Raw genomic sequence first — 112,591 nt, 5'->3', positions numbered from 1 at the left:
GACGGCTTCGACATCCGCATGTTCGAGGCCGATGATCGCCGCCATTGCGCCCTTGCCGACGGGAACCGCCGCCTGCATGGCGTTGCCGCGGATGCGCAGGAGACGCGCCGTGTCGGCAATGGAGAAGGTACCGGCAGCACAGAGCGCCGAATATTCGCCGAGCGAATGGCCGGCGACGAAGGAAACCTTGGACTTGAGGTCGAGGCCCTTGGCTTCGAGCACGCGAATGACGGCCATCGATACGGCCATCAGCGCCGGCTGGGCGTTCGCCGTCAGCGTCAGCGTTTCCTCGGGGCCGTTCCACATGATCTCGGACAGCTTCTGGCCGAGTGCTTCATCGACTTCGGCAAAGACGGCTGCCGCTTCCGGAAAAGCGTCGGCCAGATCCTTGCCCATGCCGACAGCCTGGCTGCCCTGGCCTGGAAACGTGAATGCAATGCTCATGGGATCGTCCCTTCCCTAGATCACTAGGATTTCGGGTCGGCGCGACACGAAATCCTAGTGATCGGTTCTTATGAGTTAGAGCGGGATGCAGGCAGAAACCATACATCTCCGGCTTCCTCTCCATTCACATTCCTTACCGACGAGTCAAGCTTGGAGGCCGGCACGGACACGGCCGACGGGGCCTTTTGCCCTTGATCTTCAACAATCAAGGCGTAAGTTTGCCGCCCGATGTCGCTCTGCCCTACCCGATCACCAGGGTCGAGGCGACCGCTCCATTCCCGGCGCCAGCGCCCCTTCCTCCCAGGTCGGCGCCGCCCTTCACAAGGATACTTATCTAGATGCGCTACAACACGCTTGGCCGCACCGGCATCAAGGTCTCGGAAATCTGCCTGGGCACCATGACCTGGGGTTCACAGAACTCCATCGCCGAGGCGCACGAGCAACTGGATTACGCCTTCGAAAAGGGCGTTAACTTCATCGATACGGCCGAACTCTACCCCACGACCCCGCTTTCGCCGGAGACCTATGGCGACACGGAACGCTTCATCGGCGAATGGCTGGCCAGGCGCGGCCGGCGCGATGAGGTCGTCGTTGCGACCAAGGTCGCCGGCCCCGGCCGCCCCTATATCCGCAACGGCAACCCGACGACACCCGAGGGCATCGACCAGGCGATCGACGCCAGCCTCAAGCGGCTGAAGACAGATTATGTGGACCTCTATCAGCTTCATTGGCCGAACCGCGGCCACTACCATTTCCGCAATGCCTGGTCCTATGACCCGTCCAGGCAGGACAAGGATCATGTCGCGAGTGACCTCCGGGCAATCCTCGACAAGCTCGGCGACCTCGTGAAGGCCGGCAAGGTCCGCGCCATCGGCCTCTCCAACGAAACGGCCTGGGGCACGATGAAGTTCATCGACATGGCGGAGCGTCATGGCCTGCCGCGCGTCGCCTCGATCCAGAACGAATACAACCTGCTTTACCGCGCCTACGACCTCGACCTGTCGGAGCTGTCGCACCACGAAGACGTGGGCCTGCTCGCCTATTCGCCGCTCGCCGCCGGCCTCTTAAGCGGCAAGTACCTCGATGGCGCCAAGCCGAAGGGCTCGCGACTTTCGATCAACGGCGATCTCGGCGGCCGCTTCACGCCGCACCAGGAACCGGCCGTCGAAGGCTATGTCAAACTGGCACGCGAGCACGGCCTCGATCCGGCGCAGATGGCCATCGCCTTCTGCCTGGCGCGGCCGTTCATGGCTTCCGTCATCATCGGCGCGACCTCGATGGAGCAGTTGAAGACCAACCTTGGCGCCGTCGACCTTACGCTGTCGCAGGACATCGTGAACGGGATCCGGCGGCTGCACCGGATCTACCCGATGCCGATCTGAGCGTGAGACCAGATCGCCGATGCCGGTACCCCAGACGAAAGCGGAACTGCTTGCGGCGATCGACGTCCAGTTCGCCAGGCTGATGCGCGAGCTGGAACGGGTTCCTGACGAGCGCTACCGCGAACCGTCGCTCGAAGGCCACGCCAAGGGCACGATGATGAGCGTCGGCGACCTCGTCGCCTACCTCATCGGCTGGGGCGAACTGGTGATCAAATGGATCGATCGCGATCAGCGCGGCGAGCTGGTCGACTTCCCCGAGACGGGCTATCAATGGAACGAACTCGGACGGCTTGCGCAGAAATTCTATGCGGACTTCCACGCTCTTTCGCCGGGCGAGCTTGTCGCCAGACTGAAGCGCAGCAAGGCGACGCTCGAGGTACTCATCAGGGATCGCGACGAGCGGACGCTTTACGGGCGGCCATGGTACGGAAAATTCACGCTCGGACGCATGATCCAGTTCAATACTTCCTCTCCCTATGCCAACGCCCACGGCCGCCTGCGCAAATGGAAAAAGGTGAACGCGCTGGCGTAGAAAGCGGAAAAGACGCGGCAAGCCTTGCCTTCCGCGGAAAAATGCGTATAAGCGCGCTGTTCGAAATGCCCGGTCTTCTGGCTGGTGGCTGAACGGAGGGCCGGCTTCCTCGAGGGGAGCCGTTAGGATTGCACGTCTTTCCGGCCTCCCGTGTCTCCGCTCTCGACCGTCTCGATACAACACTTTCTTGCCGGCTGCCTGCAGCCACTAAGAACAGTCGTTGAGGCTTAGCCGCCGAGGTCCGGGCTGATTAACGCAAGAAAGGCAAGCCACAATGGCTCTTTATGAACACGTATTCCTGGCCCGCCAGGACATCACGCCGCAGCAGGTCGACGGTCTCGTCGAGCAGTACAAGGGCGTGCTCGAAGCAAACGGCGGCAAGGTCGGTCGCGTCGAGAACTGGGGCCTGAAGTCCCTCACCTACCGCATCAAGAAGAACCGCAAGGCTCACTACGTTCTCATGGACATCGATGCTCCGGCAGCGGCTGTTCACGAAATCGAGCGCCAGATGCGCATCAACGAAGACATCCTGCGCTACATGACGATCGCCGTCGAGAAGCACGAGGAAGGCGCGTCTGCCATGATGCAGAAGCGCGACCGCGACGACCGTCCGCGCCGCGATGGCGACCGTCCGGAGCGTGGCTTCGGCGACCGTGGTCCGCGTCCGGACCGTGGCGACCGCGAAGACCGCCCGCGCCGTCCGCGCGAAGACCGCGCGTAATCAAGAAGCTTTAGGAGATTAAGACAATGGCTGAAGTTTCTTCCGCTCCGGTTCGTCGCCCGTTCCACCGCCGCCGCAAGACCTGCCCCTTCTCGGGCGCAAACGCTCCGCGGATCGACTACAAGGACATCCGTCTTCTGCAGCGCTACATTTCCGAGCGCGGCAAGATCGTTCCTTCCCGCATCACGGCCGTTTCCCAGAAGAAGCAGCGCGAACTCGCCCAGGCGATCAAGCGTGCACGCTTCCTCGGCCTGCTGCCCTACGTCGTTTCCTAAGAACGGCTGACTCTCCGTCAGTCTTCTGACTCGACGGAACCCGACTTGTTGGGAGAGGCGCTCCCCTAAGGTGAGCGCCTCTTTCTCTCCCTTCCGCGATGGGCGCGGATCGGAACCGGCGCGATGCGCCAAAATCCCATGCTGGGGCTGCGCTTTGGCCATCCCCTAACTGCACGAAGCAGGACAGCGAACGTGACGAATGTGAACAGGACATCGCTGCTGACCGGCGTTCTCGCCGGCTTTACCGCCGCCCTCTTGTCGATGGGCGCGAATACGCAGTCGTCTCTTGCGATCGTCCTTTATGCCGCTTCGGCACTTCCAATCCTGATTGCCGGCCTCGGCTGGGGCAATGCCGCAGCGATCACCGCGATCGTCACGGCCGGTGCCACCGGTGCCGTTCTCGTTTCGCCCTACTTTGCGCTGCTGATCCTCGTTGTCACGCTGATCCCGGCCGGTTGGCTGAGCCATCTCGCCAATCTCGCCCGCCCGGCGTCCGAACTCGGCGGCCCGGACGAGGCGCTTGCCTGGTATCCGCTCTCCGATATCCTCAGCCATCTCGCCGGTCTGGTGACCGTCGGCATGATCATCGTCGGCGTGATCGTCGGTTATGGAGCCGATATCTCCGATCGCATGGTCGATATCGTCATTCAGGCCGTGAAGGCGCAGGACAGCGCCTACAACCCGGATGCGGCTGCCATCGCCCAGATCAAGTCGCTTTTCACCCTTGCTTTGCCGCTCGTCCAGGGCGCGATCTGGGTGCTGATGCTGTTTACCGCCTACTACCTCGCCACCCGCATCGTGCAGATGTCCGGCCGGTCGTTGCGCCCGCGCGAGGACATTCCGTCGACGCTGCGCATGCACCGCAACGCGATCTTCATCTTTCTCGGCGGCCTGGTCCTCACCTTCCTCGGCGGCGCACCCGCAACGATCGGCGCGCTGATCTGCGGAACCTTCGGCGCGGGCTTCCTGCTTGCCGGTTTCGCCTCCTTCCATTTCCGCACACGCGGCAAGTCCTGGCGGCTTCCCGTGCTGTGGATTGCATACCTGTCGGTGCTCGTGTTCACGATCCCGGCATTCTTCTTCCTCCTGTCCGGCCTGATCGATACGCGACGCACCATCGCGGTCACGCCGGTTGGAAAAAACTGACCAACGAACTGGAACTCTGAAAGGAAACCAACATGGAAGTCATTCTTCTCGAACGTATTGCCAAGCTCGGCCAGATGGGCGAAACCGTAAAGGTTCGCGACGGCTTTGCCCGTAACTACCTCCTGCCGCTCGGCAAGGCGCTGCGCGCCAACGCTGCCAACAAGGCCCGTTTCGAAGCTGAACGTTCGACGCTCGAAGCCCGCAACCTCGAGCGCAAGTCGGAAGCCCAGGCTGTTGCCGAGAAGCTCGACGGCAAGTCGTTCATCATCGTCCGCTCGGCTGGCGAAACCGGCCAGCTCTACGGTTCGGTTGCTGCCCGCGACATCATCGAAGTGCTCGCTGCCGAAGGCTTCAACGTCGGCCGCAACCAGGTCGACCTCAACCAGCCGATCAAGTCGATCGGCCTGCACAAGGTCACGCTGCACCTGCACTCGGAAGTCGAGATCTCGGTTGAAGTCAACGTTGCCCGTTCGGCCGAAGAAGCCGGTCGCCAGGCAAAGGGCGAAAGCCTGACCTCGGCCGACGCCATCTACGGCGTTGACGAAGACGCCCTGAAGCCGGAAGACTTCTTCAACCCGGAAGCCGAATTCGAAGGCGAAGAAGAATAAGCCTTAAAGGCCATTCAACACGCGAAAGCCCGGATCATCGATCCGGGCTTTTTTCTTGGTTGCGCGGCCGTTTCTGGCAATGGCTCTGTGGGCCACGGCCGTCTTATCCGTGGGCAGCAACAGGCGCGACACCGATGTTCGCCTGGTCCGGTGCAACGCGCACCGGCGCGTCCTTGTCGACGCGCACGACGACCGAAAGGCCGGGCGACAGCATTTCCGCCAGCGGCTGGCCGGGATCGACGACGATGCGCACGCCGACGCGCTGGGCCACCTTGGTGAAGTTGCCGGTGGCGTTGTCCGGACGGATGATGCTGAACTCCGAACCGGCGGCGGGCGAGAACCGCTCGATATGCCCCGTCAGCTCGTTCCGCTGCAGCGCGTCGACCGCGATGGCGACGGGTTGACCCGCCTTCATGCCGTCGAGCTGCGTTTCCTTGAAATTGGCGACGACCCAGACGTCGTTCGGCACCAGCGCCAGGAGTTGCGAGCCGGCCGTCACATATTGACCGATCCGCGCGCCGATCTCACCGAGACGGCCGTCCCGCGGCGCGACGATGCGGGTATTGTCGAGATCGATTCGCGCGAGTTCGACGGCCGCTTCCGCCCCGCTCACCGCGGCTTGCAATCCGGCACGCGCGCCAAGCGTCGTCGCCAGCGCCTGCTTCGACACTTCCAGCCCGGCCTCTGCCTGGCTCACGGCAGCGCCGGCCTGCTCAAAGCCTGCACGCGCCTGGTCGGCATCACTGCGGGTCGAAACACCCTTTTCCGCGAGCGGGCGGATGCGGTCCCAGGTCGCCCGGGCCCGATTGAAGGCAGCCTTGGCACCATCGAGCTGCGCCTGGCTGGCGGCGATGCCCGCCTTGGCGGAAAGCTCCTGCTGAAAGGAATTGGCAAGTGCGGCTTTCTGCCCGGCAAGCGTGGCTTCCGCCTGCGCCACCTTCTGCGCATAGATGCGGTCGTCGATCTTGACCAGCAGTTGCCCGGCCTTGACCGTCTCGTAGTCGTGCACCGGAACGTCGGCGACATAGCCCGCAAGCTGCGGGCTCATGATCGTTACAAAGCCGCGCACATAGGCATTCTCCGTCGATTCCACCGAACTGTGGAACGGCGGCAGCCGCCAGGCGTAGAGCACAAGGGCGATACCGGCGATGCCGGCGAGAAGAACGATGATGCTCGTGGGAGAGCGCAAGGATTTCAACATGGTCGTCAACTCTGTCAATCAGGTGGCCGGCATCGGCGCAGGAGCGGACAATCTCTGCCTGAGCCAGTTGTAGAAGATGTGCAGCAGCAGCCCGGCGAGCGCGAAAAGCGCGACCGCCGAGGCAAGCAGGAAGGCGTCGTTGTAGGCGAGGATGTAAGCTTCGCGGGTCACCTGTTGTGACAACAACACGGTGCCCTCGCCGCCGAGCAGGGTCTTGTCGCCCATCACCTTGGCGTAGGCGGCGGAAAGCTGGTTGACGCGCTGGGCAACCAGAGGGTTCGAGAGCACGATCTGTTCCGCGAGAAGGTTGGAATGAAACTTTTCACGGATCGTGACGAAGGTACCGAAGGCGGCGGAGCCGATCAGGCTGCCGATGCTCTGGGTAAAGAGGAAGATCACGATGAAGCTGAGGATATAGCTCGGCCCCTTGGCGAGCGCCGCCTTGAAGCCGCGCGCCATGGCCGGCGGCAGGAAGAGCGCCGTTCCGGACGCGATCATCGCCTGGCTCAGATACATCTGCTCCGGCCGTGTCAGGCTGGTCGCCTGGCTGTCCATGTAGGCGCCGGCCGCCAGGAGGCCGAGTGCCAGAATATGCACGCGCTCCGCATGTTCAGGATTCATCAGCGCGGCGCAAAGCAGACCGCCGCCGATGGCCGCAGCAAGGATGATCCAATAGAGGGTTGCGACCTGCTCGAACTGGAGACCGAGCTGCTGGTAGAAGTTCGCAGCAACAGTCGATTGTTCGGAGGCGACCAGCCGGAAAATCAAGAGAACGGCGGCAAAGTGCACGATCTCCTTTGAAGCGATCCAGCGCACGTCGATCAACGGCACCGGGCGATAAAGCTCGATCAGCACCGCGGTCGTCAGCGTCGCTATCGAGACGACCAGCAGGACGCCGAGCCAAGGAGCCTCGAACCACCAGTAGAGGCGCCCCATGGTCAGGACCACGGCGAGGCAGCCGAAGGCGACGGCGACGAGGAGGTAACTCAGGATATCCATGCGCTGGATAACCTTGGCATGCGGGACCGGCGTCAGCGGCAGCAGGTAGATGATCGGCAGCGCGATCAGCGCCAGCGCCATTTCCAGCGTGTAGAGCGCATGCCACTGGCCATATTCGATCAAGGTCGGCGAGATCAGGCGGGTGACCGGCGCGGAAATCGTCGTGCAGGTGAGCGCCAGCGCCAGCCCGACGGTCAGTTTGCGCGCCGGCGGAAAGGCTTCGAGCATGTAGAGGAAGCCGAGCGTCGACATCGGTGCGGCGGCAATGCCGCTGATGAAGCGCACGACGATCGCCGAATGCAGATCGGAAACGAAGACGTTCATCAACGAGACGACGACGAAACCGGCGATGCTGATTTCGGCAAAACGGCGCAGCCCGTATTGGGCGCGGATCTTCACCAGCGCGATCGACAGGCTGACATTCGGCGCCATGTAGGCCGCCGAGAGCCAGCCGGCTTCGATGGAGGTCGCCGAAAGCGAGCCCTGGACCTGCGTAAGGTTGGCGAGCGCCAGGTTCATGCCGAGCCCCTGCGTCAGGAACAGGAGCACGGAGCCCAGGACATAGACCGCCGAAAGCAACAGACCTTTCTCGACGGGGGCCGGCACGGGGGTTGGCGCCGGTTCCGGCGCAATAACGGTTTCTCCGTGTTGGTCCTCGTCGACGGCCTCCGCGGCCTCAAGCTCGGAGGCAAGGCGATTGTCGTTTGCGGCGGCCGTCGCGACTGCGCCCATCGCCGTCACTCCCGCGCCAGCGACTGAACATTGTCGGCGATCGCACGAACCACCCGCTTTGTCACGGCAAGCTCGGCTGCGTCGATGCCTTGCAGCACTTCGGCCCGGATTTCGTCGGCAAGCCTGAGGATCTCGTCGGCAACGGTGCGGCCGAGTTCGGTCATATGGATCTGCTTGGCGCGTCGGTCGGAGACCTCGACCCGCCGCTCGATGAAGCCCTGCTTCTCCATGCCATCGAGCAGGCGCACCAGTGTCGGGGTCTCGATGTCGAGTTCGTCGGCGAGCTCCCGCTGGTTCAGGCCATCCTTCTTCGTCAAGGCGAAGAGCGCGCGGGCACGCGACAGCGTCAGCCCCTTCTCCTTCACCCGCGCATCGAACACGGCGCGCAGCTTGCGATTGAGCAGCGACAGGGCATCGAACAGTTCGCGGTTCACCGTGGGCTGATACATTGGTATCTTTTCCATATTACTAGCATGCTAATTATTCTGCCTCTATCTAATCCAAATGCGGTGGATTTTCAAGATGCGGATTTGAGGCAGAGGGCGACGGCGCTACACTTCGTTTCGTTGGGAAGGTTCGGGTGATTCGCGGCGTCAACGACCAAATTTGTGACGACGGCATAATCCGCATATTTGCGAGCCCCCGCCTGTGGATCAGTCGAACAACGGGAACAGCGCCGGGCGCGGTGACGTCGCTTCGCGACTGTGTCCCTCGTGCACTTGACCCGGCCCGCGCTAAAACGCAAACCGGTGCCACACCAGACAGAGGCAGAGATAAACGAATGAACGAAGCGTCGCGAAAGCTATCCCCTATCGGCAAGGATCAGGCGGACCAGCACTACCGCGAGGCCCCGAACAACCTCGAGGCCGAGCAGGCGCTGCTTGGCGCGATCCTCGTCAACAACGACGCGTACTACCGCGTCTCGGACTTCCTGAAGCCGGTGCATCTGCACGAGCCGCTGCACCGCAAGATCTACGAAGTCGCCGGCGACATCATCCGCATGGGCAAGATGGCGAACCCGGTCACCATCAAGACCTTCCTCAAGGCCGACGAGAAGGTCGGCGACGTGACCGTCGCGACCTATCTTGCGCGCCTTGCCGGCGCTGCCGTCTCGATCATCAACGCCGAAGACTATGGCCGGGCTATCTATGACCTGGCGCTGCGCCGTTCGCTGATCACCATCGGCGAGGACATGGTCAACATCGCCTATGACGCGCCGCTCGACATGCCGCCGCAGGGCCAGATCGAAGACGCCGAGCGCCGTCTGTTCGAACTTGCCGAGACCGGTCGATACGACGGCGGCTTCCAGTCGTTTAACGACGCCGTGGCGCTCGCCATCGACATGGCCGGCCAGGCCTTCGAGCGCGACGGCAGCCTTTCGGGCATTTCAACCGGCATCCTGTCGCTTGATGGCCGGATGGGCGGCCTGCAGCGTTCCGACTTGATCGTGCTTGCCGGACGCCCCGGCATGGGCAAGACCTCGCTTGCCACCAACATCGCCTACAACATTGCTGCGGCCTACGAGCCGGAAGTCCAGGCTGACGGCTCGTTCAAGGCCAAGAACGGCGGCGTCGTCGGCTTCTACTCGCTCGAAATGTCGTCCGAACAGCTCGCCACCCGTATCATCTCCGAGCAGACCGAAGTGTCGTCGTCGAAGATCCGCCGCGGTGACATCTCCGAGGCCGATTTCGAAAAGCTCGTCGCCTGCTCGCAGATGATGCAGAAGGTGCCGCTCTATATCGACCAGACCGGTGGTATCTCGATCGCCCAGCTTTCCGCCCGCGCCCGGCGCTTGAAGCGCCAGCGCGGCCTCGACTGCCTGGTGGTGGACTACATCCAGCTCATGACCGGCTCGGGCAAATCCAGCGACAACCGCGTGCAGGAAATCACCCAGATCACCACCGGCCTCAAGGCGCTCGGCAAGGAGCTGAACGTTCCGATCATCGCGCTCTCGCAGCTCTCCCGTGGCGTCGAAAGCCGCGAAGACAAGCGGCCGCAGCTGTCCGACCTTCGTGAATCGGGCTCGATCGAGCAGGACGCCGACGTCGTGCTCTTCGTGTTCCGTGAGGAATACTACGTGAAGAACCTGGAGCCGCGCGACGAGTTCGACCCGAAGTACGAAGAATGGAAGATGAAGATGGAGCAGGTGAAGGGCACGGCCGACGTGATCATCGCCAAGCAGCGTCACGGACCGACCGGTACCGTGAAACTCGCCTTCCAGTCGGAATTCACGCGCTTCACCGATCTCGCCGATCCATCTTTCACCCAGTACGAAGAACACTAGGGTTCCGTGGGGGCGGCCGGAGCGGGCTGGGAAAAATGTTTGCGGTTTCCCAGCCCGCTCTCAATTTCAAATGGCACGTGCCTTTTGAAGCGCGCCGCGCCAGCACAAACCTCTCAGAACACGAGGCGCAGCAGCGCTACCGAGACGACACCGACGGCGACCGATACCAGGAGCGGCAGCCGCATGGCGGCCACGGCCGTCGCGGCAGCGGCGATCGTTTCCGCCGGGCCAGTCACGAAGGCCGTCGGCGCGATAACCGCCATCAGCACGGCCGGTGGTATCGCCTCCAGTGCGCGCTTCTGGCTTTCCCCAATCGTCACATACCGGATCAGCACGAGGCCGCCGATGCGGGTCGCGATCGTCGCAACCGCCATGGCGACGATGGCGAGCAGTGTATTTGGATCGACGGTCATGCATGGGCCTCCTTGCGTGCACCGGAGAGAAGCGCGGCCACGACCCCGGCCGCAGCCCCGGCAGCGATGTACCAGACCCCTGGCAGCAACTGATGCGTGAGCACGGCGGCACAAGCGCTAGCCACCAGAACGGTACCCGTCTCCCGTCCTTTCCAGAACCCCATGACCAGCACGATGAAGACGGCGGGGAACGCAAAGTCGAGGCCGGTAACCTTCGGATCGCCCAGGAAGGCCCCAAGCAACGCGCCCGCAAGGCTCGTCAGCACCCAAAGGCAGTAGAAAGGCACCGCAAGGCCCGCATACCAGGCAGGCGTCAGCTTGCCGTTGCTCGCCCGCATCTCGGCCATGGCCCAGATCTCGTCGGCCAGAAGCAGCATCGAGGCATAGCGGGCCGGGCCGGAGAAACTATCGATCTTGCCGCCGATCGAAGCGCTCATCAGCACATGGCGGATGTTGACGAGCAGCGCCGAAAAGCCAAGCGCCGCCCAGGACGCCGGATGCGTCCAGATATCCATCGCGACGAACTGGGACCCGCCGGCAAAGACCAGCGCGCTCATCAGCGCCACCTCGGCCGGCGCAAGTCCCTTGCTCGCCGCCACCGCACCGAACACGAGGCCGACCGGCATGACCGCGACGATCAGCGGCGTCATAGCAACCGCCGCCGCCCGAAATTCCTGGAACGCACTTCTTTCCTGCAACGTCCACGTCTCCATTCGCGCGATGCGCCGCCCTTCCACACAGGCGCGCGATCGCAATTGCCCGAGTGTTCTAGGACTCGGGCTGCGGATCGTCTTGAACGAAAGTGATCAGCCGGCGCGGAAGGCCCCAGGGGTGACGCCGGTGCGCGCCTTGAAATGACGGCTGAAATGCGCCTGGTCGGCGAAGCCGCATTGATAGGCCGCGTCCACCGCCGACCAGCCGTGCCGCAGCAGCGTCTTTGCCGCCCGCACGCGCTTGTCGGTCAGGAACGCATGCGGGGTGATGTGGAACTCCTTGCGGAACGCGCGGATGAGGTGGGCGCGGCTGAGGCCGGCGACCTTCGCCAGTTCCTCGAGCCCGACGTCCTCGGCATAGTTTTCCGCCAGGAAGTCGCGCGCCCGGTGCACGGCCGATTGCTCGCGCGTTTCGATCGGCGTGATGATCGTGCTGCCGTGGCGCTCGAACATCGCGGCAAGCACCGCGAACATTTTTTCCTCCGCCTCGAGCGTCGCCCCCGACACTTCGAGCGTGCGGTGGGCCTGATGGAAGGAAAGAGCCAGGTCCGGCGCCTGCAAAACACGCTTGGAGAAGGATGGCGTGCCCTTGAAAGCGCGTCCGGTGACATCCTCGATGATGCTCACCAGCAGTTCGGCGCTCGGATAGACCATGCGATAGCGATAGCCGCTGCCGCCCGGATGACCGTCGTGAATTTCGTCGGGATTGATCAGATAAAAGTATCCGGGGCCGGCCTCCGAACGCTCGCCCTTGATCTTGCTGATCTGCGAGCCGGCCTCGATGGCGCCGATGCTGAAGGTTTCGTGCGCGTGCGGCGCAAATTCATGGGTGATGAAGGTCGCCGTCAGACATTCCATGCCCATGAAGCGGGAATCCCGCCAGAAGCGCGTGCGCTCGGCGCCCTCTATCGGCATGACATCGATGGCTTCTTCCTGCGAGATTGTCTGCATGGCAAAACCATAGTGCGCCTGCGCGGCTGCGTCTTGCACAAAAGTGCTCGTTTGCCTGGTCCATCCGCGAGGGCGCTGCGACAGGGGAATATTTGCGACGCTCTGCGCTTGGCTGTATTGATCCTGGATCATCCACGCAGAGTGCCCGGCATGCTTCCTCCAGACTTCCTTTCCGCTTCCAACCGGCTCACGATCGATCTTGGCGCGCTTGTCGACAACTGGCGGGCCATGAACAAGCGCTCCGGCAAGGCGCGTGCCGCAGCCGTCCTCAAGGCGGATGCCTATGGCATCGGCATCGCGCAGGCGGCCCCTGCCCTCTATGCGGCCGGCGCCCGCGATTTCTTTGTCGCCAATGCCGAGGAAGGCGCAGCACTCCGTCCGCTTGCACCGGACCGCCGGATCTACATTCTCGCCGGGATGTGGCCGGGCAACGAGGCGCTGTTCTTCGACAACGATCTGGTACCGGTCATCAATTCGGACGAGCAGCTGGCCGTGTTCATGGCCGCCCTTTCCGAGCGTGGCGACCACCCTTGCGTGCTGCATGTGGATACCGGCATGAACCGGCTCGGCCTTACGGTCGAGCAGGCCGTTGCGCTTGCGACAGACCCGGCGCGACCGGCAAGCTTTTCGCCGGTGCTGATCATGAGCCATCTCGTCAGCGCCGACGATCCGGACCATCGGCTGAATGGCCTTCAACTCCGTCGCTTCCATGAGGTGTCGACTGCCTATGAAGGGGTCGATGCGAGCCTTGCCAACTCCGGCGGCGTCTTCCTCGGGCCCGACTATCATTTCGACCTGACCCGGCCGGGCATCGCCGTCTATGGCGGCGAGGCGGTGACCGACATCCCCAACCCGATGAAGCCGGTGGTGACCGCCGAAGCACGGATCATCCAGGTGCGCGACGTGGCCGCCGGCGGCACCGCGAGCTATGGCGCCTCTGCCCGCTTCGACCGCGACAGTCGCATCGCCACGGTGGCTGTGGGATATGCCGATGGCTATCACCGTTCCGTGTCCGGCGGCGGCGTCACGCTCAGGCAGGCAACGCCATCAGGGGCCTTCGGTTTCCTGCACGGCCAGAAGGTCCCGCATGTCGGGCGCGTCACCATGGACCTCAGTCTCTTCGACGTCACGGACCTTCCTGAAAGCGCGGTACGACCGGGTGATTACATCGAGCTCTTCGGCCGGCACATCGCCATCGACGATGTCGCGCGCGCCGGAGGGACGATCGGCTACGAGATGCTGACCAGCCTCGGCCGCCGCTATATCAGGCACTATATCGACAGCGTCTGACGCGCTCCTTCAGCTCATTTTTCGGTTATTCTTGCAGAAATTCACCTTTTGTTCCGCACTTTGCGGCATTATGTGACGATACAGGTGATTCTTTGCCGCCGACGTCCCCTCGCGACGTCGGCGGTCTCACATTCCGAAAGTCGATGCCGATGGCGAAAGCGCGTACCCAATTCATCTGCCAGAACTGCGGCACGATCCACACTCGCTGGGTGGGAAAATGCGAAGGCTGCGGCGAGTGGAACACGATCATCGAGGACGACCCGACGGCGGGCATCGGCGGCGGTCCGTCGCGCGCGCCGAAGAAGGGACGCCCGGTGGCGCTCACCACCCTCTCGGGCGAGATCGAAGACGCGCCACGCATCCAGACAGGCATCTCGGAACTCGACCGGGTGACCGGAGGCGGCTTCGTGCGCGGATCGGCGCTGCTCGTCGGCGGCGATCCCGGCATCGGCAAGTCGACGGTGTTGATGCAGGCAGCGGCAGCGCTCTCGCGCCGCAAGCATCGCGTCATCTATGTCTCGGGCGAAGAGGCTGTGGCGCAGGTGCGTCTTCGCGCCCAGCGGCTGGGGGCTGCCGACAGCGATGTGCTGCTCGCTGCTGAGACCAACGTCGAGGACATTCTGGCGACGCTGTCGGAAGGCAAGCGCCCGGATCTCGTGATCATCGATTCGATCCAGACGCTCTGGAGCGACATCGTCGATTCCGCGCCGGGCACGGTGACCCAGGTTCGCACCGGCGTGCAGGCGATGATCCGCTTTGCCAAGCAGACGGGAACCGCCGTCGTGCTCGTCGGCCATGTGACCAAGGAGGGCCAGATCGCCGGTCCGCGCGTCGTCGAGCATATGGTCGACGCCGTGCTCTATTTCGAAGGCGACCGCGGCCATCACTATCGTATCCTGCGCACCGTCAAGAACCGCTTCGGCCCGACCGACGAGATCGGCGTGTTCGAAATGTCGGACAAGGGCCTGCGTGAGGTCGCCAACCCGTCGGAACTGTTTCTCGGCGAACGCAACGAGAAATCGCCGGGCGCCGCCGTCTTTGCCGGCATGGAAGGCACCCGCCCGGTTCTCGTCGAAGTGCAGGCGCTGGTCGCCCCGACCTCGCTCGGCACGCCGAGACGCGCCATCGTCGGCTGGGATTCCGCACGGCTCTCGATGATCCTTGCCGTGCTGGAAGCCCATTGCGGCGTGCGGCTCGGCCAGCACGACGTCTATCTCAACATCGCCGGTGGCTACCGCATTTCCGAGCCGGCGGCCGATCTAGCTGTGGCTTCCGCACTGGTTTCATCGCTTGCCGGGCTTGCCCTTCCGGCGGATTGCGTCTATTTCGGCGAAGTCAGCTTGTCGGGTGCCATCCGGCCGGTTGCGCATACCGCACAACGCCTTAAGGAAGCCGAGAAGCTCGGGTTCTCCCAGGCGGTCCTGCCGTCCGCTTCGACCGAACTGCCGAAAAACGGCAATGGCCGCTGGAGCGAGATGGAAAGCCTGCCCGATCTGGTGGCGCGCATCGCGGGGTCGCGAAACGCGCTGAGACCGGTGGAGGACGAAGACTGAAAGATGCGGATGCCGCAGGCCGCCCTTTAAGGGCCGCAAACAGGCTGCAAATGCCCTGAACTCAGGGCCGATGGCGGATAGGCTTGAGGAGACCCGGACGAACCGGGTCCGGAGTAAGGACAAAATGCCCATTACAATTCTCGACGGTATCGTTCTCGGCGTCGCCCTGTTTTCCGCAATCCTGGCCATGGTTCGAGGCTTCTCGCGCGAGGTGCTTTCGGTCGCGAGCTGGGTGGGTGCGGCGGCTGCCGCCTACTTCCTCTACCCGCATCTCCTGCCCTATGCGAAGCAGTATACCAACAGCGACACGGTCGCGATGATCGGATCGGCGGCGGTGATCTTCCTGATCGCGCTGATCATCATCTCCTTCATCACCATGCGGATCGCCGATTTCATCATCGACAGCCGCATCGGCGCGCTCGACCGCACGCTCGGCTTCCTGTTCGGCGCTGCCCGCGGCATCCTTTTGGTCGTCGTCGCCATGCTGTTCTTCAACTGGCTCGTCGCTCCGCAGCAGCAGCCGACCTGGGTCACCCAGGCCAAGTCGAAGCCGCTGCTCGACAATCTCGGCAACAAGCTGATCGCGCTTTTGCCCGAAGAGGCCGACGCCACCATTCTCGATCGCCTGCGCGGCAAGGACACGACCGGCGAAGGCGAAGGCGAAGCGCCGGCAACGACGCCCGGCCAGGCACCTGCGACGACGCCGGACCAGGCACCCGCCGACGACGCCCCGGCCACCAACGGCTGAGACAGGAACGATTTGCCGACAAAGCCCGCCCCGCGGGCTTTGTCCTTTTGGGGAATAACGCTTGCAGCCGTTTTCAGCTAAGATTGCTTGAAGACGGCGGGCCTGATCACGATATGCGCACCGGTACGGAGCAAAGGCGACTGTGATGACCGATAGATCCATCGAAATCCACGATGAACTCGAAGGCGACGAGCTGCACGAAGAGTGCGGCGTCTTCGGTATACTGGGGCACTCGGACGCGGCGGCGCTGACGGCGCTGGGCCTGCATGCGCTCCAGCATCGCGGCCAGGAAGCAGCCGGCATCGTCACCTTTGACGGCAAGCAGTTCTGCACCGAGAAGCGCATGGGCCTCGTCGGCGACCACTACACGGATCCGGCGACCCTGGCGAAACTGCCGGGCTTCATGTCGATCGGCCACACCCGCTACTCGACGACGGGCGAAGTGGCGCTGCGCAACGTGCAGCCGCTCTTTGCCGAACTCGAAGTCGGTGGCATTGCGGTCGCCCATAACGGTAACTTCACCAACGGCCTCACGCTTCGCCGGCAGCTGATCGCCGACGGCGCCATCTGTCAGTCGACCTCGGATACCGAAGTCGTGCTGCACCTGATTGCCCGCTCGAAGCAGTCCTCCTCTTCCGACCGCTTCATCGATGCCATCCGCCAGATGGAAGGCGGCTATTCGATGCTGGCGATGACGCGCACGAAGCTGATCGCCGCACGTGATCCGATCGGCATCCGTCCGCTCGTGATGGGCGAACTCGACGGCAAGCCGATCTTCTGCTCCGAGACCTGCGCACTCGACATCATCGGCGCGACCTATGTCCGCGACGTCGAGAACGGCGAAGTCATCATCTGCGAGATCCAGCCCGACGGTTCGATCACCATCGACGCGCGCAAGCCGGAGGTTTCGCAGCCCGAGCGTCTTTGCCTGTTCGAGTATGTCTACTTCGCTCGGCCGGACTCGGTCGTCGGCGGCCGCAGCATCTATGTGTCGCGCAAGAACATGGGCATCAACCTCGCCAAGGAAGCGCCGGTCGAGGCCGACGTCGTGGTTCCGGTGCCGGATGGCGGCACGCCGGCCGCCCTCGGCTATGCCCAGCAGAGTGGCATCCCCTTCGAATACGGTATCATCCGCAACCACTATGTCGGCCGCACCTTCATCGAGCCGACGCAGCAGATCCGCGCCTTCGGCGTCAAGCTCAAGCATTCCGCCAACCGCGCGATGATCGAGGGCAAACGCATCATCCTCGTCGACGATTCGATCGTGCGCGGCACGACATCGGTAAAGATCGTGCAGATGATGCGCGAGGCCGGTGCGTGCGAGGTGCATGTGCGCGTCGCGAGCCCGATGATCTTCCATCCGGACTTCTACGGCATCGACACGCCGGATCGTGACAAGCTGCTCGCCAACCAGCATGCGGACCTCGCCTCCATGTGCCGCTACATCGGCGCGGACTCGCTCGAGTTCCTGTCGATCGACGGTCTTTATGAGGCGGTCGGCGGCGAAAAGCGCGATCCGAAGTCGCCGCAGTTCACCGACCACTATTTCACCGGGGACTATCCGACCCGCCTTCTCGACCAGGAAGGCGCCAGCAATGTCCGCAAACTCTCGGTTCTCGCCAGCAACGGATAATCAGACAGAAAAATGACGATCGATCTCAAAGGCCGGGTGGCCGTGGTCACCGGCGCATCGCGCGGTATCGGCTATTTCACCGCTCTCGAACTGGCCAAGGCCGGAGCCCATGTGGTTGCCTGCGCCCGCACCGTCGGCGGTCTCGAAGAACTCGACGACGCGATCAAGGCGGCGGGCGGCTCGGCGACGCTGGTGCCCTTCGACCTTGCCGACATGCCGGCGATCGACAAGCTCGGTGGCGCGATCAACGAACGCTGGGGTAAACTCGACATCCTCGTTGCCAATGCCGGCGTGCTTGGCACGATCTCGCCGATTGGGCACGTCGAGGCGAAGGTGTTCGACAAGGTAATGAACATCAACGTCAACGCCACCTGGCGGCTGATCCGTTCGCTCGAGCCGCTGCTGATCAAGTCGGATGCCGGCCGTGCGCTGATCCTGTCGTCGAGCGCTGCACACAAGTGCAAGCCCTTCTGGGGGCCCTACTCCGCTTCGAAGGCTGCCGTCGAGGCTCTGGCCCGTACCTGGGCCGGCGAGACGCAGCGCCTGCCGCTGCGCATCCTCTCGGTCGACCCCGGCGCCACCCGTACGGCGATGCGCGCTCAGGCGATGCCGGGCGAGGATCCGGAAACCGTGCCGCATCCTTCGGAAGTCGCAGCCAAGCTGCTGCCGCTGGTTGGCCCCGACCAGACCGAGACCGGCAAGCTCTACATCGTGCGCGAAGACAAGATCGTCGACTACCGGCTGCCGGAATAAGCTTCGTCACACCGCTCAAATGAGAAAGGCCACCGTGTCGTCACGGTGGCCTTTTCATTTTGGGCATTGCCGGTCGGAAGGCCGATTCACGCCTCTCGCGAACTTGCGTTAGTCCTTGTCGCCCGGCAGGCCGTCGCCGCCGGTCGAAGGATGGGCCGGCCAGTCGCCGCCATATTTGCGCTGCCAGGATCGCGCGCCGAAGGGCAGCGTGATCAGGTAGCCAAGCGCCGTCACCGCCATCGTTTCCCATGTGTAGGTCATCAGCGTCGCGACGTAAAAGACGACGCCGAGGATGGCCGGCAGAACGAGGTCGCGGCGCACGCGGCTGTTTTCCGACTTGCCGGACCAGACCGGCAGACGGCTAACCAACAGGAAAGCGATCAGCACTGTATAGGCCGAAGCGATCAGGGCGAAGGTGCGCTCCGGAGCGAGACCCAGCAGGCCCAGGTAAACCGGCAACAGCACCAGCATGGCGCCCGCGGGCGCCGGCACGCCGACGAAATATTCCGACTGCCAGGACGCCTTGACCTGGCGCTCCGCCATCACGTTGAAGCGGGCGAGCCTCAGGCCCATCGCGATCGCGTAGATCAGTGCCGCGATCCAGCCGATCGAACGCGCCTGGTCGAGGATGAAGACATAGAGCACGAGGGCCGGCGCGACACCGAAGTTGATGATGTCGGCGAGCGAATCCATCTGGCCGCCAAAGTTCGACGTCGCCTTCAGGGCGCGCGCGACGCGGCCGTCGATGCCGTCGAGAAAGGCGGCGAGCAACACCATGGCAACGGCAAGCTCGATGCGGTTTTCAAAGGCGAGCCGGATACCCGAGAGGCCGGCGCAGATCGCGAGCACGGTGATCAGATTGGGGATCATCAACCGTAGCGGGATTTCGCGCAGCCGTGGGCCGCGTGCGGTATCGCTCGAGCCGCTGGCGTCCTCGGACGCCTGCCGCGTGTCGATCGGTTTTTCCTGTTCAGAGCCTTCCATAGACACTCCTTATGCGCGGCGGCTGATGACCGGGCCCTTGGCCGAGCCAAACTCGGCGAGCACGGTTTCGCCCGCAACGGCAGTCTGCCCGACGCTGACGCGCGGCTCGGAGCCGGCCGGCAGGAACACGTCGAGACGCGAGCCGAAGCGGATCAGGCCGAAGCGTTCACCGGCCTCCAGCGAGCCGTTCTCGTACTTCCAGCACAGGATGCGGCGGGCAACGAGACCGGCGATCTGAACGACGCCGATGGCGCCGTGTTTTGTATCGATCACCAGACCGTTGCGCTCGTTCTCCTGGCTCGCCTTGTCGAGCTCGGCATTGACGAACTTGCCGGCGCGATAGGCGACGCGGGTGATGGTGCCGGCCATCGGCGCGCGGTTCACGTGGCAGTTGAACACATTCATGAAAACGGAGATGCGCAGCATCGGTTCCGAACCGAGGTTGAGTTCTTCCGGTGGCAGGACCGTCGCGATCGACGAGACGCGGCCGTCGGCCGGGCTGATCACCAGATCGTCGTCGAGCGGCGTCATGCGCTCGGGGTCGCGGAAGAAGTAAGCGCACCACGCGGTCAGCACGAAGCCGATCCACATCAACGGCTCCCACAGGAAGCCAAGCACCAGCGACACGACGAAGAAGATCGCAACAAAGCGGTAGCCTTCCTTGTGCACCGGGACGAGCGTGTTGCGGATCGTATTGACCAGGCTCATGAACTCTACTCCAGATTTTCCGTGGAACGTGATCGTTTTCTATAAGTTAGCGCGGGATGCGGACGGAAAACCGCAAACGCTTTTCCTGCCCCCGCTCTAGCGCGAAATGTCCCGGCGGGCAACGCTGCCCGCCCGGTAGCGACAAAACGCGTCGCGCTCAGCAAAGAAAAAGACGCCATCAAACCGCCGGCTCGCCGCGGGTGACGATGCCGAGATCGTCGCTCTCGCGCACGCGCTTCAGTTGCTCTTCGGCCTGCGTCGCTTCGCGCTGGCGGCTCCACATCGAGGCATAGAGGCCGTCGCGATCGATCAGCTCGCCATGGGTGCCGCGCTCGGCGATGACGCCATCCTTCAGCACGATGATCTCGTCGGCATTGATGACGGTCGAGAGCCGGTGCGCGATGACAAGCGTCGTGCGGTTTCGCGAAACGACGTCGAGTGCCGACTGAATCTCCTGCTCCGTGCGCGTATCCAGTGCCGAGGTCGCCTCGTCGAGGATCAGGATCGGCGGCGCCTTGAGAATGGTGCGGGCGATCGCAACGCGCTGCTTCTCGCCGCCCGAAAGCTTCAGGCCCCGTTCGCCGACCATGGCCTGGAAGCCCTCCGGCAGCGTGCGGATGAACTCGGCGATCTGCGCGGCTTCGGCCGCCGCCTCGACTTCGGCTTCGCTCGCCGAAACGCGGCCATAGCGGATGTTGTAGGCGATGGTGTCGTTGAAGAGCACCGTGTCCTGCGGCACCATGCCTATCACCGAGCGCAGGCTCTTCTGCGTCACTGTGCGCACGTCCTGGCCATCGATGGTGATCGCCCCTTCCTGCACGTCGTAGAAGCGATAGAGCAGCCGCGAGAGCGTAGACTTGCCGGCACCGGAGGGGCCAACGACGGCGACCGTCTTGCCGGCGGGCACTTCGAAAGTGATGCCCTTCAGGATCGGACGCGCCGCGTCATAGGCGAAATACACATCCTTGAAGGCGATGGCGCCCTTGCCGATGACAAGTTCGCTCGCATTCGGGCGATCCACCACTTCGGCGCGCACGTCGAGCAGGTCGAACATATGCTCGATGTCGGTGAGCCCCTGACGGATTTCGCGGTAGACGAAGCCGATGAAGTTGAGCGGGATCGCAAGCTGGATCAGCATGGCGTTGATGAAGACGAAGTCACCCAGCGTCTGCTCGCCACGCTGCACGGCAAGCGCTGACATGATCATCATCACGGCCGTACCGGCGCCGAAGATCAACGCCTGGCCGAAGTTGAGCCAGCCGAGCGACGTCCAGACCTGGGTCGCCGCCGCCTCGTAGCGTTCCATCGACTTGTCGAAGCGACGGGCTTCCATCTCCTCGTTGCCGAAATACTTGACCGTCTCGAAGTTCAGCAGCGAGTCGATCGCCTTGGTGTTGGCGTCGGTGTCGCTGTCGTTCATCGAACGGCGGATGGCGATGCGCCAGTCGCTCGCGCGCACGGTGAACCAGATGTAGAGCCAGACGGTGACGGCGGTGACGAGGAGATAGCTGAAGCCGTAGCCCCACCAGAAGATCACTGCCGTCAGCAGGAATTCGATCAGGGTCGGAACGCTGTTGAGGATGGTGAATCGGACGATCGTTTCGATGCCCTTGGTGCCGCGCTCGATGACGCGAGAAAGCCCACCGGTGCGCCGCTCCAGATGGAAGCGCAGCGACAGCTGGTGCATGTGCACAAAGGTCTTGTAGGCCAGTTGCCGGACCGCGTGCTGACCGACGCTTGCAAACAGCGCATCGCGCAGCTGGTTCAAGCCGGCCTGCAAAAGACGCGCAAGGTTGTAGGCAAGCACCAGCATGACCGCGCCGGTCATGAACACGGGCAAAAAGCCCAGGACATCCGGCTTGCCGTTCAGCGCATCGGTTGCCCATTTGAAGGAATAGGGAACGAGGATCAGGACGACCTTGGCGATGATCAGAATGACCGTCGCCCAGATCACCCGAAGCTTGAGATCGGCCCTGTCCGATGGCCACATGTAGGGCCAGAGATTGGCGATCGTATGCAAGGGATTGCTGGTATCGGCCGAAACGGTTTTCTTCTGGGGTGCCACGTTCTGATCCGCTCTTACGTTTGCGCGCTTGGAGGCAGATTGTTGCGCATCCAAGCTCTGCGCCGAGCCTTCCCTGTAAACGAAGACCTGCGGCGCCGTCATCACCGTTCAATGAAAAGCGGCGCCCTGTCGAAGGCGCCGCCCTTGGTCTGGAGATAAGCATCCGTCGCAGCCGCCGCAATGTCGGCGGCCGCCGATCGGCTGCTTATTGCTCTTGTTTCATGTGCTTCTTGTGAATTTCCCGCGATTCTTCGTCCGGCAGCGCCTTGTCTGGCACGCCGAAGACCTGACCCGGGCGAATGCGGTCCGGATCCTCGATCTGGTCCTGGTTGGCGAGATAGATCGTGGTGTAGCGCAGGCCCGCGCCATAGACGCGACGCGAGATCTGCCACAGCGTATCGCCGCGACGGATGATCACCGAACTCTTGCTCTCCTTGAGCGGAGCCTGCTCGAGCGTCTGGGGCTGGTCGGGCGAGGTTGCAACGGCCGCGGTTTCGGTCGCCGGCTGCGCCGGTGTAGCGTCGTTTACAACTGCGCTCCCGGCACCCATCGCCTTTGCCAGTTCGCCCGGAGCCGGGGCATTGTCCTTCGGCTGGGCCTTCTCGGACGACGCCGGCGTGGCGCTGCCCTGCTCGGCAAGGACCGCACCAACCGTTTCATCAACCTTGGCAAGTGCCGTCGCCACGCTCGATGCGTCCTGAGGTGCAGCCTTCAGCGCCGCGAGCGCACTTGCGGAGGCCTTTGCGGCCCGCGTCGCGGAAGCGACGAGCGTCTGGTCGGAACTGTCGGCGAGGCGGAAATCCGCAAGCGATTTCAGCGCGATCTCGGTCGCCGAACGGGCGGCGGCCAGTTGCTCGCCATTCGGCACCTTGCCGTTGGCATAGAGACCCTTCAGCAGCGCAAGCGCCTTTCCAGCTTCCGCACGAAGGCCATCGAGACCCGCGGTTGCGGACGGTGTGCCCGAAGGTGCCACGGCCGCGACCTGCGATCCGGCGGGCCGGTCGAAGGGAACCGAAGCGCGCATCACAACCTTGGTGCCATCCTCGTTCAGCATGTCGGCCCGAATGATGTGGCTGCCCACCGTCAACTCGATCTGGCCGTCGACGACGAAATGGCCCTTGTCGTCGGCTTTCATTTCGCCGACGAGCCTGTCGTCGGCATAGACGCGGACCAAGGCGCCTGCCTTGGCGCTGCCGGCAACGAACATCTTGCTGCCTTCGATCTCGACGGCGCTCACCTGCAGGCCCGGCACGCCAGAAAGCTTGGCCGGCGCAGTAGCGGTATCGACCGCCTGTGGCGTTGCGGAAGCAACCTCGGCCGGCTTGGCGTCCACAGCCGCTGTCCCCTCCACCGTATCCGGCGTCGTGATCAGCCGGCTCGCCATGCCAGGCTTCGAGACCATGGCAAGCAGTTGACCGGACGGATCCTTGGGAACAGAAACGGTCGCGACCTCCTCGGAGCTCTTCACCGCACCGTTTTCGCCGGTGCTGCGCAGCGTGAGCTGATGGTCACCCGCCGGAAGCGGATCGTCGAAGACCGCGGCAAAGTCGCCGGTCGCGCCGACATCAGCGGTGCCGACCACCGTATCGCCGCTCAGGATCTCAAGCTTCGAATTCGGCTGGGCATGGCCGGCGATGACCGTCGAGCCATCGGGCTCCACGCGCAACACATCGAAACCGGGAATGGCGGGATCGGTTGCAGGCGCATTGGCGGCAGTCGCCGCGTCGGCCTTCGACTGTTCCTGCTGCGGCGCAGCATCCGTCTTTGCTGTCTCGGCAGAGGCGCCAGCCGCCTGCGGGCCACTGGTCGCAGGCGTCGCCTCGGTCGACTGTGTCGCGGTGCCTGCCGCCTGCTCCGCCGTTGGCTTCTGGCCGTCGTCGCGCAAGTTCGGTTGAATTACGAATACCATCAACGCTGTTGCTGCCACGAGGACAGAAATGGCCACCCAGCCGGCCTTATTTTTGATCATGCCACTCTCCACACGGAGCGGAGCAACGCTCCGCGCATGCCCTCTCATCGGCCTGCGGTGCGGGCTTGCGCCGTCATTATAGCGCAACAGCAAGCAACTCGTCCGATTTCTTCAATCAATCACTGAAATTGCTAGCGATTCGCGATTCGGCATACAAGCAGCCGAAGGCACGGCAACCCACAGAAAGCCGGGTTTCCCCTCATTTTTCTTGACCCATGCTGCGCTGCAATGTTTTTTGGGGGGCATGAGCACCGAGAACAGCACGATTCGATCCATCTGCGTCTATTGCGGGTCACAGCCGGGACGCGACAATGCCTACATGGAGGCCGGCCGCGCGCTCGGCCGCTCCATCGCCGATCACGGGCTTCGCCTGGTCTATGGCGGCGGCACACGCGGCATCATGGGAGCGGTCGCCAGCGGCGTGCTTTCCAACGGCGGCGAAGTCACCGGGATCATCCCTGAATTCCTGATGGACAAGGAAGCGACCCGCCATTCGCTCGGCCAACTGAACGAACTGATCGTCACGGCCGACATGCACGAGCGCAAGCACACGATGTTCGAACGCGCCGACGCCTTCGTGGCTCTGCCGGGCGGCATCGGCACGCTTGAAGAGATCGTCGAGATCATGACCTGGGCGCAGCTCGGCCGTCACCGCAAGCCGATGGTCTTCGGCAACATCAACAATTTCTGGAGGCCGATGATGGACCTCCTGCAGCACATGCGCGAAGAGGGCTTCGTCCACACGGCGCATCTGGTGCAGCCGCTCGTCGTCAACGATGCCGCCGACATCGTGCCGACCATCCTGGCGGCCGCCAACGGCGGCAACGGCCGCGACGGCGAAGCCGAGATCATCTCCAAGCTTTGAGAAACCTGTTCAGCCAACAAAAAAGGCGCGCCCCCGGCGCGCCTTTTTTGTTTCTATCGCAACCGACCTTATTCGGCCGGGCTTGCCTGCAGGGCGCGGCGCGCCCTGCTTTCAGCCAGCATCGCGCCGGTATAGATCACCAGCGCCGCCCAGATCAGGCCGAAGGCGATGAGCTTTGCCGTACCGAAGGGCTCATGGAAGACGAAGACGGCGATCACGAAAATCATCGTCGGCGCGATGTACTGCATGATGCCGATGGTCGAGAGGCGCAGGAGCTTGGCGCCATTGGCATAGATCATCAGCGGCACGGCCGTGACGATGCCGCAGGACAACAGCCACAGGACGTCGGCCATGCCGGTGTCACCGAAATGGCCCTGCCCCGTCGTCTCCAGCCAGATGATGTAGCCGATGGCCGGAACGCTCAGCAGCAGGACTTCCAGGAAGAAGCCCTGGTTGGGGCCAACCGGCAGGGTCTTGCGGAAGAAGGCGTAGAAACCCCAGGACAGGCAGAGGCCGATCGACACCCACGGCAGACCGCCGGCATCAAAGGCGAGCACGGCGACGGCGGAAGCAGCGAGCGCGATTGCGACCATCTGCGCCGGGTTCGGCCTCTCCTTCAAAAGCACGGCGCCGAGGAAGATCGAGAAGAGCGGATTGATGTAGTAGCCGAGCGCGGTTTCGATGGCGCGGCCCGCCCCGATTGCCCAGACATAGATGCCCCAGTTGATGGTGATGAGCACGGCAGTCAGTGCGGCCATGCACAGCATGCGCGGCGAGCGCAGTGCCGTCTTGATATCGTCGGTGCGCCCGAGCCAGAGCAGCACGAGACCTGCGAGCGGCACCGACCACACGATCCGGTGCGCCACCACTTCCGGCGCCGGGATATGGGCGACAGCCTTCATGAAGAACGGCAGGAAGCCCCAAAGCAGATAGGCGGTCAGCGCGAAGGCAAAGCCTTGTGCGGAATCGGTATTTTCGGCGGGTGCTTTCGGCTCGGCCATATCATCTTTTCCTGGTGTTTTGCCGGAGAGCCCTGGCGGCAACGGCCGCTCACCGGTCAGAAGGGAGGGCACAGCCAGTCGGCCGGCACGATCTCCCATTGGTGCGTCCTACCCCAATGGCCGGTGATGCACCAATTCATTTCCGTGAAGGGAGAATGAGTTTTGCTCACCCTCCCCCGGCCAGTTCATCAGCGTTACCGGGCCGATCGCCGAAATTACTCGGCGGCGATCAGCCCGACGTGGTCGCGGTTCTTGAGCAGCTTGAAGACGATGCTGTCCATCAGCGCCTGGAAAGACGCATCGATGATGTTGTCGGAGACCCCCACGGTCCACCAGCGTGCGCCCGTGCCATCGGTCGATTCGATCAGAACGCGGGTGATCGCCTCGGTCCCGCCATTGAGGATACGGACCTTGTAGTCCGCGAGCTCCAGGTCTTCGATTTCCGACTGGTACTTGCCGAGATCCTTGCGCAGCGCCAGGTCGAGCGCGTTGACCGGGCCGTGGCCTTCGGCGACCGACATCATCGTCTCGCCGTCGACGACCACCTTCACCACCGCTTCCGACACCGTCTTCAGATGGCCGTTGGCGTCGAAGCGGCGCTCGACCATCACCCGGAAGCTTTCCACGTGGAAGAAATCCGGCACCGTGCCGAGAATGCGGCTGGCGAGCAGCGCGAAGCTCGCATCCGCCCCTTCATAGGCATAGCCGGTCGCTTCGCGTTCCTTGACGATGGCGATCAGCTTGTCGAGCTTCGGGTCGTCCTTGCTGACGACGATGCCGCGGCGCTTCAGCGCGTTGATGAAATTGGCCTTGCCGCCCTGGTCGGACACCATGACCTTGCGCAGGTTGCCGATGCTTTCCGGCGCCACGTGCTCATAGGTGCGCGGATCCTTGAGCAATGCCGAAGCGTGGATGCCGGCCTTGGTTGCAAAGGCCGACGCGCCCACGTAAGGCGCCTGCTGGTCTGGCGAGCGGTTCAACAGCTCGTCGAAGGAATGGGCGAGCTTCGTCAGCTCCAGCAAGCGGTCGGCATCGATCGCCGTTTCGAAGCGGCTGGAATAGGCCTCTTTCAAAGCAAGCGTCGGGATCAGCGTGACGAGATTGGCGTTTCCGCAGCGTTCGCCAATGCCGTTCAGCGTGCCCTGGATCTGGCGTACGCCGGCCTCAACCGCCGCAAGCGAATTGGCGACCGCCTGGCCGGTATCGTTATGGGCGTGGATGCCGAGATTGGCGCCGGGCACGCCGGCAGCGATCACGGCCGCAACGATCTCGCGCACCTCCGGAGGCTGCGTGCCGCCATTGGTGTCGCAGAGGACCACCCAGCGCGCGCCGGCGTCAAAGGCCGTCTTCGCGCAGGCGAGCGCATAGGCGGGGTTGGCCTTGTAGCCATCGAAGAAATGCTCGCAATCGACCATCGCCTCGCGACCGGAGGCGACCACCGCCTCGACCGAGGCCCGGATGTTGTCGAGGTTTTCCTCGTTGGTGCAGCCGAGCGCCACTTCGACGTGATAGTCCCAGCTCTTGGCGACAAGACAGATGGCGTCGCTCTTGGCCGCGAGCAGCGCCGCGAGGCCCGGATCGTTCGACGCGGAAACCCCGGCGCGCTTGGTCATGCCGAAGGCGACGAAGGAGGCCTTCTGGGTACGCTTGCGCCCGAAGAATTCCGTGTCGGTCGGGTTCGCGCCGGGATAGCCGCCTTCGATATAGTCCATGCCGAACTGATCGAGCAGGCCGGCAATCGCAATCTTGTCCTCGACGGAAAAGTCGATGCCGGGCGTCTGTTGCCCGTCTCTCAGCGTCGTGTCGAAGAGGTAGATGCGTTCCCTGGTCATGGCTCTCGTCCAAATATGCTCGGTTTACTTTTGCTCGGTCTTGCCTGCGAACTGGTCCGTGGCGCGGATCAGCCGGTCGAGGATGCCCGGCTCGGAATATGCATGGCCTGCTCCCTCGACCAGATGCAGCTCTGATCCCGGCCAGGCCTTGTGCAGCTGCCAAGCGTACTTCGCCGGGCACGGCATGTCGTACCGCCCGTGGATGATGACGCCGGGAATGCCGTGCAGCCGGTGGGCGTCGCGCAGCAATTGGCCCTCTTCCATCCAGCCGGCATTGACGAAGAAGTGGTTCTCGATCCGCGCGAAGGCGTCAGCATAATCGTCGTCGGCGAAGGGCTCGCTGGTTGCGAGCTCCGGCAACAGCGTGATCGTCTCACCTTCCCAGATGCTCCAGGCCTTGGCGGCCGTAAGGCGTGTCGCCTTGTCCTCGCTCATCAGGCGGCGATGATAGGCGTGCATCATCTCGTGGCGCTCGTTCTCGGGAATGGGCGCGATGAAACGCTCCCACTTGTCCGGGAACATCTCCGAGACGCCGAACTGGTAGTACCAGTCGAGCTCGGCCTTGGTCAGCGTGTAGATGCCACGCAGCACCAGTTCGGAAACCCGTTCCGGGTGCTTCTCGGCATAGGCAAGCCCCAGCGTCGATCCCCAGGAACCGCCGAAGACCAGCCACTTGTCGGCGCCGGCCATCTCGCGCAGCCGCTCGATATCGGCGACGAGATGCCAGGTGGTGTTGGCTTCGATCCTGGCATTCGGCGTCGACTTACCGCAGCCGCGCTGGTCGAACAGCGTTACGTCGTAGAGCGTCGGATCGAACAGGCGGCGGTGGTTCGGCGAGATCGTGCCGCCTGGCCCGCCATGCAGGAAGACGGCAGGCTTTGCGCCCGGCGTGCCGGCCTTTTCCCAATAGACGGTGTGACCGTCGCCGACCTCGAGGTGGCCCGACGCATAGGGTTCGATTTCCGGATAAAGCGTACGCAAAACAGTCGTCATTTTCAGTCTTTCGTGAGCGGCCAGTGCACGGTGTCGTAGTCGGGATGCTGGCGGTTGGTTTCGAGAACGATCAGATGGCGGGTCGCCGAGACCTCGCTACCGTCATCCGTCTCCCTTGGTGGCAAGCCCGCGAGCCGTGAGAACCATATGACGCGGGATTCGACGCCGGACTGGTAAACGGGCTGTACGTCATCGGGGTCGTCGAGCGAGCCGAGCGCGATGTTGATGAAGTTCTCGTCGGGCATATCGTAGAACAGCGGCGTGCCGCAATCGCTGCAAAAGCCGCGGCGCACCAGATGCGACGAGCGGAACCAGGACGGCTGGCCCCTGGTAATATCGAACGTGTCTCGGGACGCATTGGCGAGTGGCATGAAATAGTTCCCGGTCGCCTTCTGGCACATGCGGCAATGACAGATATGCGGGTCCGCAAGCACGCCCTCGGCGCGGTAGCGCACGGCGCCGCATTGGCATCCGCCCGTATAGATGCGCGCGATGGTCACCGGAATGCTCCCGAGGGATGCCATTGATCGGTCTCGTGGTCGGGATGCTGGAACGAGATGATGCTTTCCTGCCTGGCGTAAAAATCCTGATCCTCAAGCACCGGCTGCTCGAAGATCGTATCGACCCAGGGCAGCCGCGAGGCGTGATTGACCTGGATTTTCGGCGCCAGATCGGTGCGATCGTCAAAGGTGCCGATGGCGATCTCAAGGCCACCCGGATGCCGATAGGTCATCGGCGTTCCGCATTTCGGGCAGAAGCCGCGGTCGATGTTGACCGAGGACTGGAAATAGCTCGGTTCGTCCCGCACCCATTCGACGCCATCCTTCGGCGCCGTCACCAGCGCCGAGAAGAACGAGCCGAACTGTTTCTGGCACATGCGGCAATGACAGATCGACGCGCGTCCGAGTTCACCCTTGATCCGGAAGCGGACCGCGCCGCATTGGCATCCACCTGTTCGAACGTTTTCGGTCATCGCTTCTCCTCCGGGGGCCAGGTCTCGGTGTCGTGGTCGGGATGCTGATAGGAAACGAGATTGGTCAGGAACTCGATCGCGTCCGGATCTTCCAGCGTATGAACGCCAGGCAGATCGGCAACGTGATCGACATAGGGCAGCTTACCCTCGACGCCCCATTGGATGGTCGGCACGATGCCTTGCGGCTCGTCGAAGGCAGCGATCGCCAGCGCCATGCCATCCGGTGCCTCGTAGGTCAGCGGCGTGCCGCAATCGGCGCAGAAGCCGCGTCGCGCGGCGTTTGACGACTGGAAGCGCTTGGGCTCTCCGCGGGTCCAGGTCACATGCGCGCCGCGAACCGAAACCAAGGGCATGTAGAAATTGCCGCTCGCCTTCTGGCACATGCGGCAATGACAGACGGATGCGTCACCGAGCTTGCCCTCGACGCGGAAACGGACCGCGCCGCATTGGCAGCCGCCGGCATAATGGGGCCTGTTGTCGAGACTCATCGCAACTCCTCCTTAGCCCGGCGCGTGGCAGACGGCTTCGATATTGTTGCCGTCGGGATCGAATACGAAGGCCCCGTAATAGTCCGGGTGGTAGTGCGGTCTCAGCCCCGGCTTGCCGTTGTCACGTCCGCCGACGGCAATCGCCGCTTCATAGAAGGCATCGACCTCGGCGCGGCTGCGCGCCGAAAAGGCGTAGTGGCGGCCCGGGCCTGCCTCGGCCGTTTCATGCAGCCAGAAAACCGGCCGCTCGCGGCCATAACCGCCGACCTTCACGCCGCCGGTGTGCTCCAACGGCACCATCATCAGCAAGGAGGCGCCAAGCGGAGCAAAGGCCTTGTCGTAGAACGACTGCGCCCGGTCGAAATCCGCGACGGGAATGCCCGTATGGTCGATCATCGCACGAACTCCTCTTTCATGCATGCGCTCCGCTTTCCGCTGCCCTTTCAGATGCCCTGTCCGAACCGATCAGAGCGATCGGACAGGGCTCTGGGGGCGGCCCACCGTCACCGTTTGATATCCCAGGTCGTCACCCGCTCGCCGGTTGCCGGATCCTTGCCGTCCTTCAGCTGAACACCCCGCGCCAGCAGATCTTCGCGGATCTTGTCGGCTTCCGCGAAGTTCTTCGCCTTCAGCAGTTCCAGACGGGCCCGCACGCGGCTGTCGATGTCGCGGACCAGCCCCTCGTCGAGTTCGACCGCCTGCGGCACCACGCCGATCAGCGCAGCACTTGCTGCGAAGGTGCCGAGCAGTTTCGGATCGGTCGCCGCCTTCTGGGCAAGCGCATGGACCGCCTGGACGGCTGCGACGGTGTTGAGGTCGTCGGCAAGTGCGGCGACCACGGCCGGGTCGGCCTCACCCGTGGCGTCACCCGGCACCGGCCACTTGGAGAGCAGATGCTCTGCCTCTTCCAGCCGCTTCACCGAAAAATCGATCGGCTCGCGATAGTGCGTCATCAGCATCGCGAGCCTCAGCACGTCGCCCGGCCACTGGCGGCCGGCGAACTTTTCCGTGTGCAGCAGTTCGTAGATGGTGACGAAGTTGCCTTCGGACTTCGACATCTTGCGGCCTTCGACCTGCAGGAAGCCGTTGTGCATCCAGACATTCGCCATCACCTCGGTGCCATGGGCGCAACGGGATTGGGCAATCTCGTTTTCGTGGTGCGGGAAGATGAGATCCAGCCCGCCGCCGTGGATGTCGAAGACCTCGCCGAGATAGCGGCTGCTCATGGCCGAGCACTCGATGTGCCAGCCGGGACGGCCCCTGCCCCACGGGCTTTCCCAGCCCGGTTCGTTGTCGCCGGAGAGCTTCCACAGCACGAAATCGCCGGGGCTTTTCTTATGCGCCTCGACGGCGACGCGGGCGCCGGCCTGCTGTTCGTCAAGGTTGCGCTTCGAGAGTTGACCGTAGTCGGCCATCGACTTGGTATCGAACAGCACCTCACCGCCCGCCTGGTAGGCGTGGCCCTTGACGATGAGCTTTTCGATGATGTCGATCATCTGGGCGATGTTGTCGGTCGCCCGCGGCTGGACATCAGGATCGAGGCAGCCGAGCGCCCTGGCATCGTCGAGAAACTGCGTTTCGGTCTTCTCCGTCACCCGGCGGATCGCGTCGTTGAGCGGCAGGGTCGGATAGTCCCGCAGCGCCCGCGCGTTGATCTTGTCGTCGACGTCGGTGATGTTGCGCGCATAGGTGACGTGATCCGCGCCATAGACATGGCGCAGCAGCCGGAACAGGACATCGAAGACGATGACCGGCCGGGCATTGCCGATATGGGCATAGTCATAGACCGTCGGGCCGCAGACATACATGCGAACGTTGTCGGGATCGATCGGCTTGAACTCGATCTTCTCCCGCGTCAGCGTGTTGTACAGCTTCAGTGTCGGCGTTCCGCCCATTGCCATTCTCCAAGATGCATACGACCGTAAAATACCGCGCCCGGGAGGCCCGCGCGTTTGTCATCTTGGATTTTAGGAGACGAAAACGGCCAGGCCAGCGGAGCGCTAGCGAATAATGTTCCGGCAGATAATGCAGATAACCGTTTTCATGGCCTCACTTATCGCGCGTCACCCGATTTCGGTCAAGAGGTCAGCCGCGTGCAAGCACAGCCGACTATCGAAAGGATTCCGCGGTCATGGATTTGTCGTGATTAGGCTTATCTGAGATCGCCATGCGGAAAACAGATTCGCGGTGTAGTTGGTAGCACACCACGAAATCCTGTCTCCGGAGAGCGAGGAGGAGCGTCGCTTTCGTGAAGACGTGCGAAAGCGACAGTGTATCCGGTTCGGGAAAGCATCAAGGAGTGAGTGCAAGTGAAAGCCGCAAAGACCAAAGACATCACCAAATCCGCCAACCTCGTCGAACAGTATCGCCCGCTCGGCCTGAAGGCCGTACTTGCCGCAGCGTTGCAGGTGAAGGCGAAGCCGGCTGGCAAGCTGACCAAGCGGCCAGCCTGACGGTTCCGACGCTCTTTTCCTTAAAAGAGAGACATCTGCCCGCCATCGGGCTCGGTCGGCTTGTCCTTGCCCTTTAGCTGGGCATTCGCAACCGACCTGGGCGTGACGGCATCCTGGATTTCGGGACCGGTGTTGACGACCTTGTTGACCTTGTCCGAGACAGGGATCGCCTCGAAGTAGTCCTCCGCGACGGGGCCGAAGAGATCGGCAACCTCGCGCGGCTCCTGCGTCTTGCAATCCAGCCAGCGGGCAAAATCCTCGGGCTGGATAACGACCGGCATACGGTCATGGATCTGTCGGATCGAGGCGTTGGCGGCCGTCGTCAGGATGGCCGCTGTGTCGACCTCGGAGCCGTCGGCCGAGGACCAGGTTTCCATCAACCCGGCGAAAGCGACGATGCCGCCCTTCCGCGGGCGCACCCAATAGGCCTGCGACGGCTCGCGGCTGCCTTTCGGCGGCCGACGCCATTCGTAAAAACCGGAGGCCGGCACGAGAACACGCCGGTGGCGCATGGCGGCGCGAAACGAGGCCTTGTCGATTGCCGATTCGGCCCGCGCATTGATCAGCAGCGGAAAGTCACGCGGGTCTTTCACCCAGCCCGGCATAAAACCCCAACGCACGAGCACCGCCTTGCGCTCCGGCAGGTTGCTGCCGGGTGCCGCGCGCTCGCCGGCCACGACAACCATGATCGGCTGGGTTGGCGCGATATTGAAGCGCGCCGGAAAGTCGTCGCTTTCCAGCAGGCTGAACAATTCCATCATTTCGTCGGGGGTCGCCGTCAGCGCAAAACGTCCGCACATGACATCGATGTGGCACTTCACGTAGGATGGGTCAACGCTACCGAGACGATTTGATTCCCTGATGCCGACCAAGCCCGAACTTGCTTCCTCCGTCATTCTAGAACGCGACGGTCGCTATCTGCTCGTTCGCCGGGCCAACCCACCGTCGGCCGACATGTACGCCTTTCCGGGCGGCCGTGCCGAGCCCGGCGAGACGCCGGCGGAGACAGCGCTTCGCGAATTGTTCGAAGAAACCGGCATCAAGGCGCGCGATCCGGTGCTGTTTGAAATCTACGATCTGCCGGGCAAGGAGTCCGAAGGGCGACACTTCCTGCTTTCGGTGTTCAGGGCCGAGGCGGATGCCGACGCGGTGGCCGTCGCCAGCGACGACGCGGCAGGGCTCGGCTGGTTCACCCCTGAGGAGATCTTCACCCTGCCGATCCCCGACAGCGTGCGCGAATGTGTGGAAAGGCTCTCCGGCACCGGCGCGAACGCCGCGACATCAGGCGACGGCCTTGAAACCGCCGACAATTCGGGCTTGATGAAATCATGATCCCTGTCCCGATCCTCGCAAGGCTCACGCTCGCCGGCATCGCCCTGACGGTCGCCACTGGTGCGGCGGCGCAAAAAACACCGACGAAAGAGGCGGCTAAGACCGAGACCGCAGCCCCTGCCCCGGCCGCTGTGGAAGAAAAGCCGACGCCCTATGACCAGCGGCTGATTCGACTCTCGGAAATCCTCGGCTCCGTGCACTACCTCAGGAATCTCTGCGTCAAGGAACCGGAAGACGTCTGGCGCCGCTCGATGCAGGATCTGATCGACAAGGAAACCGCCACTGAAGTCAAACGACGCGAGCGGATGACTGCCGCCTTCAACCGCGGGTACCGCACCTTCGCATCGGTCTATACGAACTGCACAGGCCCTGCGATCGTCGCCGAACAGCGATATCGTGCCGAAGGGGCAACACTTGCGTCAGAAATCGTCGCCCGCTTTGGAAATTAGCAATAAATTAACCTCTTTTCTCACGACCCCGTGTCGTTTCGGGAAAAGGCTGCTAAGTTCGTTAAGAGAGTGGTAAGAAGTGGCGAGTCCGTCACGGTCGTTCAGTCGGAGTTCAGCCGAACGGCCATAATATGAACCGCTTGCACAATGGAAGTCGCATGGAACGAATGATGGAACCAAGCCTGACCGACATCGATGACATGATCGTCCACGAGAAGATGCAGGCTGCGCTGGAACACCAGAGCGAGGCCTGGGCGGACGGAATGGCCGACGGTATCGAGCCGGAAATCATCGCCGATGCGGCCATTGCCCTTGCCATGCGGGAAACCGTTCGGCTTCATGGCGAAGACGGCGCCGAAGCAATGCTCAATTCGCTTCGCGAGCGCGTGCTCGCCGGCGAATTCTCGCCCCAGCGCACGATTCAGTAATATCAGGACTGCCCGATGCATCGGAATCTTGCAAACCGGACCCTTCCGGTTCGCCTCGCCACACTGCTGTTGGCCGGTGTCGCCTTGACCACCCCGGCAGCGGTTTCCCCCGCCTTCGCTCTCAGCGAATTGCAGGGCGCGCCGCAGCCCGTTCCGGCCGAGCAACAGCCTGCCGCCGGCGACCAGAAGGCGACGCCGCCTGCCGCCGAACCCGCTGCCGAAGAGCCGGACGAGGAAGAGACGCTTCCACTCGAAATCCCGATGCCCGACCCGCTGATCAACAAGTCGGCGACAGCCACCAAGGAAGATGCTCCCGAAACTGAAGAGCCGGAGCCGACCGGGCCTGTCGAAGTCCTGACCGACGTTTCCAAGATTCCGGCGCCGGTCGCCCGCATGCGCGAGCTGATCGTCGAGGCGGCGGCTTCCGGCGACATCGAGCGGTTGCGCCCATTGCTCGGCAAGGGCCCGAACCAGACCCAGGTCACCGGCGTCACCGGCGATGAAGACCCGGTGTCGATCCTGAAGAGCCTTTCGGGCGACCAGGAAGGCGTCGAAATTCTCGCGATCCTGCTCGACGTGCTGTCGACCGGCTTCGTGCTGGTAGACAAGGGCACGCCGCAGGAGGCCTATGTCTGGCCCTATTTTGCGGAAAAGAAGCTTTCGACGCTGACGGCACCGGAAAAGGTCGACCTGTTCCGCCTGGTCACCGCCGGCGACTTTGCCGACATGGAAGAATTCGGCAGTTACAACTTCTATCGCGTCGGCATCATGCCGGACGGCAAATGGAAATTCTTCATCGCCGGCGACTGAGCGCCGGCGACCTGCTTGCCGATGACAGCCGAACATCCTACCTCTTCGCCAAGAGATCGCCGGTGAGACCGGGGCCTGAGTCGGCCACGGCTACCAGGTGATCGTTTGCTAGGTTAGCGCGGGATTCTCCCCTCCCGTCGAACAGGATTCGAACGATGCCCAGAGTTCGCCTCGACGATCGTGCGATCGTCTCCATTTCCGGCAAGGACGCCGAAGATCTTCTTCAGGGACTGATCACCACCGACCTCGACGCGCTTGCGCCCGACGAGGCGCGTCCTGGCGCGCTTCTGACGCCACAGGGCAAGATCCTGTTCGAGTTCCTGATCTCCCGCGACGGCGATGGCCTACGGCTGGAAACAGCACGCGACCAGGCCGAAGCGCTGCTGAAGCGCATGACGATGTACAAGCTTCGCTCGGCAGTCGAGCTTTCGATCAGGGCTTCCGACGCCGTCACCGTGATATTCGACGAAGCAGCACCGACGGGTGCCTATCGGGACCACCGTTTCGAGAAGGCGGGCGTTGCGCTCTTTCGCGCCTATGGGGAAGCCACCGGCGACACGGCCGGCGCAGAAGACCTCGAACGGCTGCGGATCGCAGCGGGCATTGCGAATGCCGGTGCCGATTATGCGGTGCAAGACGCATTCCCCCATGACGTGCTCCTGGACAAAAACGGCGGCCTCTCCTTCAAGAAGGGCTGCTATGTCGGTCAGGAAGTGGTGTCGCGCATGCAGCACCGCAGCACGCCGCGCCGCCGGGTCGTGATCGTTTCGGCGGACGCCGCCCTTCCTCCCACGGGAACGACGATTACGGCGAACGACAAGTCGATCGGCGCGCTGGGCACGGTGCAGGGCAAGTCGGCGCTCGCGATCGTGCGCATCGACAAGGCCGGCGAAGCCATGGCGAATGGGATCCCGCTGCTCGCCGGCGACGTGGCGGTGACAATGGTTCTGCCCGAATGGACCGGCCTCACCTTCCCAACCAGCACGGACGAGGCAAGCGCGTGACGACGGCCCGCGCCTGGCAGCGCATGCTTTCCGGCCGAAGGCTGGACCTGCTCGATCCCTCGCCGCTCGATGTCGAGATCGGCGACATCGCCCATGGCCTCGCCCGTGTTGCCCGGTGGAACGGCCAGACCGCCGGCGATCATGCCTTCTCCGTCGCCCAGCACAGCCTGATGGTCGAAGATATTTTTCGCCGCAGCAACAAGTGCAGCACCGACGATTGCCTGCTGGCGCTTTTGCACGACGCGCCGGAATATGTGATCGGCGACATGATCTCGCCGTTCAAGGCGGTGGTCGGCGGCGGCTACAAATCGGTCGAGAAGCGGCTGGAAAGCGCCATCCACCTTCGTTTCGGCCTGCCGCCGCATTGCTCCAAGGAATTGAAGGACCGCATCAAGAAGGCCGATCATGTCGCGGCCTATTTCGAAGCAACGGTGCTTGCCGGCTTCTCCGTCGAAGAGGCGCGCAAGTTCTTCGGCCAGCCGCGCGGCATCACCCGCGAGACGCTGCTGATCGATCCCTTGCCGGCGGTCGAGGCGCAGCGCCTGTTCACCGAACGGTTCCTCACGCTGGAAGCGCAGCGCGTGCCCGCGCGCGCGGAAATCTGACATGCCCGGCATTATCGTTTCTCCGCTTTCCCGCATCGCCGAAATGGCCGTCCGCCATGGCTGCACCGAGATGATCAGCCTCGTCGCCAAGGGCCAGGATTTCCATCGCCCCGGCGTCATCGTCAAGGCGCGACATCTGACGCTCGGCATGAACGACATCACCTTTGCCGGCACCGGCGACCTCATTGCGCCGCAGGAAGACCATGTCCGGCAGATCGTAGCCTTTGCGCGCGAATGGGACCGTGCACGGCCGCTCCTCGTTCATTGCTGGATGGGCGTCTCCCGTTCGCCGGCAGCCGCCCTCATCGCCGCGCTCGCGGCCGAGCCGGACCAGGACGACGCGGAGCTGGTGCAGCGGCTGCGCCGCGCCTCGCCCTATGCGACCCCCAACAGCCGGCTCGTCGAAATTGGCGACGGCGTGCTCGCGCGCAATGGAAGGCTGATCGCCGCCGTTCGCGCGATCGGTCGCGGCGCGGATGCAGACGGCAATGCACCGTTCCTTCTGCCGCTTGCTTCCGAAGGAGCAGCCGTTGCCGATTGAGACGCAGCCGACAACGGTCGAGATCGGCCTCAATGCGGCGATCGTCGCCGTCGTCAACCGCAGCCCGCGCATCCTCGCCGTCAGCGAAAGTGACGGCGATGCGCGTGACAGCCTGCCCTTCGGTCCCTTCGATCCGGCGCTCCACCGGACCTTTGAGACGAGCCTGCGCGATCGCGTCGAAAAGCGTACGGCGCTGAAGCTCGGCTATATCGAACAGCTTTACACCTTCGGCGATCGCGGCCGTCAGCGGCTGCCGGGCGAAGAAGGCAAGCACATGGTCTCGGTCGGCTATCTGGCCCTGACGAGAACCGATGCCGAAAACACCGAACGGCTGGCCGAAGCCGGCGCGCATTGGCGCGACTGGTACGGCTACCTGCCCTGGGAGGACTGGCGGCAGGGTCGCCCGGCGGTGCTGGACCAGGCGCTCCTGCCGGCACTTGCCCGCTGGGAAACAGGTGTGTCCGGTGACGACCGAGCCGCCCGGATTGCCGGGCGCCGGGCGCGCATTCGCCTGGCCTTCGGCCTCGGCGATTTTCCCTGGGACGAGGAACGCGTGCTGGAGCGCTATGAGCTGCTTTACGAGGCAGGGCTCGTGCCCGAGGCGGCCATCGACGGCCACGGTAATGGCAACGACGTTCTGACCGCCGGGCTGGCGATGCGCCACGACCACCGCCGTATCGTCGCGACCGCGATGGCGAGGCTGCGCGGCAAGATCAAGTACCGGCCGGTCGTCTTCGAACTGATGCCGCCCGAGTTCACGCTGACCGATCTGCAGGCAACCGTCGAAGCGATCTCCGGGCGCCACCTGCACAAGCAGAACTTCCGCCGCCTGGTCGAAGGGGCCGAACTGGTGGAGCCGACGGGGATGACGTTGTCTTCCACCGGTGGGCGGCCGGCCGCTCTCTTCCGCTTCCGCCGCCAGATCCTCGACGAGCGCCCCGCCCCGGGGCTCAAGGTCGGTGGGCGATGAGGGCAGTACCGCCCACCAAATGGCGGATCGGCACCTAAAAACCTCCACCAGAACGCCCTACATATGCGGGGATGATGCTATAATCGGTGCAGTGGGACGCGACCGAACTTTCGCTGCCCGCAAACCATGCGGCGTTTACGACCGAGGTGACAACCATGCTGCTCGTCCTGACCCTGCTTACGTCGCTGCTCGGCACCTCGCCCCAATCGGGAACCGACGAAAAGCCGAAGATGCCCGACTACTTCAAGAACCAACAGGGCGGCGGCATGCAGCCGCAGACAACCATCTGCAATCTCAACAGCCAGGACCTGAACGGGCAGTTTCGGACCTGCCGCTACGACTGCGGCACGCAGATCACCGTCGGCGAACGTTTCTCCTGCCCGTTCATCATGCAGCGTTGACGTTCAAAACCTCGGTTAGCTTCTGAAAAGACGCAACTCCGGACGGAAAACCGCTTCGCACTTTTCCTGGAGTTGGCCTCTTTTGGGCGCAACTCCGGACGGAAAACCGCTTCGCACTTTTCCTGGAGTTGGCCTCTTTTGGGCGCAACTCCGGACGGAAAACCGCTTCGCACTTTTCCTGGAGTTGCTTACCTTTCGATCACCACATCAAGGCCGATGTCGAGCGTCGGGGCGGCCATGGTGATCTTCGAGGTCGAGATGTAGTCGACGCCGCTCTCGGCGATTGCCCGCACCGTATCGATCTTGACGTTGCCTGAAGCCTCCAACCGCGTCCGGCGGGCATCGACCGCATAGGCGTCGGCGGAGAGCTGCCAAAACGCGCGGTTGACCGCAACGGCCTCGCGGAGCAAGTCCGGCCCCATGTTGTCGAGCAGGATGACGTCGGGTTGAGCCGTCAGCGCCTCGCGCATCTGATCGAGGCCATCGACCTCGATCTCGATCTTGACGAGATGGCCGCAATAGGCACGTGCCGCATGGACGGCGCTGGCGACGCCGCCGGATACGGCAATGTGGTTGTCCTTGATCAGCACGGCATCGTCGAGGCCGTAGCGATGATTGGAGCCACCGCCCAGACGCACCGCGTATTTTTCCAGCGCCCGCAACCCAGGAATGGTCTTGCGGGTGCAACAGACCTTCGCACGCGTGTGGGCGATCTCGTCGGCGAATTTCGCCGTATAGCTGGCGATGCCCGAAAGGTGCATTAGGAAGTTCAGGCCAACGCGTTCGGCCGACAGCAGCCCGCGGGCGCGACCGGAGATCCGGGCGATCGCCGTGCCCGGCGTGACCCGGTCACCATCCGCCACCAATGCCTCGAAGCGGATCGACGGATCGACCAGACGGAAGGCGGCACGCGCAAGCTCCAGCCCGGCAACAACACCCGCATCGCGCACGTTCATGCCGGCCTTTGCGGTCAGCTCCGGCCCGATGGTCGAGAGCGTGGTAATGTCGCCGGCGCGGCCGAGATCCTCGTTAAGTGCGGCACGCACCTGGTCCTCGATCATCAGTGCGGGAAGTTCGGGGCGGAGGGCTGCGGTCATCTGCTTTTTCGTCCTTGAGTGTCGGTCCATGCAAGCGGCGCGCGTGAAATCACGCCGCTTCCGTCTCCGCCAGTTCGCTCGCCAGGCGGTTGGCGTCGGCGAGCGTCAGATAGGTGCGGCGGCACCATTCCGGCTGTTCCTGTGGGCAATCGGCGCGGAAGTGACCGCCGCGGCTTTCCGTGCGCCGCAGCGCGCCGACGGCGATCAGCTTGGCCGTGGTAATAATGTTGGTGAAGCGCATGCGGGTGTTGTCGCGCTCGAGCTGTGCGATCTCGCGGATCGCCTTTACCAGGCTCTCGCGGGTTCGGATCACGCCGACGCAATCGCTCATCACCTGGCGCAGGATCTTGAGTTGCGGGCTGTCCTCGACCGTCACCGGATCGTCATTCTCGCCGGCATTGTCGCCCCATTCGGTAAGCTGCGGCGTCGGCAGCGTGCCCTTGATGTTTTCGGCGATGCGGGCCGCAAAGACGACGGCTTCGAGCAGCGAGTTGGAGGCGAGCCGGTTGGCGCCGTGCACGCCGGTGGAGGTCACTTCTCCAGCAGCCCAGAGACCGTCGATCGAGGTGCGACCTTCGGCATCGGTGAGCACGCCGCCCATGTGATAGTGAACCGCCGGCACGACCGGGATGGCTTGCGTCACCGGATCGATGCCGGCCGCCATGCAAGAGGCATAGACCGTCGGGAACATCTCGGGGAAATGCTTGCCCACAGCCTTGGTGCAATCGAGGAAGGCGCCGCGGCCCGCCTGGACCTCGGCAAAGACACCACGCGAAACGATGTCGCGCGGCGCAAGCTCGCCGTCCGGGTGGATATCGAGCATGAAGCGATGGCCGGCGGCGTTCAGAAGCTGGGCGCCATCACCGCGCAGCGCCTCGGTCGCGAGCGGCGCCGGATCCTTGCCGATGTTGATCGCCGTCGGGTGAAACTGCACGAATTCCGGATCGGCGATGATCGCGCCGGCGCGGGCGGCCATGCCGAGCCCCTGCCCGCACGCTTCCCACGGGTTGGTCGTGACAGCATAGAGATGACCGATTCCACCGGAGCAGAGCACGACGGCACGGGCCGGGAAAGCCACGCGCTTCTTCGACTGGCCGGCATCGGGCCGGGCGATGACGCCGGAGATGAACCGGCCTTCGCGCACGAGTTCCTCGACCACATAGCCTTCGATCACGCGGATCGACGGCGTCCGGCGGACGGCGGCTATCAGCGCTTCCATGATCGCCTTGCCGGCCATGTCGCCCTTGACGCGGACGATGCGTCGCTCGGAGTGGGCCGCCTCACGCGAGAGCAGCAGCTTGCCTTCGAGATCGCGATCGAAGGGCACGCCATATTCGAGCAGATCGTGAATGCGCGCCGGGCCTTCGGCCACCATCATGCGCGTCATCTTCTCGTCGACGATGCCGGCACCGGCGGCCAACGTGTCGGCGACATGTTTCTCGAAGGTGTCGCCGGGGCTCATGGCGGCGGCGATGCCGCCTTGAGCCCAGGCCGACGAGGCGCCGTGGCCGATCGGGGCTGCGGCAAGGATCGTCACCGGTCTCGGACTCAGTTTCAGCGCGCAGAAGAGGCCGGCCAAGCCACCACCGACGATGACGATATCGTCAATCCCGTTGAAGGATTGCGGGCGGAAATGGTCGGTCAGCATGATTCATTCTCCTCCAATGCGCATGCCTGCATCCGGTATGACCCGGCGGAAATTGTTACTGCTTGAGGTTCACCATGCGCTCGACCGCAAGGCGGGCGCGATCGGCGATATCAGGATCGACGAGAACCTCCTCCGTCATGGTCAGCAGGCTGTCGAGGATCTTCGGCAGCGTGATGCGCTTCATGTGCGGACAGAGGTTGCACGGCTTGACGAACTCGACGCCTTCGATCTCGGCCTGGATGTTCGACGCCATCGAGCACTCGGTAACGAGCAGCACCTTCGACGGGCGATTGTCCTTGACGTAGTTGATCATGCCGGAGGTCGAGCCGGCGAAGTCGCAGACGGCGATCACGTCCGGGTGGCATTCCGGATGACCGATGATCTCGATACCCGGATTGGCTTCCTTGTAGGCGAGCAACTCGGCGGCGGTGAAGCGCTCGTGCACCTCGCAGTGGCCCTTCCAGGTCAGGATCTTCTTGTTGGTCTGGCGCGCGACATTCATCGCCAGGTATTCGTCGGGAATGCAGAGAACCGTGTCGGATTCTAGGCTCTCGACGACATCGAGCACGTTCGATGAGGTGCAGCAGATGTCGGTCTCGGCTTTCACGTCGGCAGACGTGTTGACGTAGGTGACGACGGGAACGCCGGGGTAGCGCTGCTTCAGCAGGCGGACATCGGCGCCGGTGATCGATTCCGACAGCGAGCAGCCTGCCTTGGCGTCGGGGATCAGTACGGTCTTTTCCGGACTCAGCAACTTCGACGTTTCGGCCATGAAGTGCACGCCGCACTGGATGATGATTTCCGCATCGACTTTGGCAGCATCGCGCGCGAGCTGCAGCGAGTCGCCGACGATGTCGGCGACACAGTGGAAGATGTCCGGCGTCTGATAGTTATGCGCGAGGATGACCGCGTTACGCTCCTTCTTCAGCCGGTTGATGGCGTGCACATAGGGCGCGTAGACCGGCCACTCGATCGCCGGGATGAAATCCTTGACCTTCTCGTAGAGATGCTCGGTTTCGCGCGCGATCGCCGGCGTAAAGGCAAGCTCGGGCCTTTCGATGATGCCGAAGCGCTCAGCGGCGCTGACAAAAACCGGTTTCACCACGGCCGCGGTGCGGGGTGCAAGGCGCGTCATCGACATCTCCTCTCCGCCCCTCTTCCTGGGCGGGTTTTCAATTATGCTCAATATGAGCATAATTGAACCAAAACAAAAGCGGCAAAGCCGCATGGGTTGATTTAGAAAGTTTTGTGACAGAATTCAAGAATAGAAGCGCCGCTTTTCGCGGCGCTTCTGATTTTGGTTCGCGATCAGGCCATCGCCGGCCGTGCCACGCCCTTCTCCTCGATCGGCCAGTGGACGATTGCGGCGAAGACGCCGAGGGCTACACCGAGCCACCACACCGGATCGTAGGAACCGAAGTGGTCGTAGAGGTAGCCGCCCATCCACACGCCCAGGAACGAGCCGACCTGGTGCGACAGGAAGACGATGCCGCCGAGCAGGCCGAGGTGGCGCGTACCGAACATGATCGCGACCAGCGCATTGGTCGGCGGCACGGTCGAAAGCCAGAGCAGGCCCATAACGATGGCAAAGACGATGACCGAGGTCGGCGTCTGCGGCAGCAGCAGGAAGGCCGTCACCGCCACCGACCGCGCGATATAGATCAGCGCCAGGAAATAGGGTTTCGAGTAGCGCTGGGCGATGAAGCCCGCCGACAGAGAACCGATGATGTTGAAGAAGCCGATGAGTGCCAGCGCGATCACCGCATAGCGCGCGTCGATGCCGATATCGCCGATGTAAGCCGGGAAGTGCGCGGTGATGAAGGCAACCTGGTAGCCGCAAACGAAGAAGCCGGAAACCAGCAGCAGGTAGCTCTTGTGGCCAAGTGCCTCCTTCAGCGCCTCGCCGATCGACTGCTTGAATTGCGCCTCGCTCTGGCGGCCGGAGGACGCGTTGCCGCGCAGCGGGATCGCGAAGAACGGCACCACCAGCATGAGGACACCGAGATAGACCAGGCTGTCCGACCAGCCATAGGCCGAGATCAGCCCCTGGCTCAGGGGCGCGAACAGGAACATGCCAGCCGAGCCTGCCGCCGTGCAGATGCCGAAGGCGAGCGACCGTTGATGCGGCGTGACGTTGCGGGCAAAGGCGGAGAGCAGGATGCCGAAGGAGCCGGAGCCCACCGCCATGCCGACGAGCACTCCGCCGCCGATGTGCAGCCAGATCGGCGCGTTGGCGAAGGCCATGATGAAGAGCCCTGCAGCGTAGAGAAGGCCCGACATGGCGAGCACGCGCCACGTTCCGAACTTGTCCGCGATCGCGCCGAAGAAGGGCTGACTCAGGCCCCAGCAGAGGTTCTGCAATGCCATGGCAAGGCCGAAGGTCGTCCTGTCCCAGCCCGTATCGGCGAGCATCGGCAGCTGGAAGAAGCCCATCGCCGAGCGCGGGCCGAAGGTGAGCATCGCGACGACCGAGCCGGCCGCAATGATCAGCCAGGGCATCTCCTGACGGGCACTGGACGGCGCGGATGCTCCGGAAACAGCGGACATGGAATCTCTCCGATTGATGGAGCGCGATCCTAGGCGGCTGCTAAAACAGATAAAAGCCAATTAAATTGACGCCGCAATCACCGGAATTGATGCCTTGATCAAGCGGCGCTGCGGAACCGGTCGCGAAACGCTCTCGGCGTCATGCCCTTGGCCGCCTTGAACTGGCGATTGAAGTTGGCGAGCGAACGGTAGCCGACGGCATCGGCGACATGAGCGATCGAACGCGCCGAACCACTGAGCAGCGCGCAGGCCTCGCCGATCCGCAGGCGCATCAGATATTCCGAGACCGGCATGTTGAGGTGGCGCAGGAACAGGCGATGCAGGCCGGAAAGGCTGAGCGCGGCCAGATCCGCGAGTTCGTCCATCGACGGGTTTTCGGCGTAATGCAGGTGGATATGGTCGAGCACCCGGTCGAGGCGGCCGCGGTCGACCGATCGGCCTGATGGCGTGACGACCCGGCTCGACAGCGGTGTTACCGCCTGCTCTCGCGCCAGGATCGTCAGCATCGACAGGACGTCCGGCAGGCGCTCCTCCGGCGCCAACCGGCGCAACCCTTCGAACAGCGGCCGCACGCGGGTGGCCACTTCCGGCGTGAACTCCAACCCTGGAGCCGAACGCTCGAACATCGCCTTGACGCCGGCGAGTTCGACGAAGCCCTCCTCCAGGCGCTCCACCCATTCCGGATGGAACCAAAGCACCAGCGCCACGTGCGGTTCGGCCTCATCGACCTTGCCGGCGGAGTGCCAGGTGTGCGGCAAGTTGGAGCCGACCAGCACGAGATCGCCGTCCTCATAGGCGCCGATATGGTCTCCGATGAAGCGCTGGCCGCGCGAGTTGAGCGTCAGCGTCAGTTCGAACTCGGGATGATGGTGCCATTGGAACGGGATGGAATCGTCCAGCCGGCGGTCGAGCAAGATTGATGAGGCATTGGTCGGCCTCGAGATCTTCTGCAAAACAGCCTTCATGTTGCACCGCTTACCCCCTTAGAGGCCAGAATAGTATCAGTTTTCGCAGGCTTCGTGCAACAGCAGCACCAGTGAAAGGTCTAGGTTTTCTCCATCACCAATCAAGCTTCCTGAGGCGAGGAGATACCCATGCAGCCACTTAGAGACAGCCATCCGACGGCAGCCCATCTCGACATTCAACTGAAGGACATCCAGAAACGGCTGCCGTTGCGCGTGCTTTCGGAAGCGGACTGGCAGCACTGGATCACCAAGGGCTACGTCATCGTTCGTCAGGCGGTACCGGCGGCCAATGTCGAGCGGCTCGTCGAGTTGCTCTGGCGCTTCGACGAAAAGGATCCGGCCGCCCCTTCGACCTGGTATGCGCCGCAGCGACGCGAGCACAAGATGAAGGAACTCAACAACACCGGCATGCTGGAGATCTACAATCACCAGTATCTCTGGGACAACCGCCAGGAGCCGCGCATCTACGGCGCCTTCGTCGACATCTGGGACCGCGAGGACCTGTGGGTGACGATCGACCGCGCCAACCTCAACCCACCGAAGAAGGTCAAGGGCAATCCCAACGGCTTCATACATTGGGACGTCGACACCTCAATCCGGCCGCTGCCGATCGGCGTTCAGGGCGTGCTCAGCCTCAAGAAGCAGGACGGCGACGTCGGCGGCTTCCAATGCGTGCCGGAACTGTTCGAAAACTTCGAAAGCTGGGAGAAGACTCAAAGCGCCGACCGCGACCCGATGCACCCCGACATGACTGGTCTTTCGACCGTCAACATCGAGATGGAGGCCGGCGACCTGATGATCTTCAACAGCCTGCTGGCCCACGGCGTGCGACCCAATCATTCCGACGGCCGCGTGCGCATGGCGCAGTACATTTCGATGCATCCGGCGGAATGGGGCAATGTCGCCGAGCGCGAGGAACGGGTGCGCCTGTGGCGCGAGCTCGACCATCCGAAGCGCGACGCCTTTCCCGGCGACCCGCGCGAATGGGAAAAGCACAACGCCTCCCCCGCCAGCCTTTCGGATCTGGGCGCCAAGCTTCTCGGTATCACGCCCTGGGCTTGATACCGAGAAACGCGTGCGATCGTTTCCGGAATTGCTTCTGAACTAAGCCGAAGCACGCACCTTCATCGGCCAGCGCTCGCCGCGTCGGCCGATGATCTTGACCTCATCGCCGAGCTTCACGGTGCCTTCGCTGCGCGGCACCGCATTCCAGCCGAAGAGCACGCCGGTCACGCGGCGGTCGGCCGACATGCGCTTCTCCGCCAACCCCTGGATCGGATTGCCGCCGATGCGCTCGCCGGTGATCTGGTCCTGGGTCGTCATGATGCAGCGCGAGCAGGGTTTGACGAGATCGAAGCGGATGCCGCCGATCTCGACGCTCTCCCAGAAATCCTCCTCCCAGGCTTCATCGCAGTCGACGAGGATGTTGGTGCGGAACCGTTCCATGCCGACCGGTTCCTGGCCCTTTTCGGCAAGCGTCCGGTTGAGATCGGCAAGCGAACCCGTGGTCGTGATCAGGATCGGAAAGCCATCGGCAAAGCCGACGGGTGCGGCCGCTCCTGCCCATTCGGCGCCGACGAGCCGTTCGGCCGAGGCGTCCATATGGGCGAGCCTGACCGGGCGGCCGAACCATGAAGAGAGAACCTCGTCCGTCGTTTCATCCGACACGGCGGCATCGACCTCGCTGCCCCAAACGACGACGTTCAGACGACGGTCCGGATCGAAGCGGACGGAGATCTCCCGCTCACCCATCCTCAGGTGCACGCCGCCATCGATGTGGCTCGCCTCAACCTGCGCCAATGTCTGCAGTTCGCGCTGGGTGATAAAGCGCCCATCTGGCTGGATCAGCATGAAACGCCGGTCACCCTCGACGCCGTCGAGATTGACCGAGACCGTCTCGCGGGCAATCGCGCGACCGCTCTTCAGCGGATGAATGTTGAGGCCGGTCACCTTCATGGACAGTTCCTTCCATCTTCAAAAACTGATTCAAGCGCCTGACGATCCGATTCACCGGGCGGCTGCAATCCGTTGAAAGGCCTAGATCATTTCTCGGTTTGATGGAAACGGAGAAATGTTCCGGTGCAATCGGCGCGGCACAATCGCTCGCAGAAAAGCGCCCCACGCCCTTCCCGGCAACTAGATTTCATCCAGCATCATGGCGAGCACGTCGCGTAGCCGCTGCTCACGCTCGTGAGCCAGACGGCGGCCGGCCTCGGTCTTGAACCCGTCAGCGAGCCGGAAGAGCTTGGTCTCGAAATGATCGATGGCGAAGGCCTTGTCATCGAGCGCCCGCGCCTCAGCCAGCGGATCGAGCGGGTCGTAAAGGCCGCTGCCCATGCGCCCGGCGATGTAGAAGCAGCGGGCAGCGCCGACCATGCCGATCGCATCCAGCCGATCGGCATCCTGAAGGATCTTCGCCTCCAGGGTTTCCGGCGGGATGTTCGCCGAGAAGCTGTGCGTCAGGATGGCGTGCGCCACCGCGGCAATCTCATCCGTGCCCCAACCGAGATCTTTCAGAATGCCCGTCGCCTTTTCGGCGGCCAGTCGTGATGCCTGCGTGCGCAGGGGCGAGTTCTTCTCGACCGAGACGCAGTCATGCAGCAGCACCGCGGCGGCGAGCAAACGCGCCTCACTGCCCTCCTCCGCCTGGATGCGGGCGGCATTCTTCCAGACACGGATCAGATGTGCGGCATCGTGCGAGCCGTCATCGGCGGCGAAGGCATGCGGCAGCAACGCCGCCGCAAGTTCCTCATGCGGCGCGAAGGCGGCCGCGAGTTTCGAAATCTCTGTCATGATGTCCTATTGCTGTTCGGCAGGCTTTGCCGGCGCCGTCGGTGCAGCGCCAACGCCGGACAAGATCTTCTGGTAGAAGAGCCCTATCCCGATCAATACCCCGCCAAGGCCGATGAAGGACAGAGCCCGCAGGAAACCTTCGAGGTTGGACATGTCGATCAGGAACACCTTCAGCACGGCAACAAAGACCAGAACGGCCGACGCGATGCGGATGCTCTTGGCATGGAAGCGCGAGCCGAGCACCAGCAGCAGCACGCCGAGCAGCAGCCAGACGACCGAATAGGTGTAGGTCTCGCCCTGCAGAAAGCCCTTCCAGTCCGCGATGTTTTCCCCCTGCCAGGCACGGCGAACCATGAGGCTTGCCCAGGCGAAAGCAAGCACCGCGCCGCTGACCGCAAGTGCCATGACATAGGGCAAGGGCCGCTTGTCGCGTGCATACCAGGCGAGCCCCGCATAGCCGAGCCCCGGTAACAGATAACCGATCAACAGCAGGTCGAAGAACGGGATACGCCCCAGCAGTTCGCCGCTGAAATAGGGGTTGAGGCCGAGGAGATGCGCCGAAAGCACCGACAGCATCGAGAGCACGCCGAGGCCCATGCCGCCGTAGCGGAAGACCGGGCTCGGTGATTTCATGTCGAGGCTCATGAAGATCGCCGAGGCGCCGATTGCCAGCAGCGTGTAGATCGACTGCTCGCCGAGGGTCGGCACCGCGCTGTCGAGCACGCCGCCGTTCATCGCATGGCGCACCAGGATCGCGAGCGTCAACAGCACGAAAAGGCTGGCAAGCGCCTGCAGCAGGTTGCGCACGCGCGTGCCTGGCCAGGATCTCAGGAAATAGGCGGAGCCTGCAAGCAGCACGGCGGGAATGCCGTAGCCCGGCAGCAGCGCATTGAAGACGGGCGTAGTGCCGAGATTGCCGGCACCGACGATCGTCGGCTCCCAGGCGATGCGCCCGAGTACGACGACGGCCGCTGCACCAGTCATCCACGGAAGAATCGGCCAGGTGCGGATCCGCGTGGCGAGCGCATAGGCCGTTCCAAGCACGGCGATCGCAAGCGTCGTGACCAGCCCATCCGTCCAGGCGTGGAGGGCAAGCACGAGAAAGGTGAAGGAGCCGGCCACCAGCAAGCCGGCCGCCGTATCGCGCGCCATCGCCTCGCTTTCGCGGCGGTAGAGCCAGTCCGCAAGCGCCAGCAGCGCCGCCCCGGCGACGAGTGAGAACAGGCCGTGCGGCAGGTCGAAGGAATAGTTGCCGGTCATCAGGAACGACATCGCGACGAGCGCGACCGGAACGACCGCGGCGATGCCCGCCCAGAGTGTCGAATATTGCGGATGGGCGACGAGCCGGCGCGACAGCACGAAACCGCCGAGTGCGACGAACAGCGCCGCAAGCAGCATTGCGGTGATCATCGCGGTGCGCCCGGGCAGGACGACTGCCGGAAGAGCGTCGGCCAGCGAGGGATCGAGATAGGCGAGCACGCCGCTCAGCGCCGTCAGGCTCCAGACGCCAGCAACAGCGCCGACCGCTGAAAGCACGGCGGGATAGACTGCCGTTGTCCGCCAGGCGCCCAACGCCGCCAGCGCCGCAACGACAACTGCAAACTCCGCCACCGGAAAGCGGACCGCATAGACTGCCGGGCTGATGAGGAGGAGCGCAAGCATGGTGACGACGATCGCGGCCGAAATGGAGATTGCCGCGTGCGGTGGAACGAACAGGCGTTCCCATGGCCCGACGACGGCCCGGGGTCGGGTTGTCGCTTCGGTCGGCTCCAGCATTTCGGACCCTTCAGTCGCATCACGCACTTCGCGCGCTTCTGCCACTGGCTCCCGTTCGATGGCGGCCGGCCAGATAAGTCCGATGCCGGCGATCATCACAAGCAGGACGAAAGCGACCGGCCGTGCTTCGAAGGGCGATGCCGCAGCGACATAGGCAAGGCCCCAGAGCCCTATGCCAACATTGGCAAGCGTCGGCACTACGGTCCATCGGCGCAGCCGCGATGCAAGCAGGGTCGCGAGCCAAACGATCGCGAGGAAGCCGAAAAGAACCCAGGGGCGCGGTTCGTTGCTCGAAACCAGCGCCGGCGTGATCAGCGAGGCAAGCAGGCCGAGGCCAGCGAGCGCCTGCCCATGCAGCAGCGACAGACCAACCGTGGCGAGCGAAATCGCCGCCAGGAGAACGAAGGCCGTGCCCGTGCCGATATAGTCGTAGATGCCATAGGCGGCATAGGCGACCCCGAAGAGGGTGACGGCACCGGCCGCCGTCAGGATGCCGGGGATCATGGCGTTCTGGAATTCGTTGGCGATCACGGGCACCGCGCGCCGACGGATGACCTCGCCCGCCGCCATCAGCAGGAGGCCGAACAAGGCAGCAAGCGTCAGGCGAACCGCCGGGCTCAACAGCCCGGCATCGATTGAATACTTGACCATGAAGACGCCGCCGAGCGCCAACGCGATGCCGCCAACCCAGACGGCCCAACGGGCGCCGAGGCGACTTTCCAGGCTTTCGGTCTGACGGGGTACGGTTGCGACCGGCTGCGGTGCTTCCGTGCTGGCAGCGATCGTCTCCTCGCCCTCGATTTTGGCCGCGGCTCCTTCCGCATCGCCGAAAATCCGCGCGCCCTCGCGCGCACTGGCCGAGAAGGCGGCATCGTCCAGCGTCTCTGGCTCCGGCGTCTCCGACATGGCCGACAACTCGTCCGCAGCCGCAAACGCCTCGGTCGCCGTTTCAGCCGGGGCGCCTCCCCCCGGAGCGGCCTTCAGCGCCACGACCTCCGCCTTGAGGGCGGCGAGTTCGGCACCAAGACGCTCGGTCGTCCTTCGGTTGCCGAGATAGGCGGACAGGGCCAGAATAAAGGCAGCTAAAGCAATAAGTTCGAACATACTTTCCCCTGGCAGTCGCAATCGCCGGCGCGCGCAACCATACAGACTTTTATGCAAGCGCCAAATCTATAGACGGCCGAGCGCTGTAATCTCTTCACGGAAATGTCGCAGAACTGTCATGGGGCAGCTGGTACAGGCGGATGAACACCGCTGCCTTGCGCGGTGGTTTCCATCGTTCAACCAGGAGACCCGATCATGGACAAGCATCTCGCCCAGACGGAAGAGACCGAATTCAAGACGCTGACGGAACGCAGGGAAGAGCTGGAAGACGTCGGCCACAACTGTTCCGCCAATCCGACAATGGGCGACATCATCCACCGCCGCTTCTCGCGCCGGTCGTTCATCGGCGGCTCGCTGGCAGTTGCCGCGATCTCGACCACCGTCAGCCCGCTCGCTCTCCTGACCGCCGAAGAGGCACGCGCCGAGGACGGTTCGCGCTTCGACTTTACCGAGATCGAAGCCGGCGTCGACGAAAAGCACCATGTCGCCGAAGGTTACGATGCCGACGTCCTGCTTCGCTGGGGCGACAAGATCTTCGCCGACAGCCCGGAGTTCGACCCGAAGAACCAGACGGCCGCTGCCCAGGAAAAGCTGTTCGGCTACAACAACGACTATGTTGGCTTCATCCCGCTCGACGGCAGCGCCGACCACGGCCTGCTCGTCGTCAACCACGAATACACCAATGCCGAACTGATGTTCCCGGCCTTCGCCAGCGTCGTGAAGGAAAAGGTGACGAAGGACGGCAAGGAAGTCGAGGAAGAGAAGGTCGTTCTCGGCGAATACAGCAAGGAGCTGGTCGACATCGAGATGGCCGCACATGGCGGCACGATCATCGAGATCCGCAAGGTCGACGGCAAGTGGCAGCCGGTTCTCGACGGCAAGAACAACCGTCGCATCACCGTCAACACCGAGATGCAGATCACCGGCCCGGCCGCCGGTCACGACCGCCTGAAGACGCCGTCCGACCCGACCGGCAAAAAGGTGTTCGGCACGCTCAACAACTGCGCCGGCGGCGTCACCGCCTGGGGCACCTACATGATGGCCGAAGAAAACTTCAACGGCTATTTTGGCGGCGAGATTGCCGAGGACCATCCGGAATACAAGCAGCTGAAGCGGCTGGGCGCACCGGGCGGCCAGTATGAATGGGCGTCCTTCTACGACCGTTTCGACGTCTCCAAAGAGCCGAACGAAGCCAATCGCTTCGGCTGGATCGTCGAGGTCGACGCGCTTGATCCGACGTCGGTGCCGAAGAAGCGCACAGCCCTCGGCCGTTTCAAGCACGAAGGCTGCGAATCGATCGTCAACAAGGACGGCCGCGTCGTGCTCTATTCCGGCGACGACGAGCGCTACGACTATGTCTACAAGTTCGTGACCAAGGGCACGTTCAACCCTGACGATCGCGCCGCCAACATGGACCTCTTCGACGAGGGCACACTCTATGTCGCCAAGTTCGACGAAGACGGCACCGTCACCTGGATGCCGCTGACGCACGGCGAAGGCCCGCTGACCGAAGCCAACGGCTTTGCCTCGCAGGCGGACGTGCTGATCAACACCCGTCTTGCCTCCGACGCGCTCGGTGCCACCAAGATGGACCGTCCGGAAGACGTTCAGCCGAACCCGAAGACGGGCAAGGTCTACGTGATGCTGACCAACAACACCAAGCGCAAGGCCGAAGAAGTCGACGCGGCCAACCCGCGCGCCAAGAACGCCTTCGGCCACATCGTCGAGATCACCGAGACCGACGGCGACTTCGCGTCGCTGAAGAGCCGCTGGGACGTTCTCTTGAAGTGCGGCGATCCGAGCGTTGCCGAGGTCGGCGCTTCGTTCTCGACTGCCACCACCAAGAACGGCTGGTTCGGCATGCCCGACAATTGCGCCATCGACACCGATGGCCGCCTCTGGGTATCGACCGACGGCAACAACGAAAAGGACACCGGCCGCACCGACGGCATCTGGGCGATCGACACGGACGGCGCCGCCCGTGGCACGTCGAAGCTCTTCTTCCGCGTGCCGGTCGGCGCCGAAATGTGCGGCCCCTGCTTCAACCCGACCTCAGACACATTCTTCCTCGCCGTCCAGCACCCAGGCGACGCCGGCCTTGCAACTTACGAGACGCCGGCCACCCGCTGGCCGGACTTCCAGGACGACATGCCGGTACGCCCGGCTGTCGTCGCCGTAACGAAGCAGGGCGGCGGTCGCATCGGCTGATCAGGACTGCGATTACAAAGAGGAACGCCGCGCCATTCTGCGCGGCGTTTCTTGCTTCCGACATTGCTTGAGCGACGCAATTCCGGGCAGACAACCGCTTCGCACTTTTCCTGGAATTGCTCAGCTTGAAGTGACGCAATTCCGGGCGGAAAACCGCTTCGCACTTTTCCTGGAATTGCTCAGCTTGAAGTGACGCAATTCCGGACGGAAAACCGCTTCGCACTTTTCCTGGAATTGCTTTAACGCCTGAGATTGTCGATCGGGAAGATGGCGCAGGTTTCGGTGCCGTGGGCGAGCAGCTTGCCGTTACGGTCGCGCAGCCAGGCTTCGGAGGTCGCGATGGTGCGGCCACGATGCACGATGCGCCCCTCGCAGAAGACCTCGCCCATATCGGGCAGCAGCGGCCGCACGAGGTTCACCTTGAACTCGACCGTCGTATAGGCCTCCCCAGGTTTGACGGTGGTGAAGACAGCGCAGCCGAGGGCCGAATCCATGATCGTTGCCGTCCATCCGCCATGCACTGTGCCAAGCGGATTGAGGTGTTCCTCGGTCGGCAGCCCCTTGAAGACCACCCGACCCTCCTCGACTTCGCTCAACCCGAACTTCAGCGTCTTCGACATCGGCGGCGCCGGCAGCTCGCCGCTCAAAAGATCCTGCATTGCCTTGAGACCGCCATCGCGGGCGACGCGGTCGAGCGACAGCACGCCGACGCCGGATACGGACATGCCGGGATAAAGCTCTTGGTACATCGATAACTCCTGGGAATCAGGCGGCTGAGGATTGCGCTTTCAGCGCCTTCAGCGCCGCATGGACGAAACCGTCGCGGGCGGAAGAAACGTCGAGGCCGCGCGGCTCATAGACATGGCGGTGGAGGAAGAAGGCGGTCAGGCGGAAGGCGGCGGCGAGGCTGTCGTGATCCGCAGCCCTTCGCGCTTCGGCCGAAAGGAAGTCCGGCAACGCCAACATGCGGTCGGCATAACGCTCTCCGGCCTCCCGGCAGACCGCCCTGCCCGATTTCGGCGAGACATAGACGAGTTCGGTACGAGCGCCGGTTGCAACGCATTCGGTGAGATCGAGCCCGAAGCCGAGGTCGTTGAGGACTGCGAGTTCGAAACGGACGAACAATTCGCCGGCGTCGGCGGGATCGGCGAGATGGTCGACGATGACGGCCAGCGCCTCATAGAGATGCGGATGCGGGTCGCGCTCGGGAAGCAGCCTAAGGAGAGCGCCGAGCGCCTGGATACCATAGACCGAGGTCGCCGTTTCCATCAGCCGGGCGGCCCGCAGCTCCACCGGTTCGATCCGGAATTCGCCCATGTGCTCGTCGAGCCGGGCGCGCCAGGTGACCTCCACCGAGTTGCCCGGCTGCAGCACCGGCTGCATCGTGCGCGAACGCCCCGAGCGCACCATGCCGAGATGCCGGCCGTGGGTAGCGCTCATGACCTCGACAATGGCCGAGCTTTCGCCGTGCCGCCGGATCCCGAGAATGATGGCCTGATCGCTCCATTGCATGGCTACGGCATACACCCGCGGTCGAAAGCGGATCAAGCTGTCTTGCGGAAGCAAAACGCCATTGCCGACTGTAGCCTTTCGGCCACACCTAATGGTTGCCTCATTTGCGACATGCTGTCGCCGCCCCGACGCCGTCTTTGACATTAGAACGGAAGGGCGGCAAAAGCCGTGTCTCCCGCCCGAAAATGACAATCAGCAGGATCAAAACTTTATTATGTGTGTGTCCCGGAACAGCGCCGGCCGCCTGGCGCAGCTCTTCGCCCTTCTTCTCGCCACCTCGACGCTCGCAAGCTGCGTCACCACGTCGGGGCCAGCCAAGCCGAAGGGACCGGATCCATACTACGTGGCGATGTACGGCCCGCTGCCGAACGAGAAATTCCCACTGGATGCCATCGACATCAGCAAGGTCGACAAGCGCTATCTGCGCCAGCAGGTCGCCTACCAGACGCATGAGCCGCCGGGCACGATCGTGATCGATACCCAGAACCGCTTCCTTTACCTCGTGCAGGATGGCGGCATGGCGATGCGCTACGGCATCGGCGTCGGCAAGGCCGGCCTTGAGTTCGAAGGTGAAGCGCGAATCGCGCGCAAGGCCGAATGGCCGCGCTGGACGCCTACGCAAGAGATGGTGGCGCGCGAGCCGGAACGTTACGGCCCGCTTGCCGGCGGCATGGAGCCGGGCGTGCGCAACCCGCTTGGCCCCCGCGCGCTCTATCTATTCCAGGGCAACCGCGACACGCTGTTCCGCATCCACGGCACGACCGAGGCCTGGTCGATCGGCAAGGCCGTGTCCAGCGGCTGCATCCGTCTCTTCAATCCCGATATCATCGACCTCTACAGCCGCGTACCGGTCGATTCGCGCGTCGTCGTGCTGCAGGCCGAACCGCCGATGACGGAGCCGGCCGGCGGCATTCCCATGGCGAGCGCCGCCAATGGCGGCCTTCCTCCGATGTATTGAGACGCCGAATGCTCAGCCGGGCGCGCCTCAGTGACGCCCGGCGCATTCAGGCACATTAACGCCCGTCGCTCAAGTCGGCGCCGCACTGCAGACGACCGGCCGGCTAGGCCTGCGGCTCGAGCGCCGGCTTGCCTGAGAGTTCGCTGAGGTAATAGCCGTCGCGCAGGTTGATGCCGTATTCGAGCCAGGCCTTCATACAGGCGAGCATCTGCGACCAGCCCTCGCAGTTGACGTAGGAGCTCTTCTGCCCCTGCGCGTTCTCGCGCCAGCCGGTTTCGGCGATCGTCACCATCGTGGCGCCATCCTCCAGCGGCTGGAAGCGCATCTCCACACGGGTCTGGTAGGCATCCTCGCCCTCGGCGACCATGGCGCCCCAGCAAAAGACGATACGCTCGTTGGGCTCGACCACCTCCACCTGGATCGGCACCTCGCCCCACCAGCTCACGGTTGCGCCGGCCACCAGCGGCCCGCTGATGCCGCCGAGCGTCACGAAGTAGCGGCTGAGCTGGTCCGGATTGACGACCGCATCAAATACCTGGGCGACAGGGCGGCCGATCCGTCCGTTCACACGAAATTCAAAGGGCATGGCGTATTCCTCCTGTCGGGGCCAACAAGAGTATGTTATAGAAACATAACATGTCAACCGATTCGAAAGACGACCTGGTATTCAAGGCGCTCGCCAACGGGCTGCGCCGGCAGATGCTCGACGCCATGCGCCAGGAGCCGCAGACCACCGGCATGCTCTGCGAGCGCTTCAGCAATCTCGACCGCTGTACGGTCATGCAGCACCTGAAAGTCCTTGAGCAGGCCGAGCTCGTACTCGTCCGCCGCGAGGGGCGTGAACGCTGGAACCATCTGAACGCATTGCCGATCCAAGCGATCCATGATCGCTGGATCAGCCAGTATGCCGGCCATGCGATGTCGGTGCTGTCCGCCCTGCAACAGGACCTCGACCGGTAACCAGACCGATGGTTTCGGCTTTCAATCGATCGGCTTTCTTCGTATGAACGGCCGATACGTAAATTGGGGACATCGTCGTGCGCTACCTCATCACCGGCACCGCAGGCTTCATCGGCTTTCACCTCGCCAAGCGGCTGATCGACGAAGGGCATTTCGTTGTCGGCTTCGACGGGATGACCCCCTATTACGACGTGACCCTGAAAGAGAATCGGCACGCGATCCTCGCTCGCTCGAACGGCTTCAAGCCCGTCGTCGGCATGCTTGAGGACAGAGACGCGCTGCGCCGGGCGGCCGAGCTCGCCGAACCCGAAGTCATCATCCACCTCGCCGCCCAGGCGGGTGTGCGCTACAGCCTCGAAAACCCGAAGGCCTATGTGGATTCCAACCTGGTCGGCTCCTGGAACATGCTGGAACTGGCGCGGGAGCTTAACCCTAAGCACCTGATGCTGGCCTCGACCTCCTCGATCTACGGCGCCAACGAAAAAATCCCGTTTGCCGAAACCGACCGTGCCGACGAGCCGATGACGCTCTATGCCGCCACCAAGAAGTCGATGGAGCTGATGGCGCACAGCTATGCCCATCTCTACAAGGTGCCGACCACTGCCTTCCGCTTCTTCACGGTCTACGGCCCCTGGGGGCGGCCCGACATGGCGTTGTTCAAGTTCGTCGATGCCATCCACAAGGGACAGCCGATCGATATCTATGGCGAAGGCCGCATGAGCCGCGACTTCACCTATATCGACGACCTGGTCGAAGGCATTCTCCGGCTTTCCCATGTGGCGCCGGCGGAAGAAAACCGCGTGGCGGAGGAAAAGGCCGAGGACACGCTCTCGCGCCAGGGGCCTTTCCGCGTAGTCAACATTGGCGGCGGGCAGCCGGTCGAACTGATGACCTTCGTCGAAACGGTCGAGAAGGCGGTCGGCAAGCCGGCGGTGCGCAACATGCTGCCGATGCAGCAGGGCGATGTGCCCCGCACCTACGCCTCCCCCCACCTTCTCGAAGCGCTGACCAATTTCAAGCCCTCGCTTTCTGTCGAAGAGGGCGTGGCGCGCTTCGCTGCCTGGTACAAGGATTACTACAACGCGAACCGGTGAGCCGCTCACCAGCTACTCCCCACGGATTATTCTGCTGGCGGGACGGCTTGCTTTAAGCGCAATCGAGCATAAATGGGTGTGAACCTGAGCGCATAAGCAATTGCAAAAATACGCAATTGCACGTTCTATGAACTGAGCTCGCTGTGGAACACAACAAGGGAAAGAGCCTATGAAAATCACGATGATCGGCGCCGGCTATGTTGGCCTTGTTTCCGGCGTGTGTTTTGCGGACTTCGGTCACGACGTCGTTTGTCTCGACAAGGATGAGAGCAAGATCGACGCCTTGATGCAGGGGCGCATTCCGATCTTCGAACCCGGTCTCGACCAGTTGGTGGCCAGCAACGTCGCTTCGGGCCGCCTTACCTTCACGACTGATCTCGTTGCCGCCGTCGCCGACAGCGATGTCATCTTCATTGCGGTCGGCACGCCGTCACGGCGCGGTGACGGCCATGCCGACCTTTCCTATGTGCATGCGGCTGCGCGCGAGATTGCCGAGAACCTCAAGGGGTTCACCGTGATCGTGACGAAATCGACCGTTCCGGTCGGCACCGGCGACGAGGTCGAGCGCATCATCCGCGAAACCAATCCGGACGCCGATTTCGCCGTCGTTTCCAACCCGGAATTCCTGCGCGAGGGTGCCGCGATCGAGGACTTCAAGCGGCCCGACCGCATCGTCATCGGCCTTTCGGGCGACGACGCGCGGGCGCGGGACGTGATGACCGAGGTCTATCGTCCGCTCTATCTCAACCAGTCGCCGCTGGTCTTCACCTCGCGCCGCACGTCCGAGCTGATCAAATATGCCGGCAATGCGTTCCTCGCGATGAAGATCACCTTCATCAACGAGATGGCGGATCTCTGCGAGCGGGTCGGTGCCAATGTGCAGGATGTCGCCCGCGGCATCGGCCTCGATGGCCGAATCGGCTCGAAATTCCTGCATGCCGGTCCAGGTTACGGCGGATCGTGCTTCCCGAAGGACACCCTGGCGCTGGTGAAGACCGCGCAGGATTATGACAGCCCGGTGCGACTGGTCGAGACGACGGTGGCCGTCAACGACAACCGCAAGCGGGCCATGGGCCGCAAGGTCATCGCAGCGGCCGGCGGGGACGTGCGCGGCCGCAAGATCGCGATCCTCGGCCTCACTTTCAAGCCCAACACCGACGACATGCGCGACAGCCCGGCGATCGTGGTCGTCCAGACGCTGCAGGACGCTGGCGCCCATGTCATCGGCTATGACCCGGAGGGCATGGAAAACGCGAAGAAGGTGATCGACGGGATCGACTACGCCAGCGACCCCTACGAGGCCGCCAACGAAGCCGATGCGCTGGTGATCGTTACCGAATGGAACGAGTTCCGGGCGCTTGATTTCCGCCGGCTCAAGACCGTGATGAAGACGCCCATTCTCGTCGACCTCAGGAACATTTACCGCGAGGACGAGGTGGTAAAGCACGGCTTCAGCTATTCGAGCGTCGGCCGGTCGCTCTGACAGGAGCGGCTGCGCCCGCTCAGCCCCAAGAAGCTAGGCTTTCGGTATCGGCAAGGGTGGCAGGGTTTCCCAGCTCTTGCCGGCGAGGATGACGCAGCTTCGCCCATTGACGTCGGTGACGATCAGCGTCCAGCTGCCGTTGTCGGCAGCGTAAATCTCCATGATCGCCTGCTGGTTGATCAGCGCAGTTGCCGCCTGCTTCTCTTGATATTGCCGCGTCAGAAACGCGATCACTTCGGACCGGTCGGCACAATTGACCGGAGCCTGGGAGATCGCGGGAACGGGACGCGCCGCCACGCCCGCCGCCAAGAGGGCGACCAATGCCAGGCCGCGGATCGCACTGCCCACCATCACCGAACTCCTTTCACCGGACGCCCGGCGAAGGAGTTTGCGTTGACCTTTCCGTCGCCGGCCGGCTGCGGCATGGGCACAATATGTCCGCGCCGCCCTGCAGTCAGTATGGTGGAAAGGCCAGATTATTACAATTAGCTAATTTATAGAGCATGCGGCCGGGGACGCCGGATGCGCCCGCGGCGAAGGCCTGCCCTATTTGCGCTTCATCGCTTCCATCAGCGCCGCACCGAAGGCGCCCTGAGCCGGTTGCTGCGGCTTCTGCTGGCGCGGCACGGGACCACGATTGTTGTTGCCGCCCGCCGCGCCCGACCGCGGCTCGCGGCCCGTCTCGGCGCCACCATCCTTGCGCATGGTGAGGCCGATCCGCTTGCGCGGAACATCGACCTCCGTGACACGAACGGTCACCACATCGCCGGCCTTTACCACCTCATGCGGATCCTTGACGAAGCGATCCGCGAGCTGGGACACATGCACGAGGCCGTCCTGGTGCACGCCGATGTCGACGAAGGCGCCGAAGGCGGCGACATTGGTCACGGTGCCCTCGAGCTGCATGCCGACCTTCAGGTCCTTGATGTCGTCGATACCGTCGGCGAAGGTTGCGGTCTTGAAGCTCGGGCGCGGGTCGCGACCGGGCTTTTCCAGTTCCGCAAGGATGTCCTTGACCGTTGGCAAGCCGAAGCGCTCGTCGACGAAAACCTTCGGATCGAGGCTCTTCAGCGCGACGCTGTCGCCCATCAGCGCACGTACGTCGCGACCACAGGCAGCAACAATTTTCTTGGCGACACCATAGGCCTCCGGGTGGACCGAGGAGGCGTCGAGCGGCTCTTTGCCGTTGGGAATGCGCAGGAAGCCCGCGCACTGCTCGAAGGTGCGCGCGCCGAGCCGTGGCACGTTCAACAGTTCCTTGCGGCTCGCAAACGGGCCGGTCGCATCGCGATGAGCGACGATCGCCTCGGCGGAGGATTTTCCGAGGCCTGAAACGCGCGCCAGCAGCGGCGCAGAAGCCGTGTTGACGTCGACACCGACGGCATTCACCGCGTCTTCCACCACCGCATCCAGCGAACGGCTGAGCTTCGACTGGTCGACATCGTGCTGGTACTGGCCGACGCCGATTGACTTCGGCTCGATCTTCACGAGTTCAGCCAACGGATCCTGCAGGCGGCGGGCGATCGAGACCGCACCGCGCAGCGAAACGTCGAGGCCCGGGAATTCCAGGGCGGCGGTTTCGGAAGCCGAGTAAACCGAGGCGCCGGCTTCGGAAACGATGACCTTGGTCGGCTTCGGCGCCGGGAGCTGCGAGAGCATGTCGGCCACGAGCTTTTCGGTTTCGCGGCTGCCGGTGCCGTTGCCGATGGCGATCAGCTCCACCTTGTGCTTGCGAATGAGCGAAGCGAGTTCCGCCTGGGTGCCGCGGACATCGTTCTTCGGCGGAAACGGGTAGACGGTTGTGGTTTCGAGCAACTTGCCGGTGCCGTCGACGATGGCGACCTTGACGCCGGTGCGGATGCCCGGATCAAGCCCCATGGTCGCCCGCGATCCCGCAGGTGCGGCCAGCAGCAGATCCTTGAGGTTGCGGGCAAAGACGTGGATCGCCTCTTCCTCGGCGCGCTCACGCAGTTCGCGCATGAGATCGAGCGACAGCGACATGGAGAGCTTCACGCGCCAGGTCCAGCCGATCATCTCGGCAAGCCACTTGTCGCCCGGCAGGTGGCCACCGACATTGTAGGCGGCAGCGATCATGCGCTCGACCGGCTTGACCGGCGAGGTATCATCCTGGTCGACGACGATATCGACGGACAGCACCTCTTCGTTCCAGCCGCGCAGCATGGCCAGGGCGCGATGGCCTGGCGTCGTCGCCCAGCGCTCGGAATGATCGAAGTAGTCGGAGAACTTGGCACCCGCCTCCTGTTTGCCATCGACGACCTTGGCGCGCAGGAAGGCGGCCCCCTTCATGTGGTTGCGCAGGCGGCCGAGCAGATCGGCATTCTCCGTCATGCCTTCGGCGATGATATCGCGCGCACCATCGAGCGCCGTCTTCACATCGGCCACCTCTGCAGTCAGGAAGGCCGCGGCGCGGTCGGCAGGTGCTATGGAGCGATCAGCAAGGATCGCTTCTGCCAGAGGCCCGAGGCCACGCTCGCGGGCGATTTCCGCCTTGGTGCGGCGCTTTGGCTTATAGGGCAGATAGATGTCTTCGAGTTCGGCCTTGGTTTCGACGGCGGCGATCTTGGCTTCGAGTTCGGCGGTCAGCTTGTCCTGGCCGCGGATCGATTCGAGGATCGATGCACGGCGCGCCTCGAGTTCGCGCAGATAGGTCAGCCGTTCCGAAAGCATACGCAGCTGCGTATCGTCGAGCCCGCCCGTCACTTCCTTGCGGTAACGCGCGATGAACGGCACCGTGGCGCCCTCGTCGAGCAGCTCGACCGCCGCGACGACCTGCGAAGGTGTCGCCTTGATTTCGCTGGCGATGATGGCGGCGATGGGTTTTGCAGGGCTGGCCATATGGGAATTCCGTCTTTGCTGTTTGATCGGCGACCATAAAGGCGCAGACCTTGAAGGCCAAGTGAAGGCCTTCAGCGGAAAACCGGAACTCCACAGAAGATGGATCGGCCGCCCCGCTTTCAGACGGGACGGCCGATGGTTCAGCACGCCATGGCGGCAGGCTCGACATGCTCCTGCTCGGGCACGACGTCCCAGGTGTTGACTGGCTCGAGCGGTGGCCGGCGCTTTTCGAACTCGATCAATTGCCGCTCCCTCTCCTCGATATAGCCGCGCGAGGCCGGGACGGCACCGAGAGACGGTGAGATCTGCAGCTGGAAGATGAAGTGCTTGTCGTAGAGGAAGGCCGTCTCCGACGCAGCCAGATAGAACTCCCACATGCGGAAGAACCGCTCGTCATAGAGCTTGATCGCCTCTTCGCGCCGGGCGACGAAACGCTCGCGCCAGGCTTTCAACGTCCAGGCATAGTGCATCGGCAGGATTTCGACATCCTTCACCAGCAGCCGCGTGCGCTCGACGGAAGGCAGGACCTCCGAAATCGCCGGGATATAGCCGCCGGGGAAGATGTACTTCTCGATCCACGGGTTGGTGGCCCAGGGCTTGTAGATCTGGCCGATCGAATGCAGCAGCATGACGCCGTCGGGCTTCAACAGCGCGTTCATCTTGTCGAAAAAGTTGCCGTAGTTGCCGATGCCGACATGCTCGAACATGCCGACCGAGACGATGCGGTCGAACTGCCGGCCCTGCAAAGTGCGGTAGTCCTGCAGTTCGAAGCGGACCCGATCGGAGAGCCCACGCCTGGCGGCACGATCCCGCGAGACCTTCAGCTGCTCTTCGCTGAGCGTAATGCCGGTGACCTCAACGCCCGAGGATTCGGCCAGATACATGGCCATGCCGCCCCAGCCGGAGCCGACCTCCAGCACCTTCTGGCCCGGCTCCAGCAGGAGCTTTGCCGCGATATGCCGTTTTTTGGCGAGCTGCGCGGCATCGAGCGATATGCCCTGCGGTTGAAAATAGGCGCAGGAATATTGCCAGTCCTCGTCGAGGAACAGGTCGAAAAGCTTGCGATCAAGGTCGTAGTGATGGGCGACGTTGTGCCGGTTACGATTGACCGGGATTCGGCTCAGCAATTGCTGACGCGCCACATGCCACAGGCCGGTCATCGTGTTGGTGGCATTGGCCGCGTTCTCGATGCCGTTTTCCTTGACGATCGAGAGCACATCAAAGATGTCGCCCTTCTCGATGACGACACGCCCGTCCATATACATTTCACCGAAACGAAGACCGGGATCACGAACGATCGCCGCCTCCGCCTCCGCATCGATGATGCGGATTGATGCCGGCTTTCCGCTGCCGTCACCCAGGATCACTTTTTCACCGGAAGAAAATACAACCGTCAGGTTACCGTTGCGCACCAGACGGCGAAGCAATGTCAACAATGCTGCATTCATATCCCACCCCTACCAGAGCTACCAAACGTGTCCTGGTGCATGAGAGATGCGAAGGGTCGGCTCTTTCGGGGCTTCAGGAGTGGTTGCGCGGGGCGCATCGGGAACAGGCGCCAGCGCGTCCGGAAGCGGCGAGAACCGGCACGGGCGTAGCCTCACGGGTATCCGGCGGGCACATCGCCGCGAATTCGTCAGGCAGCCGCCATCGGGCTCCTATCCATCAGAACTCAAAATAAGGTAGGAAGCTTCGATCGATTGACAATGGGTTCTTTATGGCCCCTCATAAATTTGTTTCCTTAGCAAATGCTGAGAAACAAACCTAGATTTCAGCGACGCCTAGACCGGGTAGACGCGCGCGGTCATGGGCCCGGTCAAAATCGAGCAGCGGGCCTGCCGGAACGATGCGCGTCGGGTTGATGTGGACGATGCCATAGTAGCCGCGCTTGATATGGTCGATGCGTACGCTCTCGCGGATACCTGGCCACTGGTAGATCTCGCGGAGGTAATTCGACAGCGCCGGATAATCCTCGATCCGGCGGATGTTGCATTTGAACGCCCCGTGATAGGCCGCGTCGAAGCGAACGAGGGTGACGAAGAGGCGGATGTCGGCCTCGGTCAGGTGCTCGCCGGCGAGGTAACGATTGTCCGCAAGGTGGGCCTCCAGTTCGTCGAGCATGCCAAAGAGGCTTGCCACCGCCTCGTCATAGGCGCCCTGGGTCTTGGCGAAGCCGGATCGATAGACGCCGTTGTTGACACGCTCGTAAATCGGGCCGTTCCAGCGGTCGATCTCGGCACGCAGCGCCTCGGGGTAGAAGTCGAGCCGGTTGCCGGTGAGCCCATCGAAGGCCGAGTTCAAGATGCGGATGATATCGGCGGACTCGTTGTTGACGATCCGCCCTTCGCGCATGTCCCAGAGCACGGGAACAGAGACCTTACCGGTGTAGGTCGGATCGCTCGCCACATAGAGCTCGTGATGGAAGCGGATCTTGCCGACGCGCGCGCCGGCATCGACAGGCTCGTCATAGACCCAGCCATCTTCGCCCAGTTCCGGATTGGAAACGGTCAAGCCGACAATGTCCTGCAAGCCCTTGAGATTGCGGAAGGCGATCGTACGCGAGGCCCAAGGGCAGAGATAGGAAACGAACAGGCGGAAGCGCCCGGCCTCGGCTGGCAAGGCCTCCTGCCCTTCCGGGCCCGGCCTGCCATCGGGCGTGATCCAGCGATGAAACCGCGTCGGCTCGCGATGGAACGCGCCGCCCTTCATCTCGCTCGCCGCAACGTCGCCCTTGACCCATTTTCCCTCGACGAGCTGCGGCATCTCTTTCTCCTGGATCGCAAGTCTGTGACGGCTACCTCTCACGGGGCCCGGACCACGGTCAACCGCGCGCGCGGGTGACACATTGTTCGCAATCCGCGACACGCACGCACGCGATACGTGCAAAACAACATCGTCGCGCCACAATGTCGGGCAATCCCGATTCCCAGAGGAGAATCAGGATGAAGAAAGCGCTTGCCATTTTCGTGCTGTTTGTCGCGGTCGTGTGGTTGATGAACACATCGTTGTTCGTCGCGCCGCCGGCGGGCACCGCAAAACTGCTTGCCCACCGAGGCATGCATCAAACCTATCCGAAGGACAACGTCGGCAGGGACACGTGTACGGCAACGATCATCAGGACGCCGGAGCATCCCTATCTCGAAAACACGATCGCCTCGATGCAGGCCGCCTTTGACGCCGGCGCAGATGTCGTCGAACTCGACGTGCATCTGACGCCCGACAGACAGTTCGCCGTCTTCCACGACTGGACGCTCGATTGCCGGACCGAGGCCAAGGGCGTGACCGAGGAAACGCCGATGACGGCGTTGAAGTCTCTCGACATCGGCTATGGCTACACGGCCGACGGCGGCAAGACCTTCCCGTTCCGCGGCAAGGGCGTCGGCCAGATGCCGACGCTCGAGGAGGTGCTGGCCGCCCTGCCCGACCGCAAGTTCCTGATCAACTTCAAGAGCCGGCGCGCCGAGGAAGGCGCTGAACTCGCAACGCGTGTCGACGCGCAACCGCAATGGCGGGAGGCCGTGTTCGGCGTCTATGGCGGCGAGGAGCCGACCCGCGAGACGCTGAAACGCCTGCAAGGGATGCGAGGCTACGACCGGACGTCGACGATGGCGTGCCTGACCCGTTATCTCGGCTACGGCTGGAGCGGCCTGATGCCGGACGCGTGCAAGAACACGTTTGTGATCGTGCCCGGCAATTATGCGCCGCTTCTCTGGGGCTGGCCCGACCGTTTCGCTACACGGATGAAGGCGGCCGGAAGCGAGATCATCCTGCTCGGCCCCTATGGCGGCGGCGATTTCACCACCGGCATCGACACGATGCAGGATCTGGAAATGGTACCGCCAGGGTTCTCCGGCTACATCTGGACCAACCGGATCGAGATGATCGGCCCGGCGCTCGCAAAGCGGCAGGTCGCTGACGCCGGTACGAACTGACACGGGCAGCCGACTTGCCTGCGGCAAGCTTCGACCCTATGGCTTTGAGCAACCGTCGAAGCTGGCCGCAGCGGCGGACTCAACACCGCGGAAGGCAAGCGCATGAACGTCACGATCTACCACAACCCCGCCTGCGGCACCTCGCGCAACACGCTGGCGATGATCCGCAACGCCGGTATCGAGCCGACGGTGGTCGAGTATCTGCAGGCGCCGCCGTCGCGGCAGGCGCTGGAAAAGATGATTGCCGATGCCGGCCTGACGGTGCGGGACGCACTCCGCGAGAAAGGCACGCCCTATGTGGAACTCGGGCTTGGCGAGCCCACGGTCAGCGACGAACGGCTGATCGACGCAATGATGGCCCACCCGATCCTCATCAACCGCCCCTTCGTGGTGACGCCGATCGGAACGCGGCTCTGCCGTCCATCCGAACGGGTGCTCGACATCCTGCCGGACACGCACAAGGGCCCGTTCTCGAAGGAGGACGGCGAACCGGTTCTAGATGCAAAAGGAAAGTGCATAGCGGGCGCCTGAGTCCGCCTGCGTTTGATACGGCACCCGTTTCAACGGGTGCCGTAAAACATCACACCAAACGGTGTGCGTGCGGCCTTATCGCGGAAATTCCAGGCCCATTTCGCGGAAGCGCTCGGGGTCGTCGCCCCAGTTTTCGCGTACCTTGACGAACAGGAACAGGTGCACCGGCTGCTCAAGGATTTCGGAGATCTCCTTGCGCGATGCGGTCGAGATCGCCTTGATCGCATCGCCGCCCTTGCCAAGCGCGATCTTCTTCTGGCTCTCGCGCTCGACGTAGATTACCTGCTCGATGCGCACCGAGCCGTCCTTGCGCTCTTCCCACTTCTCGGTTTCGACATGCGAGGCATAGGGAAGTTCCTGGTGCAGCCGCAGGAAGAGCTTTTCGCGGGTGATTTCAGCGGCAAGCTGGCGCATCGGCAGATCGGAGATCTGGTCTTCCGGATAGTACCAGGGGCCTTCTGGCAGCGTCTCAGCCAAGTAATCCATCAGATCCGTGCAGCCCGAGCCGTTCAGCGCCGAGATCATGAAGGTGCGCTCGAACTTGATCGTCTCGTTGGCGGCAGCCGCCAGCTTCAAGAGGTCTTCGGGACGCACCTGGTCGATCTTGTTCAGCACCAGGATCTTCGGCTGGTGCACTTCCTTCAGCCCCTCGAGGATCGCTTCCGCATCGCCCTTCAGGCCGCGTTCGCTGTCGATCAGGAACATGATCACATCCGCATCCTTGGCGCCGCCCCAGGCGGTCGTGACCATGGCGCGGTCGAGCCGGCGGCGCGGCTTGAAGATGCCGGGCGTGTCCATGAAAACGATCTGGGCGTTGTCATGAATGGCAATGCCACGCACGATCGCGCGCGTCGTCTGCACCTTGTGGCTGACAATCGAAACCTTGGCGCCGACGAGGCGGTTGACCAGGGTCGACTTGCCTGCGTTGGTCGCTCCGATCATCGCCACGAAGCCCGAGTGGGTCGGCGCGCCTTCGGCGGCCGTATCTTTTTCCATGTCCGTCATGTTTTCCGTCAATTTCCGGCGGAACTCTTCCGCCACACGCCTTCGCGTTCCAACAATTTCGTCGCGGCCACCTGCTCGGCTCCGCGCTTGGATCTGTCCGTTCCGGTCTCCGGCGCGACACCCGTGACTTCGACGGTTACCGTGAAGCGGGGGTCGTGGTCGGGGCCGGAGCGCTCATCCGTCCGGTAGGCCGGCGCGATGCCGAACTTGGCATGCGCCCATTCCTGCAATTCGGTCTTTGCATCGCGGCGCGCCCCATCGGCACGCACCGCGCGATCTTTCCAATGGCGCAGCACGAAGCCGCGGGCAGCTTCGAGACCGCCGTCGAGATAGATGGCGGCGATCAGCGACTCTACCACATCCGCACGCACATTCATCATTGCCTTGCCGGTTATCTTCTTGACGTCCGAGCCTGTGCGGATGAATTGGTGCAGCTCCAGGTCGTCGGCGACCTTGGCGCAGCTTTCGGCGCTGACGAGCTGGTTCAGCCGGACCGAAAGCTCGCCCTCATTGGCATCGCGAAAGGTCTGGAACAGAAGCTCCGCCACGCAAAGCCCGAGCACCCGGTCACCCAGGAATTCGAGGCGCTGATAGTTGGAACCCTTGGCGCTTCGCGCGCTGGAATGGGTGAGCGCCCGATCAAGGCGCTCCTTCTCCGTGAACTGATAACCGATCACGGCCTCAAGCTTTACCCGATCCTCCGCGCCCAGCGACCGCGACTTCATCATTCGACCGCCTTGAACAGACGGTCGTAGCGCAGGTTCGTCGGCCACTTCCACACTTCGCGGAACGACGTGTCGTGACCGAGTGAGAAGAAGATCATGCTGGCGCGGCCGACGAGGTTTTCGGCAGGCACGAAGCCGACGTCGAAGCGGCTGTCAGCCGAGTTGTCGCGGTTGTCGCCCATCATGAAGTAATGGCCGGCGGGCACGATGAATTCGCGGGTATTGTCGCCGCGCGCATCCGGGAACTGGTCAAGCGTGTCATAGGAGACGCCATTGTCCATCGTTTCGCGGAAAACCGGAACGTCGCCGCCGGTGTCGTACTGGTCGTCGGCGCGGAAGCCGCCATCCGGCGTGCGCTCGACCGGCTTGTCGTTGATGTAGAGGATGCTGTTGCGCACCTGGATGCGGTCGCCCGGCAGGCCGACGAGGCGCTTGATGTAGTCGATATCCGGGTTCGGCGGGAAGCGGAAGACGACGATATCGCCGCGCTTCGGCTCACTTGCGAAGATGCGGCCGGAAAACAGATCGGGCGAAAGCGGCAGCGAGTACTTGGAGAAGCCGTAGGCGAACTTGTTGACGAAGATGTAGTCGCCAACCAGCAGCGTCGGCATCATCGAGCCGGACGGAATGGTGAAGGGCTGAAAGAGAACCGTACGGATGACCAAGGCCAGGAGCAATGCCTGGATGACGACCTTCACGTTCTCCCAGAGGCCGCTCTGCTTCGCTTCTGTCTTTTCTGCCACGCTACTGTGTTCCTTTATCATCGCAACGCCCGCGCGGGGCCTGCTCTCAACTTTTGTCCGTACTCTCGGTCCGGCTTTGGACTGCGCGCAATCCCGGTCTCATATGCTGCAAACCGCCGCCCCTTCAATCGGTCAGGGCCGGTTTTTCCAGCGGAATGCTCTAAACCGTTCCCTCAATCGGGGCAACGGGCAGCGCCTCGATAATCACGAAGGCCTGGGCCAGTGGGAAATCATCGGTAATCGTCAGATGAATGGCGGCGCGATGATGCGGCGGCAACATCTGCTCCAGACGCGCGGCGGCACCGCCGGTCAGGTTCATTGTCGGCTTGCCGCCCGGCAAATTGATGACCCCCATGTCCTTCCAGAAGACGCCCTGCGCGAGGCCTGTGCCGAGCGCCTTGGAACAGGCTTCCTTGGCGGCGAAGCGCTTGGCGTAGGATGCCGCGCGGTTCTTCCGCCCTTCGGACTTGGCGATCTCGATTTCGGTGAAACAGCGCTGAACGAAGCGCTCGCCGAAGCGGGAAAGCGAGTTTTCGATCCGCCTGATATCGATCAGATCGCTGCCTATGCCTATGATCATGAAGAGGATCCGAGCTCTTTGGTGCGTGCCCGGCGGCGCTTTTGGAAGAGCCGGGCCGCCTGGTAGGCCGCAATATAGGAAAGGACGGCGCCGCCTGCCGCGAGCGGCAATGAGCCGACCAGCATCGGCTTGAACACCGGACCCCAAAGGGCCGGAAGGTCGAGGTGCTCGACCATGCGCATGACGTCGGCCGAGCTCGCAGCGTGTGCGCTCTCGACGCCGAGGATTGCCGTCCCGAGTTCGTAGGACGCCGTCAGGATCATCGGGATCGTGACGGGATTGGCGAGCGCGGTCGTGATCGCCGCCGCGACGAGATTGCCCGAGAACAGGAAAGCGAGCGCAACCGCAATAAGGATATGCAGACCGAAAAACGGCGTGAAAGACGAAGCGGCACCCGCCGCCACGCCGACGGCAATCGAATGCGGTGTAGATGAAAGGCGCAACACACGCAGCGTCACATAACGCAGGCCGCGTGCAAAACCCTTGCGCGGCCAAACGAGGGACCGCAGCCTTTCGGAAATCGTAACCGGTTTTCTGCGCCTGAATAACATTATGCCGTCATGACCGCGTCTTGAAGCCGTCAGCCGGCACAAGACCGCGCGTCCGCCTGTTTTCTGGCCGCAAGATAGGCGTCCTGCCTGTCGCTTGCAACCCGCACAGGCGCCGCGCGCATGTCGCAGGCGAGCCATCCACCGAACGCATGGCTCGGCATCCCGCCAGAAGACGGGACGCAGCGGGCTTAGTAGTTACGGAACAGGCCGCGATCGATCTGGCGCTGGCGGTACTCGAGGTCGATACGGTCGACCGAGTTATTGAGATAGGCGAGCTCGCGCTCTTCCTGAGTGGGGACGCGCAGAGCGCGGGTGATCTTCTTCAACTGACTAAACATGGCAAACCTCTTTGTTTACCTCCCGACCGAGAAGATAGTTTAGAGGTCCCTGTTCCACCAGACACAGGAAATGGCGGCAGCCATGCGCTGATGGCATGGCTTGCCATTTCGCCCCGCGCAGGCTGCCTGTTTTGCAGGCATTTGCGCAAGGCGCGGCCAGTCGGCTCATTCAAACAGGCGCTTCACCATGGACACGCTCGGCAATTCCTTGAGCTGCGTGATCAGGTGGTTGAGCTGGCGCAGGTCCCAGACTTCGAGGTCGAACTGCAGTTCGCTGAAGTCCGCAGCCACGCGCCCCATCGACAAAGTCCGGATGTTGACGTCGCTGGTGGCGATCGCCTGAGCCACCTCGGCCAGCGTCCCCGGCTCGTTCAGGGCGCTGATCGCGATGCGGGCGATGAAGCGGCTGCTGTTGGCCTCGTCCAGATCCCAGCGCACGTCGATCCAGCGCTCCGGCTCGTCATCGAACTTCTGCAGGATCGGCGACTGGATCGGGTAGATGGTGATCCCCTTGTCCTTCTCCATGATGCCGACGATGCGGTCGCCCGGGATGGCCCCGGCCGGGCTGAAGTGAACCTCGGCATTGCCCGAGAGACCGCGGATCGGCAGGGCCTCCGGCCCCTCGACCTGGGCGACACCGTTGGCATCCTTGCCGCGGCCCGGCAACTTGAACACCATGCCGGCGGCACTGCGCATGTTGAACCAGCCGTCGTCGGCACTGGGCTTCACCGTGACCCGCTCGTCCTGATGATCCGGGAAGACCGCACGCAGCACGTCGAGCGAGGAAAGCTCGCCACGGCCGACGGAGGCGATGGCGTCCTCGACTTCCTTCTGACCGAGCCGATGCAGCGCCGGCTTCAGCGCCTCGCGCGAAAAGCTCTTGCCGGCGCGCTCGAAGGTGCGCTCAAGAATGCGATAGCCGAGGCCGGCATATTGCTTGCGGATGGCCGCACGCGTCGCGCGGCGGATCGCCGAGCGGGCCTTGCCGGTAACGACGATTTCTTCCCAGGCCGGCGGCGGCACCTGGATGCCCGAGCGGATGATCTCCACTTCGTCGCCATTATTGAGGCGGGTGACCAGCGGCATGATACGGCCGTTGATCTTGGCGCCGACGCAGGTGTCGCCAATATTTGTGTGAACGGCATAGGCAAAGTCGATTGGCGTCGCGCCGCGCGGCAGTGCGATCAACTGGCCCTTGGGCGTGAAACAGAATACCTGATCCTGGAAAAGTTCGAGCTTGGTGTGCTCCAGGAACTCTTCCGGGTTGTCGCCTTCCGCGAGCGATTCGATCGTGCGCCGGAGCCAGGAATAGGCGTTCGACGTCGGCGACAGGGCCGCATCTGCCGACGCACCCTCCTTGCCCTCCCTGTCCTTGTAGAGCGAGTGCGCCGCGATACCGTATTCGGCGATGTCGTTCATGCGTCGGGTGCGGATCTGTAGCTCGATGCGCTGGCGGGACGGGCCGACGATGGTGGTGTGGATCGACTGGTAGTCGTTCTGCTTCGGTGTCGAGATGTAATCCTTGAAGCGGCCCGGGACGACGCGCCAGCGCGTATGGACGATGCCGAGCGCCCGGTAGCAGGACGGGATATCGTCGACGATGATGCGGAAGCCCCAGACGTCGGACAGCTGCTCGAAGGACAGCGACTTCGACTGCATCTTGCGGAAGACCGAATAGGGCTTCTTCTGCCGACCCTTCACCTGCGCCGCCTTCAGGCCCTCGGCCTGAAGCAGCTCGCGAAGCTCGTCCTCGATCTTCTTGATCAGACCCTCGTTGCGCTCGGACAATTCCTCCAGCCGCCGGGTGACCGTTTCGAAGGCCTCGGGATTGATATGGCGGAACGAGAGGTTTTCAAGCTCCTCACGCATGTCTTGCATACCCATGCGGCCGGCGAGCGGCGCGTAGATATCCATGGTCTCTTCGGAGATGCGGGCGCGCTTTTCCGCCGACATGTGGTCGAGCGTGCGCATGTTGTGCAGCCGGTCGGCGAGCTTCACGAGCAAAACCCGCACATCGTCCGAAATGGCGAGCAGCAGCTTGCGCAGGTTCTCCGCCTGCTTGGCCTTCTTGGTGACGAGATCGAGCTTCTTGATCTTCGTCAGTCCTTCGACGAGCGCGCCGATATCCTCGCCGAAGAGATCGTCGATTTCCTGCCGTGTGGCCGTCGTGTCCTCGATCGTGTCGTGCAGAAGAGCAACGGCGATGGTCGACTCGTCGAGACGCATCTCGGTCAGGATCGCCGCCACCTCCAGAGGATGGGATATGTAGGGATCGCCGCTTGCCCGCTTCTGCTGGCCATGCTTCTGCATCGCATAGACGTAAGCCTTGTTGAGCAAGGCTTCATTGACGTCGGGCTTGTACTTCTGCACGCGCTCAACGAGCTCGTATTGGCGCATCATTCGCTGGCGATCCTCTAGATCATGATGATTTCAGGTCCCATCGACCTAAAATCATAAACGTGATCGTTCTCCTAATTTAGAGCGGGATGCGGGCGGAAAACCGCAAACACTTCCTTTTCTCGCTCTAGAAGAAATCAATAAAAAAGTGCGCCAATCATACGAGTGGCGCACTGCTTTGAAAACACGTGGGAACGGGCGTTCCGCGACGGATCTCAGTAGTCGTCGCTCTTTTCCGGCGGCACCAGACCTTCGATACCGGCAAGCAGCTCTTCTTCCGACATGCGGTCGAAGGTGATGGCTTCCGGCTGATCTTCGTCTTCGGCGACTTCGGTAAACGTCGTCTCGGCATCGGTCTGAAGCAGCGAAGCCGGATCGGGCTCGGGCTCGTCCACTTCGACATGCTTCTGCAGCGAGTGGATCAGGTCTTCCTTGAGGTCGCCGGGAGACAGGGTCTCGTCTGCAATCTCGCGGAGCGCGACGACGGGGTTTTTGTCGTTGTCGCGATCGATGGTGATGGCGGCGCCCTGAGAAATCAGGCGCGCGCGGTGGCTGGCAAGCAGAACGAGTTCGAAACGGTTATCGACCTTGTCGATGCAATCTTCGACGGTGACGCGGGCCATTGCCTGTCCTTTTGGGCTCGAAGCGCGGCGGCATCGCCGCTGCACGGATTGACAACACGAAACCGGAGCAGTCGCCTGACGGCGCCTCATCGGGTCCGATTTCTGGAATTAAGCGCCCGGATACAATCAAAACAAGGCAAGTTCAAGTTTTTCCTTCAAGGGACGCTCACGTAACGTCACACTTCGTGATAAAATGCGATGCGAATGAGTTGGAGACGTCGCTCACACATTACGGTTGTATTTTCTGGCCATAAATAAAGCCCCTGATGGAAAAAGCGACCCAGAGATGTGGACGATCTATAGCAACTGCTAAAACTAGCTATATTCGCGAGCGCGCGGCTGGAATAATGCAATACATAAGCTACATTATTTGCCATATCAGCAATTATTAATGTAATCGACTTACTTTTGCGCACCCGCCGGCAGGCGGCCTTTGATGCGCCGCGATTGAAAAAGGAAAGACGATGTTCGACCCCCGCGAAAAAATCGCACTCTTTATCGACGGCGCGAATCTTTATGCGGCATCGAAAAGCCTCGGCTTCGACATCGACTATCGTAAGCTCCTGAAAGCATTCCAGAAGCGCGGCTATCTGCTGCGCGCCTACTACTACACGGCCCTCATCGAGGATCAGGAATACTCTTCAATCCGCCCGCTCATCGATTGGCTAGACTATAACGGTTACAAGGTCGTGACGAAGCCGGCCAAGGAATTCACCGACTCGCTCGGCCGCCGCAAGATCAAGGGCAATATGGATATCGAACTGGCGATCGATGCCATGGAACAGTCCGAAACCGTCGATCACCTCGTCATCTTCTCCGGCGATGGCGATTTCACCACGCTGGTGGAAGCCCTGCAGCGCAGGGGGCGCAAGGTTTCTGTCGTTTCGACCATGTCGACGCAGCCGCCCATGATTGCCGACGACCTGCGCCGCCAGGCCGACCACTTTATCGATCTTGCGACGCTGCGTGCCGAAATCGGCCGCGAACCGTCCGAACGTACCCCGCGACACAACACCGAGCCGGTGGCCGATCCGGTCGAGATCTGAGGCGTTCATTCGAACGCAAGGCGCGTGATCGCGATTGCGCGAGCGCCGCTTGAACCAGTACGCGTCAACGACGTCGATCGTTGAGTTCTCTCAATAAATATCAAAAATTGCAGGCAGGGCTTTCAGCGCGCCGTGGCCGACAGCTGCGTTGCATCGGCCGTCTTTGGCGGACGCAACGCAAAGCGATTTCTCTTAGCCACGGTCCTTCAGCAGGCGGCTTTTCTGCCGGTTCCAGTCGCGTTCTTTCGAGCTCTCCCGCTTGTCGTGCAGCTTCTTGCCCTTGCCGAGCGCCAGCTCCAACTTGGCGCGGCCGCGATCGTTGAAGTAGATCTTCAGCGGGATCAGCGACATGCCTTCGCGGTTGACGGCGCCCTGCAACCGATTGACCTCGCGCTTCGACAGGAGCAGTTTCCGCCGCCGCCGCGTTTCATGATTGAAACGGTTCGCCTGCAGATATTCCGGCAGATAGGAGTTGATCAGCCAGATCTCGCCGCCCTCGTCCGTCGCATAGGATTCGGCAATGTTGGCCTTGCCTTCGCGCAACGACTTGACCTCGGTGCCGGTCAAAACCAGACCGGCCTCGTAGGTGTCGACGATCTCGTAGTTGAAGCGGGCCTTACGGTTTTCCGCCACAACCTTATTGACCGTGCGCTGGCTTCCTTTGGGTGCCATCAGTTCATCAATCCTGCATGTCTGAGTGCTGCATCGATCGCGGCCTCGGTTGCCGGCTCGAGCGTCGGCAACAGCGGCGAGCGCACGGTGCGGCTCATACGACCGAGGCGGTTCAGCGCATACTTGGCGCCGCAGAGACCCGGCTCCATGAAGATCGCCTTGTGCAACGGCATCAACTTGTCCTGATAGGCAAGCGCCGTGGCATAATCGCCGGCAAGCGTCGCTTGCTGGAACTCGGCGCAAAGGCGTGGCGCAACGTTTGCCGTGACCGAAATGCAGCCAACGCCGCCATGGGCGTTGAAGCCGAGCGCGGTTGCGTCTTCGCCCGAAAGCTGGACGAACTCCGGACCACAGGCCATGCGCTGCTCGGAGACGCGCTCGATCTTGCCGGTGGCATCCTTGACGCCGATGATGTTGGCGTAAGCCTTGCTGAGCGCCGCCATGGTCTCGACACTCATATCCACAACCGAGCGGCCGGGGATGTTGTAGATGACGATCGGCAGCTTCACGCTCTCGGCGATCGCGGCATAGTGCGCGAAGAGGCCCTTCTGCGTCGGCTTGTTGTAGTAGGGCGTAACCACGAGGATCGCATCGGCGCCAGCCTTTTCGGCGTGCTGTGCAAGCTCGATCGCTTCCGTCGTGTTGTTGGAGCCGGCGCCGGCGATAACAGGCACGCGCTTGGCAGCCGCTTCGATGCAGAGCTCGACCACCTTCTTGTGCTCATCATGCGAAAGGGTCGGAGACTCGCCGGTGGTGCCGACGGGCACCAGGCCATGGCTGCCTTCTTTTATCTGCCATTCCACATGCGCGACGAAACCATCCGCATCCACCGCGCCGGTGGCGGTGAACGGTGTTACGAGAGCGGGAATGGAACCCTTGAACATGCACAACTCCTGACGGCGTAAAAGCGAAGTCTGCACTCATGCTTTGGCCGTAATCGACGGTTAAAAAACTGCCGCACCATAATCATGTGAGGTGGCTGCGGCAAGCGTTGTAACACGGCATTTCACGCCGGTTTTCATGCAAAAGCTTGATGTTTGGCCTGCATAGTCACGACCGCCCAACCAGGGCGAGAGCGGGTTTGGCGCAATTGTTACGATCGATACTGGCCGCCCGTCTTGTCATCGGACAATCTGGCGGCGGATGAATGTTGGACACGGGGAACACGGGGTTCTTGATGCGCGGGTCAATATATCTGCCTGTCGCCGCCATCATCGGCGCGGTGCTTCTGGCAGCGCCAACGGGCAACGCAGAAACCCTTGACCGCATACCAGTTCCGACACGTAAGCCCGCGCTCTTGGACAAGGCGGCCCCCATTGCCGCGAGCGAAACCACGAATGCCATAGCGACGGCTGCTGGACCCGTCAGCAACGATCTCAAGACGGGGCTCGATGCTCTGTCCAACAAGCAGCCGGCCGCAGCGATTGCCGTACGCGACGCGATGACCGAAGGCACGCTCGACCGGCACATATTGACCTGGGCGATCGCCGTTTCCGGCCAGCGGGGCGTACCTTCCTTTGAAATCGCCGATGCCCAACGGGAATTGCAGGGATGGCCGGGGCTGAAATCGCTGCGCGCCAACTCCGAACGAGCGCTCTATCGAGAGAACCCGCCGGCGGCCGATGTGCTCGCCGCTTTCGGCAACACGCAGCCGGAAACGACGGAAGGCTCCCTCATTCTTGCGCGTGCTCTCGTCGCCACCGGAAAAGCCGACATAGCCGCCAAGAACCTGCGTGCGATCTGGCAACGCGACACGCTCGACAAGGACATCGAGACCAAGATCCTTGACGAGTTTTCCGGCCTCTTGACCACAGACAATCATCAGCGCCGCATGGTGCTGCTTCTCTATCGCAACCGCGCCGAGCAGGCCGAACGGTTCGGCGACCTTGGAAAAGCTCAATCGCTTTATCGCGCCTGGGCGGCGGTCAGCCGTGGCAGCGACAAGGCGCCGGCCCTCATCGCAGCGGTCGATCCCGCCTGGCGCAAGGACGCAGCCTATCTCTTCATTCAGATCGAGTACCTGCGCAAACAGAAGAAATACGAGGAAGCAGCGAAGCTCCTTGCGCGCATGCCCAAAGACAAGGGCGCCCTGGTCAACCCTGGCGAATGGTGGGTCGAGCAACGCGTCGTCAGCCGCGGGCTGCTCGACAGCGGCGATTTTCGAGGCGCCTATCGGATCGCCGCCGGCCATCTCGCGACTGACGCGACCGCTATTATCGACGCCGAGTTTCATGCCGGGTGGTATGCCCTGCGCGGCATGGAGGACCCGGCGACCGCAGCGCGTCACTTCCGCCGCATTCTGGATGTGTCGAGCCGTCCCCTCTCCGCTTCGCGCGCTTGGTACTGGCTCGGGCGCTCGGCCGAGGCCGGCGGACCGGGTGACGCCAACGGGTATTTCGCAAACGCAGCCCGCTATCCCGGAACGTTCTACGGGCAACTCGCAGCCGCCCGGCTGGGTCGCAAGACGCTGAACGTCGCCTATCCGGCCCCGACGGCAGACGACCGATCGCGGTTCGAAAGCCGCGAGGCGGTGCGCGCCATCACGCGGCTTGAAGGCACAGGCCACACCTGGCGCGCCGACAGCATCTACCGGGCGCTTGCCGACGAACTGACGAGCCCCGGCGAACTGGCGCTGCTTTCCGCCCGAGCGGAAAAAACCGGCAATCACCAACTCTCGCTCCAGGTCGGCAAGATTGCCTTTGGGCGCGGCATCGATGTTGCAGCGCTCGCGTTTCCCGTGGGCGTGATCCCGTCAAGCGCCAATATCGACGGCTCCGGCAAGGCACTCGCCTATGCGATCGCGCGCCAGGAAAGCGCCTTCAACCCGGGCGCCATTTCCACCGCCAACGCCCGCGGTCTGTTGCAGTTGATGCCGGGAACGGCCAAGGGCGTTGCCAGCCGCTACGGCCTTGCCTACTCGCAGGAACGGCTGACGAGTGACGCGGGTTATAACGCCACGCTCGGCGCCCACTATCTCGGCGAACAGATCAGCAGTTTCGGCGGCTCCTACATCCTCACCTTTATCGCCTACAATGCCGGCCCGCGCCGCGTTCCGGAATGGCTCGACCGCTACGGCGACCCGCGCGGCAAGCCGATCGACGAGGTCGTCGATTGGATCGAACGCATTCCGTTTCAGGAAACGCGCACCTATGTCCAACGGGTGATGGAGAACTATCAGGTCTACAAATCGAGGCTCGGGCAAAAAGCCGATATCGTCGAAGACTTGAGAATGGGACGGCAATAGCCGGCCTCAGCCGCGATCAAATAATTGTGATCAGCGCCGACGGCACAAACCGTGGCCTCAATCATTTCCTCTGCAAAAGCCAAGACTTTTCCGAACGGAATGGTGAGCATTATGAAGACCTTGACAATCGTTGCCCTATCGCTGGCAACCGCCATGAGCAGCGTGCCGCCGGCCGGCGCGTTCCCAAGCGCTCCGCCGATCGTCTCCGGGACGACCAATGTGCAACAGGTGCAGTTCCCGTCCGAGCGTGGGGAGGAACGGAAGAACCGATCTAGCTGCGCCGTTCCCTATTGCGAACTTCGCGGGCGACACGGCACCTACCGTGATCGGGATCGAAACTATCGCGACTATAATCGCAGCGGGTATTACCGCGACAGGTACTACCGGGATCGATATCGCCGCCACTATGACCATGACGACAACGACGTCGGGGCGGTGATCGGCGGACTGGCCGCAGGTGCGATCATCGGCGGTCTGTTGAGCCAACCGCGATATGACAACGGCCCGAGATACTACGATGGACCAAGAGCCGTAAGCGGCGACGCGCACCAGCGGTGGTGCTACGCGCGCTATCGCTCCTACAGGGCCTGGGACAACAGCTATCAGCCTTATGGTGGCCCGCGGCGCCAATGCAGTTCGCCCTACTGAGCTCGATTGAGCAGACCGCTCCTATTGCGCCGACAGCCAAGACTGTTGGCTGGCCAGCCATGTTTGGGCCGCCAAACAGCTTATGGCGGCTCGACCAGCTTGCCCTTCCCTTTCAAACGGATAGGATTTCAGCTGTTTGGGGGGAGCAGCATGGGTCAAGGCACATACCGCGAGCATTACTTCCATAGTTCCGACGGATTGCTCCTCTACGCGCGAAGCTACGGCCCTCCCCCTTCGCCATCCGCCGAAACCCCCATCATCTGTCTGCCAGGCCTCACCCGCAACAGCCGGGACTTTCACCAGTTCGCGCGTTTTCTTTCAACGTCACGGGGCTTGCCGGTCATCACACTGGACTACCGCGGGCGCGGCAACTCCGAGCGCGACACCGACAAGAGCCGATATACGGTCGCTGTCGAAACCGGCGATGTCATCACGGCCTGTACTTACTTCAACGTTGAAAAGGCGATCTTTATCGGCACTTCGCGTGGTGGCTTGATCCTCCACCAGCTCATCGATCGCGCCCCTTCGTTAATTGCAGCCGTAGTGCTCAACGACATCGGACCCGTAATCGAAATTGGAGGCCTGCTTGCGATCCGGGACTATCTCAACTCCAGCGCCGCTCCGGCAAGCTGGGCGAAAGCATCTGCGTACCTAAAGACACTGCACGGCGGCGACTTTCCAATCTTAAGCGACCGCGACTGGTCAGACATGGCCAAGGCGATATATCGCGACGACGATGGCGTCCCGGTCGCCGATTTCGATCCGGCGATTGCGCTGCCGCTGCGCGGCCTAACGCCCGAAACACCGTTGCCCGATCTCTGGAAATCTTTCGACGCCCTGAACCAGGTCCCCCTGATAGTCGTCAGGGGCGAGCATTCGCGGCTTCTTTCAGAGACGACAGTGCGCGAAATGCGCCGGCTACACAATGCGATGAGCGCCTTCATCGCGCCTGGCCAGGGCCATGCGCCGCTGCTTCATCTGGACGGTCCACGTGACGCAATCGCCGCATTTCTAAACGGCCTCCCGCGCTGGCGCTGACCCAAGGAAGCCGCGCCGACGCGGTCTTTACTTCCTGATCTCCTCAAGCACGATGATGCAAGTGCAGGACCAAAATTCACGGTGCCATACCAAAACGAAAAAACCCGGCTCGAAAGCCGGGTTTCTCTCTTCTGACCGAGGTCAGACGATATTAGAAGTCGCGCTGCAGGCGGACGAAGCCGAATACCTGATCCTGTTCGCCGTCAGCATCTTCGTACTGAACCGACACGCGGGTCGCGAGACCTTCGGTGATCTTGTAGTCGAGGGTGACGCCAGCGCGCCATGCGTCGTCACCGCTGAAGTCGGTGAGCGAGCCGTGGCTCAGGTTGTCGAAGTACTGAACGCCGGGGGTGATGGCCAGCTTGTCGGTTGCGTTGAAGCGGTACGACGCAGCAACGGTCCACTCAGACTTTTCCCAGTAAGCGTTCGGGTTCGAAGCCCAGATACCAGCGACCTGGAAGACGCCCGGGCCGAGGTCAGCCGAGAGCAGAGCGCGGATTGCGCCTTCTTCGAGTTCAGAGTCGTAGCCGCCGAGCAGGTCGAAGGAAACGCCACCGAGCGAAGCCGAAACGATACCGGAAACGCCAACACCGTTCGACTTGGTCGAGGTGCCTTCGAGTTCGTCAACCGAGAGACCGGCCTGGAACGAACCGCCGTCATAGAGGTAGGCGATCGAGTTGAATTCGGTGAAGTTGCCGAGCGAGTCGGTTTCGCCGTTCAGGCCCTTATCCCACCAGTTGTAGAAGAAACCGGCCTTGAGGCCACCGAGCTGGATGTAGGCTTCGTCAACGTCGATGAAGCTGTCGCCGATGTCGGTGTCGTTGTCAGCGTTGAACTCAGCAGCGAAGAAGCCGGTGAGCGTGCCGTACTCGGTGTCGCTCTTGGCGTCAAACGAGATGTAAGCGCGGGAGAAAACGTCCCAGTCCGACGTGGACTGACCGCCCAGGTTGCCCTGGTTGTAACGGCTGTCAGCAGCGTCTTCACCGAACGAACCCTGAACACGGATGAAGCCGCCGATCTTGAGGCAGGTTTCGGTGCCCGGGATGTAGAAGTAGCCAGTGCCAAAAGCGTCGCAAACGCGAACGTATTCCATGGGCTCCGGCTCTGCTGCGACGATAGCGTCGGCTGCCTGAGCGCCGGAAACTGCTGCGAGAGCTGCAGCGGAGCCGAGAAGAAGGCTCTTGATGTTCATTTCTGACCTCCAGTCAAAAGTTTCAAACGGGTCTGGGTATTTTGCTGAAGGACAGCTTTCCCTGCCCCATCCCCAACGTTCAAGAAGTCGGACGATCAACCGCCCTTGCTTCCGGAGTTGAAAATACAAGACCGGATCACCGGCGCAACGTCCAACTAGCGAGTTCACGTCCTTTGCATCGCCCTTCGCCGAGGCCTGTTGCTGAAACGACACAAAATCGCCGCAGACCCCGCAGAAAATTAACAAAGCATTAAGAAAACCCTTTAGCGACGGGGGGTTAGCATAAGGAAGGTGGGGGGAGCCTGTTTCAGAAAGAGGCAGAAACCCGCCCAAAACAGGGGAAAAGCTGGACGCGAACCCCGTTTCAGATGTCCAGTGAATGCCTAAAACAGCATTCGCTCCAAGAAAGCGCTTGGTGGAGAAAGGATGGAGGCCTGGGGAATCGGCAGAATCAACGCAGAGATTCGGCAAACGCCCCGACCAGGTGATTCTGGACGATGCAAAGATCAGCACCGCGCAGCACCAGGAATGCACGGGCGCCCTGGCGACGACTGCCGCAACGGCTCACGAACCACAATAAATGAATTTCAGTCGAGAGATAGCCGAAACCAGATGCTCGCTCGAAGGGCGGGGCGCAAAGGACATGGGGCTATTTGGGACAATGGCGGAGAAGAAGGGATTCGAACCCTCGATACCGTTTCCGGTATACTCCCTTAGCAGGGGAGCGCCTTCGACCACTCGGCCACCTCTCCGTTAGCGCCTGACTAGTGTCACTCAGCGGCCAATGCAAGATTTTTTTGTCGGTTTCCGGGAAATCCTCGCATTTTCATGTGGGCCGATCGGCAACCCCCGTCGTGCCGCGTCGTGTTCGCCCTCATCTCCGCAGGCAAGATCAGCGTACGCAGCGATGTGATTCCACATCGGCGCATCGCCTGCTGCTTACGATTTGCGCGCGAGGCGCTCGATCGCCTGTTGGGTCGCCGCGCCGAACTCGCCGTCGACCGGACCACCATAATACCCGCGGTCCTTCAGCAGGTTCTGCATTTCCTTGCGGAATGCGGGCGTGAAATTGTTGGGCTGGCTCTTCAGTTCATCGAGTTTCGCCGGATCGCCGCCCTCGACGCTGGCTGCAGCCCAGCGAACCGCCTCCTTCGCGTCCGCCTTGGTGCCGAGGCCGTAATCATAGAGGCGACTGAGGTTGCCCATCGCATAGGCGCTGCCGGCGTTGGCCGCCATCTCATACCAGGTGCGCGCCTGCACATAGTCCTGCGCGACACCATTGCCGATATCGTAGAACCAGCCGAGCAGCGCCATGGAATAGGAATCACCCACGTTGGCCGCCTTCTCGTACCAGATCTTGGCTTCCGGGTAGCTCTGCTCAGTCCCCAGCCCGTTCTGATAGGCCCAACCGAGCGACGACATGGCGTTGGCGTCGCCGCTTTCGGCTGCCTTCTTATACCAGGCGAGCGATTGTTGGAGGTCTTTCGGCAGGCCAAGACCTTCGCGATAGAACCAGCCCATCGTCGCCATGGCATTGGCATAGCCCTGATTGGCCGCCAGTTCATACCACCGGGCGGCTTCCGCATAGTCCTGCGCGATGCCGTCATAGCCCTCGCGATAGAGCCAGCCGAGCGAGGCCTGCCCGTAGGCATTGCCGGCGCGGGCCGCCTGGTCGAACATGCGCTTGCCCTCGTCGACGTCCACCGGCCCATCGGTCCCGTAGACCGAGAACCAGGCGAGATTGGTCAACGCATACATGTTGCCGCCGTCGGCCGCCTTTCGGTAGTTGCGCCGCGCCTCGACATAATTCCGGCCGGCGTCCTGCGCGCGCCCCAACATATTGACGAGCATCATATCGTCAGGGTTTTCGTTGACGGCTTGGGCACAGGCGGTGAGCGCCCTTTCGGCGTCGAGCTTCAGGAAATTGACCCCGAGGAAACCGGGCATCGACTGCGGCTCGCCGGCAAGCAGATAGCAATCGCGCGAAGCCTGGGTGTCCTTGCCGGTCGGCGAGACGTTGAGGCCCTTCTGTGGCTCGAGGGCCGCAATTTGCTGCTCGGCCTCCGCCTTGTGCTTGCTGTCAGGGTAGCGCTCGATGAAGCGCGTCAGCGCCGCCGCATCGGTCGACTGCTTCAAGGCGTCCCAGGCAATCTCGTCCGGCGTCACGCTCGATGTCTGCTCGGCTTCGCTCAAGAGCTTCAGCTTCTTTTCCGCGAGCATCTTATAGACCGGGTCCGAACCATGCTTGGCCAGGAAGGCGGTCAACAGGTCCTTGTCCGCGAGATCGCGGATGTTCTGCCAGTCGGCAGCCGCCTCGGATTGGCTGTTGGGCGACAACTGTCCGCCATTATTGGTGACGGTGATGTTCACCTCTTTGATGTTGAGAAAGATCTGGGCGCCGCCGAGCGAGCCGTAGACGAAAGGCTCCTGGCCGCGATTGGTCACAGACACCACCTCGTCGCGAACCTTTCCAAGCGCGATACGGACATCGACGCCCGGTTCCGTCAGATACTTGGCGAGTGCCGTGGCGAAGGGGCTGTTCTTGCCCTCCCCGTCGAGCGCGACCGTGCCGGCCTTCGAGGCGAAGGCGACGAGCAGATCGGCCGATTCGGGCTCGACGCGCGCCAGTCCGCGCGAAACGGCCCTGGTCGAGATCGAACGCGTCATGCTCTGCTCGAAAGGATTGTTGCGACAGGCGTCGAGAATCACCAGCTTGAGCTTGGTCGCGCCTTCCAGCGAACGCTGAACTCGATCGAGGCCGATCGCCTCGTCCTCGATATCCTTGTCAGTCTTCAGTTGCGCGTCGACGGGAAGCAGGAAGTTCTCGCCATTCATCTCCATGCCATGGCCGGAGTAATAGACGATCGCAACTTCGGCACCGGTCGCGAGATCCTCGAAGTCGCGCAGCGCCTTGACCATCTCCTGGCGACCGACATCGTGCACCGTCGTCACCGATTCGAACCCGGCATCCTCGAACGAAGCCTTCATCAGTTCGACGTCGTTGGCGGGGTTGTTGAGCGGCGACGTCGCTTCATATTTCTCATTGCCGATCAGCAGCGCGACGCGTTTTGCCGCCCATGCACCTGATGGCATCGACACAAGCAGCGCCACACAGACGATCGAAAGCGGCAGCCACCGCCGCGCAAGCCCCAAGGCCATGTTATTCCCTCCAGCACCCATCACCGTCTTCCGCCTTGCCCAGCGTGAACGACAGACGATGCCTCGCCCGATTACCCCTCGGAAGCGGCCATCGGCGCCCCGGTCATGTCTAATGAAAGTATTACGTATGAGGTTGGGGCTTTCAATGTGCGCGCATGCCAAATTTAGCGACGACGCCTGCCGATGGCACAAGGTCTAAGCAAGGCGGCGTGCTTAGCTCAATCACGGGGGGCGCGGCGAGTCCGCCAATAACACCACAGATCCGCCGAGGGCTGCGCTGATACGGAGCTTGCCATGTCGATGAAAATGCATGTCGCCGAGGGAAAGCCAGGCCAGCTCGCCACGACCCACCAGCATTATTTCATCGAGCGGCCGTGCAGGATCCTCGTCATTGGCCAGCACCTGAAAGCGAAGACAAAGTATCGGTGCCTGCTGCGCCATATCTCTATTGCCGGCGCGATGCTCGACTTCAATGCGACGATCCCGCTGCCGAAGCACTTCTTCCTCGAGATCGAGGGCTTCAAGGAAGAAATCGGTTGCTCCGAGGTTTACCGTGAGAGCGCGGAACTCGGGGTGCGTTTCAACATGCTGCTTTCGGCAGATTTCCTGAGACGCCTCATCCGCATGCAGTTTTCCAGCGGCGGACTTTGATCTCCTCAAATCAAGCGAGCCCCGACATTAGATTTTTAGTGATCGATTTCAGGGGATTGCAAGTTTCTTCTGCAAGACTGATTCTAGCATCGGTGGAAATCGTCCACCGATATGATGTGGGACAAATGAATTGTCCGGGGTCCACGAATGCGGTCAAAGGTTGATCGTGCCGTGCGACCCGGCACTGGCGGAGAAAGACGCATGCAGAACCAGACCATGTATTCCTGCGTCCCCTCGCCATTTTACGAGCGGCGCTACGAGCGTTTCAACATCGGCCATGCGGGCACGCTGACCGCCGTGCAGCCGGGGCTCGGAAGCGTCTCGGTCCGGTCCTGCCGGATGATCGACATATCGCGCGGCGGCGCGAGCTTTGCCGTCGACACCAATATCGGTCTGCCGCAACATTATTATCTGCACATCGTCGGCACTTCGCTTCGGATCGGCTGCGCAGAGGTCTATCGCAACGGCGAGCGCATCGGCGTCCAGTTCATCAAGCCGATCGAGCAGACCTTGCTGCGCGAAATCATCCGGCAGGAGTTCTTCACCGGGCAAGTCAAAAACGCAAAGCCGCGGCGATAGGCCAGCCACAAAACGAAAGGCGGCGGATTCCCGCAGCTTTTCTTTCGGGAATGATTCCGAATTGCCAAAGCATGCGATAAGTTCCCCCGTACGTCATCCGAACGGGGCCTTATCTTCAGCATGTCCACATTCTCTCGCTTCACGCCGCTCATCCAATCCCTACCATCCACCATCCCCTTTGTCGGGCCGGAGGCGATCGAACGCCAGCGCGGGCGCGCGATCGCGGCGCGCATCGGCGCCAATGAAAGCGGCTTCGGTCCGGCGGAGAGCGTGCTTTCAGCGATGAGAGAGGCAGCCAGCGGAACCTGGAAATATGCTGACCCGGAAAATCACGATCTGAAACAGGCGCTTGCAGCCCATCTCGGAACCAGCCCGGCCAATCTCGCGATCGGCGAAGGCATCGACGGCTTGCTCGGCCAGATCGTCCGCATGGTGATCGAGCCGAGCATGCCGGTCGTCACCTCGCTCGGGGCTTACCCCACCTTCAATTACCACGTCGTCGGCCATGGCGGCCGGCTCGTCACAGTGCCCTATGCGGGGGACCGGGACCTCGACGGGTTACTGGCAGCCGTGAAGCAGGAAAATGCGCCGCTCGTCTATTTCGCCAATCCCGACAATCCGATGGGAAGCTGGTGGTCGGCCGAACGCGTTGTCGAGTTCGCGAGGGCCCTGCCCGAAACGACGCTGTTCATTCTGGATGAAGCCTACTGTGAAACCGCACCGGCCGATGCGCTACCGCCGATCGACGCCCTGATCGACATGCCGAACGTGGTGCGTACGCGCACGTTCTCGAAGGCTTACGGGCTTGCGGGTTCGCGTGTCGGCTATGTGGTCACCACGCCGGGCACGGCCCAGGCTTTCGACAAGATCCGCAACCATTTCGGCATGAATCGGATCGGCGTCGCCGCGGCAATCGCAGCGCTTGCGGACGAGGTGTATCTGAAGGAAGTGACGGCCAAGATTGCGGCGTCGCGGCAGCGCATTGCTGCTATCGCCACGCAAAATGGCCTTGCCCCGCTCGTCTCAGCCACCAACTTCGTGGCCGTCGATTGTGGCCGCGACGCGGTCTATGCCCGCGCGATCGTCGATACCTTGATGAGCGACCACGGCATCTTCATAAGAATGCCGGGGGTGGCGCCGCTCAATCGCTGCATCCGGATCAGCACCGGACCGGAGACGGAGATGGCCCTGCTCGAAGCAGCCATGCCCGCGGTCCTGAAGAAACTCGCCTGACCCCTTTTCTCAAGGCCCAGCTTGCGGCGCCGTCGGGCGCCGCCCGTCCGATCAGTGAACCGTCATCCATTCGCGAGCTGCGCGCAGCGCCGCTGCGAGGTCCGGCTTGCTCATCGTCATCGCCAGGTCGGCGCGCAGATCGACGGCGCGGTCGCAACCCTTGATCGCCGCGATGTTCAGCCACTTGTGGGCGGCGACGAGATCGACCGGGCGACCGTGGCCGGTCGCGTAGGCCAGACCCATGTCGCAAAAGACTTCCGCCTGGTTGTCACCACCCATCGCGGCATCCGAAGCAATCTGCATATCAAAGCGTGCCATTGTCGTGTCCCTGTCTTGCCTGGTTGGTTTTTCCGAAGCGGCCCGCCCGTTTGGGGCGGACCATGCTCCAGATCAGCACTTGTTTTGGTCCCTGTTCGACCTTGCCTCTTTGCGGGCCTTTCCGAAGCGCGCCGTCTTTTTGCGGTGTCGTCCTCGGTGGTTTTTCGGAGCGTTTCGTTCCGCTCGTCTTATGGCTTCACTATGCCTGACGGGCTTCAATGGGCGCTTAAAATGCATGCTTAATTTGCGACAAACAAAGTTCAAACGCTTGGTAAACTTGAGTTTTTGTTAAACATCGGAAGGCCTGAAATCCCGCGCATTCGCCTCAAAATTTACGAAAAATTCAATCGACGATTTCAACCAAACGCTAACCACGAAAAGATCGGCGCCAGAAAAGTCCGCGCAATTCCTTGCGCAAGAAGCGCTCAAAACCGCCCAGGAAAAAGCGGCAAAGGCCGCGATTCGGCTGGTTTACCTTTACGTGCGCGTAAGCTATCTTGCCCGCGGCGGTGAGGAGACTGCCTTTTCATACGAGGACATCTTGAGCTGCCGGCGGAGCGGACCACGCCGGCAGCCTCAATCTGGAGGACACGAATGCTACGTACATTGCTCATCACCGCGACGCTGGCTCTCGGCATTGCCGGAACCGCCGCGGCGGCGGAACCGATCTTAGGCAACTGGAAGACGGCGAGCGGCGCCACGGCGGAAATCGCCCCCTGCGGCGGCGCCTTTTGCATCACGCTGAAGACCGGCAAACATGCCGGCAAGCGCATCGGCAACCTTTCGGGCACCGATGGCAGCTACTCGGGCGAGATTACCGATCCGGACACCGACAAGACCTATAGCGGCTCGAGCGCTGTCAACGGCAATTCGCTGAAGATGAAGGGCTGCGTGCTGAAGGTGCTGTGCAAGTCGCAGACCTGGACGCGCCTTTAGAAGGGCGAGCATCGCGGACAAGGGGAGAGTTGAGGGCGGCCGATGGCCGCCCTTTTTGCATCGTAGCCGATCTCCCGCCGGCAATCAGGGCGTTTCACGACCGCCGTGCATCTCGGCCGCCGCTCAACCGAAGATGAACGCCAGATGAACGGACATCTCAGCATCAATTCAGTTTGGGTATGCGAAAACACACTCAATCGATTTGAACCTGCCTCCAAACAACGGACAGAACCATGGATATCCTCGCTCGGCGCCTCACCATCATCAGCCTTCTGATGGTCGTTTTCGCTGTCACTCTTGCAGCTGCAGTCAGCGCTGACACCGAACGTCGCCGCAGCAACACCTATCTCGGTTCGCTGACCGATTGCACCGCCCACACGGCACAGTACTGCCAGGCCAAGCTCTAACGCAGCCAGGCAGGCTAAGTTCCAGAGCCTCAACTGAAGCCGATCACTTCGTGGTCTGATGGGGAGACGAACATGCTGGCAGCACTTTCGACTTCGGCCTTTCTGTCGCTGCGCGTCCTGGCGCTCGCCAGCCTGCTGATGGCGCCGGTCGGGGCGCTCGCCTATTCCAAGGCCAGCGGCACGGGCATCGGCAAGCAGGGCGCGGGCCTTGTCCTCTTCGTCACCCTGCAGCGCCAGGCCATGACCTGACGGATCGTTGCGGATCGGAACTACGAGTTGAAAGGGGCGCACATTGCGCCCTTTTGTTTTGGCCGGCTTGCGCATCAGCGAGCCGCTTTCCTATCCTTGGTTTTCCAGAGGATTCGTCTCAGCCAAGGCCACCAGACCCGAACCGATGCCCGCCTATCTCATCTATGCCCTCGCCGCCCTTGCAGAAATTGCCGGCTGCTTTGCCTTCTGGGCCTGGCTGAAGCTCGACAAGTCTGCTCTCTGGCTTGTTCCCGGAATCGTCTCGCTGGCGCTCTTTGCCTGGCTGCTGACCTTGATCGACAGCCCCGCGGCCGGCCGCGCCTATGCGGCCTATGGCGGCGTCTATATCGCCGCATCGCTCATCTGGCTCTGGCTGGCGGAAGGCGTCAGACCGGACCGCTGGGATCTTGCCGGCATGACGGTTGCGCTGATCGGCAGTGCGATCATCCTCGCCGGCCCGCGTTGAGCAACGGGCCTCAAATCGCCCCGCGGTTGTGCGTGCCGCCATCTTGTCGTTTGCTTGTCAGAAGCCGCAGCCTATAATGCGACATGAACAAGCGAATCTCTTCACACTCCGTCCTTTCCACAGCAACGCCCGAGCCTTTCGAGCCGCAGTATTTCGATGATCCTGCGGCCGCAGTCGATTGCCTCGAGGCGCTTTACGAGCGCAATACCCGGTTCCTCTGCGAGGCGTTCGAGGGGCTGGGCAAGGGCGGCAAGCCGTTGACCCGTTATCGCGCCTGCTACCCGCAGGTCAGCATCGAGACGAGCAGCTTCGGCCATGTCGATTCCCGTCTTTCCTATGGTTATGTCAGCGCGCCCGGCGTCTATACGACGACGATCACGCGGCCAAAACTCTTCCGGCACTATCTGAAGGAACAGCTCGGGTTGTTGACGCGCAACCACGGTCTCGGCATCACGGTCTCGGAATCGGCCACCCCGATCCCCTTGCATTTCGCCTTCGGCGAAAGCGCCTATGTCGAGGCATCGGCCGCCAATGCCATCGACATCCCCTTGCGCGACCTGTTCGACGCGCCTGATCTGACGACCACGGACGATGAGATCGCCAACGGTTCCTACGAGCCAGGTCCGGGCGAACCGTCGCCGCTCGCGCCGTTCACGGCGCAGCGCATCGACTATTCGCTGGCGCGCCTCAGCCACTACACGGCGACGAGCGCCAATCATTTCCAGAACTTCGTGCTCTTCACCAACTACCAGTTCTATATAGACGAATTCTGCGCTTGGGCCCGCCAGCAGATGGCGGAAGGCGGCAACGGCTACACGGCCTTCGTCGAGCCCGGAAACATCATTACGCCCGCCGGGGCAGACAAGCCGGAGACGGACTTTACCCTTCCGCGGTTGCCGCAGATGCCGGCCTATCACCTGAAGAAGAAGGGCCACGGCGGCATCACCATGGTCAACATCGGTGTCGGCCCGTCCAACGCCAAGACGATCACCGACCATATCGCCGTGTTGCGCCCGCACGTCTGGCTGATGCTCGGCCACTGCGCCGGCTTGCGCAACAGCCAGCGGCTCGGCGACTACGTGCTTGCCCATGCCTATATGCGCGAGGATCACGTGCTCGACGACGACCTGCCGGTCTGGATCCCGCTGCCGGCGCTCGCCGAAGTGCAGGTGGCGCTGCAGGATGCCGTGGCCGAAGTGACCGGTTATCGGGACTACGATCTCAAGCAGATCATGCGCACCGGGACCGTCGCCACCATCGACAACCGCAACTGGGAGCTTCGCGACCAGCGCGGCCCGGTCAAGCGCCTGTCGCAGGCGCGCGCCATCGCGCTCGACATGGAATCGGCAACGATCGCCGCCAACGGCTTCCGCTTCCGCGTGCCCTATGGAACGCTGTTGTGCGTCTCCGACAAGCCGCTGCATGGCGAACTGAAGCTGCCGGGCATGGCAACGGCCTTCTACAAGACGCAGGTCAGCCAGCATCTGAAGATCGGCATCCTGGCGCTGCAGAAGCTCGCGGCGATGCCGCCGGAAAAGCTGCATTCGCGCAAGCTCAGAAGCTTCTACGAGACCTCGTTCCAGTAGAGGTCAAAACGTCGCTAGGACATTGCCCCACGGCACGGCGCTCTAGCGACGTTTCCCCAAAACCATCGACAACAGCGTGCCCGCGACTGCGGACACGATGATCAGGAGATGCGCGTTGACGCCGGCGGTCGCCAGCAGTTCGAGGCCCGCCCGGCCGGCGGGGGCGCCGAAGGAAACGGCACCGGCCGCAATCGCTGCCGGATAGGTGCCGACGCCAGCCGGCGCATGCATCGGCAGCACCGAAGAAAGCTCGCCTCCGAGCGCGCCGCCAAAACAGGCCGCAAGCGGCGCAACTCCCATGAACGCCAGCACCCAGGCGAGCACGATTACCTTGACGGCCCAGTTGAGGATGGTCATGCCCCAGGCGCGCAGGAACGCAGCCACGGTGCCCGGCAGACCCGCCTCCAAGTCCTCGACGACCGGCTCGAGCTTTGCCGGCAGGAGCCTGCGCGCCAGCGCGATTGCGTGGTCCTTCAAGAGAAAGAAGAGAAGCGGCGAGGCAAGCGCCGCAAACCAGACGAGCCAGAGCCCGATCGACCCTCTGCCGAAGACCAATCCGACGACGGCCACGACGAGGAGCGCATGCAGGTCGAGCAGGCGCATGACCAGAAGAGCGGCCGTCCCCCTGGCGAGCGGGACAGAAAACTCCGAACGCATCAGGAGAGGAAAGCTGGTCTCGCCGGCCCGAAACGGCAGCATGATGTTCAGGAGATTGTGGACCTGGGTGACCCGAAAGAGCGGCAGGAAACGCCCCGACGTTTCGCTCGGGAAGTAATCGTAGATGCGATAGCAGCGAATGAAGTAAGTCGCGATGAGCAGCAAGAGGGCCGCAGATGCGGCACCAACGCCGATTTCGGACCACTGGCGCAAGAGCGCCGACCAGCCCCAGAACCACTCAACGAAGGCCGCGTAGGCCGCAATGGCGCCCGCCGACAGCAATGTCATCCGGTTGCGGACGAGCCAGGATCGCCGGTCAGGCTCGCAATCCGATGTCATCAGGCCTCGATTTCCCGTGTTGAAGGGCAAGATTGAACGTTGGTTATCACCGATAACTGTGCAAGAAAACGATTATGTAAGCAGTCCAATTCTTGCGGCAGCGTGAGCGCCGTATGTATGAGCGGTTCCCATGCATCCCATAGAGCTATCCGTCGTCATTCCCGTATTCAACGAAGAAGACAGCATTCAGCCGCTGATTACGCGGGTCCGCGATGCGCTGGCGAATTTTCCGTCCCCTTGGGAACTGATCCTCGTCGACGACGGCAGCACCGATCGAACGCTTGTGAATGCAAGAAAGGCCCTTTCCGATCCCGGCATCGACCTCAAGATCGTTGAACTGCAAAAGAACTTCGGACAGACGGCCGCGATGCAGGCGGGCATCGATGCCGCCACCGGCCGCCTGATCGCCACGCTCGACGGCGACCTGCAGAACGACCCGGCCGATATTCCCGAGATGGTCACGGCCATCGAGGAGCGTCAGCTCGACCTGCTCGTCGGCTGGCGAAAGAACCGGCAGGATGGCCTGCTCCTTCGGAAAATCCCGTCCTGGTGCGCCAATCGCCTGATCGGCAAGATCACCGGCGTCCGGCTTCACGACTATGGCTGCAGCCTGAAGGTCTATCGCGCGTCCGTCATCAAGCAGGTGAAGCTGATGGGCGAAATGCATCGCTTCATCCCCGCCTGGGTCGCAGGCGTCGTGCCGAGCAGCCGCATCGGCGAAATGCCGGTCACCCACCACGCACGGCAGCATGGCCAATCCAAGTACGGGATCTCCAGAACCTTCCGGGTGATTCTCGATCTTTTGTCGGTGCTGTTCTTCATGCGCTACAAGGCGCGCCCGGGACACTTCTTCGGTTCGATCGGCCTTGCGACGGGGGCGCTCAGCGCCCTGATCCTGCTCTATCTCGGCTTCGACAAGTTCGTGCTCGGCAACGATATCGGAACCCGCCCGATGCTGATCGTCGGCGTGATGTTGTTCCTGTCGTCGGTTCAGCTCATCACCACGGGCATTCTCGCGGAAATGATGGCGCGCACCTATTTCAGCGACGACGGCACGACGAACTATATCGTCCGGCAGGTCTTCGTGCGGGACCAGACAGATGCTTGAGGCCGTCAACCGCCGGCCAAACCTGATCCTTGCGCTGATTGCGGGCTACTTCCTGCTTTGCATCGCACTGAGGCTTTCCGCTTCGACTTCGCTCGAGATCGACGAATCCGAGCAGGCCTATGTCTCGCAGTTCCTGATGCTCGGCTACGGTTCGCAACCGCCTTTCTACAATTGGCTGCAATACGGGCTGACCTCGCTGTTCGGCCCGTCAGTGGCGACGATGACCGTACTCAAGAACGGCCTATTGTTCCTCTGTTGTCTCTTCTTCGGCCTTGCATCCCGCGAGGTTCTCGGCGACCGGCGCCTTGCAGCCATCACGACAATGGGCGTCCTCGCTCTGCCGCCGATCTTCCTGCTTGCCCAGCGCGACCTCTCGCACACGGTCGCCGCGCTATTTGCCGTTTCGCTCTTCCTGTACGCATTCCTGCGGACGATGAGCCGACCGACCTTCTTTGCCTACGCTCTTACAGGCGTCGCCGTCGGGATCGGCGTCATTTCAAAGTACAACTTCGTGATCGTTCCGGTCGCGGCGATCGTCGCGATCCTGCCCGAACCGAAACTTCGCGCCCGGCTCTTCGACTGGCGCATCCTTGTCGCACTCGCCGTCTGCGCGCTGATCGCCCTGCCGCACGGCACCTGGGTCCTGCAAAATATCGGCGCCGCGTCGAGCAATACCTTCAAGGAAATGGGAACGGGGCAGGAAGCCGGTTTCGTGTCGAAGGCGTTGAAGGCGATCGTCGCGCTCTTTGCCTCGACGCTTCGCGGCTCAGCGATCATCTTCGTCGTCTTCGCCCTCGTGTTTCGCAAGGACCTGCCGGCGATCTGGCGCGCCGACAGCCTCTGGGCTCGGGTCGTCGGGCGCATGCTGGTCCTCTGTCTCGGCGCCGTTCTCGTCATCATGCTGGTCACCGGCGCCACCCATATGCGGGAAAAGTGGCTGGTTCTCTTCCTCGTCCTGCTGCCGCTCTATCTGGCCCTCAAGGTCGAGGCGTCCGGCGTTGACACCACACGTAGCGTCCGGCCCGTCGCCCTCTTTATCGGCTTCGTCATCGTGACCACGCTGGTCGTGGTGTCTACCCGCGCAGTCGTGCGGCCTTGGTTCGGCAAGGTTTCGAGACTGAGCATCCCCTACAGCAGCCTCGTCGACACCATCGTTCAGCAGCAGGGACGCGAACCGGCGATGGTTCTGGCCACCAACAAGCAGGTGGCCGGCAATCTGCGAACGCGCCTGCACGGGGCCAAGGTCTACGTGCCCGGCAACAACAGCAGCCCGGCGATCGGTCAGCTGGCCGGGCCGCTTCTCGTTGTCTGGACCAACGACGGCAAGGCCGATGCAGCGCCACCGGCGCCACTCGTCGATGTCCTCAAATCCTTCGGCGTGCCGGAAACGCACTTGCAGCCGCAGCAACTCGCCCTGCCCTATCTCCACGGCACGCTCGAGGATCGCTACAGTTTCGGCTACTTCTGGATCGACGATCCGTCGCGATCCGCGCCGACGAGCAGCTTGAGTTCGCCAGGGTGAATGCGCAGCGCGACGTCGCGGCCCATGGGCAGAAGTTCGCCGTCGATGACGCAGTTGATCTTTCGTTCGACCTTCGGAAAATGCAGATCGAGGGCATGACCGCTCATGGCGGTAATCAGCGGACTGTCGCGAAACTTGCCGCGCATTACATCGAGCGCGAGCTTGGCGACACCCGGCGGGCTCAGCGGCGGCGCCGTGTAAAAGCCGAGATGGCCGGCGGTCACGTCGTCCGCATACATCAGCGTGTCGCGGCCGAACGGATTGTTGGAAACCGAGACCGCCGAGACATGACGGCTCTCCTTGTGACCATCGACATCGAACTCGATCTCGAAATCCGGAGGATTGAGAATCACTCCGACTGCGGCGCGGGTGCTGGCGGCGATCTTTCCCGCTCTTGAGCGAAAGCTGTAGGATTCGCGGTAGCGCACCATGCGCGCATGCAGCCCCATGGAGAATTGATGCACGAACGCACGGCCATTGGCGCTGCCGATGTCACCGTCGATGATCACGCCATTCGCCAGCACTTCCGGCACTTTCCAGATATCGAGCGGCAGCTTCAGCGTGCGGGCAAAAAGATTCATCGTTCCGGCGGGAACGACGCCGAGCGGCATGCGGTTCTTCCAGGCGACGCCGGCGGCGGCCGAAATCGTGCCGTCACCTCCGCCGGCAAGAATGGCGTCGAGGTCGTCGCGACGGCAGGTCCGCTCCAACGCCTCTTGCATCTCGTTTCCGGAAACCGCTGCAATCTCGATCTGGTGGCCTGCGGCCTGGAAGACGTCTTCGACCTTCTGGCCATAGGCGGCCATGTCTGTCGTGCGGAACGTGCCGCCGTCGCGATTGAAGATTGCCTTGATTTTCATGAACGGGTCATCGGCTCCATTGCCGCGGCAATGCGGCTCACCGCGATCAGATAAGCGCGATTGCGGCCAATTCCAGAACCTTACCGAAACTTAACGGGAGCGCCGGTCGTTCGTCCGCTCCATCACGACCAGCACAACAGAAGCCGAGTGTCACAGCAATGCAGCGATCAGCGCGGTTCGGGCAACTTCAGCGGCCCGCCTGTCTTGATCGAGCGGATGGCGAAATTGGACCGGATGTCGGTGACGCCGGGCAAGGCCAACAGCGTCTCGGTCAAGAGTTTTTCGTAGGCAGGCAGATCCTCGACGACGACCTCGGCGAGGAAATCGGCATTGCCGGAGATCAGGAAGCAGGAGACCACCTCGGGGATGGCGAGCAGCGCCTCCTGCTGCTGCTGTGCGCTCTCGCGGCTATGGCGCCCAACCTTGATTTCGACGAAGACCGTCAGCCCGAGACCGGCTTCCTTACGATCGATGTCGGCCCTGTAGCCGCGCAGGATGCCGGATTTTTCCAGGTTGCGGATGCGCCGCAGGCAGGGCGACGGCGAAAGATTGACCTTTTCGGCAATCTCGACGTTCGTTGCGCGCGCGTCCTCCTGAAGGATTCTAAGGATGGCGAGATCGAATTTATCGAGGCTTGGCATTTTTATGAACTTCAGTTGTTATTATTGGCACATTGTTGCTGAACATAGTCCATTTCGGGCACAAATCGCAAGGACATGCCCCGCTATCAGGGCGTAATCTTCCTTCCAGACCCAAAAGCCTCTCAGGTATCCAATTCGGGAAGGAAATTCAAATGGTTGCGCTCGCTCTCGATCGCGGCAATACGACGCCTGTCGCCGCCGGCTATGCCGGCGCCTTCGTAACCGTCCTCATCTGGGCGGGCTGGATACTGGCGACCCGCCACTCGGCCGGCACCGCGCTTGGCACGATCGACCTCGGGCTGATCCGCTACGGCGTGCCGGCGATCCTTCTTGCCCCGGTCTGGCTGAAGACCGGGCTTCTGCCGCGCAAGCTGCCGCTGCTGTTGCTCGTCCTGATGGTCGCCGGTTCGGGCGCCCTGTTCTTCCAGGTCTCCGCCTTTGCGATCCACTCCGTTCCAGCTTCCTCGGTCGGCGTTCTCCTCGGTGGCTCGATGCCGCTTGCCACCGCGCTCATCGGCATCACGGTCTTCGGCGAGCGGCCGGACCGGATGCGCGTGCTCGGCTTTGCCGCAATCCTTGCCGGCGTCGCCATCCTCCTGACGCGAAGCCTCGGAAGTGCGGCCTCGACCGGCTGGAGCGGCTATGCGCTGCTGCCGACTGCGGCGACCCTCTGGGCGATCTATACCCATGCCTTCCGCCGCTCCGGCCTCAGCCCGCTGCAGGGAAGCGCCCTGATCGCCATCTGGTCGTTCCTGATCCATCTCGGACTTGCCGCCTGCTTTGGAACCACCCTTGCCAGCGTTCCGGTCCAGGAGATCGCCTTGCAGGTCACCAGCCAGGGCATCCTGTCCGGCCTCGTCGCCATGGTAGCCTACGGCTTTGCCGTGAAGAGCCTTGGCGGTACCCAGGCGGCCGCCTTCACGGCGCTGACACCGGTTCTCGCGATGGTCGGCGGCGCCGTCCTGCTCGGCGAGCAGATCGGCCCCTTCGAGATCCTCGCCGCGGTCGTCACCGCTACCGGCGTCGCGCTTTCGACCGGCATTCTTTCGTCCAGGCCCTGAACGCAAAGCTCGTTAAAATGGGAAGGCCCCGGAGGTGTTCGCTCCGGGGCCTTTTTCTGTCTCGACGACAGGCTCAGCCGTGAATGATTTCACGGTGTTTTTGCAGCCGGTGACCGTAGGCCTGGCTGACGCGATCGAAGATGATGGCAATGCCGACGATCGCAAGGCCGTTGAAGATGCCAAGCGTGAAGTACTGGTTGGCAATCGCCTTCAGCACCGGCTGGCCGAGGCCCTGAACACCGATCATCGAGGCGATGACCACCATGGCGAGCGCCATCATGATCGTCTGGTTGATGCCGGCCATGATCGTCGGCAAGGCGAGCGGCATCTGGACGTTCTTGAGCTTCTGCCACGCCGACGAACCGAAGGCATCGGCCGCCTCCAGCACGTCCTTGTCGACGAGGCGAATGCCAAGGTTCGTCAGGCGAATCATCGGCGGGATCGCGTAGATGACAACGGCGATCAGCCCCGGCACTTTGCCGATCCCAAGCAGCATCACGACCGGGATCAAATAGACGAAGCTCGGCATCGTCTGCATCACGTCGAGAATCGGATTGACGATGTTCTGGAACCGGTCCGAACGGGACATGACGATGCCGATCGGAATGCCGATGGCAATCGACAGCACGGTACAGACGAAGATCATCGAGACCGTCTTCATCGTGTCGTCCCACATGTCGAAGTAGCCGATCAACAGCAGCGTGCCGATGCAGCCGGCGACGATCTTCCAGTTGCGGCTTGCCACCCAGGCGATGAAAGCGATCAAGATCAGGATGATTGGCCAGGGCGTCTTCGTCATGAAGCGCTCCGACTGGATGAGAAAGAACTGCAAGGGCTCGAAGAAGCCTTCGATCGCGTCGCCATAGGCGCGCGTGAAGCCGCGAAATCCCTCGTCGATCGCCTTTTTCAAGGCTCTCAGGCTCTCGTCATCCATGTGTGGAAACTGGGTCAACCAGTCCATTCCATTTCCCCTTCAGATTTCGCCGGCCGCGATTGTTGTTTTGCCTTTGCCGGACCTAGAACGAAGAGGCGGCGCACATGACTGCGCCGCCCGCTGGTTATGACCATCGCGATCAGAGCGCGGCCTTCACCTTTTCGGCGACCTCGGGCGAAACCCACGGGGTCCAGATATCGGGGTTTTCCTGCAGGAAGTGCTTGGCGCCCTCCTCCCCGCTCGCCTGATTGTCGGTCATCCAGGCCATCAGCTTGTTGACCGTGTCGTTGGTCCAGGCGCGCTTGTTGAGGTAATCCATAGCCGGGCCGGCGCGATCGGCGAAGGCCTTGGTCACCAGCGTCTGGACCTTGTCCTTCGGCCAGTCGTTCTTCTTGGGATCCGGGCAATCGGCAACCGTGTTGCAGCGCTTCCATTCGGCCGGATCGGCGGCCACACCATGCTCGAGCTTCACCATCTCGTACTTGCCGAGAAGGGCCGTCGGCGCCCAGTAGTAGCCGACCCAGCCCTGCTTGCGCTCATAGGCCTTGGCGATCGAGCCATCGAGGCCGGCGGCCGAACCGGTATCGACCAGCGTGAAGCCAGCCGTTTCGCCGCCATAGGCTTTATAAAGCTGCGTCGTCACGACCGTGCCGCCCCAGCCCTGCGGGCCGTTGAAGACGGCGCCCTTGCTTGCGTCTTCCGGATCCGGAAACAGTTCCTTGTGCTTCAAGGCGTCATCGATCGTCTTGATGTCGGGATTGGCATCGACGATGTATTTCGGCACCCACCAGCCCTGGACGGCGCCATCGGAGAGCGCCACGGCGGCGCCGACGAGCTTGCCCTCCTCGAGGCCGCGATTGACGACATCCGGAAGCAGGTCGACCCAGCCTTCGGGTGCGACATCCGGCTGGCCCTTTTCGATCATCGAGGTGATCGTCGGCACGGTGTCTCCGACCACCAATTCGGCATTGCAGCCGTAGCCTTCCGTCAGGATGATCTTGTCGACACTCGCCAGCACCTCGGCGCTCTGCCAGTTCATGTTGGCGATCGTGACGTCGCCGCATTCGGCGGCCGAAGCTGCGCCGGCGAGGCCAAAGAGGCCCGCGGCCAGGCAAGTCGTTGCAAGAAGCTTCTTCATTTCCGTTCCCTTGTTTTGGCGGTGCATCCCGTCGCACTGCCGATCTCACCGCGGGGATCGACAGCGTCACAGGGCTCGGTCCAACTCAAGACAACAGGGACCGAACGGCCTGCAGATCCGTCGGCTTCAAGCCGATGACATCATGAAAGCTAACGGGCTTTTCCGGCAAGGACTTTCCCATTTGCGTCAACGGGTGCCTTTCCTAATATTTGCGCATCGTTGAAGTGGTCGTCAGGACGTTTTGCAGCGCTGGTAATAGCGCGACACGCGCACCCGGTTTCCGCAGCGCGCCGCCGAGCACCAACGCCGCCGGGCATTGCTGCCGACGAACAGCATCACACAATCCTCCGCCTCGCATTTGCGGATGAGCCTGGCGTCGCCGCCGGCAAGCAACGCCGCAGCGTCCTCGGCGAGGAAACCGGCTAGCTGGACCATGGGCTCCGCCGTTCTTTCGCTGACGAGCCGCGGCGGATCGGTCCAATCGAGACGGCGGACGACCGGTGCTGCCTCCATTGCCGCGTTAAGGCCCTCGATATCCGCGGCCGGAACAGGTTGCCTGTCCATCACATGTGCGATGGCCGACGCCACATGCGAGCGGACGGCAAGGACTGGCGCGAGATCGTCGGCGTCGGCCGCACCGATGCTGGCAAACGCGACATCCGACATGCGAGGCCCCTCCAACGCCAGCCAATGCGCGAGCCCGCCATCGGCCGCGAAGAGATCGACACGGCCGCTCGCGGTCAAAGGGCGAGTGTTGACGAGATCGAGAGCAAGGGGCTCTCCGACGAAAGGAACCAGATCCATGCAGGCCTCACATAATGCATAATTTCGATATTGACGCATTAGGCTTTCTGGCGCAATTCTAATGCATAAATATTACCAATAGGAGTGTTAAATGAGCAGGCATAGCATTCCATCGATCCGCCACCGGTTCATCGAGGCCGGAGGCGTCCGCGTCTTCTACCGCGAGAGCGTGCCGACCGGAGCGCCGGCCGATTTCCCGACAATCCTGCTTCTGCACGGCTTCCCCTCGTCTTCCCACCAGTACCGGCGGCTAATGGACGCGCTTGGCAGCGACTACCGTCTGATCGCGCCTGACTATCCGGGCTTCGGGCATAGCGACGCGCCGACCTCGACGAACGAAGGCGGCAGTTTCGTCTACAGTTTCGACAAGCTGGCGGATGTCATGGAAGCGTTCGTGGATGCGCTCGCGCTGAAACGCTTCGTCCTCTACGCCTTCGATTTCGGCGCGCCCGTCGGGTTTCGTCTTGCAAGCAGAAAGCCCGAGCGCATTGCCGGGCTGATCGTCCAGAACGGCAATGCCTATCTGGAGGGGCTTTCCGACATTGCCCGCGACTTCATTGCGCTCAAATCCGAGGACGAAGGCGCTGAAGAGCAGGTGCGGCAGTTGCTGACCTTGGAGATGACCCGTGCGCAATATGTCGGCGGGACGAAGGATCCGGACCTGGTCGCACCTGACGGCTGGACCATGGATCAGCACTTCCTCGATCGCCCGGATCGCCGCCAGCCGCAGATCGATCTTGCCTTCGACTACAAGAGCAACCTTGCCCGCTACGGCGAATGGCAAGAGTGGCTGCGCCGCGAACGGCCGCCGACCCTGATCACCTGGGGCCGTAACGATCCCTTCTTCACAGAGAAGGGCGCTCGCGCCTTCCTCACCGACCTTTCTGAGGCCGAGCTCCACCTGTTCGATACCGGCCACTTCGCGCTGGAAGAAAACCTGCCGGAGATCGCACCGCTGATTGCCGATTTCGTTGATCGCATCTGGGCGAAGGCATGAAACGACAAAGGCGCCGTGGCCAATGGCCGCCGGCGCCTTTGTAAACCTCAATGGCCGCGGATCTAAGACCGCCTCCCGAACTCACATGTTCGGATAGACCGGGCCTTCGCCGCCTTGGGGCGGCACCCAGTTGATGTTCTGGTTCGGGTCCTTGATGTCGCAGGTCTTGCAGTGCACGCAGTTCTGGGCGTTGATGACGAAGACGTCCTTGCCGTCCTTCTCCACCCATTCGTAGACCCCGGCCGGACAGTAGCGCGTCGACGGACCGGCATAGATGTCATGCTCGGAGCGCTTCTGCAGATCCATGTCCTTCACCTTGAGATGAACCGGCTGGTCCTCCTCATGGTTGGTGTTCGACAGGAACACCGAGGACAGCCGGTCGAAGGTCAGAACCCCATCCGGCTTTGGATAGTCGATCTTCTTGTGCTGCGCTGCGGGTTCGAGCGACTGCGCATCGGTCTTTCCGTGCTTCAGCGTGCCGAAGAAGGAGAAGCCGAACAGCTGGTTGGTCCACATGTCGAGACCGCCGAGCCCAACGCCGATCGCCGTGCCGAACTTCGACCACAGCGGCTTGACGTTTCTCACCCGCTTCAGGTCCTGGCCGATGGCGCTGTCACGCCAGCCGCGTTCGATCTCGATCGGCTCGTCATTGGCGCGGCCACTGGCGATCGCCGCTGCCAGCTTCTCGGCCGCTAGAATGCCTGAAAGTACCGCATTGTGGCTGCCCTTGATGCGCGGCACGTTGACGAGACCGGCCGAACAGCCGATCAGCGCACCACCGGGGAAGGACAACTTCGGTACCGACTGGTAACCGCCCTCGGTGATCGCACGGGCGCCATAGGACAGACGCTTGCCGCCCTCGAACGTGCCGCGGATCGCCGGATGCGTCTTGAAGCGCTGGAACTCCTCGAAGGGGAAGAGATAGGGGTTCTTGTAATTGAGGTGCACGACGAAGCCGACGGCGACCATGTTGTCTTCGAGATGATAGAGGAACGAGCCGCCACCGGTCTTCATGCCGAGCGGCCAGCCGAAGGAGTGCTGTACCAGACCCGGGCGATGGTTCTCGGGCTTGACCTGCCAGAGTTCCTTCAGACCAATGCCGAACTTCTGGACGTCGCTGTCCCTGGAGAGATCGAACTTGGCGATCAGCTGCTTGGCGAGCGAACCGCGCACGCCCTCGCCGATCAGCGTGTATTTGCCGAGCAGCGCCATGCCGCGGGCGAAGTTCGGGCCCGGCTCGCCGTTGCGCTCGATACCCATGTCGCCGGTGGCAACCCCGATGACCGCACCCTCGTCGTTGTAGAGCACTTCGGTTGCGGCAAAGCCGGGATAGATCTCGACGCCGAGTTCCTCCGCCTTTGTCGCCAGCCAGCGACAGACGAGCCCAAGCGATACGATGTAGTTGCCGTGATTGTTCATCAGCGGCGGCATCAGGAAGTTCGGCAGGCGGATCGAGCCGGCGGGTCCTAAGAACAGGAAATGATCGTCCGTCACCTCGGTCTTGAACGGATGGTCGGCGTCGGCGCGCCAGTCCGGCAGCAGCCGGTCGATGCCGATGGGATCGACGACGGCACCCGACAGGATATGCGCACCGACTTCGGCGCCCTTTTCCAAGACGACGACCGAAAGCTCCGGATTGACCTGCTTCAGCCGGATCGCCGCGGCAAGACCGGCCGGCCCCGCACCCACGATCACAACGTCGAACTCCATGCTCTCGCGTTCGGGCAGGTCTTGTTCGGTCATACCGTCTCTCCAGTCTCACCGGTCTTCTGCCGGCTCCGTTCCCAGGGCATATCATTCCGTCATGGCAAATGCAGTTTGGCTTGTCGAGCCGGGATGCGACAGACGATGCCCGCTTTTGCGCATGAGGTCATGAGTATAGGCAAATATATATATGACGTGTACGTAAACGTAAATACATCAATTTGTCGCGCAGCGAAGCTATGACCCATGCGGCCTTGCTTTTGCCGAAGAGCCGTGCGACGAGGCCGCCGCACCCTTCCAGCGGTACGCGCTGGCACACCCCATTCGCAATCGGCACGCGGCAAGGCGCCTCTCGGCGTCCGGACGGCGTGTCTTTCGGCTTTGAAGCCGGCCGCCCATCGATCCCCGAAAGCGGCCCACGGAATTCATGTTGCGTCGCGCGCCACCGGCCCCACTCCGGGCGGCGAAGCGACGCCAGATGCAAGGAGACACTCATGGTCAAGGCACTCGGCTTTGATTTCGGCACCACCAATTCCGTTCTGGCGGTTGCCGCGGGCGAAACGACCCACTCGATGCGCTTCGACAGCCTCGCCGGCTCGACCGATGCCATGCGTACTGCCCTCTCCTTCATGAAGGATGCCAAGCTTGGCGCCCAGGCGCTGAAGGTCGAGGCGGGCCAGGCCGCAATCCGCGCCTTCATCGACAATCCCGGTGACTGTCGTTTCCTGCAGTCGATCAAGACCTTTGCCGCAAGCCCCCTCTTCCAGGGCACGCAGGTCTTTGCCAAGCGCCACAGCTTCGAAGACCTGATGCGCGTGTTCCTGACCAAGCTGCGCGACTATGCCGGTGACGGCTGGGCGGACCAGTACAGCCGCATCGTCGTCGGCCGTCCGGTGCACTTTGCCGGCTCCAGCCCCGACCCTGCGCTGGCGCTCGAGCGCTATGGCGCAGCCCTCTCCGAATTCGGCTTTCCGGAGGTGCACTACGTCTACGAACCGGTGGCAGCGGCCTTCTACTTCGCCCAGAACCTGAAGCAGGACGCAACTGTGCTCGTCGCCGACTTCGGCGGCGGCACCACCGACTATTCGCTGATCCGCTTCGAGACCAAGGCCGGGCGCCTGACGGCAACCCCGATCGGCCATTCGGGCGTGGGCATCGCCGGCGACCATTTCGACTTCCGCATCATCGACAACGTCGTCTCGCCACTGATCGGAAAGGGGAGTCTGTTCAAGAGCTTCGACAAGCTGCTTGAAGTGCCGTCGAACTACTACGCGAATTTCGGCCGCTGGAATCAGCTTTCGATCTTCAAGACACTGAAAGATTTCACCGATCTGAAGAAGCTCGTGCGCCAGAGCCTGGAGCCGGAAAAGCTCGAGGCCTTCGTTGACCTGATCGAGCATGACGAGGGCTATCCGCTCTACAACGCGATCTCGGCCACGAAGATGCAACTGTCGAAGGAGGACGAGACCGAGTTCTATTTCGCCCCGCTCGGCGAAATGTCGCGCCGCACCGTTCGCCGCAGCGATTTCGAAGGCTGGATCGCGCCGGAGCTCGCCCGCATCGAGGGCGCGCTGGATGATGTGCTGCAGTCGACGGCAACGGCACCCGAGACGATCGACAAGGTGTTCTTGACCGGCGGCACCTCCTTCGTTCCGGCCGTACGCGGCATCTTCGAGCGGCGTTTCGATGCCGACCGGATCGAGAGCGGCGGCGAACTGCTGTCGATCGCCCATGGCCTGGCGCTGATCGGCGAGCACGAGGACATCGCCCACTGGACCGCGAATGCGGTCTGAGCCGACGCGCGAACCGGATGTGCATGACCTTGGATAGGAGGGTCGAGCGCCGGAAAAGCGGTTCCGGTCCGGCCGCTTATGGGCTAGGTTGGCGGCCATGATTTCCGCCAACGACCTTTCTCCGGCGCAGCTTGCCGCCCTTCTCGCCTTCCACGGCGATGCGGGCGTCGAATGGCTGCTGGAAGAGGAACCGGTCGACCGTTTCGCCGAGTTCGAGGCGATGAAGGCAGCACGCGGCAACGCCCGCGTGGCGGCAACCAGCAACCGGGCGGAGGCACCCGCTTCGCAACCGACGGCGCGCCAGACAGCGGCGGCCGCTGCTCCCACCCCTTCCCGCGCACCTGCCCCAGTCGCGAACGCCCCTGCGGTCGCCATCCCCGATGCGCAGGCGATCGAAGAGGCGCGCTTTGCCGCCGAAACGGCCCGGTCGCTCGCCGAGCTCCGCGTTGCGATGGAAGGTTTTGCCGGCTGCAATCTCAGGAACAGCGCCCGCAATCTGGTCTTTGCCGAGGGTGATCCGGCAAGCGGCATCATGATCGTCGGCCCGATGCCCTATGCCGACGACGATCGCGACGGCCAGCCTTTTGCGGGCCGCCTCGGCGAGATGCTGACCCGGATGATGGCGGGCATCGGTCTTACGCGTGAGAGCGTGCTCTTGAGCAATGTCGTGCCCTGGCGCCCGCCGGGTAACCGCGTGCCGACGGCGCGCGAGGCCGATATCTGCCGACCCTTCATCGAACGCCAGATCGCGCTGGCAGAGCCTAAGCATCTGCTGCTGCTCGGCAATTTCACCGCCCGTTTCTTCTTCGGCGGCAACGACACGATCCACCAGCTTCGCGGCGAATGGCGCGAGCTTGCGATCGGCGGCATTAATGTGCCGACCCTTGCCACCCTGCATCCGCAGGACCTGGTGACGGCGCCGATCAACAAGCGCTTCGCCTGGCAGGACCTGCTTGCCTTCAAGGCCCGCATTCACGGCTGATCCTAAGGAAAGCGCCCTGCCCGGATCGTGCTCCCGGCCGCTTGCCCGTTTCATGAACAAAGAATGAAGAAAGCCATGCGGTTTGCGCATATCAGCGGCGCATTTTGACGCATTGCAAAACGTTACGTTGCAGCGCAATATACTGGCACGGGAGGAATGGAATTTAAGGAATTGAACCATGACTGCCCGCTTTCGTCCGATCCACAGCAGCTTTGAGACGCTCCGCCACACTGGCGCTGCTTACCGGACGCCGTTCAACCGCTTTGGCACGGCAGCCAACGAGCAGATGACCGCGATCGGCCTCGCCCGGACCACCCGTCCGGCGCAGATTTTCGCCGACTTCATCCAGCGCTGATCCCCACGCGATACGCGGCTTTTGCGTATCGCGTGACGCATCGATTGACCCGACACGAAGAAAGGAACGAACCCATGACCAAGCCGATTGCCAGCCTCAAGGTCCTGCTCGATTCGATCTCCGACATCGGTACGGCCGTGCGCGCCTCGCGCGAATATACCGTTCTCAGCACCAAGAAGGATGCACGCCGCGCCCATCGCACGGCCGTGAGCCCGTTGCTGCCGAACTGACTGCTGCCCGCAGGTATAAGCACCGCCTTTTTGCCATCGCCTGTCGCAATCGACAGGGCGTAAAAAACTGGATAGAGCCACACTCGTCCCGACTAAGGAGTGTCAGGCTCATCCGGCCCTGCCAGACCGTTCCTCGCTCCATCTGCGTTTGCTTGTCATCGGACAAATGACGAAGCGCCACGTTTCCAGGAGCGCCGATGCTGGCCAGCCTCGCTTCCGTCTTCAGCCTGATGGTGTCGACCCTGCTCATGATGGTCGGCTTCGGCCTGCAGAGCTATGTGATCCCCGTGCGTTCCGTCGCCGAGAACTGGTCGACGCTGACGGTCTCGGTGATCGCCACCGGCTATACGGTCGGCTTCACCCTTTCCTGCGTCGTCACGCCGAAATTCGTGCTGCGTGTCGGCCATGTGCGCGTCTTCACCGCGCTGATCACGCTGCTCTCCATCGCTATCCTGCTCTGCGGCCTCATCGTCGACTGGCGCCTCTGGATTGTGTTCCGTGCCATTGCCGGCTTTGCCATCTCCGGCAGCTATCTCGTCATCGAGAGCTGGCTCAACGAGCGCGTTACCAACGAGAACCGCGGCCTGCTCTTTTCGCTCTACCTGATCACGACGATGGTCGGCACGATCGGCGGGCAGTACATGGTGCCGCTCGGCGACCCGACAAACACGTCGCTGTTCATGCTCTGCAGCGTGCTGTTCTCGCTGGCGCTATTGCCGACGGCGCTCTCCTCCTCCCCGATGCCGGCGCCACCGGCACAGGCGAAGTTCGATATCCCCGCCCTCTTCCGCCGCTCGCCTGTCGCCGTCGTCGGCGGTTTTCTCGCCGGCGCGCTCTCCGGCGCCTGGCTGAACCTCGGCGGTGTCTTCACCCAGAAGATCGGACTTTCGACGGCGGAAGGCGCGACACTGCTCGCCTCGCTATTGACCGGCAGCGCCCTCTCGCAAATCCCGATCGGACGTCTCTCCGACAAGATCGACCGGCGCATCGTCATGGTTGGCTGCGGCATCGTCGGCGTCATCTCGTGCCTGGTGATGTCGGCATCGATCGGCAGCCAGCCCGCCGTTCTCTACATCATCGCCGCTTTCGTCGGATCGGTGCTCTTCCCGATCTACGCACTGAACGTCGCCCATGCCAACGATCTCGCCAAACCCAACGAGTATGTCGAAACATCCTCGGGCCTGATGATCACCTACGGGCTCGGCACGATTTCCGGCCCGCTGATGGTCGGTCCGGTCATGGATCGTTTCGGCCCGGCGGCGCTGTTTCTCGTCCTTGCCGTCTACTTCGCGCTCTATGGCGGCTATGCAGCCTGGCGCATTCTGCGGCGCGAGCAGCACAAGGGGCTCGTCGTCAAGACCGACTTCCAGGCAACGAGCGTCATGCCGACGCCCGGCCCTGATGTGACGAGCCCGGCTGCCCAGCAGGCGGCGCAGGAACCGCTGATCGACGACGATACGGTTCCGGCCTGGGAAAACCCGCGGCCGTAGGCCGTGGCTCAGCCCTGCGGCGTCACATGCTTGCGAGCGCCCCGGCGCTCGAGGCCAAGCCGATGCTCGCGGAAAATGATGAAGATGCCTGCACCGACGACGATGGCCGTGCCGACGAGCATGGCGGCCGTCGGGATATCGTCGAACAGGAAGTAGCCGATGATCAGGCCGAGCACGATCGAGGTATACTCAAATGGTGCGATCGTCGACATGTCGGCGTGGCGATAGCTCTCGGTCAAAAGGATCTGGGCGACACCGCCACAGAAACCGGCGACCATCAGCAACAGGAAGGCCTCGCGCGAGATCGACGGCCAGCCGAAGGGCAAGGTCGCGAGAGAGAAGACCGAGGCTGACAGCGAGAAATAGAGCACGATCGTGTGGGTGCGCTCATTCTTGACGAGTTTTCGTACCAGCACCATGGCAACTGCGCCCAGGGCCGCCGAAACCAGCACAGCAGCAGCGCCCAGCGCCTCCAGCGAACCGAAGCCGCCTTCGCGAAAAAGGGTCAGCCGTGGCCAGGTGATGATCATCACGCCGACCAGCCCGACGACAACGGCCGACCAACGGTAGAGCCGCACCGACTCGCCTAGAAAAATCGCGGCGAAGGCGACGGCGATCAGCGGCATGGCATAGCCGATGGCGATGGCTTCAGGCAGCGGCAGGTGCACGAGGCCGTAAAAACCGAAGCTCATTGCGAGAATGCCGACGAAGCCGCGAGCGATATGGCCGGTAAAATCTTCGGTCTTGAAGGCGTCGCGCAGCTGTCCGCGGAAGGCGAGATAGCCGAGGATCGGCACCATGGCGAAGGCCGAGCGGTAGAAGGTGATCTGGCCGGTGGCGATCTCGTTTCCGGCCGCCTTGATCAGCGTCGACATGCAAACGAAAATGACGACGGAAAGGACCTTGAGCAGGATCCCCTTCATCGGGCTTTCGACTTCCGCATCCATTGAGGGCACTTTTCGAACAGCCTTGACCGGCGATCAGCTGGCACGCGGGCTGGTTTGGAGATTTTTCAGCGGAGAGCACCGCTGCAGGACCGGGCCACCTTAGCGACGCTTTTCTCGAAAGTCGGATCAAACTTCGTGATGAATGACGTTTTTTCTTGATCGATTAACCTTCGACAGTAGGGCGGCCGGCTTTTCTTTAGCTGCGCCGAAAAAAACCTTTCCAATTCATGTCTTGTTAGTCCCACTTCGATACACATCGGTCCGATAAGGGAGCGGGAAGAATAACGGGCGCCATGTCTTTTCTGTCGGAAGTGCGGTCGCCGGCATCACAATCGTGTGGCACAGCCCAGCTTTTCGCCCCTTGGCCTTTTCACCATCACAGGCACCCTCTACAAATTCTCCAGTAGAACGGTGCAAGCGGGACTGACCATGCGGACAAATACTGGCCAGATCATTCATCTGGAAGACTACCGGCCGACCGACTTCGTTCTGGAGAGAGTGGATCTGACCTTCGAGCTCGATCCGAAGGAGACCAAGGTCGAGGCCCGGCTGATCTTCCATCGCCGCGAAGGTGTCGACAGTGCCGCGCCGCTCGTGCTTGATGGCGACGAGTTGACCATGACCGGCCTTTTGCTGGACCAGGAAGAACTCGCCGCAACGCTCTACGATGTCGCCGACGATACGCTGACGATCCGCGGCCTGCCCGAAACCGCCCCGTTCGAAATCACCATCACCACCCTGCTTTCGCCCGAGACCAATACGCAGCTGATGGGGCTCTACCGCACCAACGGCGTCTACAGCACCCAGTGCGAGGCCGAAGGCTTCCGCCGCATCACCTATTTCCCCGATCGTCCCGATGTACTTGCCGTCTACACGGTCAACATCATCGCCGACAAGGCGTCCTCTCCCCTCCTGCTTTCGAACGGCAACTATCTCGGCGGCGCCGACATGGGCGACGGCCGTCACTTCGCCGCCTGGTTCGATCCGCATCCGAAGCCGAGCTATCTCTTTGCGCTGGTCGCCGGCGACCTCGGCGTGGTCGAGGATACGTTCACAACGATGTCCGGCCGCGACGTTGCCTTGAAGATCTATGTCGAACACGGCAAGGAGCCTCGCGCCTCCTATGCCATGGATGCGCTCAAGCGCTCGATGAAGTGGGACGAAGAGGCCTTTGGTCGCGAATACGACCTCGACATCTTCATGATCGTCGCCGTCTCCGACTTCAACATGGGCGCCATGGAGAACAAGGGCCTCAACATCTTCAACGACAAATACGTGCTTGCGGACCCGGAAACGGCGACCGATGCGGACTACGCCAACATCGAGGCGATCATCGCGCACGAATACTTCCACAACTGGACCGGCAACCGCATCACCTGCCGCGACTGGTTCCAGCTCTGCCTGAAGGAAGGCCTGACGGTCTACCGCGACCACGAGTTCTCCGCCGACATGCGCTCGCGCGCGGTCAAGCGCATCGCCGAAGTGCGGCATCTGAAGTCGGAACAGTTCCCGGAGGATGCAGGTCCCCTCGCCCATCCGGTGCGCCCGACGAAATACCGCGAAATCAACAACTTCTACACGACGACCGTCTACGAAAAGGGATCGGAAGTCACCCGCATGATCGCGACCATCCTCGGCCGCGATCTGTTCAAGAAGGGTATGGATCTCTATTTCGACCGGCACGACGGCCAGGCGGTGACGATCGAGGATTTCGTCGCCTGCTTCGAGGCGGCAAGCGGTCGGGATCTGCGCCAGTTCGCGCTCTGGTATCACCAGGCCGGAACGCCGCTGGTCACCGCTTCGGGCGCCTATGACGCGACCAAGCAGACCTTCACCCTGTCGCTCGAACAGACCGTGCCGCCGACGCCCGGACAGAGCGCCAAGGAAGCGATGCACATTCCGCTGAAGATGGGTCTGCTGCTCGAAGACGGCAGCGAAGCCGCGCTTGCCGCCGTTTCCGGCGCCGACATGACCGACGATGTCCTGCATCTGACAGAGCGCAATCAGACGGTGGTCTTCTCGGGCATCCCCTCGCGCCCGGTTCCGTCGTTCAACCGCAGCTTCTCCGCGCCGATCAACCTGCATATCGAGCAGAATGCCGACGATCTGGCGCTGATCGCGCATCACGAAAGCGACCTCTTCGCCCGCTGGCAGGCGCTCAATGCCATTGCGCTTGGCAATCTGGTCGAGGCGACGGCGAATGTCCGCGCCGGCAAGCCGGTCACCTCGGACAAGGCCCTGATCGACGGCCTGATCCGGGCCGCCGCCGACAACAGCCTGGAGCCGGCCTTCCGTTCGCAGGCGCTGGCCTTGCCGAGCGAATCCGATATCGCCCGCGAGATCGGCACCAACAACGATCCGGACGCGATCCACGCGGCCCGCCAGCAGATCCTGACAGCGGTTGCGGCCGCCGGGCGCGACACGTTCCTCAAACTCTCCGACGAACTCGTCTCCAGCGGCGGGTTCAGCCCGGATGCGGCAAGCGCCGGCAGGCGGGCACTGCGCAACAGCGCGCTCACCTACCTCGTTCAGGCCGATGAAGGGCCCGAGCGTGCCGCGAAGGCCTTTGCGGCCGCCAACAACATGACCGATCTCAGCCATGCGCTGGCGCTGCTGGCGCACCGCTTCCCGGATTCGGCCGAGGCGACAGACGCGCTTGCAACATTCCGCAAGCGTTTCGCCGACAACGCGCTCGTCATCGACAAGTGGTTCGCCGTGCAGGCGACGATCCCGGGCGCTGGAACGCTCGATCGCATCAAGGCGCTGATGAACGAGCCACTGTTCAACGGCAACAATCCGAACCGCGTACGCTCGCTGGTGGGCACCTATGCCTTCGCCAACCCGACCGGGTTCAACCGCGCCGACGGAGAAGGCTACCGCTTCCTCGCGCGCCAGATCCTCGACATCGACCCGCGCAATCCGCAGCTTGCGGCCCGCATCCTGACCTCCATGCGCTCCTGGCGTTCGCTGGAGGACAAGCGTGCCGGGCATGCCCGCAAGGCGCTGAAAGAGATCGCCGGCGCGTCGAAACTTTCGGCCGATGTCGGCGACATCGTCGAGCGCATGCTTAAGGCCTGAGCATCGCCAACGCCTGATTTTCCTGGGGCCGGGCCACCAAGGTGGCCCGGCCTATTATTTTCCAACGATAAGAAATGGTTAACAAATCTTTACCAGTGCCTCTGGACAAGGCGAATCGCCCTGTGATTCATTGAGTCAGATTCGGGCGAGCGGCGCGCCGAATCATCAGAGGGTTTAGACAATTGGGAAAGATGGCGGACGCGCGACCAGCGAGCGCAGCCGACGGGCGGTTGCGACTCACGCTTCCAGGCGTTACCGGCCTGGAGCAGGAGTTTATCTCGCAGGCGAAGATCTTTGCCGGGCCGGCTTCACGCCGCCTGGCAAACGCGGAGCCCGTTCTCAAGCGCTCCATCCCGATCCTGATCATTGCATTCCTGATCATCGTTGCGGTTTCGCGCATGTCCAGCATCATGGGCGAGCATGCCCGCATGGAGGAAAGTTCGCGCCAGACCGTTGGCCTTGCGGCGGCGATCGCCGTCGCCGCCTTCCAGACGGACGGCGGCGCGCTGTTCGATGAGGGCCGTCGTGCCGAGGCGGAGCAACGCTTCAGCCAGTTTCTGCCGACCGGCATGCTCGATCCAGGCACATTCATCCTCGCGGTGCGCAAGGACGGGCGGATCTTTGCAAGCACGGAAGGCGGTGGACCGCTCATCGGCCGCACGCTCGCTGCGGCCGCGCCCGACATCGCGACGCTGCAATATTTCGGCGAACATTCGAGCGTCATGAAGACGGCGATCGCAGGCGCCGACCACATCGTGGCGCTGGCGCAGCTGCCCGATGCGGCTGGCGTCGTGCTGGCGGCAACGCCGGTCACCCAGCTCGAAACGACCTGGCGAGACGAGGTTTCGCTGA

General features: G+C 62.6%; 110 protein-coding genes and 1 tRNA gene (2 of these 111 cut by a window edge). 54 read left to right on the top strand and 57 right to left on the bottom strand.

The genetic code is table 11. The features are described 5' to 3' along the window. Positions 1-444 carry the 5' end (the start) of an ACP S-malonyltransferase gene (fabD, locus tag IB279_RS06115; RefSeq protein WP_113188267.1) on the bottom strand. 501 nt of this gene lie to the left of the window's left edge, so the window shows 444 of its 945 coding nt (coding positions 1-444); it begins with the start codon at positions 442-444; its stop codon lies beyond the left edge, outside the window. 338 nt (positions 445-782) lie between these two features. Here fabD and IB279_RS06110 point away from each other — a divergent pair, with 338 nt between their 5' ends. The 6 genes from IB279_RS06110 (at position 783) to rplI (ending at position 5,108) form a co-directional block, all read left to right on the top strand. Further along, the gene (locus IB279_RS06110) at positions 783-1,826 is read left to right on the top strand and encodes an aldo/keto reductase (RefSeq protein WP_113188266.1); all 1,044 of its coding nucleotides are present in this window, start codon (positions 783-785) and stop codon (positions 1,824-1,826) included. 19 nt (positions 1,827-1,845) lie between these two features. Continuing rightward, a complete protein-coding gene (locus IB279_RS06105) occupies positions 1,846-2,358 on the top strand; it encodes a ClbS/DfsB family four-helix bundle protein (protein ID WP_113188265.1) in 513 nt (170 codons plus the stop codon). 274 nt (positions 2,359-2,632) lie between these two features. After that, the gene (rpsF, locus tag IB279_RS06100; protein ID WP_034803973.1) at positions 2,633-3,079 is read left to right on the top strand and encodes a 30S ribosomal protein S6; all 447 of its coding nucleotides are present in this window, start codon (positions 2,633-2,635) and stop codon (positions 3,077-3,079) included. A 26-nt stretch (positions 3,080-3,105) separates the two neighbouring features. After that, complete coding sequence (gene rpsR / locus IB279_RS06095; RefSeq protein ID WP_025426448.1) at positions 3,106-3,354, top strand: 30S ribosomal protein S18; 249 nt, start codon at positions 3,106-3,108, stop codon at positions 3,352-3,354. Between the two features lie 192 nt (positions 3,355-3,546). Beyond that, positions 3,547-4,500: a membrane protein gene (locus IB279_RS06090; protein WP_034803975.1), complete on the top strand. Its 954-nt coding sequence runs from the start codon at positions 3,547-3,549 to the stop codon at positions 4,498-4,500. Positions 4,501-4,532: 32 nt separating this feature from the next. Next, positions 4,533-5,108, top strand: coding sequence for a 50S ribosomal protein L9 (gene rplI / locus IB279_RS06085; protein WP_034803982.1), 576 nt, complete (start codon positions 4,533-4,535; stop codon positions 5,106-5,108). Positions 5,109-5,211: 103 nt separating this feature from the next. On the opposite strand, the gene IB279_RS06080 is transcribed toward rplI, so the two are convergent. From IB279_RS06080 to IB279_RS06070, 3 genes are read right to left on the bottom strand one after another with little or no spacing between them, the layout of a single operon-like run. Then, positions 5,212-6,309, bottom strand: a complete 1,098-nt coding sequence (locus IB279_RS06080; protein WP_113188264.1) for an HlyD family secretion protein — start codon at positions 6,307-6,309, stop codon at positions 5,212-5,214. A gap of 18 nt (positions 6,310-6,327) precedes the next feature. Then, positions 6,328-8,040 (bottom strand): MFS transporter, encoded by a 1,713-nt coding sequence (locus IB279_RS06075; RefSeq protein ID WP_090294612.1) that lies wholly within the window; start codon positions 8,038-8,040, stop codon positions 6,328-6,330. A gap of 5 nt (positions 8,041-8,045) precedes the next feature. Next, on the bottom strand, positions 8,046-8,489 hold the full coding sequence (locus tag IB279_RS06070) for a MarR family winged helix-turn-helix transcriptional regulator (RefSeq protein ID WP_034803983.1): 444 nt from the start codon (positions 8,487-8,489) through the stop codon (positions 8,046-8,048). Positions 8,490-8,821: 332 nt separating this feature from the next. Here IB279_RS06070 and IB279_RS06065 point away from each other — a divergent pair, with 332 nt between their 5' ends. Beyond that, a complete protein-coding gene (locus IB279_RS06065; protein ID WP_043611355.1) occupies positions 8,822-10,324 on the top strand; it encodes a replicative DNA helicase in 1,503 nt (500 codons plus the stop codon). 113 nt (positions 10,325-10,437) lie between these two features. On the opposite strand, the gene IB279_RS06060 is transcribed toward IB279_RS06065, so the two are convergent. From IB279_RS06060 to IB279_RS06050, 3 genes are all read right to left on the bottom strand, one after another. Beyond that, positions 10,438-10,737 (bottom strand): AzlD family protein, encoded by a 300-nt coding sequence (locus IB279_RS06060; RefSeq protein ID WP_034803985.1) that lies wholly within the window; start codon positions 10,735-10,737, stop codon positions 10,438-10,440. After that, positions 10,734-11,387, bottom strand: coding sequence for an AzlC family ABC transporter permease (locus tag IB279_RS06055; RefSeq protein ID WP_113188263.1), 654 nt, complete (start codon positions 11,385-11,387; stop codon positions 10,734-10,736). The genes IB279_RS06060 and IB279_RS06055 overlap by 4 nt, the downstream gene beginning before the upstream one ends. A 156-nt stretch (positions 11,388-11,543) precedes the next feature. Further along, positions 11,544-12,401: an AraC family transcriptional regulator gene (locus IB279_RS06050; protein ID WP_060604336.1), complete on the bottom strand. Its 858-nt coding sequence runs from the start codon at positions 12,399-12,401 to the stop codon at positions 11,544-11,546. 150 nt (positions 12,402-12,551) lie between these two features. On the opposite strand from IB279_RS06050, the gene alr reads away from it, so the two are divergent. The 5 genes from alr to IB279_RS06025 all read left to right on the top strand — a co-directional run bounded on the left by alr (position 12,552) and on the right by IB279_RS06025 (position 18,378). After that, positions 12,552-13,691, top strand: a complete 1,140-nt coding sequence (alr, locus tag IB279_RS06045; RefSeq protein ID WP_192339127.1) for an alanine racemase — start codon at positions 12,552-12,554, stop codon at positions 13,689-13,691. Positions 13,692-13,840: 149 nt separating this feature from the next. Beyond that, positions 13,841-15,244 (top strand): DNA repair protein RadA, encoded by a 1,404-nt coding sequence (radA, locus tag IB279_RS06040; RefSeq protein WP_034804296.1) that lies wholly within the window; start codon positions 13,841-13,843, stop codon positions 15,242-15,244. A gap of 124 nt (positions 15,245-15,368) precedes the next feature. Further along, positions 15,369-15,992 carry a CvpA family protein gene (locus IB279_RS06035; RefSeq protein WP_034803987.1) on the top strand — a complete coding sequence of 208 codons (624 nt, stop codon included), beginning with the start codon at positions 15,369-15,371 and terminating at the stop codon, positions 15,990-15,992. A 145-nt stretch (positions 15,993-16,137) separates the two neighbouring features. Beyond that, on the top strand, positions 16,138-17,625 hold the full coding sequence (purF, locus tag IB279_RS06030) for an amidophosphoribosyltransferase (RefSeq protein ID WP_113188261.1): 1,488 nt from the start codon (positions 16,138-16,140) through the stop codon (positions 17,623-17,625). A 12-nt stretch (positions 17,626-17,637) separates the two neighbouring features. Further along, positions 17,638-18,378, top strand: coding sequence for an SDR family NAD(P)-dependent oxidoreductase (locus IB279_RS06025; RefSeq protein WP_089043923.1), 741 nt, complete (start codon positions 17,638-17,640; stop codon positions 18,376-18,378). 108 nt (positions 18,379-18,486) lie between these two features. Here IB279_RS06025 and pssA read toward each other — a convergent pair whose 3' ends face one another. The 4 genes from pssA to IB279_RS06005 all read right to left on the bottom strand — a co-directional run bounded on the left by pssA (position 18,487) and on the right by IB279_RS06005 (position 24,104). Continuing rightward, positions 18,487-19,362, bottom strand: a complete 876-nt coding sequence (pssA, locus tag IB279_RS06020) for a CDP-diacylglycerol--serine O-phosphatidyltransferase (RefSeq protein ID WP_051659665.1) — start codon at positions 19,360-19,362, stop codon at positions 18,487-18,489. 9 nt (positions 19,363-19,371) lie between these two features. Next, on the bottom strand, positions 19,372-20,070 hold the full coding sequence (locus IB279_RS06015; protein WP_034803995.1) for a phosphatidylserine decarboxylase: 699 nt from the start codon (positions 20,068-20,070) through the stop codon (positions 19,372-19,374). A gap of 178 nt (positions 20,071-20,248) precedes the next feature. Then, on the bottom strand, positions 20,249-22,135 hold the full coding sequence (locus IB279_RS06010; RefSeq protein WP_113188321.1) for an ABC transporter ATP-binding protein/permease: 1,887 nt from the start codon (positions 22,133-22,135) through the stop codon (positions 20,249-20,251). Between the two features lie 205 nt (positions 22,136-22,340). Beyond that, complete coding sequence (locus IB279_RS06005; protein WP_113188260.1) at positions 22,341-24,104, bottom strand: LysM peptidoglycan-binding domain-containing protein; 1,764 nt, start codon at positions 24,102-24,104, stop codon at positions 22,341-22,343. A 244-nt stretch (positions 24,105-24,348) separates the two neighbouring features. Here IB279_RS06005 and IB279_RS06000 point away from each other — a divergent pair, with 244 nt between their 5' ends. After that, a complete protein-coding gene (locus IB279_RS06000; protein WP_034804006.1) occupies positions 24,349-24,969 on the top strand; it encodes a TIGR00730 family Rossman fold protein in 621 nt (206 codons plus the stop codon). A 68-nt stretch (positions 24,970-25,037) separates the two neighbouring features. Here the strand turns inward: IB279_RS06000 and rarD are convergent, their stop codons facing one another. The 8 genes from rarD to cysS form a co-directional block, all read right to left on the bottom strand. Then, a complete protein-coding gene (gene rarD, locus IB279_RS05995; protein WP_034804008.1) occupies positions 25,038-25,970 on the bottom strand; it encodes an EamA family transporter RarD in 933 nt (310 codons plus the stop codon). A 215-nt stretch (positions 25,971-26,185) separates the two neighbouring features. Continuing rightward, positions 26,186-27,802, bottom strand: coding sequence for a citramalate synthase (gene cimA / locus IB279_RS05990; protein ID WP_090294619.1), 1,617 nt, complete (start codon positions 27,800-27,802; stop codon positions 26,186-26,188). Positions 27,803-27,826: 24 nt separating this feature from the next. Further along, positions 27,827-28,795, bottom strand: coding sequence for a prolyl aminopeptidase (pip, locus tag IB279_RS05985; protein ID WP_113188259.1), 969 nt, complete (start codon positions 28,793-28,795; stop codon positions 27,827-27,829). A gap of 2 nt (positions 28,796-28,797) precedes the next feature. Further along, entirely contained in the window at positions 28,798-29,319 is a 522-nt protein-coding gene (locus IB279_RS05980) for a GFA family protein (RefSeq protein ID WP_034804013.1), read from the bottom strand. Then, entirely contained in the window at positions 29,292-29,768 is a 477-nt protein-coding gene (locus IB279_RS05975) for a GFA family protein (protein WP_034804014.1), read from the bottom strand. The genes IB279_RS05980 and IB279_RS05975 overlap by 28 nt, the downstream gene beginning before the upstream one ends. Beyond that, positions 29,765-30,256, bottom strand: coding sequence for a GFA family protein (locus IB279_RS05970; RefSeq protein ID WP_034804016.1), 492 nt, complete (start codon positions 30,254-30,256; stop codon positions 29,765-29,767). Before IB279_RS05970 ends, IB279_RS05975 begins: the two co-directional genes overlap by 4 nt. A gap of 12 nt (positions 30,257-30,268) precedes the next feature. Further along, positions 30,269-30,652, bottom strand: coding sequence for a VOC family protein (locus tag IB279_RS05965; RefSeq protein WP_113188258.1), 384 nt, complete (start codon positions 30,650-30,652; stop codon positions 30,269-30,271). A 107-nt stretch (positions 30,653-30,759) separates the two neighbouring features. Beyond that, on the bottom strand, positions 30,760-32,151 hold the full coding sequence (gene cysS, locus IB279_RS05960) for a cysteine--tRNA ligase (protein WP_113188257.1): 1,392 nt from the start codon (positions 32,149-32,151) through the stop codon (positions 30,760-30,762). Positions 32,152-32,565: 414 nt separating this feature from the next. On the opposite strand from cysS, the gene IB279_RS05955 reads away from it, so the two are divergent. Beyond that, positions 32,566-32,709, top strand: coding sequence for a hypothetical protein (locus IB279_RS05955; RefSeq protein ID WP_164475065.1), 144 nt, complete (start codon positions 32,566-32,568; stop codon positions 32,707-32,709). Between the two features lie 20 nt (positions 32,710-32,729). On the opposite strand, the gene IB279_RS05950 is transcribed toward IB279_RS05955, so the two are convergent. Then, on the bottom strand, positions 32,730-33,509 hold the full coding sequence (locus tag IB279_RS05950) for an SOS response-associated peptidase (protein WP_113188256.1): 780 nt from the start codon (positions 33,507-33,509) through the stop codon (positions 32,730-32,732). 58 nt (positions 33,510-33,567) lie between these two features. Here IB279_RS05950 and IB279_RS05945 point away from each other — a divergent pair, with 58 nt between their 5' ends. The 9 genes from IB279_RS05945 to IB279_RS05905 all read left to right on the top strand — a co-directional run bounded on the left by IB279_RS05945 (position 33,568) and on the right by IB279_RS05905 (position 39,249). Continuing rightward, on the top strand, positions 33,568-34,041 hold the full coding sequence (locus tag IB279_RS05945; RefSeq protein WP_089043916.1) for an NUDIX hydrolase: 474 nt from the start codon (positions 33,568-33,570) through the stop codon (positions 34,039-34,041). Next, positions 34,038-34,490 (top strand): TIGR02301 family protein, encoded by a 453-nt coding sequence (locus IB279_RS05940; protein WP_034804029.1) that lies wholly within the window; start codon positions 34,038-34,040, stop codon positions 34,488-34,490. Before IB279_RS05945 ends, IB279_RS05940 begins: the two co-directional genes overlap by 4 nt. A 158-nt stretch (positions 34,491-34,648) precedes the next feature. Beyond that, positions 34,649-34,918, top strand: coding sequence for a hypothetical protein (locus IB279_RS05935; protein ID WP_089043914.1), 270 nt, complete (start codon positions 34,649-34,651; stop codon positions 34,916-34,918). Between the two features lie 15 nt (positions 34,919-34,933). Next, a complete protein-coding gene (locus IB279_RS05930) occupies positions 34,934-35,728 on the top strand; it encodes a hypothetical protein (RefSeq protein WP_112771233.1) in 795 nt (264 codons plus the stop codon). Between the two features lie 155 nt (positions 35,729-35,883). Beyond that, positions 35,884-36,732 carry a folate-binding protein YgfZ gene (locus IB279_RS05925; RefSeq protein WP_113188255.1) on the top strand — a complete coding sequence of 283 codons (849 nt, stop codon included), beginning with the start codon at positions 35,884-35,886 and terminating at the stop codon, positions 36,730-36,732. Then, complete coding sequence (locus IB279_RS05920; protein ID WP_060604183.1) at positions 36,729-37,337, top strand: YfbR-like 5'-deoxynucleotidase; 609 nt, start codon at positions 36,729-36,731, stop codon at positions 37,335-37,337. Before IB279_RS05925 ends, IB279_RS05920 begins: the two co-directional genes overlap by 4 nt. A gap of 1 nt (position 37,338) precedes the next feature. After that, the gene (locus tag IB279_RS05915) at positions 37,339-37,878 is read left to right on the top strand and encodes a tyrosine phosphatase family protein (RefSeq protein ID WP_113188254.1); all 540 of its coding nucleotides are present in this window, start codon (positions 37,339-37,341) and stop codon (positions 37,876-37,878) included. Continuing rightward, entirely contained in the window at positions 37,868-38,848 is a 981-nt protein-coding gene (locus IB279_RS05910; protein WP_089043910.1) for an NAD regulator, read from the top strand. The genes IB279_RS05915 and IB279_RS05910 overlap by 11 nt, the downstream gene beginning before the upstream one ends. A gap of 155 nt (positions 38,849-39,003) precedes the next feature. Continuing rightward, positions 39,004-39,249, top strand: a complete 246-nt coding sequence (locus IB279_RS05905) for a hypothetical protein (protein ID WP_077961811.1) — start codon at positions 39,004-39,006, stop codon at positions 39,247-39,249. A 188-nt stretch (positions 39,250-39,437) separates the two neighbouring features. On the opposite strand, the gene nadC is transcribed toward IB279_RS05905, so the two are convergent. The 5 genes from nadC to IB279_RS05880 form a co-directional block, all read right to left on the bottom strand. Then, on the bottom strand, positions 39,438-40,346 hold the full coding sequence (gene nadC / locus IB279_RS05900) for a carboxylating nicotinate-nucleotide diphosphorylase (RefSeq protein WP_113189656.1): 909 nt from the start codon (positions 40,344-40,346) through the stop codon (positions 39,438-39,440). A 49-nt stretch (positions 40,347-40,395) separates the two neighbouring features. Continuing rightward, positions 40,396-41,994, bottom strand: coding sequence for an L-aspartate oxidase (locus IB279_RS05895; protein WP_113189657.1), 1,599 nt, complete (start codon positions 41,992-41,994; stop codon positions 40,396-40,398). Positions 41,995-42,049: 55 nt separating this feature from the next. Then, positions 42,050-43,129, bottom strand: coding sequence for a quinolinate synthase NadA (gene nadA / locus IB279_RS05890; RefSeq protein ID WP_113189674.1), 1,080 nt, complete (start codon positions 43,127-43,129; stop codon positions 42,050-42,052). A 173-nt stretch (positions 43,130-43,302) separates the two neighbouring features. Next, positions 43,303-44,541 carry an MFS transporter gene (locus IB279_RS05885; protein ID WP_034804045.1) on the bottom strand — a complete coding sequence of 413 codons (1,239 nt, stop codon included), beginning with the start codon at positions 44,539-44,541 and terminating at the stop codon, positions 43,303-43,305. Between the two features lie 98 nt (positions 44,542-44,639). Then, positions 44,640-45,506: an AraC family transcriptional regulator gene (locus IB279_RS05880; protein WP_113189658.1), complete on the bottom strand. Its 867-nt coding sequence runs from the start codon at positions 45,504-45,506 to the stop codon at positions 44,640-44,642. A gap of 129 nt (positions 45,507-45,635) precedes the next feature. Here IB279_RS05880 and IB279_RS05875 point away from each other — a divergent pair, with 129 nt between their 5' ends. Continuing rightward, entirely contained in the window at positions 45,636-46,568 is a 933-nt protein-coding gene (locus IB279_RS05875) for a phytanoyl-CoA dioxygenase family protein (protein ID WP_113189659.1), read from the top strand. A gap of 42 nt (positions 46,569-46,610) precedes the next feature. Here IB279_RS05875 and IB279_RS05870 read toward each other — a convergent pair whose 3' ends face one another. The 3 genes from IB279_RS05870 to IB279_RS05860 all read right to left on the bottom strand — a co-directional run bounded on the left by IB279_RS05870 (position 46,611) and on the right by IB279_RS05860 (position 51,179). Next, complete coding sequence (locus IB279_RS05870; RefSeq protein ID WP_034804054.1) at positions 46,611-47,462, bottom strand: MOSC domain-containing protein; 852 nt, start codon at positions 47,460-47,462, stop codon at positions 46,611-46,613. 180 nt (positions 47,463-47,642) lie between these two features. Then, a complete protein-coding gene (locus tag IB279_RS05865) occupies positions 47,643-48,299 on the bottom strand; it encodes an HD domain-containing protein (protein ID WP_034804057.1) in 657 nt (218 codons plus the stop codon). Positions 48,300-48,305: 6 nt separating this feature from the next. After that, positions 48,306-51,179 carry a DUF2339 domain-containing protein gene (locus tag IB279_RS05860; RefSeq protein WP_113189660.1) on the bottom strand — a complete coding sequence of 958 codons (2,874 nt, stop codon included), beginning with the start codon at positions 51,177-51,179 and terminating at the stop codon, positions 48,306-48,308. A gap of 195 nt (positions 51,180-51,374) precedes the next feature. On the opposite strand from IB279_RS05860, the gene IB279_RS05855 reads away from it, so the two are divergent. Next, the gene (locus IB279_RS05855) at positions 51,375-53,387 is read left to right on the top strand and encodes a PhoX family phosphatase (protein ID WP_060580949.1); all 2,013 of its coding nucleotides are present in this window, start codon (positions 51,375-51,377) and stop codon (positions 53,385-53,387) included. Positions 53,388-53,626: 239 nt separating this feature from the next. Here IB279_RS05855 and IB279_RS05850 read toward each other — a convergent pair whose 3' ends face one another. Then, entirely contained in the window at positions 53,627-54,136 is a 510-nt protein-coding gene (locus IB279_RS05850; protein ID WP_034804064.1) for a PaaI family thioesterase, read from the bottom strand. Positions 54,137-54,152: 16 nt separating this feature from the next. Continuing rightward, complete coding sequence (gene recO, locus IB279_RS05845; protein WP_113189661.1) at positions 54,153-54,899, bottom strand: DNA repair protein RecO; 747 nt, start codon at positions 54,897-54,899, stop codon at positions 54,153-54,155. A gap of 214 nt (positions 54,900-55,113) precedes the next feature. On the opposite strand from recO, the gene IB279_RS05840 reads away from it, so the two are divergent. Next, positions 55,114-55,857, top strand: coding sequence for a L,D-transpeptidase (locus IB279_RS05840; RefSeq protein WP_034804083.1), 744 nt, complete (start codon positions 55,114-55,116; stop codon positions 55,855-55,857). 103 nt (positions 55,858-55,960) lie between these two features. On the opposite strand, the gene IB279_RS05835 is transcribed toward IB279_RS05840, so the two are convergent. Beyond that, complete coding sequence (locus IB279_RS05835; RefSeq protein WP_192339126.1) at positions 55,961-56,443, bottom strand: SRPBCC domain-containing protein; 483 nt, start codon at positions 56,441-56,443, stop codon at positions 55,961-55,963. A 50-nt stretch (positions 56,444-56,493) separates the two neighbouring features. On the opposite strand from IB279_RS05835, the gene IB279_RS05830 reads away from it, so the two are divergent. The 3 genes from IB279_RS05830 (at position 56,494) to rkpK (ending at position 59,394) form a co-directional block, all read left to right on the top strand. Further along, on the top strand, positions 56,494-56,817 hold the full coding sequence (locus tag IB279_RS05830; protein WP_034804089.1) for a helix-turn-helix transcriptional regulator: 324 nt from the start codon (positions 56,494-56,496) through the stop codon (positions 56,815-56,817). Positions 56,818-56,894: 77 nt separating this feature from the next. Beyond that, entirely contained in the window at positions 56,895-57,911 is a 1,017-nt protein-coding gene (locus IB279_RS05825; RefSeq protein WP_034804092.1) for an NAD-dependent epimerase, read from the top strand. Positions 57,912-58,080: 169 nt separating this feature from the next. Then, the gene (gene rkpK / locus IB279_RS05820; protein WP_060522103.1) at positions 58,081-59,394 is read left to right on the top strand and encodes a UDP-glucose 6-dehydrogenase; all 1,314 of its coding nucleotides are present in this window, start codon (positions 58,081-58,083) and stop codon (positions 59,392-59,394) included. 33 nt (positions 59,395-59,427) lie between these two features. Here the strand turns inward: rkpK and IB279_RS05815 are convergent, their stop codons facing one another. From IB279_RS05815 to IB279_RS05800, 4 genes are all read right to left on the bottom strand, one after another. Then, positions 59,428-59,745 carry a hypothetical protein gene (locus tag IB279_RS05815; RefSeq protein ID WP_034804097.1) on the bottom strand — a complete coding sequence of 106 codons (318 nt, stop codon included), beginning with the start codon at positions 59,743-59,745 and terminating at the stop codon, positions 59,428-59,430. Between the two features lie 195 nt (positions 59,746-59,940). Continuing rightward, positions 59,941-62,250: a Tex family protein gene (locus IB279_RS05810; protein WP_113189662.1), complete on the bottom strand. Its 2,310-nt coding sequence runs from the start codon at positions 62,248-62,250 to the stop codon at positions 59,941-59,943. A 140-nt stretch (positions 62,251-62,390) separates the two neighbouring features. Further along, complete coding sequence (locus IB279_RS05805; protein WP_113189663.1) at positions 62,391-63,698, bottom strand: cyclopropane-fatty-acyl-phospholipid synthase family protein; 1,308 nt, start codon at positions 63,696-63,698, stop codon at positions 62,391-62,393. 316 nt (positions 63,699-64,014) lie between these two features. After that, positions 64,015-65,013, bottom strand: coding sequence for a glutathione S-transferase family protein (locus IB279_RS05800; RefSeq protein ID WP_113189664.1), 999 nt, complete (start codon positions 65,011-65,013; stop codon positions 64,015-64,017). 179 nt (positions 65,014-65,192) lie between these two features. On the opposite strand from IB279_RS05800, the gene IB279_RS05795 reads away from it, so the two are divergent. Together IB279_RS05795 and arsC are read left to right on the top strand one after the other, a co-directional pair. Continuing rightward, entirely contained in the window at positions 65,193-66,182 is a 990-nt protein-coding gene (locus IB279_RS05795; protein ID WP_113189665.1) for a glycerophosphodiester phosphodiesterase family protein, read from the top strand. 102 nt (positions 66,183-66,284) lie between these two features. Next, complete coding sequence (gene arsC, locus IB279_RS05790) at positions 66,285-66,713, top strand: arsenate reductase (glutaredoxin) (RefSeq protein WP_113189666.1); 429 nt, start codon at positions 66,285-66,287, stop codon at positions 66,711-66,713. A gap of 75 nt (positions 66,714-66,788) precedes the next feature. Here arsC and era read toward each other — a convergent pair whose 3' ends face one another. The 8 genes from era to rpoZ all read right to left on the bottom strand — a co-directional run bounded on the left by era (position 66,789) and on the right by rpoZ (position 73,675). Continuing rightward, positions 66,789-67,718: a GTPase Era gene (era, locus tag IB279_RS05785; RefSeq protein WP_034804323.1), complete on the bottom strand. Its 930-nt coding sequence runs from the start codon at positions 67,716-67,718 to the stop codon at positions 66,789-66,791. An 8-nt stretch (positions 67,719-67,726) separates the two neighbouring features. Beyond that, positions 67,727-68,443 (bottom strand): ribonuclease III, encoded by a 717-nt coding sequence (gene rnc / locus IB279_RS05780; protein ID WP_090294803.1) that lies wholly within the window; start codon positions 68,441-68,443, stop codon positions 67,727-67,729. Next, positions 68,443-69,186 (bottom strand): signal peptidase I, encoded by a 744-nt coding sequence (lepB, locus tag IB279_RS05775; protein ID WP_060522099.1) that lies wholly within the window; start codon positions 69,184-69,186, stop codon positions 68,443-68,445. Before lepB ends, rnc begins: the two co-directional genes overlap by 1 nt. 160 nt (positions 69,187-69,346) lie before the next feature. Continuing rightward, the gene (acpS, locus tag IB279_RS05770; protein ID WP_034804122.1) at positions 69,347-69,766 is read right to left on the bottom strand and encodes a holo-ACP synthase; all 420 of its coding nucleotides are present in this window, start codon (positions 69,764-69,766) and stop codon (positions 69,347-69,349) included. Continuing rightward, on the bottom strand, positions 69,763-70,317 hold the full coding sequence (locus IB279_RS05765) for a DUF2062 domain-containing protein (RefSeq protein ID WP_034804125.1): 555 nt from the start codon (positions 70,315-70,317) through the stop codon (positions 69,763-69,765). Before IB279_RS05765 ends, acpS begins: the two co-directional genes overlap by 4 nt. Before the next feature lie 188 nt (positions 70,318-70,505). Continuing rightward, complete coding sequence (locus IB279_RS05760) at positions 70,506-70,655, bottom strand: DUF3563 family protein (RefSeq protein WP_064816984.1); 150 nt, start codon at positions 70,653-70,655, stop codon at positions 70,506-70,508. A gap of 165 nt (positions 70,656-70,820) precedes the next feature. After that, the gene (locus IB279_RS05755) at positions 70,821-73,055 is read right to left on the bottom strand and encodes a bifunctional (p)ppGpp synthetase/guanosine-3',5'-bis(diphosphate) 3'-pyrophosphohydrolase (RefSeq protein ID WP_034804141.1); all 2,235 of its coding nucleotides are present in this window, start codon (positions 73,053-73,055) and stop codon (positions 70,821-70,823) included. Positions 73,056-73,267: 212 nt separating this feature from the next. Beyond that, on the bottom strand, positions 73,268-73,675 hold the full coding sequence (rpoZ, locus tag IB279_RS05750; RefSeq protein WP_034804144.1) for a DNA-directed RNA polymerase subunit omega: 408 nt from the start codon (positions 73,673-73,675) through the stop codon (positions 73,268-73,270). Between the two features lie 464 nt (positions 73,676-74,139). Here rpoZ and IB279_RS05745 point away from each other — a divergent pair, with 464 nt between their 5' ends. Continuing rightward, positions 74,140-74,721, top strand: a complete 582-nt coding sequence (locus IB279_RS05745) for an NYN domain-containing protein (protein ID WP_034804147.1) — start codon at positions 74,140-74,142, stop codon at positions 74,719-74,721. A 192-nt stretch (positions 74,722-74,913) separates the two neighbouring features. On the opposite strand, the gene smpB is transcribed toward IB279_RS05745, so the two are convergent. Both smpB and dapA read right to left on the bottom strand, forming a co-directional pair. Continuing rightward, complete coding sequence (gene smpB, locus IB279_RS05740) at positions 74,914-75,393, bottom strand: SsrA-binding protein SmpB (RefSeq protein WP_034804150.1); 480 nt, start codon at positions 75,391-75,393, stop codon at positions 74,914-74,916. Continuing rightward, positions 75,393-76,277, bottom strand: coding sequence for a 4-hydroxy-tetrahydrodipicolinate synthase (gene dapA / locus IB279_RS05735; RefSeq protein ID WP_060580958.1), 885 nt, complete (start codon positions 76,275-76,277; stop codon positions 75,393-75,395). Before dapA ends, smpB begins: the two co-directional genes overlap by 1 nt. Before the next feature lie 293 nt (positions 76,278-76,570). Between dapA and IB279_RS05730 the strand changes: the two genes are divergently transcribed. From IB279_RS05730 to IB279_RS05720, 3 genes are all read left to right on the top strand, one after another. Further along, complete coding sequence (locus IB279_RS05730; protein ID WP_162741442.1) at positions 76,571-78,637, top strand: lytic transglycosylase domain-containing protein; 2,067 nt, start codon at positions 76,571-76,573, stop codon at positions 78,635-78,637. A 111-nt stretch (positions 78,638-78,748) separates the two neighbouring features. Then, positions 78,749-79,285, top strand: coding sequence for a BA14K family protein (locus tag IB279_RS05725; RefSeq protein WP_060580974.1), 537 nt, complete (start codon positions 78,749-78,751; stop codon positions 79,283-79,285). Between the two features lie 150 nt (positions 79,286-79,435). Further along, positions 79,436-80,323 (top strand): alpha/beta fold hydrolase, encoded by an 888-nt coding sequence (locus IB279_RS05720; RefSeq protein ID WP_192339164.1) that lies wholly within the window; start codon positions 79,436-79,438, stop codon positions 80,321-80,323. A 151-nt stretch (positions 80,324-80,474) separates the two neighbouring features. On the opposite strand, the gene IB279_RS05715 is transcribed toward IB279_RS05720, so the two are convergent. From IB279_RS05715 to IB279_RS05705, 3 genes are all read right to left on the bottom strand, one after another. Further along, positions 80,475-81,515, bottom strand: a complete 1,041-nt coding sequence (locus IB279_RS05715; protein ID WP_034804167.1) for a porin — start codon at positions 81,513-81,515, stop codon at positions 80,475-80,477. 662 nt (positions 81,516-82,177) lie between these two features. Then, positions 82,178-82,267 (bottom strand) — tRNA-Ser (locus tag IB279_RS05710). Positions 82,268-82,454: 187 nt separating this feature from the next. Beyond that, positions 82,455-84,674 carry a caspase family protein gene (locus tag IB279_RS05705; RefSeq protein WP_162741444.1) on the bottom strand — a complete coding sequence of 740 codons (2,220 nt, stop codon included), beginning with the start codon at positions 84,672-84,674 and terminating at the stop codon, positions 82,455-82,457. 294 nt (positions 84,675-84,968) lie between these two features. Here IB279_RS05705 and IB279_RS05700 point away from each other — a divergent pair, with 294 nt between their 5' ends. The 3 genes from IB279_RS05700 to IB279_RS05690 all read left to right on the top strand — a co-directional run bounded on the left by IB279_RS05700 (position 84,969) and on the right by IB279_RS05690 (position 87,137). Further along, the gene (locus tag IB279_RS05700) at positions 84,969-85,325 is read left to right on the top strand and encodes a hypothetical protein (RefSeq protein ID WP_060585995.1); all 357 of its coding nucleotides are present in this window, start codon (positions 84,969-84,971) and stop codon (positions 85,323-85,325) included. 201 nt (positions 85,326-85,526) lie between these two features. After that, the gene (locus IB279_RS05695; RefSeq protein WP_034804171.1) at positions 85,527-85,904 is read left to right on the top strand and encodes a PilZ domain-containing protein; all 378 of its coding nucleotides are present in this window, start codon (positions 85,527-85,529) and stop codon (positions 85,902-85,904) included. A gap of 120 nt (positions 85,905-86,024) precedes the next feature. After that, positions 86,025-87,137, top strand: a complete 1,113-nt coding sequence (locus tag IB279_RS05690; RefSeq protein ID WP_192339125.1) for a pyridoxal phosphate-dependent aminotransferase — start codon at positions 86,025-86,027, stop codon at positions 87,135-87,137. A 51-nt stretch (positions 87,138-87,188) separates the two neighbouring features. Here the strand turns inward: IB279_RS05690 and IB279_RS05685 are convergent, their stop codons facing one another. Next, positions 87,189-87,455, bottom strand: coding sequence for a sel1 repeat family protein (locus IB279_RS05685; protein WP_034804178.1), 267 nt, complete (start codon positions 87,453-87,455; stop codon positions 87,189-87,191). A gap of 594 nt (positions 87,456-88,049) precedes the next feature. Here IB279_RS05685 and IB279_RS05680 point away from each other — a divergent pair. The 5 genes from IB279_RS05680 to IB279_RS05660 all read left to right on the top strand — a co-directional run bounded on the left by IB279_RS05680 (position 88,050) and on the right by IB279_RS05660 (position 91,099). Continuing rightward, positions 88,050-88,391, top strand: a complete 342-nt coding sequence (locus IB279_RS05680) for a DUF2147 domain-containing protein (RefSeq protein ID WP_192339124.1) — start codon at positions 88,050-88,052, stop codon at positions 88,389-88,391. A 233-nt stretch (positions 88,392-88,624) separates the two neighbouring features. After that, the gene (locus tag IB279_RS05675) at positions 88,625-88,798 is read left to right on the top strand and encodes a hypothetical protein (protein ID WP_034804185.1); all 174 of its coding nucleotides are present in this window, start codon (positions 88,625-88,627) and stop codon (positions 88,796-88,798) included. Between the two features lie 72 nt (positions 88,799-88,870). After that, on the top strand, positions 88,871-89,047 hold the full coding sequence (locus IB279_RS05670) for a hypothetical protein (protein WP_162251053.1): 177 nt from the start codon (positions 88,871-88,873) through the stop codon (positions 89,045-89,047). A gap of 145 nt (positions 89,048-89,192) precedes the next feature. Continuing rightward, positions 89,193-89,513, top strand: coding sequence for a YnfA family protein (locus tag IB279_RS05665; protein ID WP_034804329.1), 321 nt, complete (start codon positions 89,193-89,195; stop codon positions 89,511-89,513). Positions 89,514-89,596: 83 nt separating this feature from the next. Continuing rightward, the gene (locus IB279_RS05660) at positions 89,597-91,099 is read left to right on the top strand and encodes an AMP nucleosidase (protein WP_034804189.1); all 1,503 of its coding nucleotides are present in this window, start codon (positions 89,597-89,599) and stop codon (positions 91,097-91,099) included. Between the two features lie 42 nt (positions 91,100-91,141). Here the strand turns inward: IB279_RS05660 and IB279_RS05655 are convergent, their stop codons facing one another. Next, the gene (locus IB279_RS05655) at positions 91,142-92,095 is read right to left on the bottom strand and encodes a lysylphosphatidylglycerol synthase domain-containing protein (protein ID WP_113189670.1); all 954 of its coding nucleotides are present in this window, start codon (positions 92,093-92,095) and stop codon (positions 91,142-91,144) included. A 130-nt stretch (positions 92,096-92,225) separates the two neighbouring features. Here IB279_RS05655 and IB279_RS05650 point away from each other — a divergent pair, with 130 nt between their 5' ends. Together IB279_RS05650 and IB279_RS05645 are read left to right on the top strand one after the other, a co-directional pair. Next, positions 92,226-93,203, top strand: coding sequence for a glycosyltransferase family 2 protein (locus IB279_RS05650; protein WP_034804195.1), 978 nt, complete (start codon positions 92,226-92,228; stop codon positions 93,201-93,203). Continuing rightward, positions 93,196-94,725, top strand: coding sequence for a glycosyltransferase family 39 protein (locus IB279_RS05645; protein ID WP_112975752.1), 1,530 nt, complete (start codon positions 93,196-93,198; stop codon positions 94,723-94,725). The genes IB279_RS05650 and IB279_RS05645 overlap by 8 nt, the downstream gene beginning before the upstream one ends. On the opposite strand, the gene IB279_RS05640 is transcribed toward IB279_RS05645, so the two are convergent. After that, entirely contained in the window at positions 94,662-95,585 is a 924-nt protein-coding gene (locus tag IB279_RS05640) for a diacylglycerol kinase family protein (protein ID WP_113189671.1), read from the bottom strand. The genes IB279_RS05645 and IB279_RS05640 overlap by 64 nt on opposite strands. A gap of 167 nt (positions 95,586-95,752) precedes the next feature. After that, positions 95,753-96,226: an Lrp/AsnC family transcriptional regulator gene (locus IB279_RS05635; protein WP_113189672.1), complete on the bottom strand. Its 474-nt coding sequence runs from the start codon at positions 96,224-96,226 to the stop codon at positions 95,753-95,755. Positions 96,227-96,378: 152 nt separating this feature from the next. Here IB279_RS05635 and IB279_RS05630 point away from each other — a divergent pair, with 152 nt between their 5' ends. After that, positions 96,379-97,287: a DMT family transporter gene (locus IB279_RS05630; RefSeq protein WP_113189673.1), complete on the top strand. Its 909-nt coding sequence runs from the start codon at positions 96,379-96,381 to the stop codon at positions 97,285-97,287. A gap of 73 nt (positions 97,288-97,360) precedes the next feature. Here IB279_RS05630 and IB279_RS05625 read toward each other — a convergent pair whose 3' ends face one another. The 3 genes from IB279_RS05625 to IB279_RS05615 form a co-directional block, all read right to left on the bottom strand. Then, the gene (locus tag IB279_RS05625) at positions 97,361-98,248 is read right to left on the bottom strand and encodes a proline/glycine betaine ABC transporter permease (protein ID WP_060522087.1); all 888 of its coding nucleotides are present in this window, start codon (positions 98,246-98,248) and stop codon (positions 97,361-97,363) included. A 112-nt stretch (positions 98,249-98,360) separates the two neighbouring features. Continuing rightward, on the bottom strand, positions 98,361-99,359 hold the full coding sequence (locus IB279_RS05620) for an ABC transporter substrate-binding protein (RefSeq protein ID WP_034804335.1): 999 nt from the start codon (positions 99,357-99,359) through the stop codon (positions 98,361-98,363). 231 nt (positions 99,360-99,590) lie between these two features. Next, positions 99,591-100,163, bottom strand: coding sequence for an ABATE domain-containing protein (locus IB279_RS05615; RefSeq protein ID WP_113189604.1), 573 nt, complete (start codon positions 100,161-100,163; stop codon positions 99,591-99,593). A gap of 91 nt (positions 100,164-100,254) precedes the next feature. On the opposite strand from IB279_RS05615, the gene IB279_RS05610 reads away from it, so the two are divergent. Continuing rightward, complete coding sequence (locus IB279_RS05610; protein WP_113189605.1) at positions 100,255-101,160, top strand: alpha/beta fold hydrolase; 906 nt, start codon at positions 100,255-100,257, stop codon at positions 101,158-101,160. An 81-nt stretch (positions 101,161-101,241) separates the two neighbouring features. Here IB279_RS05610 and IB279_RS05605 read toward each other — a convergent pair whose 3' ends face one another. Continuing rightward, positions 101,242-102,903, bottom strand: coding sequence for an electron transfer flavoprotein-ubiquinone oxidoreductase (locus IB279_RS05605; RefSeq protein ID WP_192339123.1), 1,662 nt, complete (start codon positions 102,901-102,903; stop codon positions 101,242-101,244). Positions 102,904-103,358: 455 nt separating this feature from the next. On the opposite strand from IB279_RS05605, the gene IB279_RS05600 reads away from it, so the two are divergent. The 5 genes from IB279_RS05600 to IB279_RS05580 all read left to right on the top strand — a co-directional run bounded on the left by IB279_RS05600 (position 103,359) and on the right by IB279_RS05580 (position 107,714). After that, the gene (locus IB279_RS05600; RefSeq protein WP_113188863.1) at positions 103,359-104,657 is read left to right on the top strand and encodes an Hsp70 family protein; all 1,299 of its coding nucleotides are present in this window, start codon (positions 103,359-103,361) and stop codon (positions 104,655-104,657) included. Positions 104,658-104,754: 97 nt separating this feature from the next. Beyond that, entirely contained in the window at positions 104,755-105,639 is an 885-nt protein-coding gene (locus IB279_RS05595) for a uracil-DNA glycosylase family protein (RefSeq protein WP_090294805.1), read from the top strand. Positions 105,640-105,817: 178 nt separating this feature from the next. After that, entirely contained in the window at positions 105,818-105,994 is a 177-nt protein-coding gene (locus IB279_RS05590) for a hypothetical protein (protein ID WP_089043882.1), read from the top strand. A gap of 74 nt (positions 105,995-106,068) precedes the next feature. Continuing rightward, complete coding sequence (locus tag IB279_RS05585; protein WP_089043881.1) at positions 106,069-106,224, top strand: hypothetical protein; 156 nt, start codon at positions 106,069-106,071, stop codon at positions 106,222-106,224. Positions 106,225-106,421: 197 nt separating this feature from the next. Continuing rightward, positions 106,422-107,714: an MFS transporter gene (locus tag IB279_RS05580; RefSeq protein WP_060516199.1), complete on the top strand. Its 1,293-nt coding sequence runs from the start codon at positions 106,422-106,424 to the stop codon at positions 107,712-107,714. A gap of 8 nt (positions 107,715-107,722) precedes the next feature. On the opposite strand, the gene IB279_RS05575 is transcribed toward IB279_RS05580, so the two are convergent. Beyond that, the gene (locus tag IB279_RS05575) at positions 107,723-108,661 is read right to left on the bottom strand and encodes a DMT family transporter (RefSeq protein WP_060516200.1); all 939 of its coding nucleotides are present in this window, start codon (positions 108,659-108,661) and stop codon (positions 107,723-107,725) included. Positions 108,662-109,090: 429 nt separating this feature from the next. Here IB279_RS05575 and pepN point away from each other — a divergent pair, with 429 nt between their 5' ends. Together pepN and IB279_RS05565 are read left to right on the top strand one after the other, a co-directional pair. Continuing rightward, positions 109,091-111,739 carry an aminopeptidase N gene (gene pepN, locus IB279_RS05570; protein ID WP_060516201.1) on the top strand — a complete coding sequence of 883 codons (2,649 nt, stop codon included), beginning with the start codon at positions 109,091-109,093 and terminating at the stop codon, positions 111,737-111,739. A 182-nt stretch (positions 111,740-111,921) separates the two neighbouring features. Further along, a protein-coding gene (locus IB279_RS05565; protein WP_192339122.1) for a PAS domain-containing sensor histidine kinase crosses the window boundary here: on the top strand, positions 111,922-112,591 show its 5' end (the start). Its footprint extends 1,658 nt past the window's final position; 670 of the gene's 2,328 nt are visible here — the first part of the coding sequence; the start codon lies at positions 111,922-111,924; its stop codon lies off the right edge, out of view.

This window comes from Ensifer sp. ENS06 (assembly GCF_014852205.1).
Taxonomy (GTDB): domain Bacteria; phylum Pseudomonadota; class Alphaproteobacteria; order Rhizobiales; family Rhizobiaceae; genus Ensifer; species Ensifer adhaerens.
Note: the sequence above shows the minus strand (reverse complement) of the source record. Positions and strands in the feature narration are given on the sequence as shown.

Bases quoted from the DNA above. Each gene is read 5' to 3' on its own strand.
- IB279_RS06110 (WP_113188266.1), top strand. From the start codon at position 783: ATGCGCTACAACACGCTTGGCCGCACCGGCATCAAGGTCTCGGAAATC.
- IB279_RS06105 (WP_113188265.1), top strand. From the start codon at position 1,846: ATGCCGGTACCCCAGACGAAAGCGGAACTGCTTGCGGCGATCGACGTC.
- rpsF (WP_034803973.1), top strand. From the start codon at position 2,633: ATGGCTCTTTATGAACACGTATTCCTGGCCCGCCAGGACATCACGCCG.
- rpsR (WP_025426448.1), top strand. From the start codon at position 3,106: ATGGCTGAAGTTTCTTCCGCTCCGGTTCGTCGCCCGTTCCACCGCCGC.
- rplI (WP_034803982.1), top strand. From the start codon at position 4,533: ATGGAAGTCATTCTTCTCGAACGTATTGCCAAGCTCGGCCAGATGGGC.
- IB279_RS06080 (WP_113188264.1), bottom strand. From the start codon at position 6,309: ATGTTGAAATCCTTGCGCTCTCCCACGAGCATCATCGTTCTTCTCGCC.
- IB279_RS06075 (WP_090294612.1), bottom strand. From the start codon at position 8,040: ATGGGCGCAGTCGCGACGGCCGCCGCAAACGACAATCGCCTTGCCTCC.
- IB279_RS06070 (WP_034803983.1), bottom strand. From the start codon at position 8,489: ATGTATCAGCCCACGGTGAACCGCGAACTGTTCGATGCCCTGTCGCTG.
- IB279_RS06065 (WP_043611355.1), top strand. From the start codon at position 8,822: ATGAACGAAGCGTCGCGAAAGCTATCCCCTATCGGCAAGGATCAGGCG.
- IB279_RS06060 (WP_034803985.1), bottom strand. From the start codon at position 10,737: ATGACCGTCGATCCAAATACACTGCTCGCCATCGTCGCCATGGCGGTT.
- IB279_RS06055 (WP_113188263.1), bottom strand. From the start codon at position 11,387: ATGACGCCGCTGATCGTCGCGGTCATGCCGGTCGGCCTCGTGTTCGGT.
- IB279_RS06050 (WP_060604336.1), bottom strand. From the start codon at position 12,401: ATGCAGACAATCTCGCAGGAAGAAGCCATCGATGTCATGCCGATAGAG.
- alr (WP_192339127.1), top strand. From the start codon at position 12,552: ATGCTTCCTCCAGACTTCCTTTCCGCTTCCAACCGGCTCACGATCGAT.
- radA (WP_034804296.1), top strand. From the start codon at position 13,841: ATGGCGAAAGCGCGTACCCAATTCATCTGCCAGAACTGCGGCACGATC.
- IB279_RS06035 (WP_034803987.1), top strand. From the start codon at position 15,369: ATGCCCATTACAATTCTCGACGGTATCGTTCTCGGCGTCGCCCTGTTT.
- purF (WP_113188261.1), top strand. From the start codon at position 16,138: ATGACCGATAGATCCATCGAAATCCACGATGAACTCGAAGGCGACGAG.
- IB279_RS06025 (WP_089043923.1), top strand. From the start codon at position 17,638: ATGACGATCGATCTCAAAGGCCGGGTGGCCGTGGTCACCGGCGCATCG.
- pssA (WP_051659665.1), bottom strand. From the start codon at position 19,362: ATGGAAGGCTCTGAACAGGAAAAACCGATCGACACGCGGCAGGCGTCC.
- IB279_RS06015 (WP_034803995.1), bottom strand. From the start codon at position 20,070: ATGAGCCTGGTCAATACGATCCGCAACACGCTCGTCCCGGTGCACAAG.
- IB279_RS06005 (WP_113188260.1), bottom strand. From the start codon at position 24,104: ATGATCAAAAATAAGGCCGGCTGGGTGGCCATTTCTGTCCTCGTGGCA.
- IB279_RS06000 (WP_034804006.1), top strand. From the start codon at position 24,349: ATGAGCACCGAGAACAGCACGATTCGATCCATCTGCGTCTATTGCGGG.
- rarD (WP_034804008.1), bottom strand. From the start codon at position 25,970: ATGGCCGAGCCGAAAGCACCCGCCGAAAATACCGATTCCGCACAAGGC.
- cimA (WP_090294619.1), bottom strand. From the start codon at position 27,802: ATGACCAGGGAACGCATCTACCTCTTCGACACGACGCTGAGAGACGGG.
- pip (WP_113188259.1), bottom strand. From the start codon at position 28,795: ATGACGACTGTTTTGCGTACGCTTTATCCGGAAATCGAACCCTATGCG.
- IB279_RS05980 (WP_034804013.1), bottom strand. From the start codon at position 29,319: ATGGCATCCCTCGGGAGCATTCCGGTGACCATCGCGCGCATCTATACG.
- IB279_RS05975 (WP_034804014.1), bottom strand. From the start codon at position 29,768: ATGACCGAAAACGTTCGAACAGGTGGATGCCAATGCGGCGCGGTCCGC.
- IB279_RS05970 (WP_034804016.1), bottom strand. From the start codon at position 30,256: ATGAGTCTCGACAACAGGCCCCATTATGCCGGCGGCTGCCAATGCGGC.
- IB279_RS05965 (WP_113188258.1), bottom strand. From the start codon at position 30,652: ATGATCGACCATACGGGCATTCCCGTCGCGGATTTCGACCGGGCGCAG.
- cysS (WP_113188257.1), bottom strand. From the start codon at position 32,151: ATGGGCGGAACGCCGACACTGAAGCTGTACAACACGCTGACGCGGGAG.
- IB279_RS05950 (WP_113188256.1), bottom strand. From the start codon at position 33,509: ATGTGCGGACGTTTTGCGCTGACGGCGACCCCCGACGAAATGATGGAA.
- IB279_RS05940 (WP_034804029.1), top strand. From the start codon at position 34,038: ATGATCCCTGTCCCGATCCTCGCAAGGCTCACGCTCGCCGGCATCGCC.
- IB279_RS05935 (WP_089043914.1), top strand. From the start codon at position 34,649: ATGGAACGAATGATGGAACCAAGCCTGACCGACATCGATGACATGATC.
- IB279_RS05930 (WP_112771233.1), top strand. From the start codon at position 34,934: ATGCATCGGAATCTTGCAAACCGGACCCTTCCGGTTCGCCTCGCCACA.
- IB279_RS05925 (WP_113188255.1), top strand. From the start codon at position 35,884: ATGCCCAGAGTTCGCCTCGACGATCGTGCGATCGTCTCCATTTCCGGC.
- IB279_RS05915 (WP_113188254.1), top strand. From the start codon at position 37,339: ATGCCCGGCATTATCGTTTCTCCGCTTTCCCGCATCGCCGAAATGGCC.
- IB279_RS05905 (WP_077961811.1), top strand. From the start codon at position 39,004: ATGCTGCTCGTCCTGACCCTGCTTACGTCGCTGCTCGGCACCTCGCCC.
- nadC (WP_113189656.1), bottom strand. From the start codon at position 40,346: ATGACCGCAGCCCTCCGCCCCGAACTTCCCGCACTGATGATCGAGGAC.
- IB279_RS05895 (WP_113189657.1), bottom strand. From the start codon at position 41,994: ATGCTGACCGACCATTTCCGCCCGCAATCCTTCAACGGGATTGACGAT.
- nadA (WP_113189674.1), bottom strand. From the start codon at position 43,129: ATGACGCGCCTTGCACCCCGCACCGCGGCCGTGGTGAAACCGGTTTTT.
- IB279_RS05885 (WP_034804045.1), bottom strand. From the start codon at position 44,541: ATGTCCGCTGTTTCCGGAGCATCCGCGCCGTCCAGTGCCCGTCAGGAG.
- IB279_RS05880 (WP_113189658.1), bottom strand. From the start codon at position 45,506: ATGAAGGCTGTTTTGCAGAAGATCTCGAGGCCGACCAATGCCTCATCA.
- IB279_RS05875 (WP_113189659.1), top strand. From the start codon at position 45,636: ATGCAGCCACTTAGAGACAGCCATCCGACGGCAGCCCATCTCGACATT.
- IB279_RS05870 (WP_034804054.1), bottom strand. From the start codon at position 47,462: ATGAAGGTGACCGGCCTCAACATTCATCCGCTGAAGAGCGGTCGCGCG.
- IB279_RS05865 (WP_034804057.1), bottom strand. From the start codon at position 48,299: ATGACAGAGATTTCGAAACTCGCGGCCGCCTTCGCGCCGCATGAGGAA.
- IB279_RS05860 (WP_113189660.1), bottom strand. From the start codon at position 51,179: ATGTTCGAACTTATTGCTTTAGCTGCCTTTATTCTGGCCCTGTCCGCC.
- IB279_RS05855 (WP_060580949.1), top strand. From the start codon at position 51,375: ATGGACAAGCATCTCGCCCAGACGGAAGAGACCGAATTCAAGACGCTG.
- IB279_RS05850 (WP_034804064.1), bottom strand. From the start codon at position 54,136: ATGTACCAAGAGCTTTATCCCGGCATGTCCGTATCCGGCGTCGGCGTG.
- recO (WP_113189661.1), bottom strand. From the start codon at position 54,899: ATGCAATGGAGCGATCAGGCCATCATTCTCGGGATCCGGCGGCACGGC.
- IB279_RS05840 (WP_034804083.1), top strand. From the start codon at position 55,114: ATGTGTGTGTCCCGGAACAGCGCCGGCCGCCTGGCGCAGCTCTTCGCC.
- IB279_RS05835 (WP_192339126.1), bottom strand. From the start codon at position 56,443: ATGCCCTTTGAATTTCGTGTGAACGGACGGATCGGCCGCCCTGTCGCC.
- IB279_RS05830 (WP_034804089.1), top strand. From the start codon at position 56,494: ATGTCAACCGATTCGAAAGACGACCTGGTATTCAAGGCGCTCGCCAAC.
- rkpK (WP_060522103.1), top strand. From the start codon at position 58,081: ATGAAAATCACGATGATCGGCGCCGGCTATGTTGGCCTTGTTTCCGGC.
- IB279_RS05815 (WP_034804097.1), bottom strand. From the start codon at position 59,745: ATGGTGGGCAGTGCGATCCGCGGCCTGGCATTGGTCGCCCTCTTGGCG.
- IB279_RS05810 (WP_113189662.1), bottom strand. From the start codon at position 62,250: ATGGCCAGCCCTGCAAAACCCATCGCCGCCATCATCGCCAGCGAAATC.
- IB279_RS05805 (WP_113189663.1), bottom strand. From the start codon at position 63,698: ATGAATGCAGCATTGTTGACATTGCTTCGCCGTCTGGTGCGCAACGGT.
- IB279_RS05800 (WP_113189664.1), bottom strand. From the start codon at position 65,013: ATGCCGCAGCTCGTCGAGGGAAAATGGGTCAAGGGCGACGTTGCGGCG.
- IB279_RS05795 (WP_113189665.1), top strand. From the start codon at position 65,193: ATGAAGAAAGCGCTTGCCATTTTCGTGCTGTTTGTCGCGGTCGTGTGG.
- arsC (WP_113189666.1), top strand. From the start codon at position 66,285: ATGAACGTCACGATCTACCACAACCCCGCCTGCGGCACCTCGCGCAAC.
- era (WP_034804323.1), bottom strand. From the start codon at position 67,718: ATGACGGACATGGAAAAAGATACGGCCGCCGAAGGCGCGCCGACCCAC.
- rnc (WP_090294803.1), bottom strand. From the start codon at position 68,443: ATGAAGTCGCGGTCGCTGGGCGCGGAGGATCGGGTAAAGCTTGAGGCC.
- acpS (WP_034804122.1), bottom strand. From the start codon at position 69,766: ATGATCATAGGCATAGGCAGCGATCTGATCGATATCAGGCGGATCGAA.
- IB279_RS05765 (WP_034804125.1), bottom strand. From the start codon at position 70,317: ATGTTATTCAGGCGCAGAAAACCGGTTACGATTTCCGAAAGGCTGCGG.
- IB279_RS05760 (WP_064816984.1), bottom strand. From the start codon at position 70,655: ATGTTTAGTCAGTTGAAGAAGATCACCCGCGCTCTGCGCGTCCCCACT.
- IB279_RS05755 (WP_034804141.1), bottom strand. From the start codon at position 73,055: ATGATGCGCCAATACGAGCTCGTTGAGCGCGTGCAGAAGTACAAGCCC.
- rpoZ (WP_034804144.1), bottom strand. From the start codon at position 73,675: ATGGCCCGCGTCACCGTCGAAGATTGCATCGACAAGGTCGATAACCGT.
- IB279_RS05745 (WP_034804147.1), top strand. From the start codon at position 74,140: ATGTTCGACCCCCGCGAAAAAATCGCACTCTTTATCGACGGCGCGAAT.
- smpB (WP_034804150.1), bottom strand. From the start codon at position 75,393: ATGGCACCCAAAGGAAGCCAGCGCACGGTCAATAAGGTTGTGGCGGAA.
- dapA (WP_060580958.1), bottom strand. From the start codon at position 76,277: ATGTTCAAGGGTTCCATTCCCGCTCTCGTAACACCGTTCACCGCCACC.
- IB279_RS05730 (WP_162741442.1), top strand. From the start codon at position 76,571: ATGCGCGGGTCAATATATCTGCCTGTCGCCGCCATCATCGGCGCGGTG.
- IB279_RS05725 (WP_060580974.1), top strand. From the start codon at position 78,749: ATGAAGACCTTGACAATCGTTGCCCTATCGCTGGCAACCGCCATGAGC.
- IB279_RS05720 (WP_192339164.1), top strand. From the start codon at position 79,436: ATGGGTCAAGGCACATACCGCGAGCATTACTTCCATAGTTCCGACGGA.
- IB279_RS05715 (WP_034804167.1), bottom strand. From the start codon at position 81,515: ATGAACATCAAGAGCCTTCTTCTCGGCTCCGCTGCAGCTCTCGCAGCA.
- IB279_RS05705 (WP_162741444.1), bottom strand. From the start codon at position 84,674: ATGGCCTTGGGGCTTGCGCGGCGGTGGCTGCCGCTTTCGATCGTCTGT.
- IB279_RS05700 (WP_060585995.1), top strand. From the start codon at position 84,969: ATGTCGATGAAAATGCATGTCGCCGAGGGAAAGCCAGGCCAGCTCGCC.
- IB279_RS05695 (WP_034804171.1), top strand. From the start codon at position 85,527: ATGCAGAACCAGACCATGTATTCCTGCGTCCCCTCGCCATTTTACGAG.
- IB279_RS05690 (WP_192339125.1), top strand. From the start codon at position 86,025: ATGTCCACATTCTCTCGCTTCACGCCGCTCATCCAATCCCTACCATCC.
- IB279_RS05685 (WP_034804178.1), bottom strand. From the start codon at position 87,455: ATGGCACGCTTTGATATGCAGATTGCTTCGGATGCCGCGATGGGTGGT.
- IB279_RS05680 (WP_192339124.1), top strand. From the start codon at position 88,050: ATGCTACGTACATTGCTCATCACCGCGACGCTGGCTCTCGGCATTGCC.
- IB279_RS05675 (WP_034804185.1), top strand. From the start codon at position 88,625: ATGGATATCCTCGCTCGGCGCCTCACCATCATCAGCCTTCTGATGGTC.
- IB279_RS05670 (WP_162251053.1), top strand. From the start codon at position 88,871: ATGCTGGCAGCACTTTCGACTTCGGCCTTTCTGTCGCTGCGCGTCCTG.
- IB279_RS05665 (WP_034804329.1), top strand. From the start codon at position 89,193: ATGCCCGCCTATCTCATCTATGCCCTCGCCGCCCTTGCAGAAATTGCC.
- IB279_RS05660 (WP_034804189.1), top strand. From the start codon at position 89,597: ATGAACAAGCGAATCTCTTCACACTCCGTCCTTTCCACAGCAACGCCC.
- IB279_RS05655 (WP_113189670.1), bottom strand. From the start codon at position 92,095: ATGACATCGGATTGCGAGCCTGACCGGCGATCCTGGCTCGTCCGCAAC.
- IB279_RS05650 (WP_034804195.1), top strand. From the start codon at position 92,226: ATGCATCCCATAGAGCTATCCGTCGTCATTCCCGTATTCAACGAAGAA.
- IB279_RS05645 (WP_112975752.1), top strand. From the start codon at position 93,196: ATGCTTGAGGCCGTCAACCGCCGGCCAAACCTGATCCTTGCGCTGATT.
- IB279_RS05640 (WP_113189671.1), bottom strand. From the start codon at position 95,585: ATGAAAATCAAGGCAATCTTCAATCGCGACGGCGGCACGTTCCGCACG.
- IB279_RS05635 (WP_113189672.1), bottom strand. From the start codon at position 96,226: ATGCCAAGCCTCGATAAATTCGATCTCGCCATCCTTAGAATCCTTCAG.
- IB279_RS05630 (WP_113189673.1), top strand. From the start codon at position 96,379: ATGGTTGCGCTCGCTCTCGATCGCGGCAATACGACGCCTGTCGCCGCC.
- IB279_RS05625 (WP_060522087.1), bottom strand. From the start codon at position 98,248: ATGGACTGGTTGACCCAGTTTCCACACATGGATGACGAGAGCCTGAGA.
- IB279_RS05620 (WP_034804335.1), bottom strand. From the start codon at position 99,359: ATGAAGAAGCTTCTTGCAACGACTTGCCTGGCCGCGGGCCTCTTTGGC.
- IB279_RS05615 (WP_113189604.1), bottom strand. From the start codon at position 100,163: ATGGATCTGGTTCCTTTCGTCGGAGAGCCCCTTGCTCTCGATCTCGTC.
- IB279_RS05610 (WP_113189605.1), top strand. From the start codon at position 100,255: ATGAGCAGGCATAGCATTCCATCGATCCGCCACCGGTTCATCGAGGCC.
- IB279_RS05605 (WP_192339123.1), bottom strand. From the start codon at position 102,903: ATGACCGAACAAGACCTGCCCGAACGCGAGAGCATGGAGTTCGACGTT.
- IB279_RS05600 (WP_113188863.1), top strand. From the start codon at position 103,359: ATGGTCAAGGCACTCGGCTTTGATTTCGGCACCACCAATTCCGTTCTG.
- IB279_RS05595 (WP_090294805.1), top strand. From the start codon at position 104,755: ATGATTTCCGCCAACGACCTTTCTCCGGCGCAGCTTGCCGCCCTTCTC.
- IB279_RS05590 (WP_089043882.1), top strand. From the start codon at position 105,818: ATGACTGCCCGCTTTCGTCCGATCCACAGCAGCTTTGAGACGCTCCGC.
- IB279_RS05585 (WP_089043881.1), top strand. From the start codon at position 106,069: ATGACCAAGCCGATTGCCAGCCTCAAGGTCCTGCTCGATTCGATCTCC.
- IB279_RS05580 (WP_060516199.1), top strand. From the start codon at position 106,422: ATGCTGGCCAGCCTCGCTTCCGTCTTCAGCCTGATGGTGTCGACCCTG.
- IB279_RS05575 (WP_060516200.1), bottom strand. From the start codon at position 108,661: ATGGATGCGGAAGTCGAAAGCCCGATGAAGGGGATCCTGCTCAAGGTC.
- pepN (WP_060516201.1), top strand. From the start codon at position 109,091: ATGCGGACAAATACTGGCCAGATCATTCATCTGGAAGACTACCGGCCG.